This is a genomic window from Streptomyces sp. NPDC026301 (genome assembly GCF_055567935.1).
Map to the genome: position 1 here is coordinate 167,588 of NZ_JBVHPN010000013.1, position 96,414 is coordinate 264,001.

The 96,414-nt window shown below is 71.7% G+C and carries 86 protein-coding genes (1 of these 86 running past the window's edge); 41 read left to right on the top strand and 45 right to left on the bottom strand.

Translation table 11 applies throughout. The features are described 5' to 3' along the window. Positions 1-57 carry the beginning of a condensation domain-containing protein gene (locus ACZ4MH_RS23610; RefSeq protein WP_351600319.1) on the bottom strand. It extends 1,344 nt beyond the left edge of the window, so the window shows 57 of its 1,401 coding nt (coding positions 1-57); the start codon lies at positions 55-57; the stop codon falls past the left edge of the window. 182 nt (positions 58-239) lie between these two features. Beyond that, entirely contained in the window at positions 240-1,595 is a 1,356-nt protein-coding gene (locus tag ACZ4MH_RS23615) for an MFS transporter (protein WP_351600317.1), read from the bottom strand. Between the two features lie 194 nt (positions 1,596-1,789). Between ACZ4MH_RS23615 and ACZ4MH_RS23620 the strand changes: the two genes are divergently transcribed. Then, on the top strand, positions 1,790-2,542 hold the full coding sequence (locus ACZ4MH_RS23620) for an IclR family transcriptional regulator (protein ID WP_351600315.1): 753 nt from the start codon (positions 1,790-1,792) through the stop codon (positions 2,540-2,542). A 60-nt stretch (positions 2,543-2,602) separates the two neighbouring features. On the opposite strand, the gene ACZ4MH_RS23625 is transcribed toward ACZ4MH_RS23620, so the two are convergent. Further along, a complete protein-coding gene (locus ACZ4MH_RS23625; RefSeq protein ID WP_351600313.1) occupies positions 2,603-3,040 on the bottom strand; it encodes a MarR family winged helix-turn-helix transcriptional regulator in 438 nt (145 codons plus the stop codon). 118 nt (positions 3,041-3,158) lie between these two features. Here ACZ4MH_RS23625 and ACZ4MH_RS23630 point away from each other — a divergent pair, with 118 nt between their 5' ends. The 10 genes from ACZ4MH_RS23630 to ACZ4MH_RS23675 all read left to right on the top strand — a co-directional run bounded on the left by ACZ4MH_RS23630 (position 3,159) and on the right by ACZ4MH_RS23675 (position 13,163). After that, positions 3,159-4,001, top strand: a complete 843-nt coding sequence (locus tag ACZ4MH_RS23630) for a CoA transferase subunit A (protein ID WP_351600311.1) — start codon at positions 3,159-3,161, stop codon at positions 3,999-4,001. Further along, positions 4,001-4,792: a CoA-transferase subunit beta gene (locus ACZ4MH_RS23635; protein WP_351600309.1), complete on the top strand. Its 792-nt coding sequence runs from the start codon at positions 4,001-4,003 to the stop codon at positions 4,790-4,792. The genes ACZ4MH_RS23630 and ACZ4MH_RS23635 overlap by 1 nt, the downstream gene beginning before the upstream one ends. A 9-nt stretch (positions 4,793-4,801) precedes the next feature. Beyond that, positions 4,802-5,569 carry a protocatechuate 3,4-dioxygenase subunit beta gene (gene pcaH / locus ACZ4MH_RS23640; protein WP_351600307.1) on the top strand — a complete coding sequence of 256 codons (768 nt, stop codon included), beginning with the start codon at positions 4,802-4,804 and terminating at the stop codon, positions 5,567-5,569. Further along, positions 5,569-6,159, top strand: coding sequence for a protocatechuate 3,4-dioxygenase subunit alpha (gene pcaG, locus ACZ4MH_RS23645; RefSeq protein ID WP_351600305.1), 591 nt, complete (start codon positions 5,569-5,571; stop codon positions 6,157-6,159). Before pcaH ends, pcaG begins: the two co-directional genes overlap by 1 nt. Beyond that, complete coding sequence (gene pcaB / locus ACZ4MH_RS23650; protein ID WP_467754666.1) at positions 6,146-7,543, top strand: 3-carboxy-cis,cis-muconate cycloisomerase; 1,398 nt, start codon at positions 6,146-6,148, stop codon at positions 7,541-7,543. Before pcaG ends, pcaB begins: the two co-directional genes overlap by 14 nt. 85 nt (positions 7,544-7,628) lie before the next feature. Then, positions 7,629-8,804, top strand: a complete 1,176-nt coding sequence (pcaDC, locus tag ACZ4MH_RS23655) for a bifunctional 3-oxoadipate enol-lactonase/4-carboxymuconolactone decarboxylase PcaDC (protein WP_467754667.1) — start codon at positions 7,629-7,631, stop codon at positions 8,802-8,804. A gap of 141 nt (positions 8,805-8,945) precedes the next feature. Further along, positions 8,946-10,214: an ABC transporter substrate-binding protein gene (locus ACZ4MH_RS23660; RefSeq protein ID WP_351589476.1), complete on the top strand. Its 1,269-nt coding sequence runs from the start codon at positions 8,946-8,948 to the stop codon at positions 10,212-10,214. Further along, positions 10,211-11,125, top strand: coding sequence for a carbohydrate ABC transporter permease (locus tag ACZ4MH_RS23665; protein ID WP_351589274.1), 915 nt, complete (start codon positions 10,211-10,213; stop codon positions 11,123-11,125). Before ACZ4MH_RS23660 ends, ACZ4MH_RS23665 begins: the two co-directional genes overlap by 4 nt. A 3-nt stretch (positions 11,126-11,128) precedes the next feature. Beyond that, positions 11,129-11,965, top strand: coding sequence for a carbohydrate ABC transporter permease (locus ACZ4MH_RS23670; RefSeq protein ID WP_351589277.1), 837 nt, complete (start codon positions 11,129-11,131; stop codon positions 11,963-11,965). A 259-nt stretch (positions 11,966-12,224) separates the two neighbouring features. Then, the gene (locus ACZ4MH_RS23675; RefSeq protein ID WP_351589280.1) at positions 12,225-13,163 is read left to right on the top strand and encodes a TauD/TfdA dioxygenase family protein; all 939 of its coding nucleotides are present in this window, start codon (positions 12,225-12,227) and stop codon (positions 13,161-13,163) included. Here the strand turns inward: ACZ4MH_RS23675 and ACZ4MH_RS23680 are convergent. The 3 genes from ACZ4MH_RS23680 to ACZ4MH_RS23690 all read right to left on the bottom strand — a co-directional run bounded on the left by ACZ4MH_RS23680 (position 13,103) and on the right by ACZ4MH_RS23690 (position 18,493). Beyond that, complete coding sequence (locus ACZ4MH_RS23680; protein ID WP_351589283.1) at positions 13,103-14,167, bottom strand: ArsR/SmtB family transcription factor; 1,065 nt, start codon at positions 14,165-14,167, stop codon at positions 13,103-13,105. The two genes, ACZ4MH_RS23675 and ACZ4MH_RS23680, sit on opposite strands and share 61 nt — an antisense overlap. Before the next feature lie 454 nt (positions 14,168-14,621). Then, complete coding sequence (ppdK, locus tag ACZ4MH_RS23685) at positions 14,622-17,423, bottom strand: pyruvate, phosphate dikinase (protein ID WP_351589286.1); 2,802 nt, start codon at positions 17,421-17,423, stop codon at positions 14,622-14,624. A 344-nt stretch (positions 17,424-17,767) separates the two neighbouring features. Further along, positions 17,768-18,493: a type 1 glutamine amidotransferase gene (locus ACZ4MH_RS23690; RefSeq protein WP_351589289.1), complete on the bottom strand. Its 726-nt coding sequence runs from the start codon at positions 18,491-18,493 to the stop codon at positions 17,768-17,770. A gap of 148 nt (positions 18,494-18,641) precedes the next feature. Here ACZ4MH_RS23690 and ACZ4MH_RS23695 point away from each other — a divergent pair, with 148 nt between their 5' ends. Beyond that, positions 18,642-19,580, top strand: coding sequence for a TIGR03619 family F420-dependent LLM class oxidoreductase (locus tag ACZ4MH_RS23695; protein ID WP_351589292.1), 939 nt, complete (start codon positions 18,642-18,644; stop codon positions 19,578-19,580). Positions 19,581-19,677: 97 nt separating this feature from the next. Here the strand turns inward: ACZ4MH_RS23695 and ACZ4MH_RS23700 are convergent, their stop codons facing one another. From ACZ4MH_RS23700 to ACZ4MH_RS23710, 3 genes are all read right to left on the bottom strand, one after another. After that, positions 19,678-20,307 (bottom strand): MBL fold metallo-hydrolase, encoded by a 630-nt coding sequence (locus ACZ4MH_RS23700; protein ID WP_351589295.1) that lies wholly within the window; start codon positions 20,305-20,307, stop codon positions 19,678-19,680. Further along, entirely contained in the window at positions 20,307-21,392 is a 1,086-nt protein-coding gene (locus tag ACZ4MH_RS23705; RefSeq protein ID WP_351589298.1) for an S-(hydroxymethyl)mycothiol dehydrogenase, read from the bottom strand. The genes ACZ4MH_RS23700 and ACZ4MH_RS23705 overlap by 1 nt, the downstream gene beginning before the upstream one ends. A gap of 114 nt (positions 21,393-21,506) precedes the next feature. Continuing rightward, positions 21,507-22,412: a LysR family transcriptional regulator gene (locus tag ACZ4MH_RS23710; RefSeq protein WP_351589301.1), complete on the bottom strand. Its 906-nt coding sequence runs from the start codon at positions 22,410-22,412 to the stop codon at positions 21,507-21,509. A 182-nt stretch (positions 22,413-22,594) separates the two neighbouring features. Between ACZ4MH_RS23710 and ACZ4MH_RS23715 the strand changes: the two genes are divergently transcribed. Then, entirely contained in the window at positions 22,595-24,370 is a 1,776-nt protein-coding gene (locus tag ACZ4MH_RS23715; protein WP_351589304.1) for an amidohydrolase, read from the top strand. An 18-nt stretch (positions 24,371-24,388) separates the two neighbouring features. Here ACZ4MH_RS23715 and ACZ4MH_RS23720 read toward each other — a convergent pair whose 3' ends face one another. Both ACZ4MH_RS23720 and ACZ4MH_RS23725 read right to left on the bottom strand, forming a co-directional pair. After that, positions 24,389-25,168, bottom strand: a complete 780-nt coding sequence (locus tag ACZ4MH_RS23720; protein WP_351589307.1) for a GntR family transcriptional regulator — start codon at positions 25,166-25,168, stop codon at positions 24,389-24,391. Then, positions 25,165-25,683, bottom strand: a complete 519-nt coding sequence (locus ACZ4MH_RS23725; RefSeq protein ID WP_351589479.1) for a GntR family transcriptional regulator — start codon at positions 25,681-25,683, stop codon at positions 25,165-25,167. Before ACZ4MH_RS23725 ends, ACZ4MH_RS23720 begins: the two co-directional genes overlap by 4 nt. Before the next feature lie 52 nt (positions 25,684-25,735). Here ACZ4MH_RS23725 and ACZ4MH_RS23730 point away from each other — a divergent pair, with 52 nt between their 5' ends. Both ACZ4MH_RS23730 and ACZ4MH_RS23735 read left to right on the top strand, forming a co-directional pair. Next, entirely contained in the window at positions 25,736-27,253 is a 1,518-nt protein-coding gene (locus tag ACZ4MH_RS23730) for an aldehyde dehydrogenase (RefSeq protein ID WP_351589309.1), read from the top strand. 41 nt (positions 27,254-27,294) lie between these two features. Further along, a complete protein-coding gene (locus ACZ4MH_RS23735) occupies positions 27,295-28,059 on the top strand; it encodes a gamma-glutamyl-gamma-aminobutyrate hydrolase family protein (RefSeq protein WP_351589311.1) in 765 nt (254 codons plus the stop codon). A gap of 13 nt (positions 28,060-28,072) precedes the next feature. On the opposite strand, the gene ACZ4MH_RS23740 is transcribed toward ACZ4MH_RS23735, so the two are convergent. Continuing rightward, positions 28,073-28,645 carry a MarR family winged helix-turn-helix transcriptional regulator gene (locus ACZ4MH_RS23740; protein ID WP_351589314.1) on the bottom strand — a complete coding sequence of 191 codons (573 nt, stop codon included), beginning with the start codon at positions 28,643-28,645 and terminating at the stop codon, positions 28,073-28,075. Between the two features lie 235 nt (positions 28,646-28,880). On the opposite strand from ACZ4MH_RS23740, the gene ACZ4MH_RS23745 reads away from it, so the two are divergent. Together ACZ4MH_RS23745 and ACZ4MH_RS23750 are read left to right on the top strand one after the other, a co-directional pair. Next, positions 28,881-30,392, top strand: a complete 1,512-nt coding sequence (locus ACZ4MH_RS23745) for an APC family permease (RefSeq protein WP_351589317.1) — start codon at positions 28,881-28,883, stop codon at positions 30,390-30,392. A gap of 33 nt (positions 30,393-30,425) precedes the next feature. Next, on the top strand, positions 30,426-31,553 hold the full coding sequence (locus tag ACZ4MH_RS23750; protein ID WP_351589320.1) for an MBL fold metallo-hydrolase: 1,128 nt from the start codon (positions 30,426-30,428) through the stop codon (positions 31,551-31,553). A 25-nt stretch (positions 31,554-31,578) separates the two neighbouring features. Here ACZ4MH_RS23750 and dusB read toward each other — a convergent pair whose 3' ends face one another. Continuing rightward, positions 31,579-32,718 (bottom strand): tRNA dihydrouridine synthase DusB, encoded by a 1,140-nt coding sequence (gene dusB / locus ACZ4MH_RS23755; RefSeq protein WP_351589323.1) that lies wholly within the window; start codon positions 32,716-32,718, stop codon positions 31,579-31,581. A 138-nt stretch (positions 32,719-32,856) separates the two neighbouring features. Between dusB and ACZ4MH_RS23760 the strand changes: the two genes are divergently transcribed. Next, positions 32,857-34,332 carry an MFS transporter gene (locus tag ACZ4MH_RS23760; RefSeq protein ID WP_351589326.1) on the top strand — a complete coding sequence of 492 codons (1,476 nt, stop codon included), beginning with the start codon at positions 32,857-32,859 and terminating at the stop codon, positions 34,330-34,332. Here ACZ4MH_RS23760 and ACZ4MH_RS23765 read toward each other — a convergent pair. Next, the gene (locus ACZ4MH_RS23765) at positions 34,329-35,231 is read right to left on the bottom strand and encodes a helix-turn-helix transcriptional regulator (RefSeq protein ID WP_351589329.1); all 903 of its coding nucleotides are present in this window, start codon (positions 35,229-35,231) and stop codon (positions 34,329-34,331) included. The two genes, ACZ4MH_RS23760 and ACZ4MH_RS23765, sit on opposite strands and share 4 nt — an antisense overlap. A 100-nt stretch (positions 35,232-35,331) precedes the next feature. On the opposite strand from ACZ4MH_RS23765, the gene ACZ4MH_RS23770 reads away from it, so the two are divergent. The 3 genes from ACZ4MH_RS23770 (at position 35,332) to ACZ4MH_RS23780 (ending at position 38,611) form a co-directional block, all read left to right on the top strand. Beyond that, on the top strand, positions 35,332-36,819 hold the full coding sequence (locus ACZ4MH_RS23770) for an MFS transporter (protein WP_467754668.1): 1,488 nt from the start codon (positions 35,332-35,334) through the stop codon (positions 36,817-36,819). A 110-nt stretch (positions 36,820-36,929) separates the two neighbouring features. Further along, entirely contained in the window at positions 36,930-37,934 is a 1,005-nt protein-coding gene (locus tag ACZ4MH_RS23775) for an aldo/keto reductase (RefSeq protein ID WP_351589332.1), read from the top strand. Positions 37,935-38,023: 89 nt separating this feature from the next. Next, positions 38,024-38,611 carry a TetR family transcriptional regulator gene (locus ACZ4MH_RS23780; RefSeq protein ID WP_351589335.1) on the top strand — a complete coding sequence of 196 codons (588 nt, stop codon included), beginning with the start codon at positions 38,024-38,026 and terminating at the stop codon, positions 38,609-38,611. A 122-nt stretch (positions 38,612-38,733) separates the two neighbouring features. On the opposite strand, the gene ACZ4MH_RS23785 is transcribed toward ACZ4MH_RS23780, so the two are convergent. Next, the gene (locus tag ACZ4MH_RS23785) at positions 38,734-40,116 is read right to left on the bottom strand and encodes a glycine--tRNA ligase (RefSeq protein WP_351589338.1); all 1,383 of its coding nucleotides are present in this window, start codon (positions 40,114-40,116) and stop codon (positions 38,734-38,736) included. A gap of 200 nt (positions 40,117-40,316) precedes the next feature. Between ACZ4MH_RS23785 and ACZ4MH_RS23790 the strand changes: the two genes are divergently transcribed. The 4 genes from ACZ4MH_RS23790 to ACZ4MH_RS23805 all read left to right on the top strand — a co-directional run bounded on the left by ACZ4MH_RS23790 (position 40,317) and on the right by ACZ4MH_RS23805 (position 43,498). Beyond that, positions 40,317-41,291, top strand: coding sequence for a metal ABC transporter substrate-binding protein (locus tag ACZ4MH_RS23790; RefSeq protein WP_351589341.1), 975 nt, complete (start codon positions 40,317-40,319; stop codon positions 41,289-41,291). 14 nt (positions 41,292-41,305) lie between these two features. Continuing rightward, positions 41,306-42,088, top strand: coding sequence for a metal ABC transporter ATP-binding protein (locus ACZ4MH_RS23795; RefSeq protein ID WP_351589343.1), 783 nt, complete (start codon positions 41,306-41,308; stop codon positions 42,086-42,088). Position 42,089: 1 nt separating this feature from the next. Beyond that, entirely contained in the window at positions 42,090-42,989 is a 900-nt protein-coding gene (locus ACZ4MH_RS23800) for a metal ABC transporter permease (protein ID WP_351589345.1), read from the top strand. Between the two features lie 83 nt (positions 42,990-43,072). Further along, positions 43,073-43,498 (top strand): Fur family transcriptional regulator, encoded by a 426-nt coding sequence (locus ACZ4MH_RS23805; protein ID WP_351589348.1) that lies wholly within the window; start codon positions 43,073-43,075, stop codon positions 43,496-43,498. A 68-nt stretch (positions 43,499-43,566) separates the two neighbouring features. On the opposite strand, the gene ACZ4MH_RS23810 is transcribed toward ACZ4MH_RS23805, so the two are convergent. From ACZ4MH_RS23810 to leuA, 5 genes are all read right to left on the bottom strand, one after another. Then, positions 43,567-44,397, bottom strand: a complete 831-nt coding sequence (locus ACZ4MH_RS23810; RefSeq protein WP_351589351.1) for an isoprenyl transferase — start codon at positions 44,395-44,397, stop codon at positions 43,567-43,569. 41 nt (positions 44,398-44,438) lie between these two features. Further along, the gene (recO, locus tag ACZ4MH_RS23815; protein WP_351589354.1) at positions 44,439-45,185 is read right to left on the bottom strand and encodes a DNA repair protein RecO; all 747 of its coding nucleotides are present in this window, start codon (positions 45,183-45,185) and stop codon (positions 44,439-44,441) included. A 76-nt stretch (positions 45,186-45,261) separates the two neighbouring features. After that, entirely contained in the window at positions 45,262-45,477 is a 216-nt protein-coding gene (locus ACZ4MH_RS23820; RefSeq protein ID WP_351589357.1) for a hypothetical protein, read from the bottom strand. Positions 45,478-45,778: 301 nt separating this feature from the next. Continuing rightward, on the bottom strand, positions 45,779-46,471 hold the full coding sequence (locus ACZ4MH_RS23825; RefSeq protein WP_351589485.1) for a TerB family tellurite resistance protein: 693 nt from the start codon (positions 46,469-46,471) through the stop codon (positions 45,779-45,781). A 260-nt stretch (positions 46,472-46,731) separates the two neighbouring features. After that, positions 46,732-48,507 (bottom strand): 2-isopropylmalate synthase, encoded by a 1,776-nt coding sequence (gene leuA, locus ACZ4MH_RS23830; RefSeq protein WP_351589359.1) that lies wholly within the window; start codon positions 48,505-48,507, stop codon positions 46,732-46,734. Between the two features lie 300 nt (positions 48,508-48,807). Between leuA and ACZ4MH_RS23835 the strand changes: the two genes are divergently transcribed. From ACZ4MH_RS23835 to ACZ4MH_RS23850, 4 genes are all read left to right on the top strand, one after another. Next, the gene (locus tag ACZ4MH_RS23835) at positions 48,808-49,905 is read left to right on the top strand and encodes a M4 family metallopeptidase (protein ID WP_351589361.1); all 1,098 of its coding nucleotides are present in this window, start codon (positions 48,808-48,810) and stop codon (positions 49,903-49,905) included. Between the two features lie 48 nt (positions 49,906-49,953). Further along, on the top strand, positions 49,954-50,220 hold the full coding sequence (locus ACZ4MH_RS23840; protein WP_351589364.1) for a protealysin inhibitor emfourin: 267 nt from the start codon (positions 49,954-49,956) through the stop codon (positions 50,218-50,220). A 75-nt stretch (positions 50,221-50,295) separates the two neighbouring features. Further along, positions 50,296-51,681, top strand: coding sequence for a GH1 family beta-glucosidase (locus ACZ4MH_RS23845; RefSeq protein ID WP_351589367.1), 1,386 nt, complete (start codon positions 50,296-50,298; stop codon positions 51,679-51,681). Continuing rightward, complete coding sequence (locus ACZ4MH_RS23850; protein ID WP_351589370.1) at positions 51,678-52,943, top strand: MFS transporter; 1,266 nt, start codon at positions 51,678-51,680, stop codon at positions 52,941-52,943. The genes ACZ4MH_RS23845 and ACZ4MH_RS23850 overlap by 4 nt, the downstream gene beginning before the upstream one ends. Positions 52,944-52,971: 28 nt before the next feature. Here the strand turns inward: ACZ4MH_RS23850 and era are convergent, their stop codons facing one another. The 3 genes from era to ACZ4MH_RS23865 form a co-directional block, all read right to left on the bottom strand. Next, positions 52,972-53,910: a GTPase Era gene (era, locus tag ACZ4MH_RS23855; protein ID WP_351589373.1), complete on the bottom strand. Its 939-nt coding sequence runs from the start codon at positions 53,908-53,910 to the stop codon at positions 52,972-52,974. A 90-nt stretch (positions 53,911-54,000) separates the two neighbouring features. Beyond that, on the bottom strand, positions 54,001-54,354 hold the full coding sequence (locus ACZ4MH_RS23860; protein ID WP_351589376.1) for a cytidine deaminase: 354 nt from the start codon (positions 54,352-54,354) through the stop codon (positions 54,001-54,003). Between the two features lie 89 nt (positions 54,355-54,443). Further along, positions 54,444-55,265, bottom strand: coding sequence for a helix-turn-helix transcriptional regulator (locus ACZ4MH_RS23865; protein WP_351589378.1), 822 nt, complete (start codon positions 55,263-55,265; stop codon positions 54,444-54,446). Between the two features lie 134 nt (positions 55,266-55,399). On the opposite strand from ACZ4MH_RS23865, the gene ACZ4MH_RS23870 reads away from it, so the two are divergent. Both ACZ4MH_RS23870 and ACZ4MH_RS23875 read left to right on the top strand, forming a co-directional pair. After that, positions 55,400-56,890, top strand: coding sequence for an MFS transporter (locus ACZ4MH_RS23870; RefSeq protein WP_467754669.1), 1,491 nt, complete (start codon positions 55,400-55,402; stop codon positions 56,888-56,890). 93 nt (positions 56,891-56,983) lie between these two features. Beyond that, on the top strand, positions 56,984-57,607 hold the full coding sequence (locus tag ACZ4MH_RS23875; RefSeq protein ID WP_351589381.1) for a class I SAM-dependent methyltransferase: 624 nt from the start codon (positions 56,984-56,986) through the stop codon (positions 57,605-57,607). 10 nt (positions 57,608-57,617) lie between these two features. On the opposite strand, the gene ACZ4MH_RS23880 is transcribed toward ACZ4MH_RS23875, so the two are convergent. The 4 genes from ACZ4MH_RS23880 to ACZ4MH_RS23895 form a co-directional block, all read right to left on the bottom strand. Beyond that, a complete protein-coding gene (locus tag ACZ4MH_RS23880) occupies positions 57,618-58,937 on the bottom strand; it encodes a hemolysin family protein (RefSeq protein WP_351589384.1) in 1,320 nt (439 codons plus the stop codon). A gap of 4 nt (positions 58,938-58,941) precedes the next feature. Beyond that, positions 58,942-59,439: an rRNA maturation RNase YbeY gene (gene ybeY / locus ACZ4MH_RS23885; RefSeq protein ID WP_351589387.1), complete on the bottom strand. Its 498-nt coding sequence runs from the start codon at positions 59,437-59,439 to the stop codon at positions 58,942-58,944. 11 nt (positions 59,440-59,450) lie between these two features. Continuing rightward, entirely contained in the window at positions 59,451-60,506 is a 1,056-nt protein-coding gene (locus tag ACZ4MH_RS23890) for a PhoH family protein (RefSeq protein WP_351589390.1), read from the bottom strand. A gap of 377 nt (positions 60,507-60,883) precedes the next feature. Continuing rightward, entirely contained in the window at positions 60,884-62,020 is a 1,137-nt protein-coding gene (locus tag ACZ4MH_RS23895; RefSeq protein ID WP_351589393.1) for a carbohydrate kinase family protein, read from the bottom strand. Positions 62,021-62,219: 199 nt separating this feature from the next. Here ACZ4MH_RS23895 and ACZ4MH_RS23900 point away from each other — a divergent pair, with 199 nt between their 5' ends. Further along, a complete protein-coding gene (locus tag ACZ4MH_RS23900; protein WP_351589396.1) occupies positions 62,220-63,530 on the top strand; it encodes a 6-phospho-beta-glucosidase in 1,311 nt (436 codons plus the stop codon). Here the strand turns inward: ACZ4MH_RS23900 and ACZ4MH_RS23905 are convergent. The 6 genes from ACZ4MH_RS23905 to ACZ4MH_RS23930 all read right to left on the bottom strand — a co-directional run bounded on the left by ACZ4MH_RS23905 (position 63,520) and on the right by ACZ4MH_RS23930 (position 70,369). Then, the gene (locus ACZ4MH_RS23905) at positions 63,520-65,034 is read right to left on the bottom strand and encodes a hypothetical protein (RefSeq protein WP_351589399.1); all 1,515 of its coding nucleotides are present in this window, start codon (positions 65,032-65,034) and stop codon (positions 63,520-63,522) included. The two genes, ACZ4MH_RS23900 and ACZ4MH_RS23905, sit on opposite strands and share 11 nt — an antisense overlap. Positions 65,035-65,129: 95 nt before the next feature. Then, positions 65,130-65,759 carry an MBL fold metallo-hydrolase gene (locus tag ACZ4MH_RS23910; protein WP_351589402.1) on the bottom strand — a complete coding sequence of 210 codons (630 nt, stop codon included), beginning with the start codon at positions 65,757-65,759 and terminating at the stop codon, positions 65,130-65,132. Then, positions 65,759-66,844 carry an S-(hydroxymethyl)mycothiol dehydrogenase gene (locus ACZ4MH_RS23915; protein ID WP_351589405.1) on the bottom strand — a complete coding sequence of 362 codons (1,086 nt, stop codon included), beginning with the start codon at positions 66,842-66,844 and terminating at the stop codon, positions 65,759-65,761. Before ACZ4MH_RS23915 ends, ACZ4MH_RS23910 begins: the two co-directional genes overlap by 1 nt. 21 nt (positions 66,845-66,865) lie before the next feature. After that, positions 66,866-68,101, bottom strand: coding sequence for an MFS transporter (locus ACZ4MH_RS23920; protein WP_351589408.1), 1,236 nt, complete (start codon positions 68,099-68,101; stop codon positions 66,866-66,868). Between the two features lie 10 nt (positions 68,102-68,111). Continuing rightward, positions 68,112-69,446, bottom strand: coding sequence for a glucarate dehydratase family protein (locus ACZ4MH_RS23925; protein WP_351589411.1), 1,335 nt, complete (start codon positions 69,444-69,446; stop codon positions 68,112-68,114). Next, on the bottom strand, positions 69,443-70,369 hold the full coding sequence (locus ACZ4MH_RS23930; RefSeq protein ID WP_351589414.1) for a 5-dehydro-4-deoxyglucarate dehydratase: 927 nt from the start codon (positions 70,367-70,369) through the stop codon (positions 69,443-69,445). Before ACZ4MH_RS23930 ends, ACZ4MH_RS23925 begins: the two co-directional genes overlap by 4 nt. A 325-nt stretch (positions 70,370-70,694) precedes the next feature. Here ACZ4MH_RS23930 and ACZ4MH_RS23935 point away from each other — a divergent pair, with 325 nt between their 5' ends. Further along, positions 70,695-71,471: an HAD family acid phosphatase gene (locus ACZ4MH_RS23935; RefSeq protein ID WP_351589417.1), complete on the top strand. Its 777-nt coding sequence runs from the start codon at positions 70,695-70,697 to the stop codon at positions 71,469-71,471. Positions 71,472-71,513: 42 nt separating this feature from the next. Here the strand turns inward: ACZ4MH_RS23935 and ACZ4MH_RS23940 are convergent, their stop codons facing one another. The 3 genes from ACZ4MH_RS23940 to ACZ4MH_RS23950 all read right to left on the bottom strand — a co-directional run bounded on the left by ACZ4MH_RS23940 (position 71,514) and on the right by ACZ4MH_RS23950 (position 73,689). Next, positions 71,514-72,437 (bottom strand): ribonuclease Z, encoded by a 924-nt coding sequence (locus tag ACZ4MH_RS23940; RefSeq protein ID WP_351589420.1) that lies wholly within the window; start codon positions 72,435-72,437, stop codon positions 71,514-71,516. A gap of 33 nt (positions 72,438-72,470) precedes the next feature. After that, a complete protein-coding gene (locus tag ACZ4MH_RS23945) occupies positions 72,471-72,830 on the bottom strand; it encodes a histidine triad nucleotide-binding protein (protein WP_351589423.1) in 360 nt (119 codons plus the stop codon). A 67-nt stretch (positions 72,831-72,897) separates the two neighbouring features. Continuing rightward, positions 72,898-73,689, bottom strand: a complete 792-nt coding sequence (locus ACZ4MH_RS23950; protein WP_351589426.1) for a hypothetical protein — start codon at positions 73,687-73,689, stop codon at positions 72,898-72,900. A gap of 141 nt (positions 73,690-73,830) precedes the next feature. Here ACZ4MH_RS23950 and ACZ4MH_RS23955 point away from each other — a divergent pair, with 141 nt between their 5' ends. Further along, complete coding sequence (locus ACZ4MH_RS23955) at positions 73,831-74,259, top strand: OsmC family protein (RefSeq protein ID WP_351589428.1); 429 nt, start codon at positions 73,831-73,833, stop codon at positions 74,257-74,259. A 49-nt stretch (positions 74,260-74,308) separates the two neighbouring features. Here ACZ4MH_RS23955 and ACZ4MH_RS23960 read toward each other — a convergent pair whose 3' ends face one another. The 4 genes from ACZ4MH_RS23960 to hrcA form a co-directional block, all read right to left on the bottom strand. Continuing rightward, positions 74,309-75,052, bottom strand: coding sequence for a 16S rRNA (uracil(1498)-N(3))-methyltransferase (locus tag ACZ4MH_RS23960; RefSeq protein WP_351589431.1), 744 nt, complete (start codon positions 75,050-75,052; stop codon positions 74,309-74,311). Continuing rightward, the gene (locus tag ACZ4MH_RS23965) at positions 75,049-76,155 is read right to left on the bottom strand and encodes a nitronate monooxygenase (RefSeq protein ID WP_351589434.1); all 1,107 of its coding nucleotides are present in this window, start codon (positions 76,153-76,155) and stop codon (positions 75,049-75,051) included. The genes ACZ4MH_RS23960 and ACZ4MH_RS23965 overlap by 4 nt, the downstream gene beginning before the upstream one ends. A 100-nt stretch (positions 76,156-76,255) precedes the next feature. Further along, positions 76,256-77,389 (bottom strand): molecular chaperone DnaJ, encoded by a 1,134-nt coding sequence (gene dnaJ / locus ACZ4MH_RS23970; protein ID WP_351589437.1) that lies wholly within the window; start codon positions 77,387-77,389, stop codon positions 76,256-76,258. After that, positions 77,390-78,406, bottom strand: coding sequence for a heat-inducible transcriptional repressor HrcA (hrcA, locus tag ACZ4MH_RS23975; RefSeq protein ID WP_351589440.1), 1,017 nt, complete (start codon positions 78,404-78,406; stop codon positions 77,390-77,392). It lies immediately after the preceding gene. Positions 78,407-78,679: 273 nt separating this feature from the next. Between hrcA and ACZ4MH_RS23980 the strand changes: the two genes are divergently transcribed. Together ACZ4MH_RS23980 and ACZ4MH_RS23985 are read left to right on the top strand one after the other, a co-directional pair. Further along, positions 78,680-79,414, top strand: a complete 735-nt coding sequence (locus ACZ4MH_RS23980; RefSeq protein ID WP_351589443.1) for an MBL fold metallo-hydrolase — start codon at positions 78,680-78,682, stop codon at positions 79,412-79,414. Between the two features lie 39 nt (positions 79,415-79,453). Continuing rightward, entirely contained in the window at positions 79,454-80,275 is an 822-nt protein-coding gene (locus ACZ4MH_RS23985) for a DUF3097 domain-containing protein (RefSeq protein WP_351589446.1), read from the top strand. A 58-nt stretch (positions 80,276-80,333) separates the two neighbouring features. Here the strand turns inward: ACZ4MH_RS23985 and hemW are convergent, their stop codons facing one another. Together hemW and ACZ4MH_RS23995 are read right to left on the bottom strand one after the other, a co-directional pair. After that, entirely contained in the window at positions 80,334-81,566 is a 1,233-nt protein-coding gene (hemW, locus tag ACZ4MH_RS23990; RefSeq protein WP_351589449.1) for a radical SAM family heme chaperone HemW, read from the bottom strand. Positions 81,567-81,633: 67 nt separating this feature from the next. Next, positions 81,634-83,643 (bottom strand): SpoIIE family protein phosphatase, encoded by a 2,010-nt coding sequence (locus tag ACZ4MH_RS23995; protein WP_351589452.1) that lies wholly within the window; start codon positions 83,641-83,643, stop codon positions 81,634-81,636. A 100-nt stretch (positions 83,644-83,743) separates the two neighbouring features. Between ACZ4MH_RS23995 and ACZ4MH_RS24000 the strand changes: the two genes are divergently transcribed. Next, positions 83,744-87,889: a HAMP domain-containing protein gene (locus ACZ4MH_RS24000; protein ID WP_351589455.1), complete on the top strand. Its 4,146-nt coding sequence runs from the start codon at positions 83,744-83,746 to the stop codon at positions 87,887-87,889. A 25-nt stretch (positions 87,890-87,914) separates the two neighbouring features. Next, positions 87,915-88,523 (top strand): response regulator, encoded by a 609-nt coding sequence (locus ACZ4MH_RS24005; protein ID WP_351589458.1) that lies wholly within the window; start codon positions 87,915-87,917, stop codon positions 88,521-88,523. 73 nt (positions 88,524-88,596) lie between these two features. Here the strand turns inward: ACZ4MH_RS24005 and ACZ4MH_RS24010 are convergent, their stop codons facing one another. Further along, entirely contained in the window at positions 88,597-90,510 is a 1,914-nt protein-coding gene (locus ACZ4MH_RS24010; RefSeq protein WP_467754670.1) for an AMP-dependent synthetase/ligase, read from the bottom strand. Positions 90,511-90,823: 313 nt separating this feature from the next. Then, a complete protein-coding gene (gene lepA, locus ACZ4MH_RS24015) occupies positions 90,824-92,689 on the bottom strand; it encodes a translation elongation factor 4 (protein WP_351589464.1) in 1,866 nt (621 codons plus the stop codon). A 386-nt stretch (positions 92,690-93,075) separates the two neighbouring features. Between lepA and rpsT the strand changes: the two genes are divergently transcribed. Next, positions 93,076-93,342 (top strand): 30S ribosomal protein S20, encoded by a 267-nt coding sequence (gene rpsT, locus ACZ4MH_RS24020; protein ID WP_351589467.1) that lies wholly within the window; start codon positions 93,076-93,078, stop codon positions 93,340-93,342. A gap of 352 nt (positions 93,343-93,694) precedes the next feature. Next, positions 93,695-94,657 (top strand): hypothetical protein, encoded by a 963-nt coding sequence (locus tag ACZ4MH_RS24025; RefSeq protein WP_467754671.1) that lies wholly within the window; start codon positions 93,695-93,697, stop codon positions 94,655-94,657. Positions 94,658-94,876: 219 nt separating this feature from the next. On the opposite strand, the gene holA is transcribed toward ACZ4MH_RS24025, so the two are convergent. Further along, positions 94,877-95,863 carry a DNA polymerase III subunit delta gene (gene holA, locus ACZ4MH_RS24030; protein WP_351589472.1) on the bottom strand — a complete coding sequence of 329 codons (987 nt, stop codon included), beginning with the start codon at positions 95,861-95,863 and terminating at the stop codon, positions 94,877-94,879. Between the two features lie 92 nt (positions 95,864-95,955). Here holA and ACZ4MH_RS24035 point away from each other — a divergent pair, with 92 nt between their 5' ends. Then, positions 95,956-96,207, top strand: coding sequence for a hypothetical protein (locus tag ACZ4MH_RS24035; protein ID WP_351589474.1), 252 nt, complete (start codon positions 95,956-95,958; stop codon positions 96,205-96,207). Positions 96,208-96,414 lie beyond the last annotated feature (207 nt).

The following is a 96,414-nucleotide window of genomic DNA, read 5'->3' on the forward strand; positions in this document are numbered from 1 at the left end:
CCACTCAAAGACGTGTCCCGGGGCGATCTCCACATCTTCGATGGGTACCTGAAGCACTATGGCTCTTTCCGTTGCCTGTCAGTTGCCGTGTCGCTCGCGCGACCGGGGCGGGCGGCGTTGGCGGCCACGATCCGGCCCCGCTCTTTCACCCAACGAGCCGGAAAGCTGACAGAAACGGGGGGCATGACAAGGGCCCGGAGAGGGACACCGGGCGGGGCCCCGGCAGGGCCCCGGCACGGTCAGCCCTCGACCCGTTCCACCTTGTCGATGAGCAGGGCGTACGCCAGCAGGCCGGCCAGGACGACGATCGCGATGTAGCCGAGCGCCCAGGCGAAGGAGCCGGTCCGGTCCACGATCACGCCGATGACCAGCGGAGTCAGCACGCCGCCGGCGTTCGCGGCGAAGCTGAAGACGCCGCCGCCGGTGCCGGTCAGCCGGCGCGGCACCGCGTCGGAGAACAGCGCCCAGCTGTTCTGCATCAGGCCCTGCGCGAAGAACGCGACGGACATGAACGTGATCACCAGCGGTACGGAGTTGGTGAAGTTCGCACAGACGATGACCGAGGCGAGTACGAAACCGATCATTACCGGCGCCTTGCGGGCGAATGTTCGGGAGAAGCGGCCCGAGTTGAGCATCCGGTCCGACCAGGCGCCGCCGGCCATCGTGCCCACCAGCGCGGCCAGGTACGGCGCCGAGGCCCAGAAGCCGGCCTTGATGATGCCCATGTGCTTCTCCTCCACCAGGTAGCTGGGGAACCAGGTGAGGAAGAAGAAGAGGACCGAGGCGCTGGCGAACTGGCCGATGTACATGCCCCACAGCCGCCGGTTGCTCAGCAGCACCCGCAGGTCGGCCCAGACGCTGGTGTCCAGGACGGCCGCCTGCTCCTTGGCCGCCGCGATCTCCTCGGCGGACTCCAGTTCGTCGGGCTGCCGGATGTGCGCCAGCTCCGCCGCACTCACCTTGGGGCTGTGCTCGGGACGGTCGTAGACCTTGGCGAACCAGACGACGGAGAAGAGCAGGCCGACGATGCCGGTGATCACGAAGACCGAGCGCCAGCCGAAGTGCACGGTGAGGAGGGAGAGGACGGGCGCCGCGACGGCCAGGCCGATGTACTCGCCGGAGGTGTACGTCGCGGTGGCGCGGCCCCGCTCCCGGCCCGGGAACCAGTTCACGACCAGGCGGTTGTTCGACGGGAAGGCGGGCGCTTCGAAGGCGCCGAGCGCGACGCGGATGCCGACCAGCGGGACGAAGCTGCGGGCCGCGGCGACCACGAACGTCGCCAGTGACCAGCCGACCAGCGCGTACCCGAAGGCGAGCTTGGCGCCGACCCGGTCGATGAGCCGGCCCGCCGGCACCTGGAGCAGCAGGTACGCCCAGCCGAAGGAGGAGAGCAGCAGGCCCTGCTGGGTGCCCGAGAGGTGCAGTTCCTCCTTGATGTGCGGGAGGGCGACCGAGAGGTTCGTACGGTCCAGGTAGTTGATCGCCGTAATGACGAAGAGGCAGGCGAGCAGCCCGTAGCGGGCACGGCTGAGCGCCGGGCGGGCGGCGTCGGGGACGACGGGCGGTGGCGATGCGGGGCGCTCGGTCGCGCTCATGCGGGGACTCCTTCGTCTGGTCCGCGGTGCGGTTGCGGACCGCTGTAGGGAGCAGGTCCACTGTGCGGACCACTTGGTCCGAGCTGCGGCGACGATAGAACGTGTGCTGACTATCTACAAGAGGTTGCCGACGAGTAACCGGAGGATTGCCTGCCCCTGGTCCGCACAGCGGACCGGGATCCATACTGGTCGCCATGAGCGAGAGCGAGCGCGGCGGCATGCGGACGGTTCAGCGGGCCATCGACATCCTGGGGCTCTTCGGCGAGGAACGCCCCGCGCTGACCCTCCGGGAGATCGTCGCGGGCAGCGGGCTGCCCAAGACCACCGCGCTCCGCCTGCTCCAGACGCTCCGCATGAACGGCCTGCTGTGGCTGGACGAGCACGGCCGGTACACGGCGGGCCCGACCTTCCTGCGCTGGGTCCGGCTGGCGGACCAGGGCTGGCGGCTGCCGGCCACCGCCCGGCGCGCGCTGCGCGAGCTGGCCGCCGAGCACCGGGAGACGGTGCACCTGTACGTACGGCGCGACGTGCACCGCATCTGCATCGCCCAGGAGGAGGGCCCGCAGGCGCTGCGGCACGTCGTACGGGTCGGCGACGAGCTGCCGCTGTGGGCCGGCGGGCCGTCGAAGATCCTGCTGATCGACGCGGAGGCGGCGCTGGTCGAGCGGGTGGCGCGGCGCTCCCCGCACGGCACGAAGCATGCCCGGGCGCTGACCGAATGGGCGGCCGAGGCGGAGCGCGCCGGGTACGCGGTCAGCCACGGCGAGCACGAGGAGGGGCTGTCGTCGGTGGCCGTGCCGGTGCGCTCGCGCGGCGGCGAGGTGGTCGCCACGCTGTCCTTCGGCGGCCCGTCGGCGCGCTTCACGGCCGAGCGGGTACCGCTCTTCGTCGCGTCCCTGACGGCCGCGGCCCGCACGGTGGCCGGCGGCCTGCCCGTCACGGGCTGAGCGCCGCCCCCACGGCCCGGGTCCGCTGTACGGACCGGGGCCGCCGTACGGACCGGGGCCCTACCCCCGCAGCTCCTCCGCCGCGTCCGCGACCCGGCCGATCAGGCGCATCAGCGTCTCCTGCTCGTCCTCCTCCAGCGGGGCGAGGAAGACCCGGTTCATGCGCCCGGTGCGGGTGACGAGCTTGCGGTGCAGGCGGGCACCCTCGTCGGAGAGTTTCAGTACGTTGCGGCGGCCGTCGTGCGGGTCGCGCACCCGCTCCACCAGGCCGCGCCGCACCAGCCGGGCGACCAGGTCGGCGATGGTCGAGCGGTCCAGGTGGACATGCTCGCTCAGCGTGCGCTGATCGATGTCCGGCTTCTCGACCAGCGCGTTGAGCACGGCGAACTGCGGCGAGGTGATCTCCTCGGACACCATCGCGCCCCACAGCAGCGAATGCGCCTGCTGGAGGCGGCGGGCCAGATGCCCGGGATGGGTGTTCAGATCGACCGCAGCCATCGAGCCTCCTGTAAGCGAACCATCAGCGAACCATTGACGAATCAGAACCTTGCTGGAAGTCTACGGCTCACTGAAGGATTAGTCAGTGCACTGAGTATTTTCCACAAGCGGAGTGACGATGGCCGAGATTCGCAGCCTCCACGACGCCGTGGCGGACCTCATCCACGACGGGGACACCGTCGCCATGGAGGGCTTCACCCACCTGATCCCGTTCGCGGCCGCGCACGAGATCATCCGCCAGGGCATCACCGACCTGACCCTCGCCCGGATGACGCCGGACGTCATCTACGACCAGCTGATCGGCGCGGGGCTGGTCAGGAAGCTGGTCTTCTCCTGGGGCGGCAACCCGGGCGTCGGCTCGCTGCACCGCTTCCGCGACGCCGTCGAGAACGGCTGGCCGCGCCCCCTGGAGCTGGACGAGCACAGCCACGCCGGCATGGCCAACCGCTACGTCGCGGGCGCCTCCAAGCTCCCGTTCGCGGTGCTGCGCGGCTACCGCGGCAGCGACATCCCCGGCCGTACGGACACGGTGTCCACCGTCACCTGCCCGTTCACCGGCGAGAAGCTGGCGGCCGTCGCGGCGCTCAACCCCGACGTCACCGTCATCCACGCCCAGCAGGCCGACCGCGCGGGCAACGTGCAGATGTGGGGCCTGACCGGCGTGCAGAAGGAGGCCGCGCTCGCCGCGAGCCGGGTGCTGGTCACCGTCGAGGAGATCGTGGACACCCTGGAGCCGCGCCCCGGCGGCGTCGTCCTGCCGACCTGGGTACTGGACGCGGTCGTACTCGTCCCCGGCGGCGCCCACCCCTCGTACGCCACCGGCTACACCGTCCGCGACAACGCCTTCTACCAGGCGTGGGACCCGATCGCGCGGGACCGCGACGCCTTCACCCAGTGGATCGAGACGCATGTGCGCGGCGCGCAGACGCCCGTGGCCGAGGCCGAAGGAGCGAACGCCTGATGTCCCAAGCGCCCGACACCGGGGCCGAGTTCACCCGCGACGAGCTGATGGAGGTCAACGCGGCCCGCGCGCTGGCCGGCGCGAAGACCTGCTTCGTCGGCATCGGCCTGCCCAGCACCGCCGCCAACCTGGCCCGCGCCACCGTCAATCCGGACCTGGTCCTCATCTACGAGTCCGGCACGATCGGTTCGAAGCCGACCGCGCTGCCGCTGTCCATCGGGGACGGCGAACTGGCCGAGACCGCCGACGCGGTGGTGCCGGTACCGGAGATGTTCAACTACTGGCTGCAGGGCGGCCGGATCGACGTCGGCTTCCTCGGCGCGGCCCAGGTCGACCGGTACGCCAACATCAACACCACCGTGGTCAACCGCGGCCCGGACAGGCCCGAGGGCCGGCTGCCCGGCGCGGGCGGCGCCCCGGAGATCGCCTCCAACTGCGGCAAGGTGCTGATGGTGCTGCGCCACTCCACCCGTAACTTCGTGCGGGCACTGGACTTCGTCACCACCCTCGGGCACGGCGCCGGGCCCAAGGACCGCGCCGCGCTCGGCATGCCGGGCGCCGGACCCACCGCCGTCATCACCGACCTCGGCGTGCTGCGCCCGGACCCGGAGACCGCCGAGCTGGTCCTCACCGAGCTGCACCCCGGCGTCACCGTCGACCAGGTGCGCGCGGCCACCGGCTGGGACCTGCGGGTCGCGGACGAGGTGGGCACGACGGCACCGCCCACCGCCCAGGAGCTGGCCGCGCTGCGGGCGCTCAAGGCAGCAACGCACGAGCCGGCGAAGAGGTAGGAACCCACCATGGCACTCACCCAGCACGACATCGACCGTGAAGTGACCGAACTCCAGGACGCGTACGACAAGGCGCGGGCCGGCGGCGCGCCCGCCGCGCACCACCCGCCGCGCGACTACGCCCCGTACCGCTCCAGCGCGCTGCGCCACCCCAAGCAGCCGCTGGTCGCGGTGCACGGCGACCCGGAGACCGTCGAACTGTCCGGGCCCGCCTTCGGGACCACCGACGTCACCGCCCTGGACAACGACCTCACCAAGCAGCACAACGGCGAGCCGCTCGGCGAGCGGATCACCGTCTCCGGGCGGCTGCTGGACGGCCGCGGCCGCCCCGTGCGCGGCCAGCTCGTCGAGGTGTGGCAGGCCAACGCCTCGGGCCGGTACGCCCACCAGCGCGATGACCACCCCGCGCCGCTGGACCCCAACTTCACCGGCGTGGGACGGGTGCTGACCGGCGACGACGGCAGCTACTCCTTCACCACGATCAAGCCGGGGGCCTACCCCTGGCGCAACCACACGAACGCCTGGCGTCCGGCGCACATCCACTTCTCGCTCTTCGGCGACGCGTTCACCCAGCGGCTGGTGACGCAGATGTACTTCCCGAACGACCCGCTGTTCCCGTACGACCCGATCCTGCGCTCGGTGACCGACGAATCGGCCCGGCAGCGGCTGATCGCCCGTTACGACCACGACCTGTCGCAGCCGGAGTTCTCGCTGGGCTACCGCTGGGACATCGTCCTGGACGGTCCGTCCGCCACCTGGATCGAGGAGGGCCGCTGATGTCCGAGGAGAGCCTGATGACGACCGACGTGACGCTTCCCCCCACCCCGTCGCACACGGTGGGCCCCTTCTACGGGTACGCGCTGCCCTTCCCCGGCGGCGGCGACATCGCCCCCGCCGGGCACCCGGACACGATCACCGTGCACGGATACGTGTACGACGGCGCCGGCGAGCCGGTCCCGGACGCGCTGGTGGAGTTCTGGCAGGCGGCCCCGGACGGCTCGCTCGCCGGAGCGCCCGGCTCGCTCCGCCGCAACCCGGTGGACGGCGGCTACTACGGCCGCAACGGCGTGGACTTCACCGGCTTCGGCCGGGTGCCCACCGACGCCGACGGGCACTACGCGATCCGCACGCTGCCGCCGGGCGGCGCGCCGTACCTCTCCGTCTGCGTCTTCGCGCGCGGCCTGCTGCACCACCTCTTCACCCGCGCCTACCTCAGCGAACCCGCCGGCGACACGCTGCTGTCGGGTCTGGAGCCCGCGCGGCGGGAGACTCTTCTCGCCAGGGCCGAGGCGGACAGGCACCGCACGCACCGCTTCGACATCCACCTCCAGGGCGACAAGGAGACGGTCTTCCTTGCCTTCGACTGACCCCATCGAGGGATCCGTCGCCGGGCCCGCCGACGTGGGACTGCTGTCCCCCGTCCGGGCCGGCTCGGCGGCCGAGGCCGCGACCGGCGACACCGCGTTCCTCCAGGCCATGCTGGACGCCGAGGCCGCGCTCACCCGGGCGCAGGCCGCGCTCGGCGAGGCCCCGGCGGCCGCGGCCGAGGCCGTGACGGCCGCGGCCCACGCGAGCCGGTTCGACGTCCGTGACCTGGCGCTGCGCGCCCGCTCCGGCGGCAACCCGGTCATCCCGCTGGTCGCGGACCTCACCGCGGCCGTCAAGGAGGCGGCGCCGGACGCCGCCGCGTACGTCCACCGGGGCGCCACCAGCCAGGACATCTGGGACACGGCCGCGATGCTGGTCGCGCGGCGGACGGTGTCGTCCGTACTGGGTGACCTGGACCGTACGGCGCGGGCGCTCTACGAGCTGGCCGACGCACACCGCGAGACGGTCATGCCGGGCCGCACCCTCACCCAGCACGCCGTCCCGACCACCTTCGGGCTGAAGGCGGCGGGCTGGCGGGCGCTGGTCCTGGACGCGTACGAACGGCTGGCAGCGGTCCGGCTGCCGGCCCAGCTGGGCGGGGCCGCGGGCACGCTGGCCGCGTTCGGCGCGCTGTCGGAGACGTTCGCGCCCGAGCACGGGCCGCGGCTGATCGCCACGTACGCGGCGGAGGCCGGGCTCGCCGAGCCGCTGCTCCCCTGGCACACGCTGCGCACGCCCGTCGCCGACCTGGCGTCCGCGCTCGCCTTCGCCACCGGCGCGCTCGGCAAGATCGCCGCGGACGTGCTGGTGCTCTCCCGTACCGAGTGCGGCGAGGTCGCCGAGGGCAGCGGCGGCGGCTCGTCCGCGATGCCGCACAAGGCCAACCCCGTACGCGCCACGCTGCTCGCCGCCGCCGCCCGGCAGACGCCGGGCCTGGCCGCGACCGTACTGGGCTCACTGGCCGCCGAGGACGAACGCCCGGCCGGCGCCTGGCACGCCGAGTGGCAGCCGCTGCGCGAGCTGCTGCGGCTGGCCGGCGGCGCCGCCGAACACGCCGCAGCGCTGGCCGAGGGGCTGCGCGTCTTCCCCGACCGGATGCGCGCGAACCTCATGCGGACCAAGGGGCTGATGGCCGCCGAGCGGCTGTCCGCCGCGCTCGCGCCCGTACTCGGACGGCAGGCCGCCAAGGCCGCGCTGACCCGCGCCTCGCGCACCGCCGTCGAGGAGGACCGCACGCTGGCCGACGTGCTGCGCGCCGACCCCGAGGTGGCCGGCGCGCTGCCCCCGGAGGAGCTGGCCGCGCTGGCCGACCCGGCCGCGTACACCGGCTCCGCCGCCGTCCTCACCGACCGTGCGCTGGGCCGGCCGGGACCGGCCACGTAACAGCCGTGCGCAGCCGGCGCTGACTGCCGCCCCGCCGGGCACCCGTCCCCCACCCGTACCCGTAACTCCCCCGAGGAGGTCCCCCATGGCCGAGCTCCCCCACCACCGACTCGACGGACCGCAGGACGCCCCGCCGCTGATCCTCGGCCCGTCCATCGGCACCTCGCTCGACGTCTGGGAGCCGCAGCTGACCGCCCTGACCCGGACCCACCGCGTGCTGCGCTGGGACCTGCCGGGGCACGGCGGCTCGGCGGCCGGGCTGGTGCCCGCCGAGGCGACCATGACGGACCTCGCCGGGCTCGTCCTCGCGCTGGCCGACGCGCAGGGCTGGGACACCTTCGCGTACGCCGGGATCTCCATCGGCGGCGCGGTGGGCCTGACGCTGGCCGCCGACCACCCCGAGCGGCTGACCCGGCTGGCCGTGGTGTGCTCCTCGGCGCACTTCGGCGGCTCGGACACCTGGCGGGAGCGGGCCGCGCTGGTCCGCAAGGACGGTACGGAGGCGATGGCGGCCAGCCGGCCCGGCACCTGGTTCGCGCCCGAGCTCGGCGGCAGGCCGCGCGGCCAGGCGCTGATCAAGGACCTGCTGGACACCGACCCGGCCGGCTACGCCGCCTGCTGCGAGGCGCTGGCCTCGTACGACATCCGGGACCGGCTCGCCGACATCACCGTGCCCACGCTGGTCGTCGCCGGCCGCGAGGACCCGGCGACGCCGCCCGCGCACGCCCGCGAGATCGCCGACGGCATCCCCGGCGCGAGCCTCACCGAGGTCGCGGACGCCCACCACCTCGCGGGCGTGGACCGCCCGGGCCCGGTCTGCGCCGCGCTGGCCGCGCACTTCACGACCGGCCCGGAGGCGGGCGCCGAAGCGGCCGCGGCGCCGTCCGACGACGCGGGCCGCCGCGCCGCCGGCATGGCCGTCCGCCGCGCCGTCCTGAGCGACGCCCACGTGGACCGCGCCGAGGCCAGGAAGACCGCCTTCACCTCCCGCTTCCAGGACTTCATCACCCGCTACGCCTGGGGCGAGATCTGGACCGGCGACACTCTGGACCGCCGCACCCGCAGCTGCATCACACTGACCGCGCTGGTCGCCCACGGCCACCACGCCGAACTGGCCATGCACGTAAAGGCCGCGGTACGCAACGGCCTCACCCCCGACGAGATCGGCGAGGTCCTCCTCCAGAGCGCCGTCTACTGCGGCGTCCCGGCCGCCAACGCCGCCTTCGGCATCGCCCAGGAGGCGCTCGCCGAACTGGAGTGACCCGCGCGGCGGGAGGGGTGATGTCCCCGGTCCGGAATGATCTGTTGCGCGTTTCACGTTGTTGCCATGCGTGCATCACACCGGTGCGGCAGAGTGGTCGCCGCACCGGTCGATCATCGACGAGCGCTGGGGGCAGCAGGCATGACGGACATCGGCAGACGGCGGCTGTTGGCGGCCGGCGGCGGCATCGCGCTCACCGGCGCACTGGCGGCATGCGGCTCCAATACCGGCCGGGGCGGCGGGAGTTCGGGACCGGCGCTGAGCCAGTGGTACCACCAGTACGGCGAGGCCGGCACCGAGCAGGCCGTGCAGCGGTACGCCGCCGCGTACGACAGGGCGAAGGTCACCGTCCAGTGGCGCCCCGGCGACTACGACCGGCAGACCGCCGCCGCCCTGCTGACCGACTCGGGCCCTGACGTCTTCGAGGTCAACGGGCCGACGCTGGACCAGATCCGCGGCGGCCAGGTCGCCGATCTGACGTCCGCGGTCGAGCCCGTCAAGGACGACTTCAACCAGGCGGTCCTCGCGCCGAAGATCTGGCAGGACAAGATCTGGTCGATCCCCCAGGTCATCGACATGCAGCTGCTCTTCTACCGCAAGAGCATGCTGGTGCAGGCCGGGGTGAAACCGCCCCGCACCCTCGACGAACTGGTCGACGCGGCACGGGAGTTGACTGCCAAGGGCAGGAAGGACAAGGTCAAGGGGCTGTTCCTGGGGAACGACGGGGGCGCGGGCGCGCTCGGCGGCACCCCGCTGCACGCCGCCGGGCTCTCCATCGTCACCGACGACGGCAAGGTCGGCTTCGACGACCCGGCAGCCGCCCGCACGCTCGGGAAGCTCCACGAGCTGTACGCGGACAAGTCCCTGCTGCTCGGCGCGCCCGCCGACTGGTCCGACCCGGCCGCGTTCACGCAGGGGCTGACCGCGATGCAGTGGTCGGGGCTGTGGGCACTGCCGCAGGTGAAGAAGGCGCTGGGGAGCGACTTCGGGGTGCTGCCGTTCCCGAAGGACGGCTCCGGCGGCAAGGACGCCGTGCCGGTCGGCGCGTACGGCTCGGCGGTCAGCGCGCGCAGCAAGCACAAGAAGGAGGCGGTGGCCTTCGCGAAGTGGCTGTGGATCGACCGCACGGACTACCAGCGCGACTTCGCGCTCTCCTACGGCTTCCACATCCCGGCCCGGATCTCCCTGGCGAAGAAGGCGAAGGAGCTGCGCTCGGGCGCGGCCGCCGACGCCGTCACGTACGCCACCGACCTCGGGTACGCCGAGCCGCTGCTGTGGACCACCGCCGCCAAGACCGCCTACCAGGACGCGGTGAGCCGCATCATCAAGGACGGCGCGAACCCGGAGTCGGAGCTGAAGTCGGTCGTGCGGAAGACCCAGGCGGAACTCCAGCGGGTCAAGAAGAAGTGATCCGCAGGCTGCTGGGGCCCCAGAACCGCAATCTGTGGTTCTGGGTGTTCGTCGGTCCGTTCGCGGTCGGGCTGGCCCTGTTCACGTACGTACCGCTGCTGTGGAGTGTCTGGCTCAGCTTCTTCGACGCGCACAACACCGTGACGCCGACGAAGTTCGTCGGGCTGGACAACTATGTGTCGATGCTGGGCGACGACGCGTTCCTCCGCAGCCTGGGCACGTTCCTGCTGTTCTCGGTGTTCATCGTGCCGGCGACGTATGCGCTCTCGCTCGGGCTGGCGCTGATGGTCAACAGGGTGCGGGTGGCGCAGGCGTTCTTCCGGTCGGTCTTCTTCCTGCCCACCGCGTGCAGTTACGTGGTCGCCTCGCTGGTGTGGAAGCTGTCGGTGTTCAACGGCGTGCGGTTCGGGCTGGCCAACACGGTGCTGGGGTGGTTCGGCGCGGACCAGACGGCGTGGCTGTCGACGACGCATCCGCCCTGGTACTGGCTGGTGATCGTGACCGTACGGCTGTGGCTGCAGGCCGGCTTCTACATGATCCTCTTCCTGGCCGGGCTGCAGCGGATCTCGCCGCGGCTGTACGAGGCGGCCGCGGTGGACGGCGCGAAGCCCGGCTGGCAGACCTTCCGGCACATCACCTTCCCGCAGCTGCGGGCCACCTCCGTGGCGGTGGTGCTGCTGCTCGTCATCAACGCCTTCCAGGCGTTCGACGAGTTCTACAACCTGCTCTCCGACGCCCGCGGCTATCCGCCCTACGCCCGGCCGCCGCTGGTCTACCTGTACTACATCGCGCTCGGCCGGGAGCAGAATCTCGGGCTCGGCAGCGCGGGCGCGGTGATCCTCGCGCTGATCATCGCGGTGGCGACCATCGTCCAGGCCCGCTGGTTCGGGCTGGGCCGCAAGGAGGACTGACCGGTGGACCAGGCACTCATCCGGGCGGGCCGGGCCCTGCGGCTGGTCCTGCTGATCGTCCTCGCGCTGCTCTTCCTGATCCCGTTCTACCTGCTGCTGCGCAACGGGCTGGCGACCGAGGCGGACATCACCGCGCCGGACTGGACGTTCTTCCCGCGCTCGCTGCGGTGGGGCAACCTGGCCGAGCTGTTCGCGGACCCGAATCTGCCGATGGCGCGGGCGCTGCTGAACTCCACGGTGATCGCGGTGGCCACGACGCTGGGCACGCTGCTGCTGGCCTCGCTGGCCGGTTACGGCCTGGCCCGCATCCCGTACCGGCACGCGAACGCGGTCTTCTACGTGATCCTCGGCACGCTCATGGTCCCGGCCGCGGTCACCTTCGTACCCAGCTTCGTACTGGTCTCCTCCCTCGGCTGGATCTCGACCCTGCGCGGGCTGATCATCCCCACCCTTTTCTCCGCTTTCGCGTGCTTCATCTTCCGGCAGTACTTCCTCGGCTTCCCGCGGGAGCTGGAGGACGCGGCGCGGGTGGACGGGCTGGGGTACTGGCGGACGTACTGGCGGGTGGTGGTGCCGAACTCCCGGCCGGTGTTCGCGGCGGTCGGCACGATCGTCTTCATCGGCGCGTGGAACGCCTTCCTGTGGCCGCTGGTGATCGGCCAGGACCGCGAGGCGTGGACGGTGCAGGTGGCGCTGTCGACGTTCACCACCGCGCAGAACGTCAATCTGCACGAGCTGTTCATCGCGGCCGCGGTCTCCATCGCGCCGCTGATCCTGGTCTTCTTCCTGCTGCAGCGGTACATCGTCGCCGGGGTGGAGCGGACAGGCATCGACGATTGATGTACGGTGCCAACATGATGGCGCGACCGACCTCCCGTGAGCAGGAGCCGCAGTTCTGCGGCCCCCGCGGTGAGTGCGCGCCCCGCGGTCTCAGCTTCCTGAGCCGCCGTGGCCGAGTGGGTTCGCCCCCGGCCGCCTGTTCCTCGCGCCGCTGAGCCTGCCCGCTCCCGGCGCCTTCTCCCTCCCCCCCCTTTTCCGTTTTCCCCTTTTTGCGGGCTTCCGCACGTTCCGCAGCCTTTGGTCTCTCCAGGAGGATCAGATGACGGCCATCGCCGTACCCACCGCCCCTGCCCTGCGCGACCACCGCATCCCCGCCGACGGCCTCTACGAAGGCGTACGCGTCCTGAACCGGCTCCCCGAGGGCTGGGAGACCCAGCCGTACGAGCGCTTCGAGGTCGTGCCGCAGGGCCGCACCATCGGCGCCGAGATCCGCGGCGTCGACCTGTCCCGGCCGCTGGACGACGCGCTGCGCGCCGAGCTGAACCGGGCGCTGCTGGAGTGGAAGGTGCTCTTCTTCCGCGGCGCGCACCTGACCTCCGCCGCGCAGGCCGACTTCGCCCGCAACTGGGGCGCGCTGGAGACCAATCCGCTGCTGGCGCGCGGGGACAGCGAGGAGGTGGTGCGGTTCGACAAGAAGGACCCCACGGCGCCCACCTTCGAGAACGTCTGGCACACGGACGTGACCTTCCGGGAGCGGCCGGCGCTGGGCGCGGTGCTCCAGCTGCGCGAGGTGCCGCCGTTCGGCGGGGACACGATGTGGGCCGACATGGCGGCCGCGTACGACAACCTGCCGCAGGAGGTGAAGGACCGTATCGACGGCGCCCGCGCCGTGCACGACTTCATCCCCGGCTTCTCTCGCTTCTACCCGGCCGAGCGACTCGTCCCGCTCCAGGAGCAGTTCCCGCCGGTCGAGCACCCGGTGGTGCGCCGCCACCCGGAGACCGGCCGCAAGATGCTGTTCGTCAACACCTCCTTCACCACCCGCATCGTGGGCTGGGACCGCGCGGAGAGCGACCGGATGCTGCGGCTGCTGTTCCAGCAGGCCCATGTGCCGGAGTACCAGGTGCGGTTCCGCTGGCAGGCGGGCGACGTGGCGTTCTGGGACAACCGGGCGACGCAGCACTACGCGGTGGCCGACTACGCCCCGCACGGGCGGGTCGCCGAGCGGGTCGCGATCGCGGGCGACCGCCCGGAGTAGCCCGTCAGGTCGTACCCGGCGGCGCCCGCGTCCTCCGCGGCGCCGCCGCCCCGTATGAGGGCCGCGCCCAGCGGAGTGAGGGTGTGCAGGACCGCGTTGCCCTGGCGCAGCGTGACCAGCAGCCCGGCCTCCCGCAGCACGGTCGCGTGCTGGCTCGCGGAGGCGAGCGACACCTCGGCGCGCCGGGCCAGTTCGCTGGTGGTGCAGCCGCCGCCGATGCCCCGCAGGATCGCGGAGCGGGTGCGGCCGACGAGCTTGCCGAGCGAACGGCCGGGCGCCGCGGGGGCCGTGGGCCGCGGTGCCTGGTGCTCGACGGGGTAGACCAGGACGGGCGTGAGCTCCGGGTCGTACAGGGTGACCGGGGTGCGGCGGCAGAAGAACGACGGGACCAGCAGCAGCCCGCGCCCGTCCAGGCGCAGGTCGCGGTCGACCGGGTAGTCGGCCTCCAGGACGGGCGGCCGCCAGCGCATCATGGGCGGCAGCGAGCCGAGCAGCCGGTCGGCGCCGCCGTCCAGCAGGGCCCGGCCGCGGGTCGCCCGGTCCGCCTCGATACGGGCCTGGAGGTGCGGCCAGTACGGTGCGATGGCCGCGTCGTGGTAGTGCCGCAGGACGCCGGCCAGCCGGTGCAGCGGCCGGGTGTCGCCCTGGGCGAGGTCGCGCAGCCACGGCTGGGGCGGGCGGCCCTCGGTCAGCCGGGTGAGGTCCCGGTGCAATCGCGGGGCCGGAGTCGCCTTCAGCGCGGCGAGTGCGTCATCGATTCCCAGCAGTCCCTCGGGGGGCGTCAGGAAATCGGGAAAATATCCCTTGGTAGGGATGAGCGGGGCGAGATAACGTGTTTCACCATTCAACCGGGAGCGGGTTTCCGTACGCCATTCGTTCAGCGTCGTACCACCCTGCCGGTCGCGAAGTCGGTGGAAACTTAAAACGGTCTCCCAGAGCACATCAGGGCGTGCGGCGATCCGCACGCGGGCCAGATCCGGTCCACTGAAATGGACGCGCAGCACCGAAACCCCACCATCGCCATTCGTTGTCGGCCCCCGAGCCCCGAGTATGCACTCGGCCACGTGGGGTCACCACGCCCTTTTGGCCAGTCTTGAAAAGGGTCGCGTCGGGAGCGAACTCCCGGAATGCTGTTGCTCAATTCGGTGGCGATACGGATGGCACGGATTGCTCGGACCCGTGGGGGGTGACGAGTCATCACCGGCCGTCCCGCTACCCACCGAAGGCCGCCGCCCGGGCCGAGCTGGCGGCGGCAGCTCCCGAGGGGGGAGTCCGGAAAAGGCGAGGGCGGCACCTCCGCACAGGTGCCGCCCTCGTTTCGCGGAACCGGAGCCACCTACCAGGGTGAGGGTCGGGTACACCAGCTGATGGCTCCGGTCGTACTGCAGGCCGCCGGAGCGGCCGTTGGGACGCCTGTCTGCCGGCGCCCGACGCCGACAGACAGGCGGGTTCGCGGGGTCAGCGGCTGTCGCTGCCCTTGGACTCCGCCGCCGCGCGGCCCGCCTCCAGGCGCGCCACGGGGATGCGGAACGGCGAGCAGGACACGTAGTCCAGGCCCACCTCGTGGAAGAAGTGCACCGACTCCGGGTCGCCGCCGTGCTCGCCGCACACGCCGAGCTTGAGGTCGGGGCGGGTGGCCCGCCCGGCCTCCGCGGCGTTCCGTACGAGCGAGCCCACGCCGTCCTTGTCGATCGTCTCGAACGGGCTGACGCCGAAGATGCCCTTCTCCAGGTACGCGGTGAAGAAGCTGGCCTCCACGTCGTCCCGGGAGAAGCCCCACACGGTCTGCGTGAGGTCGTTCGTACCGAAGGAGAAGAAGTCGGCGGACTCGGCGATCTGCCCGGCCGTGAGGGCGGCACGGGGCAGCTCGATCATCGTGCCGAGGGTGAGCCCCAGATCCACACCGTGGGCGCGCTCGACCTCGGCGATGACCTGCTCGGCCTCCTCGCGGACGATCTCCAGCTCCTGGACGGTGCCGACCAGCGGGATCATGATCTCCGCACGCGGGTCGCCCTTGGCGGCCCGGCGCGCGGCCGCGGCCTCCGCGATCGCCCGTACCTGCATGGCGAACAGGCCGGGGATGACCAGGCCGAGGCGGACGCCGCGCAGGCCCAGCATCGGGTTCTGCTCGTGCAGCCGGTGCACGGCCTGGAGCAGGCGCAGATCGTTCTCGTTGGAGTCCTTGCGGGACTCGGCGAGCGCGACGCGCACCGACAGCTCGGTGATGTCAGGCAGGAACTCGTGCAGCGGCGGGTCCAGCAGCCGCACCGTCACCGGCAGCCCGTCCATCGACTCGAAGAGCTCGACGAAGTCGCCCTTCTGGAGCGGCAGCAGCTCCGAGAGCGCGGCCTCGCGCTCCTCACCGGTGTCGGCGAGGATCAGCCGCTCGACCATCTCGCGCCGCTCACCGAGGAACATGTGCTCGGTGCGGCACAGGCCGATGCCCTGCGCGCCGAACCGGCGGGCGCGCGCCGCGTCCTCGGCGTTGTCGGCGTTGGCGCGTACCCGCAGCCGGCGCACCCGGTCCGCGTACGCCATGACCCGGTGCACGGCCTTGACCAGCTCGTCGGCGTCGTCGGCGCCCGCGTGCATGCGGCCCTCGAAGTACTCGACGACCGGGGACGGGACGACCGGCACCTCACCGAGGTAGACCTTGCCGGTCGAGCCGTCGATGGAGACGACGTCGCCCTCCTCGATGACCACGCCGCCGGGCGCGGTCAGGCAGCGCCGCTTGGTGTCGACCTCCAGCTCCTCGGCGCCGCAGACACAGGTCTTGCCCATGCCGCGGGCGACGACGGCGGCGTGCGAGGTCTTGCCGCCGCGCGAGGTGAGGATGCCCTCGGCGGAGATCATGCCGTTGAGGTCGTCGGGGTTGGTCTCGCGGCGGATCAGGATGACCTTCTCGCCCGAACGCGACCACTTCACGGCGGTGTACGAGTCGAAGACGGCCTTGCCGACGGCCGCGCCCGGCGAGGCGGCGATGCCGCGGCCCAGCAGCTCGGCCCTCCCACCCTTTGGACGCAGCGCCTTCTCGTCGAAGCGGGGGAACATCAGCTGCGCGAGCTGCGCGCCGTTGACCCGCTGCAGCGCCTCGGCCTCGTCGATCAGGCCCTGGTCGACGAGCTGCGTGGCGATGCGGAAGGCCGCGCCCGCGGTGCGCTTGCCGACGCGGGTCTGCAGCATCCACAGCTTGCCGCGCTCGATGGTGAACTCGATGTCGCACAGGTCCTTGTAGTGCGTCTCGAGCGTCTCCATGATCTGCATCAGCTGGTCGTACGACGTCTTGTCGATCGACTCCAGGTCCGCGAGCGGGACCGTGTTGCGGATGCCGGCCACGACGTCCTCGCCCTGCGCGTTCTGCAGGTAGTCGCCGTACACGCCCTGGTGGCCGCTGGCCGGGTCGCGGGTGAAGGCGACGCCGGTACCGGAGTCCGGGCCGAGGTTGCCGAAGACCATCGAGCAGACGTTGACCGCCGTGCCGAGGTCGCCGGGGATGCGCTCCTGGCGCCGGTACAGCTTCGCCCGGTCGGTGTTCCACGAGTCGAAGACCGCGCGCACCGCGAGGTCCATCTGCTCGCGCGGGTCCTGCGGGAAGTCCCGCTTCGTCTCGGTGGAGACGATCTCCTTGAACTGCCCGACCAGTTTCTTCATGTCGGCCGCGTCCAGCTCGACGTCAACCTTCACGCCCTTGGCCTTCTTGGCGTCCTCCAGCGCCTCTTCGAAGAGGTCGCCGTCCACGCCGAGCACGGTCTTGCCGAACATCTGGATGAGGCGGCGGTACGAGTCCCACGCGAAGCGCTCGGAACCGGCCTGCTGCGCGAGGCCGTTCACCGACTCGTCCGAGAGCCCGATGTTCAGCACGGTGTCCATCATGCCGGGCATGGAGAACTTCGCACCGGAACGCACCGATACGAGCAGCGGGTTGTCCGCCTGCCCGAGCTTCTTGCCCATCTGGCGCTCAAGGGCGTCCAGATGCGCGGAGACCTCGGCACGCAGTGCCGCCGGTTCCTCGCCGCTCTCCAGGTACTCCTTGCACGCCTCGGTCGTGATGGTGAAACCGGGCGGGACGGGAAGTCCCAGATTGGTCATCTCGGCGAGGTTCGCACCTTTCCCGCCGAGCAGATCCTTCAGGTCCTTGTTGCCCTCGGTGAAGTCGTAGACGAACTTCACCGCGTCGGCGGACGGGGATACGTGGGGATCTTGTGTTTCCGACACGGGACTGACTCCTCGCGGACGGGCTGCCCTGACGGCCAGGAACATACCCAGATCGAAGGCGCATGGGTACGTCCACTCGGTCGACATACGCCCGTAACCCGGCGTCAGCCAACAGATCGAAAGTTGCCGGTCCTGGCTGTATGCATACACCTTCTGAAGGCATGACTCCGGAAGGTATCGATGATCATGGCTGATTCTGTACGGAGCGCGACGGTTGCCTTGATCATCTGAACTCAATCACGATGGCACCCAGTGCCAGCTTTGGAGACATAGAAACCTGATGAATCGCTCATCTGAGCGCGACCCTTATCAAGGGTGGCGAGAATCACGCGCTCCGAGGCCCGCCGATCCCACCATCCGGACCCGTCCGCGGACACGAAACGCCGCTGTCATCCCGCCGCCGCCACCCGCTCCAGGAAGGCGTCCACGAGCGCGTACGCCCGCTCCCGCGCCTCGGGAAGCGCCGCCCGCACCTCCTTGACCAGCGCGTCGGGGTCGGCCCCGAGCGCCTCCGCGATGCCCTCGTCGTCCCCGTCGAACCAGGCCCGCAGCACCTCGGGCGTCAGCTCCGGATGGAACTGCACGCCCAGCGACCGCCCGCAGGCGAACGCCTGCGACGCGACCTCATTGCGCGCGAGCTCGCGGAGCGGCAGACCGGCCTGCGGGGTGACCTCCGGGAGCAGCCACCGGTCGCCGTGGAACTGGAACCACGGCCCCGGCCCCACCAGTCCCGGCTCGTCCGCCTCGACCTCCGTCCAGCCGAGCTCGAAGCGCGGGGCGCGCTCAATTGAGCCCCCGAGCGAGGCGGCCAGCAGCTGCCCGCCGAAGCAGATGCCGAGCACGGGTATGCCCAGCCGCTGCGCGTCCCGCAGCAGGTCGAGCTCCGCCCGTATCCACTCGTTCATGCGGTTCACCGACCAGGGCGCGCCGAGCGACAGGATCAGGTCATATTCGGCGGCCGCCGGGAATCGGGGCTCGACGTCCGGAGTCGCGTACCGCTCGGCGGGGACCACGAGCAGCTCGTCGAGCACGTATCCGCGCTGCGCCAGCCGGTCGCCGACGTGGCCGGCGGCGGAGAGGTGGTCGTGGGCGATGACCAGGGCGCGCTGCGTCATGGGGACCTCGTTCGATGCGTTCGGTGCGTACGGGCATATCGTTTGGGATCAAATTTACTGGCGCCCACGAGTGCGCCGCACCCCTTGAGCCGCCCGGCCCTCCGACTTATCGTTTGACCTCAAACAACAATGCTCCGGAGGCCGCCGTATGACATCCCCCCGCATGCTGCTCGTGCTCAGCGAGAACTGGACCATGACCGGCGGCCGCTGTGACCTCGAAGCGCTCGTCCGCTGGGCCCGCGAGGCGGAGGACGCCGGCTTCGACTCCGTCATGCTCAGCGAGCACCTCGTCCTCGGCCCCGACTCGGGCGCGCTCGGCGTGATGCCCAACCCCCGCGAGTACGCGCTCCCCGGGAACCAGGACCCACGCACCCCCTGGCCCAACTCCCTCGTCCTGCTGAGCGCGATCGCGGCCGTGACCGAACGCCTGCGGCTGGTCGCCGGCGCGATCCTCGCCCCGCTCCGCCACCCCCTCGTCCTCGCCAAGGAGCTGGCCACCCTGGACCTGCTCAGCAAGGGCCGGCTGGTCGTCCTGCCGACGGTGAGCTGGAGCCGCGACGAGTACGCGGCGCTGGACGTCCCCTTCGCCCGGCGCGGCAAGCTGCTCGACGAGCACCTGGCCGCCTGGGATCAGTTGTGGCAGCCCTCCCCCGCGTCCTTCGAAGGCGATCACTACCGCTTCGAGGACGTCTACCTGGAGCCCAAGCCGTACCGGCCCGGCGGCCCGGAACTGTGGTTCGGCGGCGGCTCACTGCACGGCCCGCTGCTGCGCCGCCTGGTCCGGTACGGCCACGGCTTCAACCCGCTGGGCCGGCCGGCCCCCGAGGAGCTGGAGAAGCTGCGGGCGGCGATGGCGGAGGCCGGCCGCTCGATGGACGAGCTGGAGATGATCGGCGGTACGCGGGCGGTCTTCCCCGGCCCGGACGCGGTGGCCGACCTGGGCCGCGCGCTGGAGAGCGTGCCGGAGCAGATGGCGCAGGGCTTCGGTACGTTCTGCATCAAACCGTCGCAGTTCACCGACGACCCGCAGGACGTCGGCCGCTTCTGCCGCGAGGTGATGCGGCGGGTGGAGCGGCTGACGTCCTGAGGTCAGGCGATACGGGGGCACCTGCGCGGCACGTGGTGTGGCGCAGGTGCGGTGTGTGGTGTGGCGCAGGTGCGGTGTGCGGATCCGGAAACGGCTCTCAGTGGCCGCGAGCGATCCACTCCTCCAGGTGCGGTGCCTCGTCCCCGATGGTGGTGCCGTCACCGTGGCCGGTGAACACCTTCGTCTGCGGCGGCAGGCCGAGCAGCCGTTCCTTGATGGACTCGACGATGGTCGGGAAGTGCGAGAACGACCGCCCGGTCGCGCCGGGCCCGCCCGCGAACAGGGTGTCCCCGGTGAACACGGCCTCCAGCGCAGGCGCGTACAGGCACACCGCGCCGGGCGCGTGCCCCGGCGTGTGCAGCACGGTCAGCTCCGTACCGGCCACCGTGAAGACCTGCCCGTCCCCCAGCTCACCGTCCGGCAGCCGCTCGGGGTGCGTCAGCTTCCACAGCGGCCAGTCGTCCGGGTGCAGCAGGACCGGCGCTGCGGCCCGGTCCGCGAGTTCCGGCGCGGCGTCGATGTGGTCGTTGTGCGCGTGCGTGGAAATGATCGCCAGCAGCCGACGGTCCCCGACGGCTTGCAGGATGGCCTCGGCGTCGTGCGCAGCATCGATGACGACTGCTTCGTTGTCATCACCGATGATCCATACGTTGTTGTCGACGTCCCACGTCCCGCCATCAAGGGAGAACGTCCCGGAGGTGACGAGCTGCTCGATGCGTGCCGCCATCACAGCACCACCACCGAACGGAGAACGTCGCCCTCATGCATCCGCGCGAACGCCTTCTCCACATCCTCGATCCCGATCGTCTCCGTCACAAACGCACCCAGGTCAATCCGCCCCTGCTGATGCAAGTCGACCAGCATCGGGAAGTCACGGGAGGGCAGACAGTCCCCGTACCAGGACGACTTCAACGCCCCACCCCGCCCGAACACATCCAGCAACGGCAACTCCAACGTCATCTCCGGCGTCGGCACCCCCACCAACACGACAGTCCCGGCCAGGTCACGGGCGTAGAACGCCTGCTTGTACGTCTCCGGACGCCCCACCGCCTCGATGACCACATCCGCGCCGAAGCCGCCGGTCAGCTCACGGATCGCCTCCACCGGGTCCACGGTCTTGGAATTCACCGTGTGCGTGGCACCGATCGTCTTGGCGGTCGCCAGCTTCCGGTCGTCGATATCCACCGCAATGATCTTCGCAGCACCCGCCAACCGAGCACCCGCAATCGCCGCATCACCCACGCCACCACAGCCGATCACCGCAACCGAGTCACCCCGGCCCACATTGCCGGTGTTGATCGCCGCACCGATCCCGGCCATCACGCCACAGCCCAGCAACCCGGCCACGGCGGGCGAGACGCTGGGGTCGACCTTGGTGCACTGCCCCGCCGCCACCAGCGTCTTCTCCGCGAACGCGCCAATGCCCAGCGCCGGCGACAGCTCCGTACCATCCGTCAGCGTCATCTTCTGCCGCGCATTGTGCGTATCGAAGCAGTACTGCGGACGCCCTCGCAGACACGCCCGACACTGCCCGCACACCGCACGCCAATTCAGAATGACGAAGTCGCCCGGGACGACGTCCGTGACGCCCTCACCCACCGACTCCACGACACCGGCGGCCTCGTGTCCCAGCAGGAACGGGAACTCATCATTGATCCCGCCCTGCTTGTAATGCAGGTCCGTATGGCACACACCGCACGCCTGGATCTGCACGACCGCCTCACCCGGACCGGGGTCCGGGATCACGATCGTCTCCACCCGTACCGGCTCGTTCTTCCCCGGTGCGATGACTCCGCGTACTTCCTGCGCCATGGGAGCAGCCTTTCGCCATGTCAGTTCGTGGGACGGGACTCCTGTCCTGCCCGCCCCCGGGTCCACCCTCGCGCTCGCGCGGGTACCGCGTCCAACATCCAGTTCTGATCACATTCATCGCTGGTCGTGCTCAATGGACGCCAGCAGTGCCTGGGCCGCGGGCGAGAGCCGGCCGCTGCGGGGCACGGCGATGCCGACGTTCCACACGGTGTCGGCGGCGAGCGGTACCGCGGCGAGCCCGCGCGCCTGATCCTTGTGCGTGACCGGGCGGGGCACCACCGCGACGCCCATCCCCCGCGCGACCAGGTCGAGGAGCGTGTACACGTCGTTGACCTCCATCGCCACCGTGCGGCGCGTGCCCGCGGCGGCGAACAGCGCGTCGGCGGCCCGCCGGGCGCCCCAGTCGCGGTGCAGGTCGACGAAGACCTCGCCGGCGAGCGCCTGCGGGGGCAGCGGTTCGCCGCCGTACGCCGCGAGCGGCTCGCCGCTGAAGACGAGCGGGTGGTCCGGGCGGCACAGCAGCATCATCGGCTCGGTCGCCACGGGGCGGATGCGCACGCCCTCCTCGTGCCCGTCGTACACGACGAACGCCAGGTCCAGGGCGCCGCGGCGGACCTCCCCGAGCAGGTGCGCCGAGCCGGACTGGACCATGTGGACCTCGATGCCGGGGTGGCGGCCGCGCAGGTCGGCCAGGAGCGAGACCGGGTCGACGATGCCCATGCACTGCTCGGTGCCGACGGCGAGGGTGCCGGTGAACAGGCCGCGTACGGCCGCGACCGCCTCCCGCGCCGCGGCGGCGCCGGCCAGCGTGCGGCGCGCCTCCACGAGGAAGGCCCGGCCTGCGGCGGTGAGCTGGACGCGGCGGGTGGTGCGGGCGAAGAGATCGGCGCCGAGTTCGCGTTCCAGCGCTCGTACGGAGGCGGACAGGCCGGACTGGGCGATGTGCAGCCGTTCAGCGGCGCGCGTGAAGTGCTGCTCCTCGGAGACGGCGACGAAGTGTTCCAGGTGCCTGAGTTCCACGATTAAGCACTGTAGATGCTGGGACCGGGGAGCGATACGGGTCGCGCTCGCCGCAGCGTACGGCACTGCGCGCGGGACCAAAATCCCCCCGCCGCCCTCTTGCGCCGCCCCCACTTCCGCACTTTAAGTTTGACCCCAAACGACCAGCCGCCGTACCCACCGTCCGTCCTTAAGGGGCTGCAGTGCCCGAACCCGCCGACTTCCCCACCGACCTCGTCCGCCCAACTGATCTCTCCCTCCCCACCGACCTCCCCACCGACCTCCCCGCCGACCTCGTCCTGCTCAACGGCCAGGTGCTCACCCTCGACGCCGCGTTCCGTACGGCCGAGGCGGTCGCCGTGCGCGGCGGTCGCATCGCCGCCACCGGGACCACCGCCGAACTGCGCCCGCTCATCGGCCCGCGTACCGAGGTCGTCGACCTCGCCGGCGGCACCGTCCTGCCCGGCATCAACGACTCGCACCTCCACGGCTGCGCGTTCGGCGCCACCCGCCCGCCGCTCGCCGTCGACGTCTCGACCCCCGCCGTGTCCTCGATCGCGGACATCCGCGCGGCCGTACGCGCCCAGGCGGACCGGCAGCCGCCCGGGACCTGGATCTTCGGCAACGGCTGGGACATCGGCTACCTCGCCGAGTGCCGCAGGGACGGCGCCCGCACGCCCACCCGCTGGGACCTGGACGAGGTCTCCCCCGACCACCCGGTCCTGCTGTACGAGTTCTCCGGGCACACCGCCTGGCTCAACTCCCGCGCCCTGGAGGCGGCGGGTATCACCGAGGACACCGCCGTACCGCCGGGCGGTGTCGTCGAGCGGCGCGCCGACGGCGCCCTCACCGGCATCCTCCGCGAGAGCGCCCAGGAACTGGTCAACACCGTCATCCCGCCCATGACCGAGGCCGCGCGCGAGGCCGCGATCCGGGCCGCGATCGACGTCTGCCACGCCGAAGGCATCACCAGCTTCACCGAGCCGGGGCTCGGGCCCGGCGGCAAGAGCCTCTTCCTCGGCTCCGCCGACACCGCCACGCTGAAGGTGTACGCGCGGATGGCGCGCGAGGGCCAACTCCGGGCACGCGTCAACGTCCTGCTCCTGCCCCTCGAAATGGGCGGCGCGGCGGCCGACCTCCCCGACCGCCTGGCTGCCCTCGAGGGGCTCTGCGATGGCGCCGACCCGCGGCTCCTCTCCGTCCTCGGCGTCAAGCTCTTCGCCGACGGGGTACCGCCCAGCCGTACGGCCTGGATGTCCGAGGAGTACGCGAACGGCGGCGGCCGCGGCAGCCTCTGCCTGCACGGCCACACCGACACCCAGCGCGTCGAGGAACTCACGGCCATCGTCCGCCAGGCCCACGTCAGAGGCCACCAACTCGGCGTCCACATCACCGGCGACGCCGGCATCGACGCGGTCGTGGAGGCCTTCGTGGCCGCCCAACTCGCCCACCCGCGCCCGGACGCCCGCCACTACATCATCCACGGCGACTTCGCCTCGCCCCGCGCGCTGGCCACCTTGGCGAAGCACGGCTGGGGCGCGAACATGAACCCCGGCGTCAAGGACGCCATCGCCGACCTGATGGACGACGTCGTCGGCCCGGAACGCTCGGCGTACCAGTGGCCCGTACGCAGCGCCGTCGACGCCGGCATCCCCGTCACCGCCAGCTCCGACGCCCCCATCACCTACCCCAATTGGCGCGCCGGCGTCTCCTCCATGCTCCTCCGCCGCTCCAAGGCCACCGGCCGCCCCAGCGGCCCCGACCAGTGCGTCGACCTCCGCACGGCCCTGCGCGCGTACACCACCCACGCCGCCCGCCAGGACTTCGCCGAGTCCTGGAAAGGCACCCTGGAACCCGGCAAAGCCGCCGACCTCTGCGTCCTGTCCGGCGACCTCCTCCACACACCCCCGGAAGACATCCCGTCCCTCCCGGTCACCATGACCGTCTTCAACGGCGAGGTGGTCCACGCCACCCACTGACCGAAGCGCAGGCGCCCATCACTCCGGCGTGAACTCATAACGCAGCTCGTACAGATGCCCGGCTTTGACCATGACGGTGACCTCGATGGGCAGGCCACTGTCGGTGTACACGGTGCGCAGCGTACGGAGGACCGGCAGACTGCCGGGGAGCTGCAGGAGCGTGTACTGCTCTTGCGTCGGCACCCGTGCGGAGACGCTGTCCACGCTGAGGCGTGGCGGATGTCCCTCGTGGGCGAGGAGAGCAGGCGTACCGCCCTTGATCTTGCGGCGCTCCATGAGGGCCGTGCCCCGCGCGAGCGCGAGCGGGTAGTACGAGGCGACCAGTTCCACGGGCTCTTCATCCACCGTGAGTACTTGCCGGCGCAGCAGCGCTCGGTCATCCGCGGCGATGTTGAGGGCGGCGCGTACGTCGGCCGGCGGCACGGCCTCCGAGACGTCGAGCAGCTCGCTCCGCGCCCGTATTCCCGGCTTCGGCGCATCGGCCACCCAGGGGTACGGCTCTCCAGGGGCCGCCGGTGCCATGTAAGCGGCAGGCCGTACCGTGTGCTGCCGATGCGTACGGACGGAGACAGCGGCACCGGCCCGGCCGACGACCAGGCCCTCATCCTTCAGCAGACCGACGGCCTTCTGCACGGTGGCGTTCGACGCGCTGAACCGTTCCTTGAGTTGCGCCGTGGACGGCAGTGATGACCCCGGCGCCAGGTCGCCGCTCATGATCTCGTCACGCAGGTCGGCGGCGATGCGTTCGTGAAGCGACCGTCGGTCGCAGTCGTCGGGCAGTGGCTTGGGCACGGTCATCCGATCCCGATCTCGTAGCGCAGCCGGGCGCTCCGCGCCCGCATGACCATCACGTCGGCCTGGATGGGGCGGTCGGTACTGTCCACTGTGAGGCGGACCAGTTGCAGTACCGGCTCGTCCGGTGGGAGCTGCAGGGCCTCGCGCTCCGCCCGGTCCGGCATCCGGGCGAGCACGTCCTCACGGACCCGGGCGCCGACGTGACCGAGGTCGGCGAGCAACCGCACCGCGCCGCCGCGGATCTTCGCGGTACCGGCGAGCCCAGTCCCACGGGCGATCTCCGCCGGGTAGTACGTGTCCGTCAACTCACATGGCTGGTCGTCGAGAAGCATCACGCGACGGCGCACGACAACCGGTTCGCCGACGGCCACGCCGAGCAGTTCCGCCACCTCCGCCGGCGCGGGAACTTCACCGGCGTGGACGACCCGCTGCGTCCCCCGCCCCCCTTTGGCCGCGGCCTCCCACGCCCCGCCGCGCCCCCATCCCCGTAGGGCTTTACAGATGTTGTTTGATCCCAAACAATATTCTTGCTCTTGCCGGATCTCGCCACCACCAGAGAAGGAGGCCGCGATGGGGCCCACGCTCGACAGCAGTTACGAGGACTGGGTGCATGTCGCCGGGCGGCTTGTGCCGGTGGGGCGGCATCGGATCGGGGGGCGGGAGGAGGACGGGGGCGGGGCGGTGTTCGGGGTGGTCGCGCCTCGGGACGGCTCGGTGATCGCCACCGTCGCCGATGGCGGGGAGAAGGAGGTCGATCTTGCGGTGGCGGCGGCCCGCCGGGCGTTCGACTCCGGGCCCTGGCCGCGGCTCGCCCCCGCCGACCGGGGGCGTGTCCTGCTGCGGATTGCCGATCTCGTCGAAGAGCACCGCTCCGAGGTCGCGGCGCTGATCTCGTTGGAGAACGGCAAGCCGATCGCAGAGTCGTACGGGATCGAACTGCGGGCCGTCGCCGGGACTTTCCGGTGGTACGGGCAGCTCGCCGACAAGCTGCATGATGAAGTGCCGCATACCGATCCCGGTGCGCTCGCGCTCGTCACGCGGGAGCCGGCCGGTGTGGTCGGTGCGGTCGTGCCCTGGAACTTTCCGCTCACGCTCGCCGCCTGGAAGATCGCCCCGGCGCTGGCCGCCGGCTGCACCGTCGTGCTCAAGCCCTCCGAGCTGACCCCGCTCTCCGCCCTGTACCTCGGCAGGCTCGTCGACGAGGCCATGGAGGAGGCCGGGCTGCCGGGCGGCGTGCTGAACGTCGTCGCGGGCGACGGGCCGACCGCCGGCCGCGCCCTCGGCCTGCACCCGGACGTCGACGTGCTCGCCTTCACCGGCTCCACCGCCGTCGGCCGCCACTACCTGCGCTACGCCGCCGACTCCAACCTCAAGCGGGTCTGGCTGGAGCTGGGCGGCAAGTCCCCCAACATCGTGCTGCCCGACGCCCCGGACCTGGACGCCGCCGCGGCCACCGCCGCCTGGGGCATCTTCTTCAACCAGGGCGAGATGTGCACCGCGCCGTCCCGGCTGCTCGTGCACTCCTCGGTCGCGGAGCGGGTGACGGACGCGGTGGTCGCGCGTGCCGAAGCGCTGCGGGTCGGTGATCCGTTGGATCCGGCGACCGAGATGGGCGCGCTGGCGGGCACGGCCCGGCTGGACGCCGTACGCGGGCACATCGACGCGGCCCGCGCGGCCGGCGCCCGGCTCCGTACCGGTGGCGCGCCGCTCGATCCGGCGCCCGTGCCCGGCGGTACGTACCTCCGGCCCACCGTCTTCGACCGGGTCACCCCGGACATGGCCGTGGCCCGCGAGGAGGTCTTCGGGCCGGTGCTCTCCGTGCTGACCTTCGACAGCGTCGAGGAGGCGGTGGCGCTGGCCAATGACACCGAGTACGGGCTGGCGGCGGGGCTGTGGACCGGCGATCTCAGCACCGCGCACACCGTCTCGCGCGCCCTGCGCGCCGGCACGGTCTGGGTCAACTGCTACGAGGAGGGCGACCTGACCGTGCCTTTCGGCGGCTACAAGCAGTCCGGCAACGGCCGCGACAAGTCAGCGCATGCGCTGGAGAAGTACACCGAGCTCAAGACCACTTGGATTCAGTTGTGAGCACCCGAGCGCGAGACCACTTGGATTCATTGGATTCGGTTGTGAGTATCCGCACGCACGCCGGCGTACGTCCCCGCGTACGGCCCCGCGTACGGCCGCTGATCGCTCTGCCCCAGCGGTTCTCCGCATCGACGTCCGCGCTGCGGTATGAGGCGGTGGTGACCGCGCGGGCGCTCGCCGATGCCGTGCTGCGGGCCGGTGGTGAGCCGTTCATGATGCATCCGTACGCGCCCGAGGGGCGGGTGGACGAGGCGGAGGTCGCCGGCCGGCTGGCGCGTTGTGACGGGGTGCTGCTGCCGGGTGGCGGGGACCTGACGCCGCGGCTGTACGCGGCGGCGGAGGCGGCCGTGCACGAGAGCGTGTACGACGTGGACGAGGAGCAGGACGCGTTCGACCTGGCCGTCGCCCGGTACGCGCTGGGGGCCGGGCTGCCCACGCTCGCCGTCTGCCGCGGGCTGCAGGCCGTGAACGTCGCGCTGGGCGGCACGCTGCGGCAGGACATGGGAGGCCCGGACCGGGAACACCGGCACGTCGTGCATCCCGTACGGCTGACGAGCGGGTCGGCCGTGGCCCGCGCGGCCGGTACGGAGCGGGTCGACGCGTCCTGCTTCCACCACCAGTGCGTGGACCGGCTCGGGGACGGGCTCGCGGTGACCGGCCGGGCCGCCGACGGGACGGTCGAGGCGCTGGAACTGCCGGACGGGAAGGGGTGGTTCGCCGCCGTGCAGTGGCACCCGGAGGACACCGCGGCGAAGGACCCGGCGCAGCAGGGGCTGTTCGACGCGCTGGTGGCGGCCGCCTCGTAGCGCGTTGCCCCCGTTACCCGCGCGCCCGCCGTCCGCTCCGCCGCGGGCGCGGTTCCGCGCCGTTCAGGAGATCCAGGCGGCGCTGTTCGCCGTCCGTCTCGACCCGGACGACGATCCGGCGCAGCAGGTCGGCCAGTTGGCGGGCCTCGGCGTCGCTGAGGTCGTCGGTGACGAACGCTTCCTCGGCGTTGAACTGCGGGAAGATCTCCGCCATCAGCTCCTCGCCCGCCGGGGTGAGGGAGAGCAGCGCGAGCCGGCCGTCGGTCGGGTGCCCGCTGCGCTCCATGAGGCCGCGCCCCTGGAGCGTGCGGGCGACGCCGGTGAGCGTGCCCTTGGAGATGCCGGCCTCCTCGGCGACCCGCCGGGTCTCCATCTCGCCCCAGATCCACACCACCCACAGCACCACGAACGAGGTCCAGGTCAGCTCGGCGCCGCGCAGCACCGAGTTCTCGAAGTGCTGCCGGACCGCGGCGGCGGCCCGGTAGATGTTGCCCACCGCGGCCATCTGCGCGTGCCGGATGGGCGTCTCACCGAGCTTGGCCTGTACCGCCTTCTCCGTGTCCCCGATGGAACGGTGGCCGGTCACCACGGCTTCTCCCGCATCTCCCCACACCTTCCTGCGAACCCGCCCGGACCCTTGCCGGGTGTCGTTTGTGGTCGTACGATCTGCCGCACCGCGATCCGTACGGGCTCAAACGATATCGCGGCCTCCCCAACATCGCCTGCCCAGCACCGCCTGCCCAGCTCGGCCTCCCCCGCCGCTCGCCCGTACGCCCGCGCCGCGCGCTCGTGCCCCATCATCCCCGCCCCAGGAGCCTGGCATGGCCATCGACCCACGCGCTCCCGCCGCCCGCCCGTCGGGCGCGGCACCGCCCGCGACCCCGTCGCCCCGCATCGGCGTCCCCGGCATCGTCTTCTTCATCATCGCCGCCTCGGCGCCGCTCACCGTCGCGGCCGGCGGCATCCCGCAGTCCCTCGGCGTCACCGGCGTCCTCGGCATCCCGCTGCTCTACCTGCTGATCGCGGTCCTGCTGGCGGTCTTCAGCGCGGGCTACGCGGCGATGAGCCGGCACATCACCGGCGCCGGCGCCTTTTACGCCTACGCGGCGCACGGCATCGGCCGCACCGCGGGCGTCGCCGCCGCCTTCGTCGCGCTGGTCTCCTACAACGCGATGCAGGTCGGCATCGCCGGGCTCTTCGGCGCCACCACCGCCGACTTCCTGAAGGCCCGCACCGGTCTGGACGTGCCGTGGTGGGCCCTCGTACTGGCCGCTACGGCGCTGGTCGGAGCGCTGGGCTACCGGCGGATCGACGTGGGCGCCAAGGTCCTCGCCGTGCTCATCGTCATCGAGTCCGGGACCGTGCTGGTCTTCGACATCGCGCAGTTCGGGCACGCCCCGCAGGGCGTCTCGCTGACCCCGCTCACCTGGCACGCGGCCACCGACGGCGCGCTCGGCGTCGCCCTGTGCTGCATCTTCGCCGCCTTCATGGGATTTGAATCGGCGGCGCTGTACGGCGAGGAGTGCAAGGACCCGCGACGCACGATCGGCCGCGCGACCTACACCGCCGTCGCGCTCATCGGCGTCTTCTACGCCGGCACGGCCTGGGCGATGATCAGCGGCGCCGGGGACGGGCACGCGGTGCGCTACGCCGCCGCGCACGGCCCCGAGATGATGTTCGCGCTGGGCGCGGACAGCCTCGGCCCGCTCTTCTCCGACCTGGCCCAACTCTTCCTGATCACCTCCCTGATCGCCGCACTGCTCTCCTTCCACAACGCGGTGGCACGTTACGTACGTTCCCTCGGCCGCGAAGGCGTGCTGCCGCGCGGGCTGGGCGCGCTGCACCCCCGGTACGGCTCCCCGGCGCGCGGCTCGCTCGCGCAGACCGCGGTGACGGTGGCCGTGACCGCGCTCTTCGCGCTGGCAGGCCGCGACCCGGTGGACGACGTCTTCACCTGGCTCACCAACCTCGGGGCGCTGGGCGTCATCCTGCTGCTGCTCGTCACGTCGGTGGCGGTGATCTGTTACTTCGCGCGCCGTGGCGGCAGCCGTACGGACGAGGGGCGGGGCGGCAGCCGTACGGACGAGGGCGCGTGGCAGCGGCTGATCGCCCCCGGGCTCTCGGCCGTGGCCCTCGCCGTGATCTTCTACCTCGCGCTCACCAACTTCCAGGTCCAGCTCGGCGTCGGCCCCGGCAATCCGCTCCGCTGGATCCTGCCCTGCCTGGTCCTCGTGGCCGCCGTGCTGGGCGCCGCCTGGGCCCGTTACCTGCGCGCGGCGCGCCCCGCCGCGTACGCCGCGATCGGCACCTGCGCCACGGACGACACGCCCTGATCACCGCCCCGCATCCCCCTTCGAGGAGCTGCCATGCCCGACAAGCCCCGGAAGCCCGTCTCCCGCCGCCACCTGCTCGCCGCCACCGGCGCCGCCACGCTCGCCGGCGGGACCGCCGCCGCCCTGGGAGCCGCCCCCGCCGCGTCCGCCGCGCCTCGCGTCCGCCCGCTCGACGGCCCCCGCCTCGTCCTGCTCGGTACCGCGGCGGGCCCGCCCCCGGAGGCGACGCGGCGCGGCATCGCCAGCGCGCTGGTCGTGGACGGTCGAACGTACGTGATCGACTGCGGACGGTCGGCCGTGACGCAGTACGGCCTGGCCGGCCTGAAGCTCGCCGACCTCGAGTCGATCTTCCTGACCCATCTGCACGCCGACCACATCGCCGACTACTACAACTTCTTCCTGCTCGGCGCGCAGCTCTCCAACGACGAGGACGACCTGATCACCAAGCCGGTGGACGTGTACGGGCCGGGCCCGGCCGGTGCGCTGCCGCCCGCCTTCGACAACGACGACCCGCCGGTCGTCGCGCCGCACCACCCCACCCCGGGCCTGAAGCGGCTCACCGAGAAGCAGATCGAGGCGTTCGCGTACAGCACCAACATCTTCATCCGGGACTCCGACATCGCGGATGTCCGGGACATCATCCGTACCCATGAGATCGAGCTGCCGGAGGGCACGGGCGCCCACCCGCTGGGCCCGACCGCGCCGCCCATGGAGCCGTTCGAGGTGAGGGACGACGGGACGGTCCGGGTGACCGCGATCCTGGTGGACCACGGGCCGGTCTTCCCGTCGTACGCCTTCCGGTTCGACACGGAGCACGGGTCGGTGGTCTTCTCCGGCGACACGGTCAGGCACGACAACGTCGTACGGCTCGCCCGGGGCGCCGACCTCCTCGTGCACGAGGTGATGGACGCGGACTTCTACCGCGCCGCCGGACTGCCGCCCGCCTACCTGGATCACATGTTGCAGTCGCACACGGACGTCACGGAGGTCGGCCCGATCGCCGAGGCCGCGGGCGTCGACACCCTCGCCCTGAGCCACATCTGCCCGTCCGACCCGAAGGACGTCTCCTCGGCGGAGTGGCGCCGCCGCGCGGGCAAGGGCTTCTCGGGCCGGGTCATCGCGGGCGAGGACCTCCAGCAGATCCCGCTGCGGAGGCGATGACCGGACCGCGGAGGCCGGGGCGCGGTCAGCCGCCCGACGTGTCCAGCTCCGCGTCCGCGCTCACGCCCGCGCAGTCGTACGGGTCGTCCAGCCAGCCGTCCGGGAGGACGACCTTGTTGCGGCCCGAGGTGCGGCCGCGCGGGCCGTCGGCGCCGGCCGGCCACGGCTGGTCGAGGTCCAGCTCGGCGAGGTGGTCGGCGAGTTCGGCGAGGGAGGAGGAGACGGCGAGCTTGCGGCGCATCTCCGAGCCGACCGCGAAGCCCTTCGTGTACCAGGCGACGTGCTTGCGGAAGTCGATCACGCCGCGCGCCTCGTCGCCCAGCCACTCGCCGAGCAGGGTGGCGTGCCGGACCATGACCTCGGCGACCTCCTTCATGGTCGGCCGCGCGTAGTCCTCCTCGCGGCCCTCGAAGGCGGCGACCAGGTCGCCGAAGAGCCAGGGGCGGCCGAGGCAGCCGCGGCCGACGACCACGCCGTCGCAGCCGGTCTCGCGCATCATCCGGAGCGCGTCCTCGGCGGACCAGATGTCGCCGTTGCCGAGCACCGGGATGTCGCTGACGGCGCCGACGTGCTCCTTCAGGCGCGCGATGGCCTCCCAGTCGGCGGTGCCGCCGTAGTGCTGGGCGGCGGTGCGGCCGTGCAGCGCGACGGCGGTGACGCCCTCCTCGACCGCGATCCGCCCGGCGTCGAGGTAGGTGATGTGGTCGTCGTCGATGCCCTTGCGCATCTTGATCGTGACGGGCAGCGAGCCGGCGTTGCCGACCGCCTCGCGCAGGATCGAACGCAGCAGGTGGCGCTTGTACGGGAGGGCCGAGCCGCCGCCCTTGCGGGTCACCTTCGGGACCGGGCAGCCGAAGTTCAGGTCGATGTGGTCGGCCAGGTCCTCGTCCGCGATCATGCGGACGGCCTTGCCGACGGTGTCCGGGTCGACCCCGTACAGCTGGATCGAGCGCGGCTTCTCGGTCGCGTCGAAGTGGATCAGCTGCATGGTCTTCTCGTTGCGCTCGACCAGCGCCCGCGTGGTGATCATCTCGCTGACGAAGAGACCCTTGCCGCCCGAGAACTCCCGGCACAGGGTCCGGAAGGGCGCGTTGGTGATCCCGGCCATCGGCGCGAGGACCACCGGGGGCTGCACACTGTGCGGGCCGATCTGCAGCGAGGACATCTGAAGCGGGTTCCTTCGACGGGGTACATGGGACGGGTGCGGCCTCCCATTGTCCCGCACGCGACGGGGCACCTGTACAGGGACCGGGCGGCCGCCCGCCACAGACCCCCACACAGATAATCGTTGTAACGTTCAATCATGCCCGAGCTCACCCACCGGCGACGGATGCTGGTGCTGGCGATCTGCTGCATGAGCCTGCTGATCGTCAGCCTGGACAACACCGTCCTCAACGTCGCCCTGCCGTCCCTCCGCCGCGACCTGGACGCCTCCGTGTCCGGTATGCAGTGGACCATCGACGCCTACACCCTGGTCCTGGCGTCGCTGCTGATGCTGGCCGGCTCCACGGCGGACCGGCTCGGCCGCCGCCGGGTCTTCCAGACCGGCCTGATCGTCTTCACCCTCGGCTCGCTGCTGTGCAGCCTCGCGCCGAGCCTGCCGTGGCTGGTGGCGTTCCGGATGGTCCAGGCGGTGGGCGGCTCGATGCTCAACCCCGTCGCCATGTCGATCATCACCAACACCTTCACCGAGCCGCGCGAACGGGCCCGCGCGATCGGCGTGTGGGGCGGTGTGGTCGGCCTGAGCATGGCCGCGGGTCCGGTGGTCGGCGGGCTGCTCGTGGAGGCCGTCGACTGGCGGGCGATCTTCTGGATCAACGTACCCATCGGGCTGCTCGCGCTCTTCCTGACCATCCGCTACGTCCCGCACTCCCGCGCGCCCCACCCGCGCCGCGTGGACCCCGTGGGCCAGGTCCTGGTCGTCCTGCTGCTCGGCTCGCTGACGTACGCGATCATCGAGGCGCCCGAGGCGGGCTGGAGCTCGCCGCTGATCACGGGCTGCGTCGCGCTGGCCGTACTGTCCCTCGCCGGGCTGATCGGCTACGAGCGACGGCGCACCGAGCCGCTGATCGAGCTGCGCTTCTTCCGCAGCGCGCCCTTCAGCGGCGCCACGGTCATCGCCGTGAGCGCGTTCGCCGCGCTCGGCGGCTTCCTCTTCGTCAACACGCTCTACCTCCAGGACATCCGCGGCCTCTCGGCGCTCGGAGCGGGCCTGTACATGCTGCCGATGGCGGTGATGACGCTGATCTTCGCGCCGCTGTCCGGGCGGCTGGTCGGCGCCCGCGGGCCACGGCTGCCGCTGCTGCTGGCCGGTACGGGCATGTCGATCAGCGGCGTCCTCTTCGCCGGCTTCGAGGCGGAGACCAGTACACCGCTGCTCTTCACCGGTTACGTGCTCTTCGGCATCGGCTTCGGGCTGGTCAACGCGCCGATCACCAACACTGCCGTGTCCGGGATGCCGCGCGCGCAGGCCGGGGTCGCCGCCGCGGTGGCCTCCACCAGCCGCCAGGTGGGCCAGTCGCTGGGTGTGGCCGTGATCGGCGCGGTGCTGGCGAGCGGCGCCGGGGCTGCCGCCTCCGACGACCGGTTCGCCGCCGCCGGCCGCCCGGCCTGGTGGATCATCACCGGCTGCGGCCTGGCCGTCCTCCTCGTCGGCGCCCTCACCAGCGGCCGCTGGGCCCGCGAAACGGCCCGCCGCGCGGCCCACCAGCTGGAGGAAGTCCCGGCGGACGGCCGAGCGGCCGGGAGCCGCCAGGAGCCCAGCCACCGGGAGCCCTAACTCGCGACGGCCTCCGCTGTCCCCGCGGCTTCCGCCGCCACCGCCAGCTCCCGCAGCCGTTCCAGCCGCTGCCGCGACGCCTCGTCCTGCGGGGAGTACACCGTCACCCGGATGCCCTCGCGCGCGCCGACGTACAGCGGGGTGTTGGCCACCCGCACCAGCCCGACCTCCGGGTTGTCGAAGGTCTTGGTCTTCGCCCTGGCACACAGCACCTCGTGCCGGTCCCAGAGCTCCCGGAACTCCGGCGAGGCCCGCTGCAGCCGCTTGAGCAGCGCCTTCCAGGCGGGCTCCGCGACGTGCTCGGCCATCGCGGCCCGGAAGCGGGCCGTCATCTGCCCCAGCGTCTTCTCCAGGTCGGGCACGGCGGCCCGCCACTCCGGGTGTGTGAAGGTCAGCCACAGGCAGTTGCGGTCCTGCGGCTCCAGCGCGTCGAGGTCGGTCAGCAGCCGCCCGTACGTGCGGTTGTACGCGAGGATGTCGTACCGCCGGTTCTGTACGCAGGCCGGGAACGGCTCCAGCTGCGCCAGCACCTGCCGCAGCTCCGGCGAGACCACCGCGCACTCGCCGCCGGGCGCCGGGTCGACCGCGTCGGCGAGCGCGAAGAGGTGCGCGCGCTCGCTGGCGTCGAAGAGCAGCGCCCGCGCGACCGCGTCCAGTACCTGCGCCGAGACGTGGATGTCCCGGGCCTGTTCGAGCCAGGTGTACCAAGTGACCCCGACCGCAGCGAGCTGGGCGACCTCCTCGCGGCGCAGCCCGGGGGTGCGCCGGCGGGCGCCGCGCGGCAGACCGACCCGCTCCGGCGGGATGCGTTCGCGGCGGCTGCGCAGGAACGCGGCCAGCTCGTGCCGGCGGACCCGGGCGGCGTCGCGGGCGGGCGCGGGGAGTTCCGTGACGGTCATGCTTCCAGGGTGGCGCACCGCCGAGCCGGTTGCCAGGTAGTGCCGGTACCAGGATGAGCACACTCTGGTACCCGGCTGGGCGCTGCCGGATCGTCGGAGTGTGAGCACCACGACGACACCTCAGACGACTCCCACGACGACGCCGGAGACGCCGGCTCCGGAAGGCCGCGGCGCCGGACCTTCAGCGGCCGCCCCCGCCGCCCCGGCCGCCCGCCTGACCGCACTCGGCCTGGCCACCCTCCTCCTGGGCGCCGCGCTGCCCATGACCGACTTCTTCATCGTGAACGTCGCCCTGCCGTCCATCGAGCGCGACCTGCGGGCCGGGCCCGCCGTCCTGGAGATGGTCGCGGCGGCCTACGCCATGGCGTACGCCGTGCTGCTCGTCCTCGGCGGCCGGCTCGGCGACACCTACGGCCGGCGGCGGCTGTTCCTGTGGGGCGCGGCCGCCTTCGGCGTGACCTCGCTGGCCTGCGGCCTGGCGCCGGACGCCTGGTCGCTGGTGGCGGCGCGGGCCGCGCAGGGCGCCGCGTCCGCGGTGATGCTGCCGCAGGTGCTGGCCACCATCCACGCCACGACGTCCGGCGCGCGGCGCGGCCGGGCGCTCGGCCTGTACGGCGCGACGGGCGGTGTCGCCGGGGTGGCCGGGCAGCTGCTCGGCGGGCTGCTGGTCTCCGCCGACCTGCTGGGCACCGGCTGGCGCGCGATCTTCCTGGTGAACGTGCCGGTGGTGGCGGCCATCCTGCTGCTGGGCCGGTTCTCGGTACCGGACAGCCGGGCGGCGCGGCCGTCCCGCGGCGACCGGGCCGGCACCGTCCTCTTCGCGCTCGCCCTGGTCGCGCTGCTGCTGCCGCTGACCGAGGGCCGGGCGGCCGGCGGTCCGCTGTGGTCCTGGCTACTGCTGGCCGCCGCACCCCTGCTGGCCTGGGCGTTCTACGTGGTCGAGCGGCGGGCCGAGCGCACCGGCGGCGCCCCGCTGCTGCCGCCCTCCCTGCTGCGCGAGCCGGGCGTCCGGCGCGGCCTGGCCGTCGCCGTGCCGCTCTTCGCGGGCTTCGGCGGCTTCATGTTCGTGGTGGCGGTCGCACTCCAGCAGGGGCTGCGGCTGTCGCCGCTGGTGGCGGGGGCCGCGGTGGTCCCGATGAGCGTGGCCTTCCTGGCCGGTTCGCTGTACGGGCCGCGGCTCGTCCCCCGCCTCGGCAGCCGGGTCCTGACGGCCGGCGCGCTGATCCACGCCGTGGGGCTGGCCCTGCTCGCCGGCACCGTCCTGGCCGGCTGGCCGCACCTGAGCCCGCTGACGCTCGCCCCCGGCATGGCCGTGATCGGCGCCGGCCAGGGCTTCCAGCTCCCGACGTACTTCCGGGTGATGCTGGCCTCCGTACCGCCGGAGCGGGCGGGCGCGGGCAGCGGCCTCTCGGTCACCGCCCAGCAGACCTGCCTGGCCCTCGGGGTCGCGACGATCGGCTCGGTGTACCTGGGCCTGGTCCCGTCGGCCGGCGTCCGGAACGCCCTGCTCATCGCCTTCGCCGTCCAGTTCGCGGGCCTGCTGGCGATGGCGGCCCTCTCCCGCCGCCTGCCGCGGTCCCTGAACTGACCCCGTCCCGCGCCCCGGAACGCCCCACCATGACGGCTGACGACTCGCAGATAACAGTTAACAAGTAACAGATATTGAATTCTGTCAGCTGTCATGGCACGGTGAAGGACATGCAGACTCGCACCCTTGGCACCACCGGCCCGCACACCTCCGCCCTCGGCCTCGGCTGCATGGGCATGTCCGCGCTCTACGGGGACACCGACCGCGCCGAGTCCCTCGCCACGATCCACGCCGCGCTGGACGCCGGCGTCACGCTCCTGGACACCGGCGACTTCTACGGCATGGGCCACAACGAACTGCTCATCAACGAAGCGCTCCGCACCGCTCCGGCGGCCGCCCGCGAAAAGGCCCTGACCAGCGTGAAGTTCGGCGCCCTGCGGACGGTCGAGGGCGCGTTCAACGGCTACGACGGACGGCCGGAGGCGGTGAAGAACTTCGCCGCTTACTCCCTCCAGCGGCTCGGCCTCGACCACATCGACGTCTACCGCATCGCCCGCCTCGACCCCGACGTACCGATCGAGGAGACCGTCGGCGCGATCGCCGAGCTGGTCGAGGCCGGGCACGTGCGCCACATCGGCCTGTCCGAGGTGGGCGCGGAGACGCTGCGCCGGGCCGCCGCCACGGCCCCGATCTCCGACCTCCAGATCGAGTACTCGCTCATCTCGCGCGGCATCGAGGCGAACGTCCTGCCCACCGCGCGCGAGCTGGGCATCGGGATCACCGCGTACGGGGTCCTCTCCCGCGGCCTGATCAGCGGGCACTTCTCCCGCGACCGGGAGCTGGCCGCGAACGACTTCCGCAGCTTCAGCCCGCGCTTCCAGGGCGCCAACCTCGACCACAACCTCGGCCTGGTCGACGCGCTGCGGAAGATCGCCGAGCAGCAGGGCGTCTCGGTCGCCCAGACCGCGATCGCCTGGGTGCTGGCCCAGGGCGAGGACATCGTCCCGCTGATCGGCGCCCGCACCCGCGAGCGGCTGACCGAGGCGCTCGGCGCCCTGGACGTCACGCTGGCCCCCGCCGACCTGGCGGCGATCGAGCAGGCGGTGCCGGCCGGCGCGGCCGCGGGCGACCGCTACCCCGCGGCTGCCATGGCCGACCTGGACAGCGAGCGCTGACCCCGCTCGGCGGCGGGCGGGGCGTCGGATACGGTCCGTAGCACGGCGCCCCACCCGCCGCTCCCGATCACGGAAGGCCCGAACTCCCCATGCCGTCTGAGCCGCTGACCCGCGAACGCATCCTCGAGGCCACCGAGGAGGTACTCCGCCGGCACGGCCAGGCCAAGGCCACGGTGGTGGACGTGGCGCGGGCACTGGGCGTCAGCCACGGCAGCGTCTACCGCCACTTCCCGACCAAGGCGGCGCTGCGCGAGGCGGTCACGGGGCGCTGGCTGGAGCGTACGACCGGGGTGCTCGCGGACATCGCGGCGGACACCGAAGGCCCCGCCGCCGACCGGCTGACGCGGTGGCTCGACACCCTCTTCGCGGCGAAGCGGCGCAAGGCGGGCGACGATCCCGAGCTCTTCGGCACCTACATGGTGCTGACGTCCGAGACGGCGAAGGTCGTGGACGCGCACGTCGCCGAGCTGGTGGGGCAGCTCACGCGGATCGTCGCGGACGGCATCGCGCAGGGCGCCTTCGCGCCCACCGATCCGGAACCGACGGCCCGCGCGGTCTTCGACGCCACGACCCGCTTCCACAACCCCGCCCACGCGGCGGAGTGGTCCGCCCCCGAGATCGAGCGGGAGTACAGGGCCGTCCTCACCCTGGTACTGGACGGCCTCCGCGCCCCGTAAGGGGCGCGGGGAACTGCGCGAGCAACCAGAACGGCGCCGCACCCGGCCACCGACCGCCACCACACAGACGCGAACCGGCCGGCCCCCGCAGCAAGCAGGGACCGGCCGGTAAAACCGCTGCGTCAGCAGCCCAGCAGACGCCCACCCAGGTACGACTGGATCTGGTCCAGCGACACCCGCTCCTGCTTCATCGTGTCGCGCTCGCGCACGGTCACGGCGTTGTCGTCGAGGGTGTCGAAGTCGACCGTGACGCAGAACGGCGTGCCGATCTCGTCCTGGCGGCGGTAGCGGCGGCCGATCGCGCCCGCGTCGTCGAACTCGATGTTCCAGTTCTTGCGCAGGTCCGCCGCGAGGCCCTTGGCCTTCGGGGACAGCTGCGGGTTCCGGGACAGCGGCAGGACGGCGACCTTGACCGGCGACAGGCGCGGGTCGAGGCGCATGACCGTGCGCTTCTCCATCTTGCCCTTGGCGTTGGGCGCCTCGTCCTCGATGTACGCGTCGAGCATGAAGGCGAGCATCGCCCGGCCGACACCGGCCGCGGGCTCGATGACGTACGGAGTCCAGCGCTCGCCGGCCTCCTGGTCGAAGTACGACAGGTCCTGGCCGGACGCCTTGGAGTGCGAGGAGAGGTCGTAGTCCGTGCGGTTCGCGACACCCTCCAGCTCGCCCCACTCCGAGCCGCCGAACTGGAAGCGGTACTCGATGTCAGCGGTGCGCTTGGAGTAGTGGGAGAGCTTCTCCTTGGGGTGGTCGTACCACCGGATGTTCTCCTCGCGGATACCGAGGTCGCGGTACCAGTTCCAGCGCTGCTCCATCCAGTACTCGTGCCACTGCTCGTCCTCGCCCGGCTTGACGAAGAACTCCATCTCCATCTGCTCGAACTCGCGGGTGCGGAAGATGAAGTTGCCCGGCGTGATCTCGTTCCGGAACGACTTGCCCATCTGGGCGATGCCGAACGGGGGCTTCTTGCGCGAGGTCTGCTGGACCTGGGCGAAGTTGGTGAAGATGCCCTGGGCGGTCTCGGGGCGGAGGTACGCGACCGAGCCGGAGTCCTGGGTCGGGCCGAGGTGCGTGGAGAGCAGGCCGGAGAACTGCTTGGGCTCCGTGAAGCCGCCCTTGTTGCCGCAGTGCGGGCAGTTGATGTCGGCCATGCCGTTGGCGGGCAGGTGGCCGTGCTTGGCCTCGTACGCCTCTTCCAGGTGGTCCGCGCGGAACCGCTTGTGGCACGAGGTGCACTCGGTCAGCGGGTCCGTGAAGGTGGCGACGTGACCGGAGGCCACCCAGACCTCCGAGGCCAGGATGACCGACGAGTCGAGACCGACCACGTCGTCGCGCGAGGTGACCATGTTGCGCCACCACTGACGCTTGATGTTCTCCTTGAGCTCCACACCGAGGGGACCGTAGTCCCAGGCGGCGCGCTGGCCGCCGTAGATCTCACTGCACGGGTATACGAAGCCACGGCGCTTGCTCAGGCTGACGATGGTGTCGATCTTGTCGGCGGCCACGGTGCTCTCTTCATTGCGACGACGAACGATGGATAGGAGCGGCGCCCTGGCGCCCCGAGCGGGTGGTGGTCGGGAGACGGTCGGGCGAATGGTTCAGGGTACCGGCGGCCGTACCCCCCGGATCAAATCGGTTCCCGCCCCTGTCCCCCTCTCACCTGGTTTGTTGACAATCGTTTCCAGCTTTGTTGAAAATGAGTGTCATGAACGTACGCCGTCGGATATCCACCGCGGCCCTCGCCGGCTCCGCCGTCCTGGGCCTTCTCGCCGTCTCCGCCTGCTCCACCTCCGGTGCGACGGGCAAGGAGGACGGCAAGCTCGCCGTGACGGCGTCCTTCTACCCGATGCAGTTCCTCGCCGAGAAGATCGGCGGCAGCCACGTCTCGGTGACCGGCCTCACCGCCCCCGGCACCGAGCCGCACGACCTGGAGCTCAGCCCGAAGCAGACCGCCCAGCTCGGCGAGTCCGACGCCATCGTCTACCTCAAGGGCGTCCAGCCGGCCGTGGACGAGGCCGTCAAGCAGTCCGGCGTGCAGCACACCGCCGACGCCGCCTCCTTCACCACTCTCGAACAGCACGGCAGCGAGGTCGGCGGCCACGACCACGGGCACGAGGAGCACGCCGAGGGCGGTCACGACCACGGTGACGAGTCCGGGCTCGACCCGCACATCTGGCTGGACCCCGTGAAGTACGCCGAGGCCGCCAAGGGCGTCGGGAAGACCCTCGCCGCGGCCGACCCGAAGCACAAGGCCGACTACGAGAAGAACACCGACGCGCTGGTGAAGCAGCTGGACAAGCTGAACCAGGAGTACAAGGACGGGCTGAAGAACCGTAAGTCGGACACCTTCATCACCACCCACGCCGCCTTCGGCTACCTCGCCGAGCGCTACGGCCTCACCGAGGAGGCCATCAGCGGCCTGGACCCGGAGGCCACCGACGTCAGCGGCAGCCGCGTGAAGGACCTCCAGGCGCTGGCGAAGAAGCACGACGTGCACACCGTCTTCTTCGAGACGCTGACCAGCCCCGACATGGCCAAGACGCTGGCCAAGGACGTGCACGCCAAGACGGACGTGCTCGACCCCATCGAGGGCATCACCAAGAAGTCCCGCGGCGACGACTACCTCTCCGTCATGGAGTCCAACCTCAAGGCGCTGCAGAAGGCACTGGGCGCCAAGTGACCGAAGGAGCTGCCATGAGCAGTACGGACGAGGCCGCGGCTGTCGTGTCATTGCGCGGCGCGAGCGCGGCGCTGGGCGCCCGCCCCGTGCTGCGCGGCGTCGACCTGACCGTGCGGCGCGGCGAGGTCGTCGCGCTGCTCGGCGCGAACGGCTCCGGCAAGTCCACGGCCGTCCGCGCGGTGGTCGGCCAGGTTCCGCTCAGCTCCGGCGAGCTGGAGCTGTTCGGCACGCCCGCGCGCCGCTTCAAGGACTGGGCGCGCATCGGGTACGTACCGCAGCGCACCACCGCGGCCGGCGGGGTGCCCGCCACGGTCCGCGAGGTCGTGGCGGCGGGCCGGCTGGCCCGTACGAAGCTGAAGTGGCCGGGCAGGGCCGACCGCGCGGCCGTCATGACCGCGCTGGAACAGGTCCGCATGGCCGACCGCGCGAAGGACTCGGTCGGCGCGCTCTCCGGCGGCCAGCACCAGCGGGTCCTGATAGCCCGCGCGCTGGTCGCCGAGCCCGAACTGCTGATCATGGACGAGCCGATGGCCGGCGTGGACCTCGCCAGCCAGGAGGTGCTGGCGGCGACGCTGCGCGCCCAGGTCGAGGCCGGCGCCACGGTCCTCCTGGTCCTGCATGAGCTGGGCCCGCTGGAGCCGCTCATCGACCGTGCGGTGGTGCTGCGGGACGGCTGCGTCGTCCACGACGGGCCGCCCCCGGAGGCGGTCGGCCAGCACGCGCTGCCCGGCCACGACCACGTACACCCGCACGCGGACGCGGCCCACGAGCCCGTCCGGACAGGACTGCTGACCTGAGATGGACATCCTCACCTACGCCTTCATGCAGCGGGCGCTGATCGCCGCCGCCCTGGTCGGCATCACCGCGCCCGCCGTCGGCATCTATCTCGTGCAGCGCCGCCAGGCGATCATGGGCGACGGCATCGGGCACGTCGCGCTGACCGGTGTCGCGCTCGGCGTCCTGCTCAACACCTCGCCGGTGTGGATGGCCGTACTGGTCGCCACCGTCGGCGCGGTGATCATGGAGCTGGTCCGGTCGTACGGCAAGACCCGCGGCGACATCGCGCTCGCCATGCTCTTCTACGGCGGCATGGCCGGCGGCGTACTGATCATCAACCTCGCGCCCGGCGGCTCCACCGCCAACCTCACCAGCTACCTCTTCGGCTCCATCACCAGCGTTTCCCCCGAGGACGTCACGGTCACCGCGATCCTGGCCGCCTTCGTGCTGGTGATCACGCTCGGGCTGCGCCGCCAGCTCTTCGCGATCTGCCAGGACGAGGAGTTCGCCCGCGTCACCGGCCTGCCCGTCCGCGTACTGAACCTGCTGCTCGCGGTCACCGCCGCCGTCACGGTCACGGTCGCCATGCGCGCCGTCGGCCTGCTGCTGGTCAGCGCGCTGCTCGTGGTGCCGGTCGCGGCCGCCCAGCAGGCCACCCGCGGCTTCGCCGCGACCCTCGCGATCTCGGTGGCGATCGGCGTGATCGTCACGCTCTCCGGTACGGCCGTGTCGTTCTACGTGGACGTGCCGCCGGGTGCGAGCATCGTGCTGCTGGCCATCGCGGTCTTCGCCGTCTTCTCGCTGATCGCCGCTCCGCTGGCGAAAAAACGCGCGCGAGCCGCCGTACGGGACGAGCAGGGGTGCACCCTGGAGGTGCCGGGAGCACGCCCCCCCGCCGACGACGTCGGCGTGCGGGTGTAAGCGTCCCAGCCGGGTTCCGGTCATCACCTGGCACAATGGCCGGACGTTCCGCAGGGGGATGTTCTACGCCTAGGGAGGCAACGGTGGCGACGAGCGCGGGATCTCCGGTGCGCGGCCGGTCGACGCGGCAGCGGGCCGCCGTGGCCGCGGCGCTCGACGAGGTCGACGAGTTCCGCAGCGCGCAGGACCTGCACGACATGCTCAAGCACCGGGGCGACTCGGTGGGGCTCACCACGGTCTACCGCACGCTCCAGTCGCTGGCCGACGCCGGCGAGGTGGACGTGCTGCGCACCAGCGAGGGCGAGGCCGTCTACCGCCGGTGCAGCACCGAGGACCACCATCACCACCTGGTCTGCCGCACCTGCGGCAAGGCCGTGGAGGTCGAGGGTCCGGCGGTGGAGAAGTGGGCCGATCAGATCGCCGCGGAGCACGGGTTCCGTGACGTCGCGCACACGATCGAGATCTTCGGCACGTGCGGGGACTGCGTGAAGGCCGCGCAGGCGTCCTAGGACGCCGGAGAAACGACGAAGGGCCCGGTCCGGCCGCGCAGGCGGCTGCCGGGCCCTTCTGTGTCCGCTCAGGACTGCTGGGCGGGCGTCTCCGGGACCTCGTTCGGCTGGGCACCGCCGAAGCGCCGGTCGCGCTTGGCGTACGACATGCACGCGTCCCACAGGTTCCGCCGGTCGAAGTCCGGCCACAGCACGTCCTGGAAGACCATCTCGGCGTACGCGCTCTGCCAGATCAGGTAGTTCGACGTGCGCTGCTCACCGGAGGGCCGCAGGAACATGTCCACGTCCGGCATGTCCGGGTAGTACAGGTACTTCGCGAAGGTCTTCTCGTTCACCTTCGACGGGTCCAGGCGGCCCGCCTTCACGTCCTCGGCCAGCGCCTGCGCCGCGTCCGCGATCTCCGCGCGGCCGCCGTAGTTCATGCAGAAGTACAGCGTCAGCTTGTCGTTGTCCTGCGTCTGCTCCTGCGCGACCTGGAGCTCCTTGGCCACGGAACGCCACAGCTTGGGCATCCGGCCCACCCAGCGGACCCGGATGCCGAGCGCGTCGAGCTGGTCGCGGGTCTTGCGGATGAAGTCGCGGTTGAAGTTCATCAGGAAGCGCACCTCGTCCGGCGACCGCTTCCAATTCTCGGTGGAGAAGGCGTACAGCGAGATGGCCTGCACGCCCATCTCGATCGCGCCCTGCAGCACGTCCAGCACCTGCTCGGCGCCGACCTTGTGCCCCTCGGTGCGCGGCAGCCCGCGCTCCTTCGCCCAGCGCCCGTTGCCGTCCATCACGATGGCCACGTGCTCGGGGACCAGCTCACCGGGGATCTTCGGCGGCCGCGCACCGGACGGGTGCGGCTCCGGCGCCTGGTACTCCCGCCGCGAACGGCCCAGAATCCCACGTCGTGCCATGCGTGCCACGTCTCCTAGCTCTTGGTTCAGCTCTTGGGTGGTTACTTCTCTACGTAGCGGAGCGAGCGCAGTCCTCGCTCCAGGTGCCACTGCAGATACGCCGCGACCAGCCCGCTGCCCTCCCGGACGTGCCGGGCCTCGGCCGCGTCGGCCGTCTGCCAGTCCCCCGTCAGCAACGCGCTGAGCAGCGCGATCGACTCCGAGGAGGGTACGACGCTTCCGGGCACGCGGCACTCCCCGCATATCACTCCGCCCGCGCCGACCGAGAAGAACCGGTTGGGACCGGGCATTCCGCACCGGGCGCAGTCGTCAAAACTCGGTGCGTAGCCGTTCACCGCGAGCGAGCGCAGCAGAAAGGCGTCCAGGACGAGATGCGCGGCGTGCTCCCCGGAGGCGAGCGTCCGCAGCCCGCCCACGAGGAGGAGGTACTGCTGCACCGCCGGCTCGCCCTCGTGGTCGGTGAACCGCTCCGCCGTCTCCAGCATCGCGGTCCCCGCGGTGTACCGGTCGTAGTCGCGGACGATGCCGCCACCGTACGCGGCGATCGTCTCGCTCTGTGTGCACAGCGGCAGTCCGCGCCCGATCAGCTCGCCGCCGCGCGCGAAGAACTGCACGTCCACGTGCGAGAACGGCTCCAGCCGCGCGCCGAACTTCGACTTCGTGCGCCGGACGCCGCGGGCCACGGCCCGTACCCGGCCGTGTCCGCGGGTCAGCAGCGTGATGATCCGGTCCGCCTCACCCAGCTTCTGGGTGCGCAGCACGACACCGTCATCACGGAACAGACTCATGAAGCCATTGTCCCGTACGGCCGTGCCGCACGGGGACGGTCCCCCGTTGCTCCCCCGTTGTCCCTGTCGGCCGCGCTCAGCCCACCTCGCCGCGGCTGCGGGCGTTCACGTACGCCGTGGCCGCGCTCAGCCGCTCACTCGCCGTCGCGATCCGCACGGCCTCGGGCGCGCAGTCCCACTCCCGCCCGCCGCCCACCGGCCGCAGCTGCAGATACGGCCCCTCGCTCCCCATCACCATTCCGACTCTGCCCGTCCGCGTGTCCACGACGTACGAACCCACCGCGGCGCTCATCGTTCCTCGCTCGCTTCCTTCGCCTCGAATTCGGCACTGGTCCGCGGCCTTTCGCGGGCACTGCTTTCCGCGCCGACCGCACGCCCCACCTTCCCGGCACGGAGTTTTCCGCCGGGAGATTTTCGCTGTTCACATCCTTGACGCACGCCTGCCGACCTAAAATCGACAGCGGCGTACGCGCGTCAAGTGCGGCGCGAGGCAAGGGAGTTGGGCCGGCGACCGAACCGAAAACGAGCGGCACTTTCGCCCGCGCGTACGAGGATTTGCTGCGCGGTGCGCGGCATTTCGCTGCGCGGCGGCCCTAAGAAGGCGTGCGCGCGGCGGCGGCGAGGAGCCGGTCCGTGTCCTGCGCGTCGAGCGACAGCGCCGTGCCCACCGTCGTGAGGACCTCGCGCTCGGGACCCGTGTAGGGGCCGTCCGCCAGCGCGATGCGCGCGCCCTGCAGCAGCAGCGATTCGCGCCCGGCCGGCGCGAGGTGGGGCGCGAGCGGCTCCAGCGCTTCGTGGAGCTCTATCGCGAGCGCCGTGCCGCACGGGTCGAGGCCGTCCCGCCCGTCGTGGTACGTGCCCGGGAGCCGGCCCGTGTCCGCGGCGAGCGCGGCCAGCAGGGAGAGCAGCTGCTCCTCCGTGCACTCGGTGAAGCCGGCGGCCCGTACCGCCGCGACCGCCTGCTCGCGGACCGTGCGGGAGGCCGTGCCGCCCGCGGCCAGCAGGGCGAGCGTCACCGTGTGCACGGCGTCGCGGAGCATCGCCGAGAAGCGGGTCGTGGTCGGGTGGTCCAGGGCGTCCAGGCCGAAGTGGCCCGTACAGGAGGAACATTCCAGGACGGGGCCCGCCGTGCCGCGCGGGAGGACCGGGAGGCCGAGCACGGTCAGCCGGCGCCTGCCCGTACGACGGCGGTAGTTACGGTCGCCACCGCACTCGGGGCAGAAGAACTCGCCGTCGGCGAGAGTGCGCCATGACGTGCGCACGCCCACCATGCCCAGCTTGTGCATCACGTCCAGACCTCCGTAACTCCCCCTGCGCCTCAAGGGCGCGGGAGGTGCCCCCATCGGCAACGCTGCCGCGCTGACGTGATGTTAGCCACATCCGAGACGCCGCGTCAGCATGTCGTACCGGACAAGACGGAAGGCCCCGCCCCTCTTTTTGACGAGGGGCGGGGCCTTGCGCGGGCGTCAGGCGGGGGCGGCGAACCGGCCCGTGGGTACGTTCCCGTACCCGGCCAGCGGGTTTACCACCCACCTCCGTCCGGGTGTCAGCGGCTCGCGCGGTTGACGGCGGAGACGACGGCCTTGATCGAGGCGCGGACGATGTTCGCGTCGATGCCGACGCCCCACAGGACCTTGTCGCCGATGGCACATTCGATGTACGCGGCGGCCTGCGCCCCGGCGCCCTCGCTCATCGTGTGCTCGACGTAGTCCAGCAGCCGGACGTCGACGTCGATGGCGTGCAGCGCGTCGAAGAAGGCGGCCAGCGGGCCGTTGCCGGTGCCCGTCAGGACCGTGTCCTGGCCGTCGACGACGGCCTCGACGGTCAGCGCGTCCGTGCCCTCGCTCGTCGTGGAGGTCTGCGCGGAGCGCAGCGAGATGCGGCCCCACGCGTTCTCGGGGGTGGGCAGGTACTCGTCCTGGAAGGTGGACCAGATGTCCGCCGGGGTGACCTCGCCGCCCTCGGAGTCGGTCTTCTCCTGGATGGTCCGGGAGAACTCGATCTGCATGCGGCGCGGCAGGTCCAGCTTGTGGTCGTTCTTCAGGACGTAGGAGATGCCGCCCTTGCCGGACTGGGAGTTGACCCGGATCACGGCCTCGTAGGAGCGGCCGACGTCCTTGGGGTCGATGGGCAGGTACGGCACCGCCCACTCGATCTCCTCCGCGCTCTTGCCCGCGGCGGCCGCGTCGGCCTCCCGCGCGTCGAAGCCCTTCTTGATGGCGTCCTGGTGGGAGCCGGAGAAGGCGGTGTAGACCAGATCGCCCGCGTAGGGGTGGCGCGGGTGGATCTCCATCTGGTTGCAGTACTCGCTGGTGCGACGGATCTCGTCGATCTGCGAGAAGTCGATCATCGGGTCGACACCCTGCGAGAACAGGTTCATGCCCAGGGTGACCAGGTCGACGTTGCCGGTGCGCTCGCCCTGCCCGAACAGGCAGCCCTCGACGCGGTCGGCGCCGGCCATGACCGCCAGCTCGGCGGCGGCGACGGCGGTGCCGCGGTCGTTGTGCGGGTGGACGGACAGGCAGACGTACTCGCGGCGCGACAGCTTGCGCGACATCCACTCGAAGCGGTCCGCGTGCGTGCTCGGCGTGGAGCGCTCGACCGTGGCGGGCAGGTTCAGGATGATCTCGCGGCCCTCCTCGGGCTGCCAGACGTCCATGACCGCCTCGCAGACCTCCAGGGCGAAGTCCAGCTCGGTGTCGGTGAAGATCTCGGGGCTGTACTGGTAGCCGAAGATCGTCTCGTCGCCCAGGATCTTCTCGGCGTACTCCATGACCAGCCGCGTGCCGTCCACGGCGATCTGCTTGACCTGCTCCTTGGAGCCGCGGAAGACGACCCGGCGGAAGGTGGGCGCCGTGGCGTTGTACAGGTGCACCGTCGCCCGGTGCGCGCCGCGCAGCGACTCGATGGTGCGCTCGATCAGCTCTTCGCGGGCCTGGGTCAGGACGGAGATCGTCACGTCCTCGGGGATCGCGCCCTCTTCGATGATCGAGCGTACGAAGTTGAAGTCGGTCTCACCGGAGGAGGGGAAGCCGACCTCGATCTCCTTGTAGCCCATCTTGACCAGCAGGTCGAACATCTCGCGCTTGCGGGCGGGCGACATGGGGTCGATCAGCGCCTGATTGCCGTCGCGCAGGTCGGTCGAGAGCCAGCGAGGGGCCTTGGTGATGCGCTGGTCCGGCCACGTGCGGTCGGGGATGTACACCGCTTCGTAACGGCCGTACTTGTGGACCGGCATCCCGGACGGCTTCTGCTGGACGGAAGCGGCGGTGATGGGGGTCGGGCGGCCGATGGCGTTCTCGGACTGCTCAGACTTCGACATGATGCGTAGGGCTCCTCGTATGTCCGGTTGGGACGACCGACGGGGCGCTGTCACGGCAACACCGAACTCCGCGGGGAGGGGGTCGGCCTACGACTACAGGCCCTCGCCGCGGCAGCTAAGGAGAAGCAGCCCGAAACGCATGATGCTCTGCACCCTAGCGGAGACCCGTGGCACTCGGATGTCCCGTATCAGTATGCGGGACCGAAGTTCCGTTGTGACCGTTTCGCGACCAAGCACACATTCGCGGGAATCTCGGTAGCGGGTCGTGACAGAGCCTGCACGCGGTGCCACGCTCGCCCCATGGACGCCACTTCCTCGAACCAGAGTCATGCTGTCGGCCAGGTCTTCTGCGGGATTGTCCCGCCGCACCTCCTCGACCATCTCTCCCGTGCCGAGAACTCCACGATCTCCGGCCGCGCGCGCCGCACCCTCGAGCACGACGCCCTGCAGCGCACCCGCCGCCGCATCTCCACCGTCCGCGGCTTCACCGCGCCCGCCGAAGCCCGGGCGGGCAGCGAGAAGCCGCAGCGCACGATCTATGACGCGGAACACACCGAAACCCTGCCCGGCACCAAGGTCCGCGGCGAGGCCGACCCGGCGGGCCAGGACGCCTCGGTCAACCGTGCCTTCGCCGGCCTCGGCGCCACGTTCGAGCTGTACTTCAAGGTCTACGCCCGGCACTCCATCGACGGCATGGGCCTCCCGCTGGACGCCACGGTCCACTACGGCAGGGAGTACGACAACGCCTTCTGGGACGGCGAGCGGATGGTCTTCGGGGACGGCGACGGCGAGCTGTTCCTGGACTTCACCACCGCCCTGGACGTCATCGGGCACGAACTGACCCACGGCGTCACCCAGTACACCGCCAACCTGGAGTACCTCGGCCAGTCCGGCGCGCTGAACGAGTCCGTCTCGGACGTCTTCGGCTCGCTGATCAAGCAGTACTCCCTCAAGCAGAGCGCCGAGCAGGCGGACTGGCTGATCGGCGACGGGCTGCTCGGCCCGGAGGTCGACAAGGGGACCGCGCTGCGCTCGATGAAGGCGCCCGGCACGGCGTACGACGACGACGTGCTCGGCAAGGACCCGCAGCCCGCCACGATGGACGGGTATGTGCAGACCTCGCAGGACAACGGCGGGGTGCACATCAACTCCGGCATCCCCAACCACGCCTTCTACCTCGCGGCGGTCGCCCTGGGCGGCAACGCGTGGGAGCGGGCCGGGCAGGTCTGGTACGACGTGCTGACGGGCGGCGAGCTCGCCAAGGACGCCCAGTTCGCGGACTTCGCCAGGCTGACGATCGACGCGGCCAAGGCCCGCTACGGCGACCAGGGCGAGGAGCACCAGGCGCTGCTGAAGGCGTGGTCCCAGGTGGGCGTCACCAACAACCAGGGTCATTGACCGGCGGCGGTCATTGACCGCCGGCGTGCAGAGGAGAAGGCTGCCGCCATGCGGATTCAGGTGAGGCGCACCGGCGGTTTCGCCGGCATCGAGAAGCACGCCGAGATCGACACCGCTGACCGGGCCGATACGGCCCAGTGGGACGACCTGGTCGAGCGGGCGCTGGCCGACGGGCGGAGCACCCCGCCCGTCGGGGTGCCGGACGGTTTCACGTACCAGATCACCGTCGACGGCCGGACGGTGTACTGCGCGGATCCCCGGCTGACCGACCACCAGCGCAAGCTGATCACCCGGGTGCTCAAAGAAGGCGCATAGCGCGTGCCAAGGGTGCGGGTGGGCGGCTCCGCCCGCGCCCTTGACACGTTACTGACGGGTCAAGAAGATCCGGCCATGACGTCGCCGCTGACAACGTTGCCCGCCGGCCCGCTCCCTCCCCTCCCCCGCTTCCCCGCGGACTTCCTGTGGGGTGTGTCGACCTCGGCGCAGCAGATCGAGGGCGCGGTGGACGAGGACGGGCGCGGCCGCTCGTCCTGGGACGCGTTCGAGGCGGTACCGGGCAGCATCAAGGACGGCGCCACCTCGGCGCGCGCCACCGGCCACTACCACCGCTATCGCGAGGACGTCGCCCTGCTCGCCCGCCTCGGCGCCCGTGCGTACCGCTTCTCGGTCTCCTGGCCCCGTGTGCTCCCCACCGGCACCGGCCCGGTCAACGCCGCGGGGCTGGACTTCTACGACCGGCTGGTCGACGAGCTGCTGGCGGCGGGCGTGCAGCCGCTCCCCACGCTCTACCACTGGGACACCCCGCTGCCGCTGGAGGAGGCGGGCGGCTGGCTCGTACGGGACACGGCGTACGCCTTCGCCGCGTACGCGGACGCCGTCGCGGCCCGCCTCGGGGACCGCGTACCGCGCTGGATCACCCTCAACGAGCCCGCCGAGGTCACCCTCCTCGGCTACGGCCTGGGCGTGCACGCGCCCGGCCGGAAGCTGCTCTTCGAGGCACTGCCCGCCGCCCACCACCAGCTCCTCGGCCACGGCCTCGCCCTCCAGGCGCTGCGGGCCCGCGGCGCGACGAGTGTCGGCATCGCCAACTCCCACGGGCCGACCTGGGCGGCTTCCGGGAGCGAGGCCGACCGGGAGGCCGCCGACCTGTACGACCTGCTGCTCAACCGCCTCTTCGCGGACCCGCTGCTGCTCGGCCGTTACCCGGACGAGGAGCTGGCCGCGCTGCTGCCGGGCCCGGTGGCGGAGGATCTGAAGGTGATCTCCCAGCCGCTGGACTGGTACGGCGTCAACTACTACCAGCCGACGAAGGTGGGCGCCCCGGACCCGGCGGCGGCCGGCGGCACCGACTTCGCGGGCGTGGAGATCCCGCCGGAGCTGCCCTTCGCGCCGCGGGAGATCGAGGGCAGGCCGCGTACGGCCTTCGGGTGGCCGGTCGTCCCCGAAGCCCTCACCGAGCTCCTCACCGCCTTCCGCGACCGCTACGGCGCCGCGCTGCCGCCCGTCGTCATCACGGAGAACGGCTGCTCGTACGACGGGATCGAGGACCCGGAGCGGATCGCGTTCCTCGACGCGCATCTGCGGGCGCTGCACGCCGCCATGACCGCCGGCGTCGACGTCCGGGGCTACTTCGTCTGGTCGCTGCTGGACAACTTCGAGTGGGCCGAGGGCTATGCCCAGCGCTTCGGCCTGGTCCACGTGGACTACGCGACGCTGGCCCGTACCCCGAAGGCGTCCTTCCACTGGCTGCGGGACGCGCTACGGGCGCAGCGGTGACGCCGGGCAGAGCGGCGCCTTCGCGCGCGGAGGACGCGCTGGCCGAGCCCGTCGTGCCGGTCGGGCGCGGCTGGACGGCGGCGCTGGTGCTCGCCAGCGGGGCGGTCTGGGTCGGCTGGTTCGGGCCGCTGCAGATCCTGCTGGCCCTGCAGGCCGCCGAGCTGGCCCCGGCCGGCACCTCGAAGGAGACCGTACTGGCCTGGGTGACCGGCTGCGGGGCGGCCGTCGCGCTGGTCGCCACGCCGCTCTTCGGCGCGGCCTCGGACCGTACGGCCTCCCGCTTCGGCCGCCGTACGCCGTGGATCGCGGGCGGCGTACCGGCCGGCGCCGCCGCGCTCGCGCTGCTGGCCACGGCGGACGGCGTGCCGTCCCTGCTGCTGGGCTGGTGCCTGGTCCAGCTGGCGCTGAGCGCCGCGTACGCCGCGCTCACGGCCGCGGTGCCGGACCGGGTGCCGCGGCGGCAGCGCGGCGCGGTCGGCGGCTGGCTGGGCGCGGCCCAGATCCTGGGCGTACTGGCGGGCACGGGCCTGGCGACCGCGGCCGGCGGCATCGCGGCGGGCTATCTGGCCTGCGCCGCCTTCACGGTCCTCGCCACGCTCCCGTACGTCCTGCTCCACCTCGACCTGGTGCTGCCCGCCGACCGGCGCCCGCCGTTCGACCGGCGCGCCTTCCTGACCGCCTTCTGGATCAGCCCGCGCCGCCACCCGGACCTGGCCTGGGCCTGGCTGACCCGCTTCCTGGTCAACCTCGGCAACTCGATCGCGCTGCTGTACCTGCTGTACTACCTGCGGGACGCGCTGCACCACCCGGACCCCGCGACCGGGGTGCTGATCCTCACCGCGGTCAACGGGGCGCTGCTGCTGGCGACGGTCGTCACCGCCGGCTTCTGGTCGGACCGCACGGGCCGCCGCAAGCCGTTCGTCCTGTGGGCGGGCGTCCTGATGGCGGCGGCCACCGCGGTGCTCGCCTGCTGGCAGACCTGGCCCGGGGCGCTGGTCGCGGCCGGCACGCTGGGCATCGGCTTCGGCGTCTTCATGTCCGTCGACTTCGCGCTGATGACGGACGTCCTCCCGGCCGCGGCGCACCGCGGCAAGGACCTCGGCGTCATCAACATCGCCAACTCCCTGCCGCAGGTCGCGGCGCCCGCCCTGGCGGCCCCGGTGGTCCGCCACCTGGGCGGCTACCCGGCCCTGTACCTCCTGGCCGCGGCCATCGCCCTCGTGGGCGCGCTCTTCGTACGCCGCATCCGAGGGGTGGACTAGCGGCATCCGCGAGGGACCAGGGGGACGGCTAGAAGCCCAGCTTGCGCAGCTGCTTGGGGTCGCGCTGCCAGTCCTTGGCGACCTTGACGTGCAGGTCGAGGTAGACGGGGGTGCCGAGCAACGCCTCGATGTGCTTGCGGGACTTCATCCCGACCTCCTTCAGGCGCTTGCCCTTGGGGCCGATGATGATGCCCTTCTGGCTGGGCCGCTCGATGTAGACGATCGCGTGCACGTCCAGCAGCGGCTTGTCGGCGGGCCGGTCCTCGCGCGGCAGCATCTCCTCCACCACGACCGCGATGGAGTGCGGCAGCTCGTCGCGCACGCCCTCCAGCGCCGCCTCGCGGATCAGCTCGGCGACCATGACCTGCTCGGGCTCGTCGGTGAGGTCGCCCTCCGGGTACAGCGGCGGGCTCTCGGGCAGCATCGGCACGAGCAGATCGGCCAGCAGCCCCACCTGGCTGTCGCCCACCGCCGACACCGGGATGATCTCGGCCCACTCGATGCCGAGCTCCTGCCCCAGCCTGTCGATGGCGATCAGCTGCTCGGCGAGCGCCTTGGAGTCGACCAGGTCGCTCTTGGTCACGATGGCGACCTTCGGGGTCTTCTTGACCTGGGCCAGCTCACCGGCGATGAAACGGTCCCCCGGGCCGAGCTTCTGGTCGGCGGGCAGGCAGAAGCCGATCACGTCGACCTCGGCCCAGGTGGTCCGCACGACGTCGTTCAGCCGCTCGCCCAGCAGCGTGCGCGGCTTGTGCAGACCGGGGGTGTCGACGAGGACGAGCTGCGCGTCCGGGCGGTGCACGATGCCGCGCACGGTGTGCCGGGTGGTCTGCGGCCGGTTCGAGGTGATGGCCACCTTGGTACCGACGAGAGCGTTCGTCAGGGTGGACTTGCCCGCGTTCGGGCGGCCGACGAAGCACGCGAAGCCGGCGCGGTGCGGGGCGGAGGAGTCTGTACGAACGCTCATGGCGCCCATTCTCCCCGATCGCGGGCACGACACCGACCACCGGCCCGGCCGGACCGGTGGGTCAGCGGTATTGCGGCGGCGCTGTGGTGCTCAGCCGGCCTTGACGGTCTCCCGGAGGGCGCCGTCGGGACCGGCGACCAGTACGGGGGTCTCGGCACCGCCCAGGTCGCGGACGGCCGCGCGGTCCGCGTCGGCCGCGGTGTCCGCCTCGGTGACCACCGCGGCGGCCTCCAGGGACTGCGCGCCGCTGGCGACGGCCATCGCCACGGCGGTCTGCAGGGCGCTCAGCTTGAGAGAGTCGAGGGTCACGGTGCCCGCGACGTACGTCCGTCCGGTCTCGTCCCGTACGGCGGCGCCTTCGACGACACCATTACGGGCACGCGCCGAACGGGCGAGCGTGATGATCTTGCGGTCTTCCGGGTCCAGCGGTGCGGCTTCGCTCATACGGCCGGAGCCTATCCGCTGCGCTTGGCCGGGGGCGACGAGGGGGCTTGCGTACCTCCGCGGGTGCGGGTGACGGGGGCGTCGTTGGTTCAGCCGGCCACCGAGTACATGCCGCCGCGGCGGCCCTCGGGGGAGGCGAGGCGGCGGAGCTTCGCCTCTGTCTCGCCGTCGGCCTGGGCGTTGTGCATCACCACGGTCAGGTCCTGCCGGGACGGCACCCGCAGCTGCGTGGACTCGAACCGCAGCGTGCCCACCATCGGGTGCTCCATCTCCTTGGGCAGCTGGCCGCCCACCGTGACGTCCTGCCGCGCCCACAGCCGCGCGAACTCCTCGCTCGCCGCGGACACCTCCCGTACGACCTCGGCGAAGCCCTCGTCGCCGGGCCGTTCGGAACAGGCCGCGCGGTACTGGGCGACGACCTGCGGCGCGTTCCGCTCCCAGCTCTTCGCGCGGACCCGGTAGACCGGGTCGGTGAAGTAGGCGATCATGCAGTTCGACGAGACGCCCGGCTGCCCGTGCCCCATCACCAGCCGCGACGCCTCGTTGTACGCGACGGTGTTCCAGTACGGGTCCATGATGTGCGCCGGGAACGGCAGCCAGGCGTCGATCATCCGCTGCAGACCGTCGCAGATCGGGTCCCCGTCGTACTCGGAGCGCAGCAGCGGAGGGTTCAGACCGGCCAGCACATACAGATGGCGGCGCTCGGCGTCGCGCAGCCGGAGCACGCGCGCCACCGCGTCCAGTACCTGCGGCGAGACGCTGATGTCCCGGCCCTGCTCCAGCCACTGGTACCAGGAGGCCCCGACCCCGGCGAGCACCGCGACCTCCTCGCGGCGCAGCCCCGGCGTACGCCGCCGCCCGCCGTCGGGCAGCCCCGCCTCGGCCGGGCTGACCCGCGCCCGACGCGCCATCAGAAACTCCCGCAATTCCTCACGGCGTCCTGCCGTCCGTGCTGCCATCGCTCCCCCTCGTGCTGCCTGGTGCTCGGAACACCACGATAAGTTGCCGCTCCCCACCGGTTATTCCGATCCACGAGGCTCGCCTCATGCCAACCGAGACGATCGCCCCGCCCGCCCCCGTACGGGAATCCGCCCCGACCGCGTCCGACGCCGTACGGGAATCCGCTCCGACCCCCACCGCGACCCGGATGACGGGCCGGGCCAAGCTCATCCTCCTCGTCCTGTGCGCAGCCCAGTTCCTCGTCGCCCTGGACTTCTCGATCCTGAACGTGGCGCTGCCCGTACTGGGCGCGGACCTCGGCATGGGCCAGGCAAACCTGCAGTGGGCGGTCACCGCCTTCGCCCTCCCGTCCGGCGGCTTCCTCCTCCTGTCCGGCCGGATCGCCGACCTCTACGGACGGCGCCGGCTCTTCCTCACCGGCCTCGCGCTCTTCGCCGCGGCCTCCGTCCTCGCCACCCTCGCCTGGTCACCCGCGGCGTTCCTCGCGGGCCGCGCGCTCCAGGGCATCGGCGCGGCCGTCATCGTCCCGGCCGGCATGTCCCTGCTCACCACCACCTTCGCCGAGGGCCCGCAGCGCGAGCGTGCCCTGGGCGTCAGCGGCACGCTGCTGTCCATGGGCTTCACCGTCGGCATGGTGCTCGGCGGCGTCCTCACCGACTCCCTCGGCTGGCGCTCGACGATGGGCCTGCTGGCCGTGGCGGGCCTGGCCATCCTGGCCCTGGCCCCCGCGCTCCTGACGGAGAGCCGCCGCCCGGACCGCCCCCGTATCGACGTCCCCGGCGCGCTCACCGTCACCGGCGGCCTCCTGTCCCTGATCTACGCCCTCTCCACCGCGGCGGCCGACGGCTTCGCCCACGCCGATGTCCTCGGCACCCTCGCCCTGGGCGCCGTACTGCTCATCGCCTTCGTCCTCGTCGAGTCCCGCTCCCCCGAGCCGCTCGTGTCGCTGCCCATGCTCCGCCGCCCGACCGTGGCCTTCGGCAACCTCGCAGGGCTCGCCACCGTCTCGATGATGACCACCGTCGTCTTCCTCCTGACGCTGTACCTCCAGCAGGTGCTGCACCTCTCGCCCTTCCGCACCGGCCTGGTCTTCGGCGTCCAGGGCGTCGTCTCCGCGCTGGCCGGCATCGTGGCTCCCCGCCTGATCGCCCGCCTCGGCGCCCGCCGCACCCTCCTGGCCGGCCTCCTCATCCAGGCCGCACTGACCGCCTCGCTCCTCGGCCTGGGTACGGGCTCCGGCTCCGCCTGGCTCGCCATGGCAGGCGTCACCCTCGCCTCCCTCGGCCACCTCTGGGTGATCGTCTCCTACGGCGTCACCGCGACGTCCGGCCTTCCCGACCACGAACAGGGCCTGGCCACGGGGCTGGTCACCAGCGCCCAGCAGATCGGCATGACCATCGGCATCCCCCTGCTCAGCGCCCTGGCCTCGTCCCACGTGTCCGCGCTCCGCGCGGGTGGCGCCGGCTTCGCCGAGGCAACTCTCGGCGGCGTCCGCCTGGGCCTGGCCACGGACGCGGCGATCCTGCTCGCCGTAGCCGCCCTGGTGGCCTTCGGCCTGCGCCGCCGGACGGTCTGACGCCACGGCCCCCGCTCAGCGCCCGCGTCCATGCCCCGAGCAGCGGACCGCCCGCCCGCCTACGCTGGAAAGCGGAAGACGGAGGCGGTCCGCATGGGCATGTACACAGAACGCGTACTCCCGCACATCATCAACCTCGCCTGCGGGGTGAAACCCGCCCAGCCCCTGCGCCGCGAGGTCTGCAAGAACCTCCGCGGCGACATCGTCGAGATCGGCTTCGGCACGGGCCACAACGTGCCCTTCTACCCTCCGGCCGTCACCACCGTCGCCGCCGTGGAACCCTCCGACCTGGGCTGGGAACTCGCCACCACCCGCATCCGCGCATCCCGTACGCCCGTCCACCGAGCCGGCCTGGACGGCCAGTCCCTCCCCTTCGAGGACAACCGCTTCGACGCCGCGCTCTCCACCTGGACGCTGTGCACCATCCCCGACGCCGAGGCCGCCCTCCGCGAGGTCCGGCGGGTCCTCAAGCCGGGCGGCACCCTGCACTTCCTCGAACACGGCCTGGCCCCGGACACGGACGAGTCCGTACGCCAATGGCAGCGCCGCCTGGAACCCCTCAACAAACGCCTCTTCGGCGGCTGCCACCTCACCCGGCCGATAGCCGACATGCTGAAGTCAGCAGGCTTCACGATCACAGCTGTCGAGACGTTCTACGAGAAGGGCGCCCCCAAGCCCATGGGCGCCGACTCCCTCGGCACAGCCGTAGCCCGCTAGCCGTAGCCCACTAGCCGTCGGTGCTCCCGGCGCCCCCGGCGCCCACGCCGACCGGCTCCACCAGCACCGTAACGATCTTGTTCCGCCGCCCCGCGGGCGACTCCGCCGTGAGCCGCAGCGCCTTGAGGGACGGATCCACGGCGTCCTCGGAGAGGTCGACCTCCGCCTGCGCCCCCGCGATCGGTACCCGCCCCAGCCGCTTGGCCAGCAGCCCGCCGACCGTCTCCACGTCCTCGTCGTCCAGCTCCAGGCCATACAGCTCGCCGAGGTCGCCGATGTCGAGGCGGGCCGTGACCCGATAGCGGCCGTCGCCCAGCTCCTGCACGGGCGGCAGCTCGCGGTCGTACTCGTCGGTGATCTCCCCGACGATCTCCTCCAGGATGTCCTCGATGGTGACGATCCCGGCCGTACCGCCGTATTCATCGATCACCACGGCCACGTGATTGCGGTCCCGCTGCATCTCCCGCAGCAGATCACCCGCGTTCTTCGTGTCCGGCACGAACGCCGCGGGCCGCATCGCCGTCGACACCAGCTCCGTCTCCGCGTCCCGGCTGATGTGCACCTTCCGGGCGAGGTCCTTCACGTACACCACGCCCACCACGTCGTCCTCGCTCTCGCCCGTCACGGGGATGCGCGAGAACCCGGAGCGCAGCGCGAGCGTGAGCGCCTGGCGGATGGTCTTGAAGCGCTCGACCGAGACCAGGTCGGTCCGCGGCACCATCACCTCGCGCACGAGCGTGTCACCGAGCTGGAAGACCGAGTGCACCATGCGGCGCTCCTCGTCCTCGATCAGCGACTCCTGCTCCGCGAGGTCGACCATCGCGCGCAGCTCGGCCTCGGAGGCGAAGGGGCCCTTGCGGAAGCCCTTGCCGGGCGTGAGCGCGTTGCCCAGCAGGATCAGCAGCTGCGGTACGGGGCCCATGATGCGGGCCAGCGGCAGCAGGACGTACGCGGCGGCCGTCGCCGTGTTCAGCGGATGCTGCCGACCGATCGTGCGCGGGGAAACCCCCACCGCGACGTACGACACGAGCACCATCACCGCGATGGCGACGGTCAACGCCTCCCACGTCTCCGCGAACCGCTGCACGCACCCATAGGTGACGACGACCGCGGCGGCCATCTCGCAGCCGACCCGCACCAGCAGCGCGACGTTGAGATACCGCGTCGGATCCGCGGCGACGGCCGCGAGCTTCGCGCTGCCGCGCCGCCCCGACCGTACGGCCTCCTCGGCGCGGAAGCTGGTCGTGCGGGCGAGGCCCGTCTCCGCGCAGGCGGCGAGCCAGGCGACCACGACGAGGAGGACCGCCACGGCGATCAGCTGGACGGACACCGCGTCACCGGGTGGTGGGTGCCGGGGACGGACCCTCGATGCCGCGCTCGGCCCGCCAGCCGTCGACGATCGCGGCCTGCAGCCCGAACATCTCGGCCTTCTCGTCCGGCTCCTCGTGGTCGTACCCGAGGAGGTGGAGGACGCCGTGGACGGTGAGCAGCTGCAGCTCCTCGTCCATGGAGTGCCCGGTCGGCGCCTCCTCGCCCTGCTTCTTGGCGACCTCGGGGCAGAGCACGATGTCGCCGAGCAGCCCCTGCGGGGGCTCCTCCTCGTCCTTGGCCGGCGGCCGCAGCTCGTCCATCGGGAAGGACATCACGTCGGTCGGCCCTGGAAGGTCCATCCACTGGATGTGGAGCTGCTCCATGGCGTCGGCGTCGACGACGATGACCGAGAGCTCGGACAGCGGGTGGATGCGCATCCGGGCGAGTGCGTAGCGGGCGACATCCAGGACCGCCTGCTCGTCGATGTCCGTACCGGACTCGTTGTTGACGTCGATTGCCATCGTGTGACTGCTCAAGACTTCCTGTTGCGGCTGCGGCTGTCGTTCTGACCGGAGCGACCGTCGTTCTGGCCGTTGCGGCTGTCGTACTGCTCGTACGCGTCGACAATACGGCCGACCAGCTTGTGCCGGACGACATCGGTGCTGGTGAGGCGCGAGAAGTGGACGTCCTCGACGCCCTCCAGGATCTCCTGCACCTGCCGCAGACCGCTCTTCGTGCCGCCGGGCAGGTCGATCTGCGTCACGTCACCCGTGATCACGATCTTCGAGTCGAAGCCGAGGCGGGTGAGGAACATCTTCATCTGCTCGGGGCTGGTGTTCTGCGCTTCGTCCAGGATGATGAACGCGTCGTTCAGCGTGCGACCGCGCATGTACGCCAGCGGCGCGACCTCGATCGTGCCCGCGGCCATCAGCCGGGGAATCGAATCCGGGTCGAGCATGTCGTGCAGCGCGTCGTAGAGCGGGCGCAGATACGGGTCGATCTTCTCGTAGAGCGTGCCGGGCAGGAAGCCCAGGCGCTCGCCCGCCTCGACCGCGGGCCGGGTCAGGATGATGCGGTTGACCTGCTTGGACTGCAGGGCCTGCACCGCCTTGGCCATGGCGAGGTAGGTCTTGCCCGTACCGGCGGGGCCGATGCCGAAGACGACCGTGTGCTGGTCGATGGCGTCGACGTACCGCTTCTGGTTCAGCGTCTTGGGACGGATCGTGCGGCCCCGGTTGGAGAGGATGTTCTGCGTGAGCACCTCTGCGGGGGTCTCGCTCGTCCCGCTCTCGCCGTCTTCCGCCGAGCGCAGCATGGCGATCGAACGTTCCACTGCGTCCTCCGTCATCGGCTGTCCGGTGCGGAGCACCAGCATCATCTCGTCGAACAGGCGCTGGATCAGCGCGACGTCCTCGGCATCTCCGACGGCGCTGACCTCATTGCCACGGACGTGGATGTCGGCCGCCGGGAAGGCGTTCTCGATCACGCGCAGCAATGAGTCCCCGGATCCCAGGACCGTGACCATGGGGTGCTTGGAGGGGACGGTGAACTGGGCGCGCGCCTGCTGATTGGTGGGTGTCTGCGTCATGGGCCGGCTCTGTGGCCTGCTGATCCCCATTTCTACGTAGCGATGCCTGCGGCTCTCCTGAGCACGTCCAGGGTACGACGCGCCACCGACATCGACGGAGAACTTTTCGAGGAGGGGTGCTGGAGGGGCCGACGGGAGCCAGAGGGGGGCCTACGCGGGGCCGGGGCGGGCGTCGGCTCGGGCTCGAGGTGGGCGTCGGCTCGGGCTCGCCTACGGGGCGAATCGAACGCGGGTGGCCCCCTTGCTCAGGGGTTACCCAAAGGGGCCAGGGGTTACCCAAAAGGGCCGGGAAGCATCTGTCGTCACAGATTGGCGGGCATCCGTCGTCACGGGTCGGCGGGCATCCGTCGTCGCCCCTGCGCGGAGGCGTGGAACCGCTAGCCGGAGCGGCGGAAGCCGATCGTGGGGAGGGCGCGGGCCAGGGGCCACTGGCGGTACGCGGCCGGCAGTACGCCCTCCAGGAACGCGTACCGCTCCCGCAGCGGGAGCCCGCCGCCGGGTGCCGCGAGCCCGTCCACGGACTCCGTGTGGTGATCCCGTACCTGCTGCCACCACGCGGCGATCTCCGACCAGCCGGGCGCGGACAGCGAGCCGCCGAACTCCTGCACCGACAGCGCCGCCGTCAGGCCCGCGAACGCCAGCCGGTCGGCCAGCGGCCAGCCCGCGAGCGTGCCCGTGACGAAGCCCGCCACGAAGACGTCGCCCGCGCCCGTGGGGTCCAGCGCCTCCACCGCGATCGCCGGCACCTCGGCGCTCTCGCCGGTACGCGCGTCCACCGCGCAGGCGCCCCGCGAACCCATGGTGACCACCGCGACCGGCACCAGGTCGGCGAGCTTACGGGCGGCGGCCTGCGGCGAGTCCGTACGCGTGTACCGCATCGCCTCCTCGGCGTTCGGCAGGAACGCCTCGCAGTGTTCGAGGTCGGCGAGGTCGGCCGGGTCCCAGCGCCCGGTGTCGTCCCAGCCCACGTCCGCGAAGATCCGGGCGCCGCGGTCCGCCGCGCAGCCCAGCCAGCCCTCCCGTCGCCCCGGCACGAGCGACGCGACGCAGGCGCGCGAGGCGGGCGGGCACCCCGGCGCGTGCGCCCCGTCGAAGGCGGACTCCGGCGGCGGCGCCTCGTGCCCGTGCGACACCATCGTGCGCTCGCCCTCGTACGCCATGGAGACCGTCACCGGCGAGTGCCACCCGGGCACCTTCCGCGACATCGACAAATCGATGCCCTCGCCCCGGCGCAGCGCGTCCCAGCAGTACTCGCCGTACATGTCGTCCCCGAAGGCCGCCGCCAGCGAGGTGTGCAGCCCGAGGCGGGCCAGCGCGGTCGCCATGTTCGCGACCCCGCCGGGGCTCGATCCCATCCCGCGCGCCCAGGACTCGGTGCCGCGGACCGGCGCCGAGTCCAGCCCGGTGAAGATGATGTCGAGGAAGACCGTGCCGGTGAGGTAGACGTCCGTGGCCGGGTCCTGCGGCCCGCGTACGGCGGCGAGCGGATCGAGCACCGCCGGCGTGGGACTCATGGGAGCGAACTGTTCTCCGCTGTGAGCGCTCACCTTGCCTGCCCCTTTCGTCCGTGCACGTCACGCCAGTGTGCCGGATCAGGGGTGGCGATGGCTGCGAGCGGGGCGGCTTCCGGCACACGTTCGTACAACCTTCGCGCGGCTTGCGGCGCTCCTTCGTGCGGCTTGTGACGCACCTTCGTGCGGTACGTTCCGGCCCATGAGGCTCACGATTCTCGGTGGTGGCGGCTTCCGGGTGCCGCTGGTCCACCGCGCGTTGCTCGACGACCCCTCGCACGCCGTGACGGAGGTGACGCTGTACGACACCGATCCGGTCCGGCTGCGGGTCATCGCGGCCGTACTGGAGCGGCAGGCGGCGGGCCGGGAGCGGCCGGTGCGGGTGCGGCTCGCGACGGACCTCGACGACGCCCTGCGCGGCGCGGACTTCGTCTTCTCCGCGATCCGGGTCGGCGGCACCGCGGGGCGCGTCGCCGACGAGCGCGTCCCGCTCGCCGAGGGCGTGCTCGGCCAGGAGACGGTGGGCGCGGGCGGCGTGCTCTACGGGCTGCGCACCATCCCCGTGGCGCTGCACATCGCCGAGCGGGCCGCGGCGCTGGCCCCGGACGCCTGGGTCATCAACTTCACGAATCCCGCCGGGATGGTCACCGAGGCGATGGCGGAGGTGCTGGGCGAGCGGGTGATCGGCATCTGTGACTCGCCGGTGGGCCTGGTGCGCCGGGCCGCGCGGGCGGCGGGCGCCGATCCGGACACGGTGACGTACGACTACGTGGGGCTGAACCACCTCGGGTGGCTACGGTCGCTGCGCTCCGGGGGCCGCGACCTGCTCCCCGGGCTGCTCGCCGACCCCGAAGCGCTCGCGTCCTTCGAGGAGGGCCGGCTCTTCGGCGCGGACTGGCTGCGCGCGCTGGGCGCACTCCCCAACGAGTACCTGCATTACTACTACTTCCGCCGCGAGACGCTCGCCTCCGTACGGGAGGCGGACGAGACCCGCGGTGCCTTCCTCGACCGGCAGCAGGGCGGCTTCTTCGAGGCGGCGGCCGAGCGCCCGGAGGACGCGTACGCGCTGTGGGAGCGCACGCGTCTGGAGCGCGAGGAGACGTACATGGCGGAGAGCCGGGAGGCCAGCGGCGGCTGGCAGCGCGACAGCTGCGACCTGGAGGGCGGCGGGTACGACCGGGTGGCGCTGGCCCTGATGCACGCGATCGCGGGCGACCGGCGGGCCCGGCTGATCCTGAACGTGCGCAACGGTACGACCGTGCCGGCGCTCGCCCCCGAAGCGATCATCGAGACGGTGTGCGAGGTGGGCGCGGACGGCGCCCGGCCGCTGCCGTGCGCCCCGCTCCGCAACGACCAACTGGGGCTGATGCTCCAGCTGAAGGCGGTGGAACGGGCGACGGTGGAGGCCGCCGTCTTCAAGGAGCGCGACGCGGCCCTACGGGCGCTCGCGCTGCACCCTCTGGTGGACTCACCGGCGGTGGCCGCCCGCATCCTGGAGCGGGTCAGCGGCTGACGGACTCCGCCAGGGCGGCGAGGCGGCGCTGTACGTCGTCGCGGGCGCCGCTCCTGCCGGGTACTCGGGTCCGCAGGTTCGCCAGCTCCACGCCCAGCTTCCGCACCTCCTCGCTGTTGCTGACCTGGTGCCAGCAGTGGTGGGCGCGGTCGACGGCGGCCGTGACCTCGGGGTGCGTCTCGCTCTGCCCGCCGGCCAGCCGGACGTGCGCGGACCGCATCCACAGCCCGCTCGCCCGCACCGGCTCGTCGGCCTGCCGGGCCAGCTCCGCCTGTACCTCGATCCAGTGCACCGCCTCGGGCGACACCGGCCCGTGGCTCCGGAGGGCCGCCTGCTCCCAGGCCGCGGCCATCGCGGCGGCCTCCCCGTGCCGCCCGGCCGCGGCAGCGGCGAACACGGCATGGTGCGGATCGACGGCAGGCGCCGCACCGGGCACCGGGGGTATGGCGGCCACCACGGGAATCGGCGGCCGCGTGGGCCGCGCGGGCACCGGAGCGGGCGCGGGCGCGGGAGCCGGGGCGAACTCGGGCGTGGGAGCCGGAGTGAACTCGGGCGTGGGAGCCGGGGCGGGAGCGGGCGCCGAAGCCGGCGTGAGATCCGGGGCAGGCGCGGGCGCCGAAGCCGGCACAGGCGCCGGGGCAGGCGCGGGTGCAGGCTCGGGCGCGGCAGCCGGTGCAGCCACAGGCGCAGGACCCTGCTCAGGAACCGGACTCGGCTCAGGAACCGGACTCGGCACGGGCGCCGCACTCGGTGCCTGCACCGGACTCGGCGCCTGCAGGGGACTCGGTGCCTGCACCGGACTCGGTACCTGTATGGGTCTCGGTGCCGGCGTCTGCACCCCCGCCCCCGCACCCTCCGGCGCCAGCCACAACGTCACCGCACCGTTCAGCCCGGCCTCCCGTGCCGCCCACCCGTGCAGCTCCTCCATACCGGGCCGCACCGCGCCCGTCCCCGCCCGCAGCGCCCGCGCGAGGGCATGTGTGTACGCCGGCGCGGGCTGGTGCCGCTTGTCGCTCCGCTGCACCGTGCCGTACAGCAGGAACGGTCCGCCCAGCGACAGCTTCCCCGTGCCCAGGTCGTGCCAGACCTCCGGCGCCGCCGCCAGGTCGGCCAGTACCGTCGTACTGCCCGGCGGACGGTGCTGCAGTTCCGCGGCGAGCCAGTGCCACGGCAGCGCGGTGTACCGGACCGTGCGGGGCACGGTCCGGGCCAGCGCCAGATGCGGCCTGCCCTGCCGCGCGTCGACCTGGAGGTGCCCCGCGACGTAGACCAGCAACGGCCCCTCGACGGCGGCCGCGGTACGGATGTGGGTCAGCACCGTGTTCGGGTCGTCGGGGTTCGCCAGCTGCACGGCGCTGGCGTACGGAGCGCCTACGAGCCGCGCCGGCGGGACGGCCGCCAGCTGCGGCAGCGCGGCGGTCGCCGGCAGCGGCCGGCGGACCGGCGGATCGGCGGCGATCAGCAAGGCGTAGCCGTGAGCGGTCGGTGCGGTGCTGATTGCCATACGGAGCACGGTAACCGGCCCCCCTCCCGGTACGCATGGGATAGCGGCGCAAAGGTTCGAAAACCGGTAGCAAGCGACGCCGGCGCGGCCCTCGTTCAGTGGCCGCGCGCGATCCATTCCTCCAGGTGCGGTGCCTCGTCCCCGATGGTCGTCGGGTCACCGTGCCCGGTGAGCACCTTCGTCTGCGGCGGCAGGGTCAGCAGCCGCTTCCGGATCGACTCGACGATGGTCGGGAAATCCGAGAACGACCGCCCGGTCGCGCCGGGTCCGCCCGCGAACAGCGTGTCCCCGCTGAAGACGACCCCGAGATCGGGCGCGTGGAAACAGACCGCGCCGGGCGCGTGCCCCGGCGTGTGCAGCACGGTGAGATCCGTACCGGCGATGGTCAGCACCTGCCCGTCCGTCAGCTCCCGGTCCGGAGGGCTGCCCGGATAGGTCAGCTTCCACAGCGGCAGATCGTCGGGGTGGAGATGGATCATGGCACCGGTACGGGACGCCAGCGCGGGCGCCGCGTCGATGTGGTCGTCGTGCGCGTGCGTACAGAGCACGGCACGCAGCCGCCGCCCGCCGAGCGCCGCGAGGATGGCCTCGGCGTCGTGCGCGGCATCAATGACCACCGCTTCCTCGTCGTCCCCGACGATCCACACATTGTTGTCCACCTCCCATGTCCCCCCGTCGAGGGAGAACGTCCCGGAGGTGACCAACTGCTCAATGCGCGCCGCCATCACAGCACCACCACCGAACGGAGAACGTCGCCTTCATGCATCCGCGCGAACGCCTTCTCCACGTCCTCGATCCCGATCGTCTCCGTCACAAACGCACCGAGATCGATCCGCCCCTGCTGATGCAGATCGACCAGCATCGGGAAATCACGAGACGGCAGACAATCCCCGTACCAGGACGACTTCAACGCCCCACCCCGCCCGAACACATCCAGCAACGGCAACTCCAACATCATCTCCGGCGTCGGCACCCCCACCAACACGACAGTCCCGGCCAGATCCCGGGCGTAAAACGCCTGCTTGTACGTCTCCGGACGCCCCACCGCCTCAATGACGACATCCGCCCCGAAGCCACCGGTCAGCTCACGGATCGCCTCAACCGGGTCCACGGTCTTGGAGTTCACCGTGTGCGTGGCACCGATCGTCTTGGCGGTCGCCAGCTTCCGGTCGTCGATATCCACCGCGATGATCTTCGCAGCACCCGCCAATCGGGCACCCGCAATCGCCGCATCACCGACCCCACCACAACCGATCACGGCAACCAAGTCACCCCGACCCACGTTGCCGGTATTGATCGCCGCACCGATACCGGCCATCACCCCACACCCCAGCAGCCCGGCCACGGCGGGCGACACCGCCGGATCCACCTTCGTGCACTGCCCCGCCGCCACCAGCGTCTTCTCCGCAAACGCACCAATGCCCAGCGCCGGCGACAACTCAGTACCGTCCGTCAAGGTCATCTTCTGCCGCGCATTGTGCGTATCGAAGCAGTACTGCGGACGCCCCCGCAGACACGCCCGACACTGCCCGCACACCGCACGCCAATTCAGAATCACGAAGTCACCCGGGACGACGTCCGTGACGCCCTCACCCACCGACTCCACCACCCCCGCCGCCTCATGCCCCAGCAAAAACGGGAACTCATCATTGATCCCGCCCTGCTTGTAATGCAGGTCCGTATGGCACACACCGCACGCCTGGACCTGGACCACGGCCTCGCCGGGGCCCGGGTCCGGCACGGCGATGGTCTCGACGCGCACCGGCTGGTCCTTGCCGGGTGCGATCACTCCGCGTACTTGCTGTGCCATGGGGGCGGCCCCTCTCGATGATCACGTACGGGACGGACCCATACCGTACGCGTTACCCGCATTCCCGCCCAGAGGGCGACACCCCGGGGCCCGGCGCCGGTCATTGCGTCCGCCGCCGCGGACCAGGGCCACCGTCACCGCCGCGAGGACGCCGACGACGGAGAGGCCGATCAGGCCGCCGCGCGTGGAGCCGGTGGCGTCCTCCAAGAGGCCGAAAGCGGTCGGTGAGACGAAGCCGCCGAGGTTGCCCAGCGAGTTGACGAGCGCGATCGCGGGGGCGGCGATCCGGGCGTCCAGGTAGCTCTGCGGGATGGTCCAGAAGACCGGCGAGGAGGTCTTGAAGCCCATGGCGGCCAGGCAGAGCGCGCCGAGCGCGAGCCACGGGGAGACCAGGGTGGCGAGGAGGGTGCCCACCGCGCCCAGCAGCAGCATGCCGACGAGGAACGGGCGGCGCTTGCCCGTACGGTCCAAGAGCCGCCCCGTGACGTACACCGCCGCGATCGCGCACAGCCAGGGCACCGCGACCAGCAGCCCCACCTCGAACTCCGAGAGCCCGCCGATGTCGTCGACGATGCTCGGCAGCCAGAAGGTGACGGCGTACAGGGCGATGGAGATGGCGAAGTACAGCCAGCAGAAGAGGAGCATCTGGGGGTCGGCGAGCAGCTTCCAGCGGGAGACGGCGGCGGTGCCGCGGTCCTGCGTACGGGCGGCCTGTTCGGCGTCGATCGCCGCGGTCAGGCCCGTCTTCTCGGCGTCCGACAGCCAGGTGGCGTCCTCCAGCCGGGAGTCCAGGAAGCGGTAGACGACCAGGCCGAGCACGACGGAGGCGATGCCTTCGATGAAGAACATCCACTGCCAGCCGCTGTGGCCCAGCAGACCGTGCATCTCCAGCAGCGCGCCGGAGACCGGGCCTGCGATGACGGAGGCGGTGCCGGAGCCCATGAGGAAGATCGCGGTGGACCGGCCGCGGTCGGAGTCGGGCAGCCAGCGGGTGAAGTAGTAGATGACGGCCGGGAAGAAGCCCGCTTCGGCGACGCCGAGGAGGAAGCGCAGGACGTAGAACATCTCGGCGCTGGTGACGAAGGCCATCGCGGCGGCCACCAGACCCCAGGTGATCATGATGCGGGTGAGCCAGACCTTCGGCCCGAACCGCTCCATGAGCATGTTGCTGGGGACCTCGAAGATCGCGTACGCGATGAAGAACAGGCCGGCGCCGAACCCGAAGGCGGAGGCCGACAGTCCGACGTCGGCGCGCAACTGGTCGGAATCACCAGCGCGGCACGGCCGGAGTCGTCCACTCCGGGTCGGCGATCCGCATCGCCGCCGCGTCGTCCCGGTCGCGCTGGCTGCCGTCGTCGTCCAGCCAGCGCCGGTGCAGCGCGGCGAGCCGGTCGCGGTCGAGTTCGACGCCCAGTCCCGGGGTGTCGGTGACCGCGACGGCGCCGTTCTTGAAGGCGATCCGCTCGGTGAGGACGTCCTCGGTCTGCCAGGGGTAGTGGCTGTCGCAGGCGTGGTGGAGGTTGGGCACGGTGGCCGCGACGTGCGTCATCGCGGCGAGACTGATGCCGAGATGGGTGTTGGAGTGCATGGAGACGCCGACGCCGAACGTGCGGCAGATCGCGGCCAGTTCACGGGTGTTGCGCAGGCCGCCCCAGTAGTGGTGGTCGGAGAGGACGACCTGGACGGCGCCGCGGGTGAACGCCTCGGCGATCTCGTCGAAGGTCGTCACGCACATGTTGGTGGCGAGCGGTATCTCCGTACGGGCCGCCACCTGCGCCATCCGGTCCGTGCCGCTCGCCGGGTCCTCCAGGTACTCCAGTACGTCCGTCAGCTCGTCGGCCACCTTGAGCGAGGTCGCAACCGACCAGGCGCCGTTGGGGTCCAGGCGGAGCGGCTGCCCGGGGAACTCCTTGGCCAGCGCGCGGACCGCGGCGATCTCCTCGGCCGGCTCGTAGACCCCGCCCTTGAGCTTGAACGAGCGGAAGCCGTAGGTGTCGGCGAGGCGGCGGGCCTGCGCGACCACGCCCGCCGGGTCGGTGGCCGCCGCCCAGTCGTCGGGCTCGCCGCGGCCGCCCGGGTGCTCGGCCCAGCGGTAGAAGAGGTACGCGCTGTAGTCGACGCGGTCGCGGACCTTGCCGCCGAGCAGGGCGTGCACGGGCAGTCCCGCGGCCTTCCCCCAGGCGTCCAGGCAGGCGACCTCGAAGCCGGAGAGGACGGAGAGGCGCAGCTTGTCGGCGGTCTGGACGCCGCGCAGCCCGCCGACGTCCACCGCACCCGCCGCGGTCGCGTCCGGCGAGTCGCCGCACGCCTCGGCCGCGAGTTCGGGCAGCGCGTTCAGATCCGTGACCGAGCGGCCGCGCACCACCTCGGCCAGCGGCCGGGCGATGTCGAGGTACTTGGTGTCGCCGTAGGTCTCGCCGAGGCCGGTCACGCCGCCCTCGGTGACCACCTCGATGATCAGCCGGGGAGTGTACGGCTGGTGCACGCCCTGGGTGTTGAGCAGCGGCGGGTCGGCGACCAGGATCGGCGTCAGCCGGACCTCGCTGATGCTCAGGTCGCGGTGGGCCGGGGCGCTGCCGGTCGGGTCCGCTGCGGTCGTCATCGGGTGGCTCCTACCAGGTCGAGGCCGCGCTCCAGGAGCGCCGCGAGGTCGGTGAGGTCGGCGGGGGACGGGTCGGTGAGCGGGGCGCGTACGGGGCCGACGGGCAGCCCGCGCAGCCGGGCCGCGGCCTTGACCAGCGACACCGCATACCCGGGCACCCGGTCGCGCAGCTCGACGAAGGGGATGTAGAAGCCGGTCAGCAGCTTCTCGACGGTGGCGTCGTCGTGCTCGCCGAGCGCCGTGAAGAACGCGCCGGCGATCTCGGGCGCGAAGGCGTGCACGGCGGAGGAGTACGCGGTGATGCCCAGGCTCGCGTAGGCGCGCGCCTGCAGTTCGGCGGTGGCGGCGCCGTTGAAGAACAGGAAGCCGTCGGGCGCGGCGAGCTTGCCGCGCTGCAGCCGGTCCAGGTCGCTGTGGCCGTCCTTGAGGCCGATGACGCCGGGGATCTCCGCGATCCGGCGGACGCTGTCGGCGGTGAAGGTGACGTGGTCGCGCTGGTAGGCGATCAGCGGCAGGCGGGTGCGGGACGCGACCTCGCGCACCTGGGCGACCAGGCCCTCCTGCGGTGCCTTGACGAGGTAGTGCGGCATCAGCAGCGCCGCGTCGGCGCCGGCGTCCTCGGCGATCCTGGCGAACCGCGCGGCCTGCGCCCAGCCGTAGCCCACGCCGGCGACGACCGGCAGCCGCCCGTCCGCCACCTCGACGGCGGCCCGGATCACCCGGCCGTACTCGTCCTCGTCCAGCGAGAAGAACTCGCCCGTGCCGCAGGCCGGGAAGAGCGCGCCGGGCCCGGCGGCGATCCGGCTCGCGAGGTAGTCGCGGTACGCGGGCAGGTCCAGTGCGCCGTCGTCGGTGAAGGAGGTGAGGGGGAAGGACAGCACGCCGCGGGCCATACCCGCGCGCAAGCGTTCGACGACCGTCATGAACCTGTCTCCATATGTAAATGGCGTCCACGGATGAGAATGGAGGCTAGAGACGGGCATCACAGCCGTCAAGGGCGCGGACAGCCGGTACGGACACCCACGGATGCCGGTACGGACACCCACGGATGCCGGTACGGACACCCGCGGACAGTCCGTACCGGCATCCGCGGCCACTCCGCGCATCCCGCAACCGCCCGCGACAACCCCGCGACCGCCCCGGCAATGCTTTGCCAACGATTTAATCTCCGCGCGTAGATACGCAGAAGCAACGCCTGCTAGATCTACGGGGTCCCCCTTTCCGCCCCCAACTCCGCAGGAGAACCACATGCGTTTCCGCGCGCGCCTGGGCGCCGTCGCCGCCGCGGCGGCCGTCGCCGCCACCACCGCGTTCGGCGTCGGCCAGGCCACCGCCGAACACTCCGTCCCGCGCTCGGACAAGGAGATTCCGAACCTCACCCAGGTCCAGGACAAGATCAAGGCGTACTACGGCGACACCGTCACCGCCGACGGGGAGCACTACGCCTCCCCGAAGAGCAACTACGCCCGCCAGGTCCACGGCATCGAGACGAAGGCGCGGCGCTACCTGGACGGCGCCGCGCGGAACCAGCACGGCTCGGGCAAGCCCGCCATCGTCCTCGACATGGACGACACCACGCTGCTCACGTACAACTTCGAGCTGCAGACCGGCTTCGCCTTCAGCGACAAGGCCCAGGACGCGTACTTGAAGAGCCATGACATGGAGCCGGTCTTCGGGATGGACGCGCTGGTCAACCACGCCCGCGCGAAGGGCTACGAGGTCTTCTTCGTGACCGGCCGCAAGGAGGGCCAGCGCGACTGGAGCGTCCGCAACCTGAAGAACGTCGGTTACGACGTCCCGCTCGACCGCGGGCACGTCTACCTCAAGGACAAGGAAAACCCGCCGTCCTACCTGTCCTGCGGCGCCGGCTGCTCCACCATCGAGTACAAGTCCGGCACCCGCAAGCACATCGAGTCGCAGGGGTACGACATCGTCGCCAACTTCGGTGACCAGCACTCCGACCTGCAGGGCGGCTACGCGGACCGCACCTTCAAGCTGCCGAACCCGATGTACTACCTGCCGTAGCGGGCACCCCGGAGGTACCCGGGCACGCAGGTGCTCAGGTACTCAGCGCCGTTTCGGCAGCGGGACCCGCAACAGGTCCCTGGCCACCGTCAGTTCGCCGTCGTAGCCCGTCTCCCGGGCCTCCCGCTCGAACTCCGACGGGTCGGTGTACCGCTGCGAGAAGTGCGTGAGCACCAGATGCCGGACGCCGGCGTTGCGCGCGACCATGGCCGCCTGGCCCGCCGTCAGGTGGCCGTGCTCGGCGGCCAGCTGCCGGTCGCCGTCCAGGAACGTGGACTCGATGACGAGCATGTCGCAGCCCGCCGCGAGCTCGTGCGCGCCCGCGCACAGCCGGGTGTCCATCACGAACGCGAACGACTGGCCCGGCCGTACCTCGCTGACCTCCTCCAGGGTGACCGTCCGGCCGTCCTCCCGGACGACCGCGCCCTCCCGGCTCAGCCGGCCCACCTCGGGCCCGGAAATGCCGTGCTCGGCCAGCCGCTCGGGCAGCATCCGCCGCCCGTCCGGCTCCTGGAGACGGTAGCCGTAGGACTCGACGGGGTGCGAGAGGCGGCGCGCGGTGAGCATGTAGGCGGGCGTCCCGGCGAGGGTGCCGCCGTCGCCGGTGACCGGCTCCTGGCCCAGCCGGACGGTCTCCCGGTACGCCGTCGAATAGCGCAGCCGCTCGAAGAAGTGCGCCCCGCTCGCGGGGTAGTGGGCGGTGACGGGATGCGGCACCCGGTCGAGGTTGATCCGCTGGATCACCCCGGCCAGGCCCAGGCTGTGGTCACCGTGGAAGTGCGTGACGCACAGCCGGTTGATGTCGTGCGCGGCCACCCCGGCGCGCAGCATCTGGCGCTGCGTCCCCTCGCCGGGGTCGAAGAGCAGGCCCTCGCCGTCCCAGCGCAGCAGATAGCCGTTGTGGTTGCGGTGCCGGGTGGGCACCTGGCTGGCGGTGCCGAGGACGACCAGTTCGCGTACGGACAAGGTGCTGATCCGCTCCCGTGACCTCGCCGCGCCTTATCCGGGCGGCCAGTTGAGGCCGCGGCCGCCGAGCACGTGGGCGTGCGCGTGGAAGACGGTCTGGCCCGCGCCGGTGCCGGTGTTGAAGACGATGCGGTAGCCGGTGCCGTCGACCTTGTCCTCCTCGGCGACCTTGCGCGCCTCGCACAGCACGTCGGCGGCGACCTGCGGCTCGGCGGTGGCCAGGGACGCGGCGTCCGGGTGGTGGACCTTGGGGATCACCAGGACGTGGGTGGGCGCCTGGGGGTTGATGTCGCGGAAGGCGACGGTCGTGTCGGTCTCTCGGACGATCGTCGCGGGCACCTCGCCCGCCACGATCTTGCAGAACAGGCAGTCGGCCTGCGGTTCTCCCGCCACCGGGTGCGCTCCTCACGGATCGTCGGCTCGTACGACCTGATCGTACCGATCCGGGGCGCGACGGCGGTTACTGGCGTGCCGCGCGGTCGTCGTGGGCGTCCCCGTTGCCGTCCCCGTGGGCGTCCTTGCCGTCGTGCCACTTGCCGTCGTCCTGCCACTTGCCGTCGTCGTGGCCGTCGTCGCCGTGGTCGCCGTGGGCGTCGTTCTTGTCGCCGTCCGGGCAGTCGTCGTGGTTGCCGTCGTGCCACTTGCCGTCGTCCTGCCACTTACCGTCGTCGTGACGGTCGCCGTTCCCTCCGTTCCCGTCGTCGCTCCCACCGCCGCTGTTCCCGCTGTCGTCGCTGTTCCCACCGTCGTCGTCGTCGCTTCCGCCGCCCCCGCTGTTGTCCGGGTTGGCGGGGCTCGACGAGGCGTCGGACGCCGGGGCGTTGCAGTTGCCGATGGTGTTCGTACGGAAGATCACCCGGTTCCCGACCCGGGCGACCAGGCCGCTGCCCTCCACGCACCGGCCGCTGACCTCCCTGGTCACCAGTCCGCGGATGGTGATCCGCTCGCCACTGGCGGTCTGGCCCTGACAGTCGACCCGGGTGAGGCCGCCCGAGGTGTCCGGGCCGGTGTCGGCCGTTCCCCTGGGCTCCGGCGCGCCGCCGTTCGGCGCCGACGCCGTGCAGCTCAGCCACCGCACGTCGACCTTCTCCCACTCCAGCGCCCGGGTCCCCTGGCGGTCGGTGGTCACCGCTATCGCCGAGGTGTTGGAGTAGCCGGTCGGCTCGCACGCCGCCGTTCCGGCAGCCACCACCCCCGCGGCCCCCGCCGCTGCCAACGCCCGTAACCAACGGCCCCGCACGCGTCCCGTCATGCCCCGCAGCGTGCCACCGCCGCCGTACGGCCCGACAGGCCCGCTCCGGCCAACTCCGCGCGGCGCTCCCCCGCCCGCCCGGATCGTCACTAACCTGGGCCGTTCAGTACCAGGTTCCGCCACATACGGGAGCGACCCATCATGGCAACGACGCGCACGGCCAGGACCCACTGGGAAGGCAACCTGATGGAGGGCAAGGGCCAGGTCGCCCTGGACTCCTCCAAGGTCGGTACGTACGACGTGAGCTGGCCGGCCCGCGCCGAGGAGCCCGGCGGGAAGACCAGCCCCGAGGAGCTGATCGCCGCGGCCCACTCCTCCTGCTACTCCATGGCGTTCTCGCACGGCCTGGCAGGCCAGGGCTATACCGTCGAGACGGTCGACACCCGGGCCGACGTCACGTTCCAGCCGGGCGAGGGCATCACCGCCATCGCGCTGACCGTCAAGGCCCGCGTCCCCGGTCTCTCGGAGGCGGACTTCCAGGCCGCGGCCGAGGACGCCAAGAAGAACTGCCCCGTCAGCCAGGCTCTGGCGGGCGTCAAGAACATCACGCTCGACGCGACGCTGGTCTGACGCCCCGCACCGGCCGGTTCCGCGCTCCTCGCGCCGAACCGGCCCGCGGTCAGTTCCAGCGGCCCGTACGCCCCAGCAGCAGTGCCGTGGCGGCCGTGCCGGCCGTGGAGGTGCGCAGCACGCTCGCCCCCAGCCGGTACGGCTTCGCGCCGGCCGCCGCGAACAGCTCCAGCTCCTCGGGCGAGACGCCGCCCTCGGGGCCGACGACGAGCACGATGCCGCCGTCGGCGGGGAGTTCGGCGCGGGCGAGCGGCTCGCTGCCCTCCTCGTGCAGCACGGCGGCGAAGGCGGCGCCGGACAGCAGCTCGGCCACGTCCTTCGTCGACGCCGCCGCCGCGACCTCGGGGAACGTCAGCCTGCGCGCCTGCTTCCCGGCCTCGCGCGCCGTATTGCGCCACTTCGTCAGCGACTTGGCGCCCCGCTCGCCCTTCCACTGCGTCACACAACGCGACGCCTGCCACGGCACGATCGCGTCCACGCCGGTCTCGGTCATGGTCTCCACGGCCAGTTCGCCGCGGTCGCCCTTGGGCAGCGCCTGTACGACGGTGAGGCGCGGCCGCGGCGCCTCCTCGGTCCGTACGTCCGTCACCGCGACGTCGAGCCGGTCCTTGCCCTCGACCGCGGCGACCGTTCCGTAAGCGCCGGTGCCCGCGCCGTCCGTCAGCACGATCTCCTCGCCGGCGCGCAGCCGCCGCACCGACACCGCGTGCCGCCCTTCCGGGCCGTCCAGGGTCAGGGTCGCGCCGGGCGCGGCGCCGGCCAGCGAGTCGACGAGGAAGACCGGGGCGGTCACGAGGCACTCCCGAGGGGTCCGGTTCCGGCGGCGCCGGAGGGGTTCGACATGTCGCGTGCGGCGGCCAGTTCGGCCACCAGTACCTCCACCAGCTCGCCCGCGGGCAGCCGCCGGGCCAGCCGGTGGCCCTGGCCCGCCCACAGGCTCATGGCCTGCGGGTCGCCGGCCTTGGCGGCGGCCTTGCGTACCGGGGAGGTGAGGTAGTGGACGGCCGGGTAGGCGGCCGGGGCGTACGGGCCGTGCTCGCGCAGGAAACGGTTCACCAGGCCGCGGGCCGGGCGCCCGGAGAACGCCCGGGTCAGCTCCGTACGGGTGAACAGGGGGTCGGTCAGGGCCCGCTTGTGCAGCGGGTGGGCGCCGGACTCGGGACAGGCCAGGAAGGCCGTGCCGAGCTGGGCCGAGGCCGCGCCCGCCGCCAGTACGGCGGCGACCTGCGCGCCGCGCATCAGCCCGCCCGCGGCGATCACCGGCAGCCGGACGGCCTCGCGGACCTCGGCGATCAGCGTGAGCAGGCCGAAGCCCGCGCCGGTGCCGTCGCTGTGCGGGTCGTCGCGGTGCGTGCCCTGGTGGCCGCCCGCCTCTGTGCCCTGGACGCACACGGCATGTGCGCCCGCCTCCTGCGCGGCCCGCGCCTCGGCGGCCGTGGTGACGGTGACGACGGTGTACGTGCCGACCCGGTCGAGGGCCTGCAGCGTCTTGCGGCCGGGGCAGCCGAAGGTAAAGGAGACCACCGGCACGGGGTCCTCGCGCAGGACGGCGAGCTTGGCGTCGTACCCGTCGTCGGCGGAGCCCGCGGTGTCGCCGAGCTCCGTCTCGTACCAGGTGGCCTCGCCCGCGAGCTGTTCGCGGTAGACCTCGACGGCGGCCGCGTCGGCGAGCTCGGGCTGCGGCATGAAGAGGTTCACGCCGAAGGGGCGGTCGGTCAGCCCGCGCAGCTGCTTGATCTCCTGGTACATGCCGTCGGCCGTCTTGTATCCGGCCGCGAGGAAGCCCAGGCCGCCGGCCGTGCTGACGGCGGCGGCCAGCTCGGGACACGAGGCGCCACCCGCCATGGGGGCCTGCACGATCGGATGGCGGCACAGATCGGTCAGCGCGGTGGGCATGACCACATCGTGTCACGCGGCACGGCCGCCCCTTGAATCGGGGCGACCGTGCCGCGCAGTGCCTTCCCGGGGGACCACCCCGGCCCCCCGGCCTTACTGCCTACCGCCCGTTGAAGGCGTCTTTGAGGCGCGAGAACAGTCCCTGCTGGCCCGGCTGGAACTGCCCGGTGGGCCGCTCCTCGCCGCGCAGCTTGGCGAGCCGGGTCAGCAGCTCCTCCTGCTCGGCGTCGAGCTTGCCCGGGGTCTGGACCTCGACGTGGACGATCAGGTCGCCGCGACCGCCGCCGCGCAGGTGCGTGATGCCGCAGCCGTGCAGCGGGATCGACTGCCCGGACTGGGTGCCGGGCCGGATGTCGACGTCCCGTACCCCGTCCAGCGTCTCCAGCGGACACTTCGTGCCCAGCGCCGCCGCGGTCATCGGGATCGTGACCGTGCAGTGCAGGTCGTCGCCGCGCCGCTGGAAGACCGGGTGCGCGACCTCGTGGATCTCGACGTACAGGTCGCCGGCCGGGCCGCCGCCGGGGCCGACCTCGCCCTCGCCCGCGAGCTGGATGCGGGTGCCGTTGTCGACACCGGCCGGGATCTTGACCGTGAGCGTGCGGCGGGACCGGATGCGGCCGTCGCCCGCGCACTCGGGGCACGGGGTCGGCACGACCGTGCCGAAGCCCTGGCACTGCGGGCACGGCCGCGAGGTCATGACCTGGCCCAGGAAGGACCGGGTGACCTGCGAGACCTCGCCACGCCCGCGGCACATGTCACAGGTCTGCGCCGACGTGCCGGGCGCCGCGCCCTCGCCGGAGCAGGTCGTGCACACGACCGCCGTGTCGACCTGGATGTCCTTGGTCGTACCGAACGCGGCCTCGTGCAGCTCCACGTCCAGCCGGATCATGGCGTCCTGGCCGCGGCGGGTGCGCGAGCGCGGCCCGCGCTGCGACGCCGTGCCGAAGAACGCGTCCATGATGTCGGAGAAGTTGCCGAAGCCCGCGCCGAAGCCGGCACCGCCGGCGCCGCCGCCCTGGGACATCGGGTCGCCGCCGAGGTCGTAGACCTGCTTCTTCTGCGGGTCCGACAGCACCTCGTAAGCGGCGTTGATCTCCTTGAACCGCTCCTGGGTCTTGGGATCCGGGTTCACGTCCGGGTGCAGCTCGCGCGCCAGCCGCCGGAAAGCCTTCTTGATCTGGTCCTGCGAGGCGTCGCGGCTGACACCGAGGACCGCGTAGTAGTCCGTGGCCACTTACGACTCCGCCAGGATCTGTCCGACGTAACGTGCCACTGCGCGTACCGCTCCCATCGTTCCGGGGTAGTCCATGCGGGTCGGTCCGACCACGCCGAGTTTGGCGACTGCCTCGTCGCCCGAACCGTAGCCGACTGCGACGACCGATGTGGAAGTGAGGCCTTCGTGAGCGTTCTCGTGCCCGATGCGCACGGTCATGCTCGAATCCTTCGCCTCTCCCAGCAGCTTGAGCAGCACGACCTGCTCCTCAAGTGCCTCCAGCACCGGCCGGATCGTCAGCGGGAAATCATGTCCGAAGCGCGTGAGATTGGCGGTACCGCCGATCATCAGCCGCTCTTCGGTCTCCTCCACCAGAGTCTCCAGCAACACCGACAGCACTGTCGAGACCGTGCCCCGGTCCTCCGCCTCGAAGGACTCGGGAAGGTCCTGCACCAGCTGCGGGACGTCGGTGAAGCGGCGGCCCACGACCCGGCTGTTCAGCCGGGCCCGCAGGTCCGCCAGGGACGTTTCGCCGAACGGCGCCGGGCAGTCGATCATGCGCTGCTCGACCCGTCCGGTGTCCGTGATCAGGACGAGCATCAGCCGGGCCGGGGCCAGCGACAGCAGCTCGACGTGCCGGACGGTGGACCGGGTCAGCGAGGGGTACTGGACCACCGCGACCTGCCGGGTCAGCTGCGCGAGCAGCCGTACCGTACGGGCCACGACGTCGTCGAGGTCCACCGCGCTGTCGAGGAAGCTGTGGATCGCCCGGCGTTCCGGGACGGAGAGCGGCTTGACGGCCGCCAGCTTGTCGACGAAGAGGCGGTAGCCCTTGTCGGTGGGGATACGGCCCGCGCTCGTGTGAGGCTGGGCGATGAAACCCTCGTCCTCCAGCGCGGCCATGTCGTTGCGGACCGTGGCCGGCGAGACGCCGAGCCGGTGGCGCTCCGTGAGCGCCTTGGAGCCGACGGGCTCCTCGGTGCCCACGTAGTCCTGGACGATGGCACGCAGCACTTCGAGTCTGCGTTCGCTGAGCATCGCGTACACCTCCAGTCCCGCGCTCTCCCCTGGCCTCTGTGGCCGCCTGCCCGGCCGGGGTCCGGCCGGCTGTCCCTGGCACTCGACCGGTCCGAGTGCCAAACCCTGAACCAGTGTACGGCCGGGTAGCACGGCCAGGGCAAGGCCGGGCACCGCGGCACGCGGCCCGGCGGGCCACCGTATCGCGCCGCGGCGGCTCCGTGTCCCCCGGATACGCCCAGGTCAGCCGGTCGGCCGCGGGCGATTTCGCGCTATACGGGCTAGCGTCGCGGTATGCGCACGAGTTGGGAAGAGGCAGGGTGGGAGCGGCTCGCCGACGGGGTCGCCAGGCGCCGGCTGCCGCACTGGGACGCCACGGTCGGCGTCGTGGCCGGTACCACCGGCGTCCTCCTGGTCGATACCGGGTCCGGGCTGGCCGAGGGCGCCGAGCTGCGCCGCCAGGTCCGTGGCGTACTGGGCCGTGAGGTGACCCATATCGCACTCACCCACCCGCACTTCGATCATGTACTGGGCACGGCGGCGTTCGCGGGTGTGACGGTCTTCGGCGCGACCGGCATGGGCGAGCTGCTGCGCCGCGAGCCGGAGGCGCTGCTCGCCGACGCGGTACGGAACGGGGCCGACCCGGACGCGGCGGCCGAGGCGGTGGACACCCTCGTGGTCCCGCAGCACGCGGTCTGCGGCGAACGCACGCTGGACCTGGGCGACCGGCACGTCCTGCTGGCGAACGTGGGTCCCGGGCACAGCGCGCACGACCTGGCGGTGTGCGTGCAGGGCACCTCGGGCGGGCCCGAGGTGGTGTTCTGCGGCGATCTCGTCGAGGAGTCGGGCGAGCCGCAGGCCGGGCCCGACGCGCTCCCCGCCTGCTGGCCGGCCGCGCTGGACCGGCTCCTCTCCCTCGGCGGCGAGGACGCCCGCTACGTCCCGGGCCACGGCGCCGTCGTGGATGCCCGCTTCGTCCGCACCCAGCGCGAGGGGCTGGCCCGCCGCTTCGGCGTGTCGCCCGGGTAGCCCGCACGGGCGACACGCCGCCCGCATATCGTCTGTCGAATGCGCAGCAGACAGTACGGTCCCGACCTCACGCCGCCGTGGAAGAAGCAGCAGCCCGCCCCCGAGGTCCCGGCCGACACCGACCTGGTCGTCGAGGAGATCACCACCGGCTACTGCGGTGCCGTCGTCCGCTGCGAGAAGACGGCCGAGGGGCCGACCGTCACCCTGGAGGACCGCTTCGGCAAACACCGGGTCTTCCCGATGACGCCCCGCGGCTTCCTCCTGGAGGGCAAGGTCGTCACGCTCGTCCGCCCCTCAGCGCAGCCCGCACAGCAGGGCCCGCGCCGCACCGCCTCCGGCTCCCTCGCCGTCCCCGGCGCCCGCGCCCGCGTCGCCCGCGCCGGGCGCATCTACGTGGAGGGCCGCCACGACGCCGAGCTGGTCGAACGCGTCTGGGGCGACGACCTCCGCATCGAGGGCGTGGTGGTGGAGTACTTGGAGGGCATCGACGACCTCCCCACGATCGTCCGCTCCTTCTCCCCCGGCCCCGACGCCCGCCTCGGCGTCCTCGTCGACCACCTCGTCCCCGGCTCCAAGGAGTCCCGCATCGCGGCCTCGGTCACGGACGCGAACGTCCTGATCGTCGGCCACCCGTACATCGACGTCTGGGAAGCGGTGAAGCCGTCCGCGGTGGGCATCCCCGCCTGGCCGTCCGTCCCCCACGGCCAGGACTGGAAGACAGGCATCTGCCGGGCACTCCGCTGGCCGGAGAACACGGGCGCCGCCTGGCAGCGAATCCTCGGCTCGGTCCGCTCGTACAAGGACCTTGAGCCGGCGCTGCTGGGGCGGGTGGAGGAGCTGATCGACTTTGTCACCGCATGAATCAGGCTGAATCCAGCCCGCCCGGCGTTTGAGGGCACGACCTCGCCGGGACGGCGGGTCAGTCCACCAGGTCCCGCACCACCGCGTCCGCCAGCAACCGGCCCCGGAGCGTCAGCACCGCTCGCCCCGCCTCGTACGGCGCTGCCTCCAGCAGCCCGTCCGTCAGGGCGCGTTCCGCCGCCTTCGCGCCCGCCGGGGCGAGGAGGTCCAGGGGGCAGCCCGCCGCGAGGCGCAGTTCCAGGAGGATGCGTTCCACGCGGCGGTCCTCGGGCGCGAGGAGTTCGCGGCCCGCGCCCGGGGAGCGGCCGTCGTTCAGCGCCTGCGCGTACGCGCCGGGGTGCTTCGCGTTCCACCAGCGGACGCCGCCGACGTGGCTGTGGGCGCCGGGGCCCGCGCCCCACCAGTCGGCGCCGGTCCAGTACAGCTCGTTGTGGCGGCAGCGGGCTGCGGGCGTGGTGGCCCAGTTGGAGACCTCGTACCAGGTGAAGCCCGCGGCGGTGAGGGTGTCCTCGGCGATGAGGTAGCGGTCGGCGTGCTCGTCGTCGTCGGTCATCGGGACCTCGCCGCGGCGGATGCGGCGGGCGAGCTGGGTGCCTTCCTCAACGATCAGCGCGTACGCGGAGACGTGGTCGGGGCCGGCGCCGATCGCGGCGTCGAGGGATGCCTTCCAGTCGTCGTCCGTTTCGCCGGGCGTGCCGTAGATCAGGTCGAGGTTGACGTGGTCGAAGCCGGCGGCGCGGGCCTCGGCGACGCAGGCTTCGGGGCGGCCGGGGGTGTGCGTACGGTCGAGGATCTTCAGGACGTGCTGCCGGGCGCTCTGCATGCCGAAGGAGACCCGGTTGAAGCCGCCGGCGCGGAGTTCCTCCAGGTAGCGGGGGTCGACGGACTCCGGATTCGCCTCGGTGGTGATCTCCGCGCCGGGCGCGAGGCCGAATTCGTCGCGGATCGCGGCGAGCATGCGGGAGAGGTCGGCGGCCGGGAGGAGGGTCGGCGTGCCGCCGCCGACGAAGACCGTCTCGACCGGCCGCGGGTCGTCGCCCATGATCTTGCGGGCGAGCCGGATCTCCTCGACGACCGTGGCGGCGTAGTTCTCGCGGGAGGCGAGCGCGCCGCCGGAGCCGCGCAGCTCGCTCGCGGTGTAGGTGTTGAAGTCGCAGTATCCGCAGCGGGTCGCGCAGTACGGCACGTGCAGATAGAACCCGAGCGGCCGCTCGCCCGCTCCGTCCAGGGCGGAGGCGGGCAGCGCCCCGTCCTCGGGCATGGGCTCACCGTCGGGGAGTGCAGAAGGCATACCGCCATTGTCCGGCACGCGGGGAGTGATCCCCTCCGCCGGCCGCTCCTGCCCCCTCTACCCCCCTCTACAAGGCCACCGCCTGCAGCACCAGCAGCGCCAGGTCGTCGTCCGGCGGGGCCGGGTCGAAGGCGTGCACGCGGCGCCGGAGGTGCTCGGCGACGCCGTCGGCGCCCAGGCCCGCGCACTCGGCGAGGGCCTGCGCGAGGCCGTCCTCGTCGTCGAAGAGCCGGCGGCCCGAGCGGCGCTCGGTCACGCCGTCGGTGACGCACAGCAGCGTCTCGCCGGGCAGGAGGTCGAAGGACTCGCTCTCGTACTCGGTCTCCTCCATGACGCCGAGCAGCATCTGGGGCGCGGCGACCGCCCGCACCGTGCCGTCCGTGCCGAGCACCAGCGGCAGCGGGTGCCCGGCGCTGGCCAGCGTGCAGCGGGCGCCACCGGTGCCGCCCGCGTACGGGACGATCTCGCCGTACAGGAGGGAGAGGAACCGCGCCTGCTCGCTCTCCTCGCGGTAACCGGGCTGGAGCTCCGCCTCGGAGCCGGCCGCCACCACCGCGGCGGCCACCGCGGCGACGGAGTCGGCCGCCTCCCGCGCGACCGTGCGGTTCAGCCGGTCCAGTACGTCGCCGACGCCGTACCCCTCGCGGGCCAGCAGCCGCAGCACCGGGCGGGCCAGACCCGTGACGGCCGCGGCCTCCGGGCCGCTGCCGCAGACGTCGCCGAGCATGAAGCACCAGCGGCCCTCGCCCGCCTGGAAGAGGTCCCAGAAGTCGCCGCCCGCCCAGGCGCCCTCGCGCGGCTCGTACACCACGGCCGAGGCCACGCCCGGTACGTCGGGGCGCCGGCCGGGCAGGAGCCGGCGCTGCAGCACCCGGCTGATGCGTTCCTGGCGGCTGTAGGCGTCCGCGGTGGCGATGGCCCGGGCCACCCGCCCCGCCAGGTCCTCGATGAGCGAGACGACCTCGTCGGGGAAGCGGAGCAGTCCGGCCCTGCCTATCAGGAGCGTGCCGTGCCGGCGCACGCCGGAGATCAGCGGGCAGGCCAGGGCCGCGCCGCCGGGGCCGAAGCCGCTGGGCTCGCCGGGCCACGGCCAGGGTCCCGCGCCGATGGGGTGGCCGTCGCCGCCGCGGCCGGTCAGTACCGGCGGGTCCTTCTCCAGCAGCTCGCGCAGCCCGTCGATGCGGCTCTCCGTGGCGTGCCAGACGCGGGCCAGCCGGGACGCCCCGAAGTCCTTGCCGTCGTCCAGCCACACCGCGCACCAGTCGGCCATCCGCGGCACGATCAGCTGCGCGACCAGCGCGGCTACCTGGTCCGCGTCCAGCTGCCCGCTGAGCAGGTCGGACGCCTCGGCGAGGAAGGACAGCGCGCCGTGGTGGATCCGCTCCACCTCGCAGCGGCGCAGCGCGGCCCGCTGCGGCCCGGGCGGCATCAGCTCGGTGGCCGGCGGCCCGCCCGGCCCCCTGCGGTCCGCGTGGAAGATCTCCGCCGGCGGTCCGTACGCCGGCTCCGGCGCGTCCGCCGCCACCCGGAACCACACGGTCTTCAGGGTGCGCCGGTACGTGATGCCCCAGGAGTCCGCGATCGCGCCGACCAGCTGCAGGCCGCGGCCCGCGCCCTCGGCCGTCACGGCGTCGTGGCGGCCGCGCACCGGGCGGGCCGGGTGGTGGTCGGAGACCTCCACGGTCACGGCGGTGTGCGGGCCGTCCCCGTGCAGCCGGCACAGCAGCTCGACGGCGGTGCCGGCGTGCACGACGGCGTTGGTGACCAGCTCGCTGACGAGCAGTTCGGTCTCGTCGGCGACGCGCGTGGTGAGGTACTCGGCGCCGGGCAGCCCGCGGCTGATCCAGTCGGCGAGCGTCGTGCGGACGAACTGCCGGGCGGCGCCGGCGGCGATGGGCGAGCCGGGCAGTCCGACGGCGCGGAAACCGTCGGTTCCGTATGCACCGTCGGCGGGTTGTGATCCGTCGGCCGGGCGGCCGTCGGCGGGCGGGCCGCTGTCCTGGGTGGGGACGGCGGCGGGCCGGACCGTGGCCGGCCTGCGCACCACGTCGTTTTCCGACGGAGTTGTCGTCCTCATTGAGCACTCCCGAGCAGTTCCGCAATCGCGCCGAATGCGCCATCGCCAGAGTGACAGACTGAGCTCACCCATTCGCACCGAGTTACTGAAGTGGGTCACTATGTCGGTCGATTCGGCAGTGCGCGGCGATACGCGGGAGACGGATTCCGGCTGGGTGCGGGCGGCTGATCTGAAGCCGCTGCTCACCGCACTCGCCTCGATGTCCTCGGGCGACTTCCGCACGCGGCTCCCCGTGGCGTACGACGGCGTCCTCGCCGATCTGCACGGCGCCTTCAACGACATCGCCACACGGACGCAGCACCACTCCGACGAGCTGGTGCGGCTGCGCTCCGAGCTGATCCGGCAGGGCCGGCTGGACGAGCGGATGACTGCCAGCCCCGGCCAGGGCACGTGGGCCTCCTCGGTGCTCGCGGCCAACGACATCATCGAGGCGCTGGTGGTCCCGGCGGCCCAGGCGACGAAGGTGCTGAACGCCGTGGCGGGCGGCGATCTGACCCAGCGCGTGGAGCTGCACGACGGGCACCGCAGGCTGCGCGGCGACCGCCGCGGGCTGGGCCGCGCGGTGAATTCGATGGTCGACCAGCTCTCGCTGTTCACCGGCGAGGTCACGCGGGTGGCCCGCGAGTCGGGCAACGAAGGACGGCTCGGCGGCCGGGCCAAGGTCGCGGGGCTGTCCGGGAGTTGGCGGGACGTGACGGAGGCGGTCAACACGATGGCCGCCCGGCTGACCGCGCAGGTGCGGGACATCGCGGCGGTGACGACGGCGGTGGCGCGCGGCGATCTGACGCGTCAGGTGACGGTGGAGGCGACCGGCGAGCTGCTGGAGCTGAAGCTGACGGTCAACACGATGGTCGATCAGCTCTCCGCGTTCGCCGACGAGGTCACCCGGGTCGCCAGGGAAGTCGGTACGGAGGGGCGGCTCGGCGGCCGGGCGCAGGTGCCCGGCGTCTCCGGGGTCTGGAAGGACCTCACCGACAACGTCAACTTCATGGCCTCCAACCTCACCTCACAGGTGCGCAACATCGCCCAGGTCACCACCGCGGTGGCCAACGGCGACCTCAGCCAGAAGATCACGGTCGACGCCCGCGGCGAGATCCTGGAGCTCAAGGAGACCGTGAACACCATGGTCGACCAGCTCTCCGCGTTCGCCGACGAGGTGACCCGGGTCGCGCGGGAGGTCGGCACGGACGGGCGGCTCGGCGGCCGGGCGCAGGTGCGCGGGGTGTCGGGGATGTGGAAGGACCTCACCGACAGCGTCAACTTCATGGCGGACAACCTCACCACGCAGGTGCGCAACATCGCCCTCGTGGCGACCGCGGTGAAGGAGGGCGACCTCGGCAGGAAGATCACGGTCCAGGCCAAGGGCGAGATCCTGGAGCTGAAGACGACGATCAACACGATGGTCGACCAGCTCTCCGCGTTCGCCGACGAGGTCACCCGGGTCGCCAGGGAAGTCGGTACGGAGGGCAACCTCGGCGGCCAGGCCCAGGTCCGCGGCGTCTCCGGGGTCTGGAAGGACCTCACCGACAACGTCAACTTCATGGCCTCCAACCTCACCTCACAGGTACGCAACATCGCCCAGGTCACCACCGCGGTCGCCGACGGCGACCTGTCGAAGAAGATCTCGGTGGCGGCGCGCGGCGAGATCCTGGAGGTGAAGGAGACCGTCAACGGCATGGTCGACCAGCTGCGGGCCTTCGCCGACGAGGTGACCCGGGTGGCCAGGGAAGTCGGTACGGAGGGCGACCTCGGCGGCCGGGCCCAGGTGCGCGGCGCGTCGGGGGTCTGGAAGGACCTCACCGACAACGTCAACTTCATGGCGTCGAACCTCACGACGCAGGTGCGCAACATCGCCCTGGTCGCGACCGCCGTCGCGCAGGGCGACCTGTCGCAGAAGATCGACGTGGACGCGCGCGGCGAGATCCTGGAGCTGAAGACCACCCTCAACACGATGGTGGACACGCTCTCCTCGTTCGCCTCCGAGGTGACCCGGGTGGCCCGCGAGGTCGGCAGCGAGGGCCAGCTGGGCGGCCAGGCCCGCGTCGAGGGCGTCTACGGCACCTGGAAGTCCCTGACGACCAGCGTGAACGAGCTCGCGTCGAACCTCACCACGCAGGTCCGGGCGATCGCCGAGGTGACCAGCGCGGTGGCCTCCGGCGACATGACGCGCAATGTCACGGTCGAGGCCCGCGGCGAGGTAGACGAGCTGAAGAACAACATCAACATGATGGTCTCCAACCTCCGCGAGACCACCCGGGCCAAGGACTGGCTGGACGCCAACCTCGCCCGGCTGGCGGGCCTGATGCAGGGCCACCGCGACCTGGTCGAGGTCGCCGACCTGATCCTGCGCGAGCTGACGCCGCTGGTGAACGCCCAGTACGGCGCCTTCTTCCTGGCCAGCGCCGAAACCGACGAGCTGCGCCTGGACTTCATCGCGGGATACGGCTCCGCACACGACGCCAGCATCGACACCCCCGGCTCGCACGGCCACGGACTGGTCCGCCAGTCGGCCATCGAGAAGAAGCGCATCCTGATGGAGGAGGTGCCGCCCGACTACATCAAGGTCGACTCCGGGCTCGGCGAGGCGGCCCCGAACACCGTCGCGATCATCCCCGTGCTCTTCGAGGACCAGATCCTCGGCGTGATCGAGCTGGCGTCCTTCTCCCGCTTCTCCGACGTCCACCTCGCCTTCTTCGACCAGTTCGTGAACACCATCGGCGTCGCCATCAACACCATCGTCGCCAACTCCCGTACGGAGTCGCTGCTGAGCGAGTCCCAGCGGCTGGCCCGCCAGCTCCAGGAGCGCACGGGCGAGCTGCAGCGCCGCCAGGCCGAGCTGCAGCGCTCCAACGCCGCGCTGGAGGAGAAGGCCGCGCTGCTGGCCAGCTCCTCGCGGTACAAGACGGAGTTCCTGGCGAACATGTCGCACGAGCTGCGCAATCCGCTGAACTCCCTGCTGATCCTCGCCCAGATGCTCATCGACAACGAGCACGGCCACCTCAGCCGGCACGAGGTGGAGAGCGCGGCGATGATCCACCGCTCCGGCTCCGAACTGCTCCAGTTGATCAACGACATCCTCGACCTGTCCAAGATCGAAGCCGGCCGGATGGATGTCTTTCCGTCCCGGGTACCGCTGATCAAGCTGCTGAACTACGTCCACGACACCTTCCGCCCGCTGACGCTGGACCGCGGCCTGGCCTTCGAGGTCTCGGTGACCGACGCGGTGCCCAAGGAGCTGTACAGCGACGAGAAGCGGATCAAGCAGGTGCTGCGGAATCTTCTTTCCAACGCCCTGAAGTTCACCTCCAAGGGCAAGATCGTCCTGCATGTGGACCTGGCGGAGGACGGCTCCGTCGCCTTCACCGTCACCGACACCGGCATCGGCATCGCGTCCGAGAAGCTGCCGGTCATCTTCGAGGCGTTCCAGCAGGCGGACGGCACGACCAACCGGAAGTACGGCGGTACGGGCCTCGGCCTGTCCATCAGCCGGGAGATCGCGGGCCTGCTCGGCGGCGTGCTCACGGCGGAGAGCGAGCCCGGCGCCGGCTCCACCTTCGCCTTCCGCATCCCCGTCAGGTGCCACAGCACGGCGGAGCCCGCCGAGCAGCCGCTCGACGACGGCGAAGCGGACGCCGACGAGGACGAGGCCCCCACCGCGCCTGCGGAGCTCACCCGGCCATCGGTCCCCGCGCCCGCCGCGCCCCCGGAGGAGACCCCCTGGCCCGCCGTGTCCAATGTGGAGCAGTGGGCCAAGGGCGCCACCGGCGAGCTGCTCTCGGGCGCCCAGGCCCTGGTCGTCGACGACGACATCCGCAACGCCTTCGCGCTGACGAACGTCCTCAGCCGGGTCGGTATGCAGGTGCTCTACGCCGAGCACGGCCGCGAGGCCATAGAGATGCTCGGCAAGAACCCGGGCATCGACTTCGTCCTGATGGACATCATGATGCCGGAGATGGACGGGTACGAAACGATCCGCGCCATCCGCCGCACCCCCCGGTACGCCGATCTGCCGGTCGTCGTCCTGACGGCCAAGGCCATGCCGGGCGACCGCGAGAAATCCCTGGAGACCGGCGCCAACGACTACCTCCCCAAACCGCTGGACGTGGACCGGCTGCTGAACGTCGCGGTCGATCTGCTCGCCAAGTACCGCGCCCCCGCCTCCGCTCCCGACGGCGGCGCGCCGGCCGGCCAAGGACACGAAGACGACGCAGAGCACGACGAGACCGGCCGAGCCGGCAATTCGTAGGGGCACACCAGTTCAGAGGCCACTCATGACCCACGCCACCCGCACCGACAGCGACGACCGGGCAGGAATCCTCCTCGTCGACGACATGGAGGAGAACCTCGCCGCGCTGGAAGCCGTCCTGCGCTCACTCGGCGAACCGCTCGTCCGCGCGCGGTCGGGCGAGGAAGCGATGAAGGCGCTGCTCCGCCAGGAGTTCGCGGTGGTCCTGCTGGACATCCTGATGCCCGGCATGGACGGCTTCGAGACCGCGAGCAACATCAAGCGGCTCGACCAGGCGAAACACATCCCGATCATCTTCCTGACCGGCACGGACGCCGACTCCGGCTATGCCTTCCGCGGCTACTCCACGGGCGCCGCCGACTATCTCACCAAGCCCTTCGACCCCTGGGTGCTGCGCGCCAAGGTCAAGGTCTTCCTGGAACTGCACCAGAAGAACCGCCAGTTGCGCCGGCTGCGGCAGCAGGACCGGGACCGCATCGACGAGCTGGCGGACCGTATCGCCGCCATGGAGCAGACATTGGCGGTCATGGAGCAGACACTGACCGCCGGCGCCCCTCTCGAAGCGGGCGAACTGCGCGCGGGAATGGCCGCGTTGGAGGAGACCGTACGGGCGCTGCGCCACGGCCGCGCCTGACACCCGCCGGGTCCGTACGCCGCGTACGTCCCATACGTCTCCGTACGTTGCTGTACGGACCCGGCGGCCGGTGTCAGGACTCGCGGGTCCCCGCGTACATGTCGTCCAGCAGGTCCTTGAAGGTGCGCTCGACGACCGGGCGCTTCACCTTCAGGCTGGGCGTGACCTCGCCGTGCTCGATGTCCAGGTCACGGGGCAGGATGCGGAACTTGCGGATCTGCTGCCAGCGCTGCAGGCCCTCGTTGACCCGCTCGACGTATCCGTCGATCAGCACGCGTACCTGCTCGGTGGCGACCACCGCGGCGTAGTCCTTGCCCGCCAGGCCGTGCTCCTTGGCCCAGGTCAGGATGGTCGGCTCGTCCAGCGCGATCAGCGCCGTGCAGAAGTTCCGGTTGGCGCCGTGCACGAGGACGTTGGAGACGAACGGGCAGACCGCCTTGAACTGGCCCTCGACCTCGGCGGGCGCGATGTACTTGCCGCCCGAGGTCTTGATCAGGTCCTTCTTGCGGTCGGTGATCCGCAGATAGCCGTCGGCGGACAGCTCGCCGATGTCGCCGGTGTGGAACCAGCCGTCGGACTCCAGCACCTCGGCCGTCTTCTCCGGCAGCCCGTGGTACCCCTGCATGATGCCGGGGCCGCGCAGCAGGATCTCCCCGTCCTCGGCGATGCGCACCTCCGTGCCGGGCAGCGGCTTGCCGACCGTGCCGGTGCGGTACGCCTCCCCCGGGTTCACGAAGCTGGCCGCGCTGGACTCGGTCAGGCCGTAGCCCTCCAGGATGTGGATGCCGGCGCCGGCGAAGAAGTAACCGATGTCGGGGGCGAGCGCCGCCGAGCCGGAGACCGCGGCGCGCAGCCGCCCGCCGAACGCCTCGCGCAGCTTGGCGTACACCAGCGCGTCGGCGACCTTGTGCTTGGCGGCGAGCCCGAACGGCACCGAGGCCGTGCCGGTCCGCCGGAAGTTGTCCTGCGAGACCTTGGCGTACTCGCGGGCGACGTCGGCCGCCCACTGGAAGATCTTGTACTTCGCCCCGCCGCCCTCGCGGGCCTTGGCGGCGACGCCGTTGTAGACCTTCTCGAAGATCCGCGGCACGGCGGCCATGTACGTCGGGCGCACGACCGGCAGATTCTCGATGATCTTGTCGACCCGGCCGTCCACGGCGATGACGTGGCCCTGGGCGATCTGGCCGGCGGTGAGCACCTTGCCGAAGACGTGCGCCAGCGGCAGCCAGAGGTACTGCACGTCCTCCTCGTTCACCAGCCCGGTGGCCTGGATCGCGCGGGCCATGTACGCCCAGCAGTCGTGCGGCAGCCGGACGCCCTTGGGCCGGCCCGTCGTGCCGGAGGTGTAGATCAGCGTGGCCAGCTGGTCGGCGCGGAGCGCGGCGACCCGCTCCTTCACGCAGCTGGGGTGCTTCTCCAGATACGCGGCTCCGCGCTTCTCCAGCTCGGCGAGCGAGAGCACCCAGCCCTCGGGGTCGCCCTCGGCCGGCACCGCGCCGGCCTCGTCGATGACGATGACGTGCGCGAGGTCGGGCAGGTCGGCGCGGCACTCGCGGGCCTTGACCAGCTGCCCGGCGTCCTCGGCGATCATCACCCGGCTGCCGGAGTCGGCGAGGATGTACGCCGTCTCGTCCGCGTTCGTGCTGGGGTACACGGTCGTGGTGGCCGCGCCCGAGCACAGCACGCCGAGGTCGGCGAGGATCCATTCCACCCGCGTACTGGAGGCCAGCGCCACCCGCTCCTCGGGGGCCACGCCCAGCTCGATGAGGCCCGCGGCGGTGGCGTACACCCGCTGGGCGGCATCTGCCCAGGTCAGCGTCTTCCAGTCGTCCGGGCCCTGGCCCGAGGCGGGCGGCACCGGATACCGGTACGCCTCCCCTTCGGGGGTTGCCGCGACCCGCTCCAGGAAGAGCGTCGCCACGGAAGGTGGCCGGTTCTCGATCAACGACTGGCTGTCCGTCACGTCTTCCTCCGGGGCCCGCTTCATTGCTGGTGACTCGCGAGTAACCTTCGAGCAGGATCAGACTAGAACGCGTGGCGCTCCCACGTAAGGGCCTTCCTCACACTCGTTCACCTTGTGACCGATCGGTGTGCGCGGGGCTCCCGCCGCGCGTCCGCGCGTGGTCCTCAGAAGCCCGTCTTCCCCCGCGCGGGGCGCCCGAACCGCGCTCCGGCGGCGGCTGCGCCGGGCTCCGGCCGCGGCGGCGCCGGTACGCGAAAGGCGCCCGTTCCCGGCTGGGAACGGACGCCCGGCGTCGCTCGACGGCGCCCGCCGCCCTCGCGACGGTCACCGTCCGGCGTTACTTCTTGCTCTTGGAGTCACCATCGGAGTCCGAGGACAGGACGGCGATGAAGGCTTCTTGCGGAACCTCCACACTTCCCACCATCTTCATCCGCTTCTTGCCTTCCTTCTGCTTCTCCAGCAGCTTCCGCTTACGGGAGATGTCACCGCCGTAGCACTTGGCGAGGACGTCCTTGCGGATGGCGCGGATGGTCTCGCGGGCGATCACCCGGCTGCCGATGGCCGCCTGGACCGGCACCTCGAACGCCTGCCGCGGGATCAGCTCGCGCAGCTTGGCGACGAGCCGGACGCCGTACGCGTACGCCTTGTCCTTGTGGCAGATCGCGGAGAACGCGTCGACCTGGTCGCCGTGCAGCAGGATGTCGACCTTGACCAGGTCGGCGGTCTGCTCACCGGTGGGCTCGTAGTCCAGCGACGCGTATCCCCGCGTTTTGGACTTCAGCTGGTCGAAGAAGTCGAAGACGACCTCGGCGAGCGGCAGCGTGTACCGGATCTCCACCCGGTCCTCGGAGAGGTAGTCCATGCCGAGCAGATTGCCGCGGCGGTTCTGGCAGAGCTCCATGACCGCGCCGATGAAGTCGCTCGGCGTGAGGATCGTGGCCCGTACGACCGGCTCCTGCACCTCGGCGATCTTGCCGGTGGGGAACTCGCTGGGGTTGGTCACCTCGTGCTCGGTGCCGTCCTCCATGGTCACGTTGTAGATCACGTTCGGCGCGGTCGCGATGAGCTCCAGCCCGAACTCGCGCTCCAGCCGCTCCCGGATGACCTCCAGGTGCAGCAGGCCGAGGAAGCCCACGCGGAAGCCGAAGCCGAGCGCCGCCGAGGTCTCCGGCTCGTACACCAGCGCCGCGTCGTTCAGCTGCAGCTTGTCCAGCGCCTCGCGCAGCTCCGGGTAGTCCGAGCCGTCCAGCGGGTACAGCCCGGAGAACACCATGGGCTTCGGGTCCTTGTACCCGCCCAGCGCCTCCGTCGCGCCCTTGCTGAGCTGGGTGATCGTGTCACCGACCTTGGACTGCCGGACGTCCTTCACACCGGTGATCAGGTAACCGACCTCGCCGACGGACAGCCCGTCCGCGACCGTCATCTCCGGCGAGTTCGTCCCGATCTCCAGCAGCTCGTGCGCGGCGCCGGTCGACATCATCCTGATGCGCTCGCGCTTGCTGAGCGTGCCGTCGACGACCTTCACGTACGTGACGACGCCGCGGTACGCGTCGTACACCGAGTCGAAGATCATCGCGCGGGCGGGCGCGTCCTTCACACCGACCGGCGGCGGCACGACCCGCACGACCTTGTCCAGCAGCTCGTCCACGCCCACGCCGGTCTTCGCGGAGACCTTCAGCACGTCCTCGGGCTCGCAGCCGACGAGGTTCGCCAGCTCCGCCGCGAACTTCTCCGGCTGCGCGGCCGGCAGGTCGATCTTGTTGAGCACCGGGATGATCTGCAGATCGTGCTCCATCGCCAGGTACAGATTGGCGAGCGTCTGCGCCTCGATGCCCTGAGCGGCGTCGACGAGCAGGATGCAGCCCTCGCACGCGGCGAGCGAGCGCGACACCTCATACGTGAAGTCGACGTGCCCCGGCGTGTCGATCATGTTGAGGATGTGGGTGTTGCCCGGCTCGCCGGTGGGGGCCCAGGGCAGGCGGACCGCCTGCGACTTGATCGTGATGCCCCGCTCCCGCTCGATGTCCATGCGGTCGAGGTACTGCGCGCGCATCTGCCTCTGCTCCACGACTCCCGTCAGCTGGAGCATCCGGTCGGCAAGCGTCGACTTGCCGTGGTCGATGTGCGCGATGATGCAAAAGTTACGGAGGAGAGCCGGGTCGGTACGGCTCGGCTCCGGCACGTTCGTAGGGGTCGCGGGCACGCAGAGGTCCATTCAGAGAATGCTGGGTCAGAGGATGCGGGGTCGGTGTGCGGTGATGCGGTGGGCGGGGCTCGGCTGTTTCGTCCTCCCTATCGTCCCATGAGCCGCGGCCCCAAACTCTTCGGGAGGCGCGGGGCGGGGGACGGGGTGGTTCCGGGGGTGGCGGGGTGCGGTCCCGGTCGTGGCGGGGGCGCGGGCCGGTCATGGTGAGGGCGCGGCTCGGTCATGGTGGTGGTGCGGTCCGTTTTTGGGTGGGCGTTCCCCCTGCTGGTAGCCTGGTCCACTGTGTTTCGTGCGCTCTCGTGTACGCGACACGCAGAAAGCCCGGAGCCGGTCGGGATCTTCCTCGGCCACCCGGAATCCAACGAACCTGAAAAGGCTCTTTCGTGGCGAACATCAAGTCCCAGATGAAGCGGATCAAGACCAACGAGAAGGCCCGGCAGCGCAACAAGGCTGTCAAGTCGACTCTGAAGACCGCGATCCGTCGCACCCGCGAGGCCGTGGAGGCCGGTGACCTGCAGAAGGCCACCACCGCCCAGGCCGAGGCGGGCAAGAAGCTCGACAAGGCCGTCAGCAAGGGCGTCATCCACAAGAACGCCGCCGCCAACAAGAAGTCGGCGCTGGCGAAGAAGGTCGCGTCCCTCAAGGGCTGACCTTCTGACGCTTCGCGGATGACCTCCCCGGAGGTCTCGCGGCCGCCGTCACGGGTCACGACCTGTACGGCAGTCATCACGCTTCATCGCCGGTGAGGACCCAGCGGCCCCTCTCTCCGCTCCTCCCCGGCCCCCGCGCCGCACGCGGCCTGCGTTCGCCACGCGGGTGCGGCGCACCCAGCTCCACACCGAGGACCCCGCTTCCGCCCTTCCCCAGGGCGGGGGCGGGGTCTTCGTCTTGCGGGGGGTGAGGTCTTCGTCTTGCCAAAGGTCCCCTACGCGCTGACCCACCCACCCTCGTCCACTCGAGCGGGGCAGCGATGGCTGATTCCCGTCGGCTACGCTGCCGCTCATGTCCAACTCGGGGGAACAGCCCAATCCGTATGCCCAGCAGCCCCACCAGCCACAACAGGGGCCACCGCCTCCGCCGCCGGCTCCGGCGGCTCCGGCGGCTCCGGCGGGGCCGCAGCCGGGCAATCCGTACGGTCAGGTGCCCCAGCAGCAGAACCCGTACGCCCAGCCACCGGCCGGCTACGGCTACCCGGCGGCCGCGCCGCACGGCGCACCGACCATGCCGAGTGCCGGCCCCGCCGGCTACGGCGTCGGTCCGGGCGGCCCCGATGGGACCGGTGGGACCGGTGGCGGCAAGGGTCTGCCCGCCTGGCTGTGGGCCGTCGGCGGAGCCGTGGTCGCCTCGGCCGTCTGGGCCGGCGTGCTCTTCGCGACCGGGGGCCTCGGCGGCCTCGGCGGCGAGCCAAGCCCCGACCTGCGCGGCTACCGCTATCAGTCCGACCTCTGCCGGTCGACCTCGTGGACGCCGTTCGAGGACGCGCGCTTCAAGATGGAGGACAGCAGCACCTCGGACAGCGCCGGCGAGAACCCCGAGTCCAGCGGCCACGAGGACCCCGCGCTGGACTCCATGTGGTGCAACGCCGACCTGGTACCGGAGGACGCTGGCAGCGACGACTACTCCTCCACCCTCGTCTACTCCAAGGCGTTCCTGCACAAGAAGACCGACCCGGCACCGGAGTTCGCGGCACAGTACCGCTCGTACGAACAGGAACGGTCCTCGACCCACTACAAGGTCGAGCCCGTACGCGGCATCGGCGACGAGGCGTACCTGGTGACCCGCGAGGAGACCACCGACAGCAAGGGCTCGTACGTGGTGCTCGGCGTCCGCGACGGCTGGCTGACGTACGAGACCACCTGGTCCAGCTACTCCAGCAGCGACAACACCGACCGCCCCGACTCCGCCGAGGTGGCCGACATGCTCCGCACCAGCGCCAAGCAGACACTGGCGAAGCTGAAGGGCTGAGCGGCTGGCGGCCTGCGGCTCAGCGGCTCGCGGGTGGGCGGCTCACGGGTGGGCGGCTGGCGGGTGAAGGGCTCACGGCCGAGCGGCTCACGGTGAGGGGCTCGCGCGGCTGGGCGGCTTGCGACTGAGCGGCTGAGGGGCGCGCTCGTGGACCTACGGGCGTCCCGGCCGACGCCTCGGGCGGCCCGGCCGACGCCTCGGGCGGCCCGGCCCGCAGGCTCAGCGGCGAGAACGCGCCGCGCGGGCGATCGTCACGACCGCCTTCTCCAGCGCGTACTCCGGGTCGTCGCCGCCGCCCTTCACACCCGCGTCCGCCTCGGCGACCGCGCGCAGGGCCACCGCCACCCCGTCCGCCGACCAGCCGCGCATCTGCTGCCGTACCCGGTCGATCTTCCACGGCGGCATGCCCAGCTCCCGCGCGAGATCGCCCGGCCGGGCACCCCGCGGCGCGGAGGCGAGCTTGCCGATCGCGCGGACGCCCTGCGCCAGCGCACTCGTGATCATGACGGGCGCGACCCCGGTCGAAACCGCCCACCGCAGCGCCTCCAGCGCCTCGGCCGCGCGCCCCTCGACCGCCCGGTCGGCCACCGTGAAGCTCGACGCCTCGGCGCGACCGGTGTAGTACCGCGCGACCACCGCGTCATCGATCGTGCCCTCGACATCCGCCGCGAGCTGCGCGCACGCCGAGGCCAGCTCGCGCAGGTCGCTGCCGATGGCGTCCACCAGCGCCTGACACGCCTCGGGCGTCGCCGACCGCCCTGCAGTACGGAACTCCCCGCGCACGAACGCCAGCCGGTCCGCCGGCTTGGTCATCTTCGGGCAGGCGATCTCGCGCGCCCCGACCTTGCGCGCGGCGTCCAGCAGCCCCTTGCCCTTGGCGCCGCCCGCGTGCAGCAGCACCAGCGTGATCTCCTCGGCCGGCGCCCCGAGGTACGCCTTGACGTCCTTGATCGTGTCGGCGGACAGGTCCTGCGCCTGGCGGACGACCACGACCTTCCGCTCGGCGAACAGCGACGGGCTGGTCAGCTCGGCCAGCGTGCCGGGCTGCAGCTGGTCGTGGGTGAGGTCACGCACGTCGGTGTCCGCGTCGGCGGCCCGCGCCGCCGCCACCACCTGCTGCACCGCACGGTCGAGCAGCAGCTCTTCCTGCCCCACGGCGATCGTGAGGGGGGCAAGGGGGTCGTCGTTTGCTGTCTTCCTGGCCATCGCGAACAGCATCCCACGCCCCACTGACACACCGGCCGCCGACCGCGGCACCGGCCGTCGCCGGCGGACGACCGCTGTCGGAGAATGGCCGGGTGAGCGATGTTCGACATGTACTGGTGCTGCCCGACCGGGACGCCGCCGAGGAAGTGGCCGAGGTGCTGACCGAGGAGTACGGAGTGCCCCAGCAGCCACAGCTCGTACGGGACGCCCTGGCCGGCGAGGACGACGCCGAGGACGCCCAGTGGCTCGTCGTCCTGGAGGACCCGGAAGCCACCTGCGACCCGGCCGCACTGGACACCCTGGCCGCCGAATACGAAGGCTGGCTGGAACCAGCCCGCCCCTGACCCCTCCGAAACGGCCCGGCCGACGGCCCCTGGCTGCCCCGACAACCATCCCCGGCAGGCCCGGCAGGGGCCGAGCACGGCCCTGACTGTCCCGAGCGTGGCCCGAGTGTCCTAGCCGGGTATCTCGCCCTGGGGGGGGGGGGGGGGGGGGGGGGGGGAGGGGGGGGGGGCAGGGAGAAAAGGGGGGGAGGGCGAGGGGATTGGGAG

Excerpts from the sequence above, each read along its gene's own strand:
- ACZ4MH_RS23985 (WP_351589446.1), top strand. The coding sequence starts at position 79,454 with ATGCGCAGCAGACAGTACGGTCCCGACCTCACGCCGCCGTGGAAGAAG.
- holA (WP_351589472.1), bottom strand. The coding sequence starts at position 95,863 with ATGGCCAGGAAGACAGCAAACGACGACCCCCTTGCCCCCCTCACGATC.
- ACZ4MH_RS23835 (WP_351589361.1), top strand. The coding sequence starts at position 48,808 with ATGGACGCCACTTCCTCGAACCAGAGTCATGCTGTCGGCCAGGTCTTC.
- ACZ4MH_RS23965 (WP_351589434.1), bottom strand. The coding sequence starts at position 76,155 with ATGCCCACCGCGCTGACCGATCTGTGCCGCCATCCGATCGTGCAGGCC.
- hemW (WP_351589449.1), bottom strand. The coding sequence starts at position 81,566 with ATGCCTTCTGCACTCCCCGACGGTGAGCCCATGCCCGAGGACGGGGCG.
- ACZ4MH_RS23870 (WP_467754669.1), top strand. The coding sequence starts at position 55,400 with ATGCCAACCGAGACGATCGCCCCGCCCGCCCCCGTACGGGAATCCGCC.
- ACZ4MH_RS23630 (WP_351600311.1), top strand. The coding sequence starts at position 3,159 with ATGGCCGAGATTCGCAGCCTCCACGACGCCGTGGCGGACCTCATCCAC.
- ACZ4MH_RS23910 (WP_351589402.1), bottom strand. The coding sequence starts at position 65,759 with ATGGCGGCGCGCATTGAGCAGTTGGTCACCTCCGGGACGTTCTCCCTC.
- ACZ4MH_RS23845 (WP_351589367.1), top strand. The coding sequence starts at position 50,296 with ATGACGTCGCCGCTGACAACGTTGCCCGCCGGCCCGCTCCCTCCCCTC.
- ACZ4MH_RS23810 (WP_351589351.1), bottom strand. The coding sequence starts at position 44,397 with ATGGCACGACGTGGGATTCTGGGCCGTTCGCGGCGGGAGTACCAGGCG.
- ACZ4MH_RS23775 (WP_351589332.1), top strand. The coding sequence starts at position 36,930 with ATGCAGACTCGCACCCTTGGCACCACCGGCCCGCACACCTCCGCCCTC.
- pcaDC (WP_467754667.1), top strand. The coding sequence starts at position 7,629 with ATGGCCGAGCTCCCCCACCACCGACTCGACGGACCGCAGGACGCCCCG.
- ACZ4MH_RS23980 (WP_351589443.1), top strand. The coding sequence starts at position 78,680 with ATGCGCACGAGTTGGGAAGAGGCAGGGTGGGAGCGGCTCGCCGACGGG.
- pcaH (WP_351600307.1), top strand. The coding sequence starts at position 4,802 with ATGGCACTCACCCAGCACGACATCGACCGTGAAGTGACCGAACTCCAG.
- ACZ4MH_RS23760 (WP_351589326.1), top strand. The coding sequence starts at position 32,857 with ATGCCCGAGCTCACCCACCGGCGACGGATGCTGGTGCTGGCGATCTGC.
- ACZ4MH_RS23700 (WP_351589295.1), bottom strand. The coding sequence starts at position 20,307 with ATGGCGGCACGCATCGAGCAGCTCGTCACCTCCGGGACGTTCTCCCTT.
- ACZ4MH_RS23625 (WP_351600313.1), bottom strand. The coding sequence starts at position 3,040 with ATGGCTGCGGTCGATCTGAACACCCATCCCGGGCATCTGGCCCGCCGC.
- dusB (WP_351589323.1), bottom strand. The coding sequence starts at position 32,718 with ATGTCCTCGCTGCAGATCGGCCCGCACAGTGTGCAGCCCCCGGTGGTC.
- ACZ4MH_RS23915 (WP_351589405.1), bottom strand. The coding sequence starts at position 66,844 with ATGGCACAGCAAGTACGCGGAGTGATCGCACCCGGCAAGGACCAGCCG.
- ACZ4MH_RS23925 (WP_351589411.1), bottom strand. The coding sequence starts at position 69,446 with ATGACGACCGCAGCGGACCCGACCGGCAGCGCCCCGGCCCACCGCGAC.
- ACZ4MH_RS23765 (WP_351589329.1), bottom strand. The coding sequence starts at position 35,231 with ATGACCGTCACGGAACTCCCCGCGCCCGCCCGCGACGCCGCCCGGGTC.
- ACZ4MH_RS23905 (WP_351589399.1), bottom strand. The coding sequence starts at position 65,034 with ATGGCAATCAGCACCGCACCGACCGCTCACGGCTACGCCTTGCTGATC.
- ACZ4MH_RS23890 (WP_351589390.1), bottom strand. The coding sequence starts at position 60,506 with ATGACGCAGACACCCACCAATCAGCAGGCGCGCGCCCAGTTCACCGTC.
- ACZ4MH_RS23935 (WP_351589417.1), top strand. The coding sequence starts at position 70,695 with ATGCGTTTCCGCGCGCGCCTGGGCGCCGTCGCCGCCGCGGCGGCCGTC.
- ACZ4MH_RS23820 (WP_351589357.1), bottom strand. The coding sequence starts at position 45,477 with ATGAGCGCCGCGGTGGGTTCGTACGTCGTGGACACGCGGACGGGCAGA.
- pcaG (WP_351600305.1), top strand. The coding sequence starts at position 5,569 with ATGTCCGAGGAGAGCCTGATGACGACCGACGTGACGCTTCCCCCCACC.
- ppdK (WP_351589286.1), bottom strand. The coding sequence starts at position 17,423 with ATGTTCCTGGCCGTCAGGGCAGCCCGTCCGCGAGGAGTCAGTCCCGTG.
- ACZ4MH_RS23860 (WP_351589376.1), bottom strand. The coding sequence starts at position 54,354 with ATGAGCGAAGCCGCACCGCTGGACCCGGAAGACCGCAAGATCATCACG.
- ACZ4MH_RS23930 (WP_351589414.1), bottom strand. The coding sequence starts at position 70,369 with ATGACGGTCGTCGAACGCTTGCGCGCGGGTATGGCCCGCGGCGTGCTG.
- ACZ4MH_RS23875 (WP_351589381.1), top strand. The coding sequence starts at position 56,984 with ATGGGCATGTACACAGAACGCGTACTCCCGCACATCATCAACCTCGCC.
- ACZ4MH_RS23825 (WP_351589485.1), bottom strand. The coding sequence starts at position 46,471 with ATGCACAAGCTGGGCATGGTGGGCGTGCGCACGTCATGGCGCACTCTC.
- ACZ4MH_RS24000 (WP_351589455.1), top strand. The coding sequence starts at position 83,744 with ATGTCGGTCGATTCGGCAGTGCGCGGCGATACGCGGGAGACGGATTCC.
- ACZ4MH_RS23660 (WP_351589476.1), top strand. The coding sequence starts at position 8,946 with ATGACGGACATCGGCAGACGGCGGCTGTTGGCGGCCGGCGGCGGCATC.
- ACZ4MH_RS23730 (WP_351589309.1), top strand. The coding sequence starts at position 25,736 with ATGGGGCCCACGCTCGACAGCAGTTACGAGGACTGGGTGCATGTCGCC.
- hrcA (WP_351589440.1), bottom strand. The coding sequence starts at position 78,406 with ATGCTCAGCGAACGCAGACTCGAAGTGCTGCGTGCCATCGTCCAGGAC.
- ACZ4MH_RS23720 (WP_351589307.1), bottom strand. The coding sequence starts at position 25,168 with ATGACCGTGCCCAAGCCACTGCCCGACGACTGCGACCGACGGTCGCTT.
- ACZ4MH_RS23780 (WP_351589335.1), top strand. The coding sequence starts at position 38,024 with ATGCCGTCTGAGCCGCTGACCCGCGAACGCATCCTCGAGGCCACCGAG.
- ybeY (WP_351589387.1), bottom strand. The coding sequence starts at position 59,439 with ATGGCAATCGACGTCAACAACGAGTCCGGTACGGACATCGACGAGCAG.
- ACZ4MH_RS23675 (WP_351589280.1), top strand. The coding sequence starts at position 12,225 with ATGACGGCCATCGCCGTACCCACCGCCCCTGCCCTGCGCGACCACCGC.
- ACZ4MH_RS23995 (WP_351589452.1), bottom strand. The coding sequence starts at position 83,643 with ATGAGGACGACAACTCCGTCGGAAAACGACGTGGTGCGCAGGCCGGCC.
- ACZ4MH_RS23895 (WP_351589393.1), bottom strand. The coding sequence starts at position 62,020 with ATGAGTCCCACGCCGGCGGTGCTCGATCCGCTCGCCGCCGTACGCGGG.
- ACZ4MH_RS23840 (WP_351589364.1), top strand. The coding sequence starts at position 49,954 with ATGCGGATTCAGGTGAGGCGCACCGGCGGTTTCGCCGGCATCGAGAAG.
- ACZ4MH_RS23635 (WP_351600309.1), top strand. The coding sequence starts at position 4,001 with ATGTCCCAAGCGCCCGACACCGGGGCCGAGTTCACCCGCGACGAGCTG.
- ACZ4MH_RS23790 (WP_351589341.1), top strand. The coding sequence starts at position 40,317 with ATGAACGTACGCCGTCGGATATCCACCGCGGCCCTCGCCGGCTCCGCC.
- ACZ4MH_RS23690 (WP_351589289.1), bottom strand. The coding sequence starts at position 18,493 with ATGACGCAGCGCGCCCTGGTCATCGCCCACGACCACCTCTCCGCCGCC.
- ACZ4MH_RS24010 (WP_467754670.1), bottom strand. The coding sequence starts at position 90,510 with ATGAAGCGGGCCCCGGAGGAAGACGTGACGGACAGCCAGTCGTTGATC.
- ACZ4MH_RS23795 (WP_351589343.1), top strand. The coding sequence starts at position 41,306 with ATGAGCAGTACGGACGAGGCCGCGGCTGTCGTGTCATTGCGCGGCGCG.
- ACZ4MH_RS23705 (WP_351589298.1), bottom strand. The coding sequence starts at position 21,392 with ATGGCGCAGGAAGTACGCGGAGTCATCGCACCGGGGAAGAACGAGCCG.
- ACZ4MH_RS23695 (WP_351589292.1), top strand. The coding sequence starts at position 18,642 with ATGACATCCCCCCGCATGCTGCTCGTGCTCAGCGAGAACTGGACCATG.
- ACZ4MH_RS23955 (WP_351589428.1), top strand. The coding sequence starts at position 73,831 with ATGGCAACGACGCGCACGGCCAGGACCCACTGGGAAGGCAACCTGATG.
- leuA (WP_351589359.1), bottom strand. The coding sequence starts at position 48,507 with ATGTCGAAGTCTGAGCAGTCCGAGAACGCCATCGGCCGCCCGACCCCC.
- ACZ4MH_RS23900 (WP_351589396.1), top strand. The coding sequence starts at position 62,220 with ATGAGGCTCACGATTCTCGGTGGTGGCGGCTTCCGGGTGCCGCTGGTC.
- ACZ4MH_RS24025 (WP_467754671.1), top strand. The coding sequence starts at position 93,695 with ATGTCCAACTCGGGGGAACAGCCCAATCCGTATGCCCAGCAGCCCCAC.
- ACZ4MH_RS23865 (WP_351589378.1), bottom strand. The coding sequence starts at position 55,265 with ATGGCGCGTCGGGCGCGGGTCAGCCCGGCCGAGGCGGGGCTGCCCGAC.
- ACZ4MH_RS24005 (WP_351589458.1), top strand. The coding sequence starts at position 87,915 with ATGACCCACGCCACCCGCACCGACAGCGACGACCGGGCAGGAATCCTC.
- ACZ4MH_RS23745 (WP_351589317.1), top strand. The coding sequence starts at position 28,881 with ATGGCCATCGACCCACGCGCTCCCGCCGCCCGCCCGTCGGGCGCGGCA.
- era (WP_351589373.1), bottom strand. The coding sequence starts at position 53,910 with ATGAGCGTTCGTACAGACTCCTCCGCCCCGCACCGCGCCGGCTTCGCG.
- ACZ4MH_RS23750 (WP_351589320.1), top strand. The coding sequence starts at position 30,426 with ATGCCCGACAAGCCCCGGAAGCCCGTCTCCCGCCGCCACCTGCTCGCC.
- ACZ4MH_RS23620 (WP_351600315.1), top strand. The coding sequence starts at position 1,790 with ATGAGCGAGAGCGAGCGCGGCGGCATGCGGACGGTTCAGCGGGCCATC.
- recO (WP_351589354.1), bottom strand. The coding sequence starts at position 45,185 with ATGAGTCTGTTCCGTGATGACGGTGTCGTGCTGCGCACCCAGAAGCTG.
- ACZ4MH_RS23950 (WP_351589426.1), bottom strand. The coding sequence starts at position 73,689 with ATGACGGGACGCGTGCGGGGCCGTTGGTTACGGGCGTTGGCAGCGGCG.
- ACZ4MH_RS23615 (WP_351600317.1), bottom strand. The coding sequence starts at position 1,595 with ATGAGCGCGACCGAGCGCCCCGCATCGCCACCGCCCGTCGTCCCCGAC.
- ACZ4MH_RS23800 (WP_351589345.1), top strand. The coding sequence starts at position 42,090 with ATGGACATCCTCACCTACGCCTTCATGCAGCGGGCGCTGATCGCCGCC.